Origin of the sequence: Paludibacterium yongneupense DSM 18731 (assembly GCF_000422925.1) — a bacterium.
Lineage (GTDB): Bacteria > Pseudomonadota > Gammaproteobacteria > Burkholderiales > Chromobacteriaceae > Paludibacterium > Paludibacterium yongneupense.
The window spans coordinates 114411-216276 of the sequence record NZ_AUGZ01000009.1 but is presented as its reverse complement, the minus strand read 5'-3'; the positions used below and the strand labels follow the sequence as shown (position 1 = coordinate 216276).

95 protein-coding genes and 1 tRNA gene (1 of these 96 running past the window's edge) are annotated in these 101866 nt (G+C 62.5%); 46 read left to right on the top strand and 50 right to left on the bottom strand.

Going from position 1 to position 101866, the window contains the following annotated elements; translation table 11 throughout:
- The 4 genes from G520_RS25805 to pta form a co-directional block, all read left to right on the top strand.
- A partial coding sequence (locus tag G520_RS25805; RefSeq protein WP_036665517.1) for a glycine radical domain-containing protein occupies positions 1-117 on the top strand: 117 nt, incomplete at its 5' end.
- Between the two features lie 128 nt (positions 118-245).
- The gene (gene pflA / locus G520_RS0106445; protein ID WP_028534937.1) at positions 246-1010 is read left to right on the top strand and encodes a pyruvate formate-lyase-activating protein; all 765 of its coding nucleotides are present in this window, start codon (positions 246-248) and stop codon (positions 1008-1010) included.
- A 48-nt stretch (positions 1011-1058) separates the two neighbouring features.
- The gene (locus G520_RS0106440; RefSeq protein WP_028534936.1) at positions 1059-2261 is read left to right on the top strand and encodes an acetate/propionate family kinase; all 1203 of its coding nucleotides are present in this window, start codon (positions 1059-1061) and stop codon (positions 2259-2261) included.
- Between the two features lie 53 nt (positions 2262-2314).
- Positions 2315-4399 carry a phosphate acetyltransferase gene (pta, locus tag G520_RS0106435; RefSeq protein WP_028534935.1) on the top strand — a complete coding sequence of 695 codons (2085 nt, stop codon included), beginning with the start codon at positions 2315-2317 and terminating at the stop codon, positions 4397-4399.
- A gap of 58 nt (positions 4400-4457) precedes the next feature.
- Here the strand turns inward: pta and G520_RS0106430 are convergent, their stop codons facing one another.
- Entirely contained in the window at positions 4458-5330 is an 873-nt protein-coding gene (locus tag G520_RS0106430) for a LysR substrate-binding domain-containing protein (RefSeq protein WP_028534934.1), read from the bottom strand.
- A gap of 113 nt (positions 5331-5443) precedes the next feature.
- Here G520_RS0106430 and G520_RS0106425 point away from each other — a divergent pair, with 113 nt between their 5' ends.
- On the top strand, positions 5444-6679 hold the full coding sequence (locus tag G520_RS0106425) for a multidrug effflux MFS transporter (RefSeq protein WP_051229128.1): 1236 nt from the start codon (positions 5444-5446) through the stop codon (positions 6677-6679).
- A 26-nt stretch (positions 6680-6705) separates the two neighbouring features.
- Here the strand turns inward: G520_RS0106425 and G520_RS21820 are convergent, their stop codons facing one another.
- The 11 genes from G520_RS21820 to G520_RS0106370 form a co-directional block, all read right to left on the bottom strand.
- A complete protein-coding gene (locus tag G520_RS21820) occupies positions 6706-7242 on the bottom strand; it encodes a hypothetical protein (RefSeq protein WP_051229126.1) in 537 nt (178 codons plus the stop codon).
- A gap of 180 nt (positions 7243-7422) precedes the next feature.
- Positions 7423-8169, bottom strand: coding sequence for a competence/damage-inducible protein A (locus tag G520_RS0106415; protein ID WP_028534932.1), 747 nt, complete (start codon positions 8167-8169; stop codon positions 7423-7425).
- 54 nt (positions 8170-8223) lie between these two features.
- Positions 8224-8976 (bottom strand): YdcF family protein, encoded by a 753-nt coding sequence (locus G520_RS21815; RefSeq protein ID WP_036665515.1) that lies wholly within the window; start codon positions 8974-8976, stop codon positions 8224-8226.
- A gap of 4 nt (positions 8977-8980) precedes the next feature.
- The gene (locus G520_RS0106405; protein WP_028534931.1) at positions 8981-9691 is read right to left on the bottom strand and encodes an ABC transporter ATP-binding protein; all 711 of its coding nucleotides are present in this window, start codon (positions 9689-9691) and stop codon (positions 8981-8983) included.
- Positions 9688-10458, bottom strand: a complete 771-nt coding sequence (locus G520_RS0106400) for an ABC transporter ATP-binding protein (protein ID WP_028534930.1) — start codon at positions 10456-10458, stop codon at positions 9688-9690. The genes G520_RS0106405 and G520_RS0106400 overlap by 4 nt, the downstream gene beginning before the upstream one ends.
- A gap of 3 nt (positions 10459-10461) precedes the next feature.
- Entirely contained in the window at positions 10462-11547 is a 1086-nt protein-coding gene (locus G520_RS0106395; protein WP_028534929.1) for an ABC transporter permease subunit, read from the bottom strand.
- Between the two features lie 16 nt (positions 11548-11563).
- A complete protein-coding gene (locus tag G520_RS0106390; RefSeq protein ID WP_028534928.1) occupies positions 11564-12493 on the bottom strand; it encodes a branched-chain amino acid ABC transporter permease in 930 nt (309 codons plus the stop codon).
- Between the two features lie 504 nt (positions 12494-12997).
- A complete protein-coding gene (gene astA / locus G520_RS0106385; protein WP_028534927.1) occupies positions 12998-14041 on the bottom strand; it encodes an arginine N-succinyltransferase in 1044 nt (347 codons plus the stop codon).
- Positions 14035-15075 (bottom strand): arginine N-succinyltransferase, encoded by a 1041-nt coding sequence (locus tag G520_RS21810; RefSeq protein ID WP_084637501.1) that lies wholly within the window; start codon positions 15073-15075, stop codon positions 14035-14037. The genes astA and G520_RS21810 overlap by 7 nt, the downstream gene beginning before the upstream one ends.
- Before the next feature lie 51 nt (positions 15076-15126).
- Positions 15127-16335 (bottom strand): aspartate aminotransferase family protein, encoded by a 1209-nt coding sequence (locus G520_RS0106375; protein ID WP_028534926.1) that lies wholly within the window; start codon positions 16333-16335, stop codon positions 15127-15129.
- Between the two features lie 400 nt (positions 16336-16735).
- On the bottom strand, positions 16736-17506 hold the full coding sequence (locus G520_RS0106370) for a class I SAM-dependent methyltransferase (protein ID WP_028534925.1): 771 nt from the start codon (positions 17504-17506) through the stop codon (positions 16736-16738).
- A 106-nt stretch (positions 17507-17612) separates the two neighbouring features.
- On the opposite strand from G520_RS0106370, the gene G520_RS0106365 reads away from it, so the two are divergent.
- On the top strand, positions 17613-18416 hold the full coding sequence (locus G520_RS0106365; protein ID WP_036665512.1) for a helix-turn-helix domain-containing protein: 804 nt from the start codon (positions 17613-17615) through the stop codon (positions 18414-18416).
- 69 nt (positions 18417-18485) lie between these two features.
- On the opposite strand, the gene pnp is transcribed toward G520_RS0106365, so the two are convergent.
- The 7 genes from pnp to rimP all read right to left on the bottom strand — a co-directional run bounded on the left by pnp (position 18486) and on the right by rimP (position 27441).
- Positions 18486-20633 (bottom strand): polyribonucleotide nucleotidyltransferase, encoded by a 2148-nt coding sequence (gene pnp, locus G520_RS0106360; protein ID WP_028534923.1) that lies wholly within the window; start codon positions 20631-20633, stop codon positions 18486-18488.
- Positions 20634-20810: 177 nt separating this feature from the next.
- Complete coding sequence (gene rpsO / locus G520_RS0106355; protein WP_028534922.1) at positions 20811-21080, bottom strand: 30S ribosomal protein S15; 270 nt, start codon at positions 21078-21080, stop codon at positions 20811-20813.
- Between the two features lie 88 nt (positions 21081-21168).
- Complete coding sequence (truB, locus tag G520_RS0106350) at positions 21169-22089, bottom strand: tRNA pseudouridine(55) synthase TruB (RefSeq protein ID WP_028534921.1); 921 nt, start codon at positions 22087-22089, stop codon at positions 21169-21171.
- A complete protein-coding gene (gene rbfA / locus G520_RS0106345) occupies positions 22086-22493 on the bottom strand; it encodes a 30S ribosome-binding factor RbfA (RefSeq protein ID WP_028534920.1) in 408 nt (135 codons plus the stop codon). Before rbfA ends, truB begins: the two co-directional genes overlap by 4 nt.
- Before the next feature lie 68 nt (positions 22494-22561).
- Complete coding sequence (gene infB, locus G520_RS0106340; RefSeq protein ID WP_028534919.1) at positions 22562-25456, bottom strand: translation initiation factor IF-2; 2895 nt, start codon at positions 25454-25456, stop codon at positions 22562-22564.
- A gap of 37 nt (positions 25457-25493) precedes the next feature.
- Entirely contained in the window at positions 25494-26966 is a 1473-nt protein-coding gene (gene nusA, locus G520_RS0106335; protein ID WP_028534918.1) for a transcription termination factor NusA, read from the bottom strand.
- A 49-nt stretch (positions 26967-27015) separates the two neighbouring features.
- Positions 27016-27441, bottom strand: a complete 426-nt coding sequence (gene rimP, locus G520_RS0106330) for a ribosome maturation factor RimP (protein WP_028534917.1) — start codon at positions 27439-27441, stop codon at positions 27016-27018.
- A gap of 431 nt (positions 27442-27872) precedes the next feature.
- Between rimP and G520_RS0106325 the strand changes: the two genes are divergently transcribed.
- The 4 genes from G520_RS0106325 to G520_RS0106310 all read left to right on the top strand — a co-directional run bounded on the left by G520_RS0106325 (position 27873) and on the right by G520_RS0106310 (position 31949).
- A complete protein-coding gene (locus G520_RS0106325) occupies positions 27873-29555 on the top strand; it encodes an AMP-binding protein (protein ID WP_028534916.1) in 1683 nt (560 codons plus the stop codon).
- Between the two features lie 99 nt (positions 29556-29654).
- Positions 29655-30002 carry a Spx/MgsR family RNA polymerase-binding regulatory protein gene (locus G520_RS0106320; RefSeq protein WP_028534915.1) on the top strand — a complete coding sequence of 116 codons (348 nt, stop codon included), beginning with the start codon at positions 29655-29657 and terminating at the stop codon, positions 30000-30002.
- A complete protein-coding gene (gene dapE / locus G520_RS0106315) occupies positions 29999-31126 on the top strand; it encodes a succinyl-diaminopimelate desuccinylase (protein WP_028534914.1) in 1128 nt (375 codons plus the stop codon). Before G520_RS0106320 ends, dapE begins: the two co-directional genes overlap by 4 nt.
- Positions 31127-31319: 193 nt before the next feature.
- On the top strand, positions 31320-31949 hold the full coding sequence (locus G520_RS0106310) for a MarC family protein (protein WP_211222772.1): 630 nt from the start codon (positions 31320-31322) through the stop codon (positions 31947-31949).
- Between the two features lie 19 nt (positions 31950-31968).
- On the opposite strand, the gene recR is transcribed toward G520_RS0106310, so the two are convergent.
- From recR to hrcA, 5 genes are all read right to left on the bottom strand, one after another.
- Positions 31969-32583 carry a recombination mediator RecR gene (gene recR / locus G520_RS0106305; protein WP_028534912.1) on the bottom strand — a complete coding sequence of 205 codons (615 nt, stop codon included), beginning with the start codon at positions 32581-32583 and terminating at the stop codon, positions 31969-31971.
- 52 nt (positions 32584-32635) lie between these two features.
- A complete protein-coding gene (locus G520_RS0106300; RefSeq protein ID WP_028534911.1) occupies positions 32636-32974 on the bottom strand; it encodes a YbaB/EbfC family nucleoid-associated protein in 339 nt (112 codons plus the stop codon).
- 5 nt (positions 32975-32979) lie between these two features.
- Positions 32980-34866 carry a DNA polymerase III subunit gamma/tau gene (gene dnaX, locus G520_RS21805; RefSeq protein ID WP_036665510.1) on the bottom strand — a complete coding sequence of 629 codons (1887 nt, stop codon included), beginning with the start codon at positions 34864-34866 and terminating at the stop codon, positions 32980-32982.
- Between the two features lie 55 nt (positions 34867-34921).
- Entirely contained in the window at positions 34922-35941 is a 1020-nt protein-coding gene (gene mltB, locus G520_RS0106290) for a lytic murein transglycosylase B (RefSeq protein WP_028534910.1), read from the bottom strand.
- A gap of 63 nt (positions 35942-36004) precedes the next feature.
- Complete coding sequence (gene hrcA / locus G520_RS0106285) at positions 36005-37033, bottom strand: heat-inducible transcriptional repressor HrcA (protein WP_343222345.1); 1029 nt, start codon at positions 37031-37033, stop codon at positions 36005-36007.
- Between the two features lie 195 nt (positions 37034-37228).
- Here hrcA and recA point away from each other — a divergent pair, with 195 nt between their 5' ends.
- The 4 genes from recA to G520_RS0106265 all read left to right on the top strand — a co-directional run bounded on the left by recA (position 37229) and on the right by G520_RS0106265 (position 43212).
- The gene (gene recA / locus G520_RS0106280; RefSeq protein ID WP_028534908.1) at positions 37229-38281 is read left to right on the top strand and encodes a recombinase RecA; all 1053 of its coding nucleotides are present in this window, start codon (positions 37229-37231) and stop codon (positions 38279-38281) included.
- A gap of 5 nt (positions 38282-38286) precedes the next feature.
- Positions 38287-38748: a recombination regulator RecX gene (gene recX, locus G520_RS0106275; RefSeq protein ID WP_028534907.1), complete on the top strand. Its 462-nt coding sequence runs from the start codon at positions 38287-38289 to the stop codon at positions 38746-38748.
- 109 nt (positions 38749-38857) lie between these two features.
- Positions 38858-41491, top strand: a complete 2634-nt coding sequence (alaS, locus tag G520_RS0106270) for an alanine--tRNA ligase (protein ID WP_028534906.1) — start codon at positions 38858-38860, stop codon at positions 41489-41491.
- 137 nt (positions 41492-41628) lie between these two features.
- Positions 41629-43212 carry an ATP-binding protein gene (locus G520_RS0106265; protein ID WP_028534905.1) on the top strand — a complete coding sequence of 528 codons (1584 nt, stop codon included), beginning with the start codon at positions 41629-41631 and terminating at the stop codon, positions 43210-43212.
- On the opposite strand, the gene G520_RS0106260 is transcribed toward G520_RS0106265, so the two are convergent.
- Entirely contained in the window at positions 43194-43952 is a 759-nt protein-coding gene (locus tag G520_RS0106260; protein ID WP_028534904.1) for a sulfite exporter TauE/SafE family protein, read from the bottom strand. The two genes, G520_RS0106265 and G520_RS0106260, sit on opposite strands and share 19 nt — an antisense overlap.
- Positions 43953-44038: 86 nt before the next feature.
- Here G520_RS0106260 and G520_RS0106255 point away from each other — a divergent pair, with 86 nt between their 5' ends.
- Positions 44039-44947 (top strand): LysR family transcriptional regulator, encoded by a 909-nt coding sequence (locus G520_RS0106255; RefSeq protein WP_028534903.1) that lies wholly within the window; start codon positions 44039-44041, stop codon positions 44945-44947.
- 82 nt (positions 44948-45029) lie between these two features.
- On the top strand, positions 45030-45650 hold the full coding sequence (locus tag G520_RS0106250; protein WP_028534902.1) for a PEP-CTERM sorting domain-containing protein: 621 nt from the start codon (positions 45030-45032) through the stop codon (positions 45648-45650).
- Here G520_RS0106250 and G520_RS0106245 read toward each other — a convergent pair.
- The 3 genes from G520_RS0106245 to G520_RS0106235 all read right to left on the bottom strand — a co-directional run bounded on the left by G520_RS0106245 (position 45628) and on the right by G520_RS0106235 (position 47622).
- Complete coding sequence (locus tag G520_RS0106245) at positions 45628-46347, bottom strand: winged helix-turn-helix domain-containing protein (RefSeq protein WP_028534901.1); 720 nt, start codon at positions 46345-46347, stop codon at positions 45628-45630. The two genes, G520_RS0106250 and G520_RS0106245, sit on opposite strands and share 23 nt — an antisense overlap.
- Before the next feature lie 89 nt (positions 46348-46436).
- Complete coding sequence (locus G520_RS0106240) at positions 46437-46883, bottom strand: hypothetical protein (protein ID WP_028534900.1); 447 nt, start codon at positions 46881-46883, stop codon at positions 46437-46439.
- A gap of 4 nt (positions 46884-46887) precedes the next feature.
- A complete protein-coding gene (locus tag G520_RS0106235) occupies positions 46888-47622 on the bottom strand; it encodes a helix-turn-helix domain-containing protein (protein WP_169449818.1) in 735 nt (244 codons plus the stop codon).
- 392 nt (positions 47623-48014) lie between these two features.
- Here G520_RS0106235 and G520_RS0106230 point away from each other — a divergent pair, with 392 nt between their 5' ends.
- On the top strand, positions 48015-48719 hold the full coding sequence (locus G520_RS0106230; RefSeq protein WP_028534898.1) for an aspartate/glutamate racemase family protein: 705 nt from the start codon (positions 48015-48017) through the stop codon (positions 48717-48719).
- On the opposite strand, the gene G520_RS0106225 is transcribed toward G520_RS0106230, so the two are convergent.
- The gene (locus G520_RS0106225) at positions 48700-49869 is read right to left on the bottom strand and encodes a benzoate/H(+) symporter BenE family transporter (protein WP_036665508.1); all 1170 of its coding nucleotides are present in this window, start codon (positions 49867-49869) and stop codon (positions 48700-48702) included. The two genes, G520_RS0106230 and G520_RS0106225, sit on opposite strands and share 20 nt — an antisense overlap.
- A gap of 90 nt (positions 49870-49959) precedes the next feature.
- Here G520_RS0106225 and G520_RS0106220 point away from each other — a divergent pair, with 90 nt between their 5' ends.
- On the top strand, positions 49960-50571 hold the full coding sequence (locus G520_RS0106220; RefSeq protein ID WP_051229119.1) for a helix-turn-helix domain-containing protein: 612 nt from the start codon (positions 49960-49962) through the stop codon (positions 50569-50571).
- 2 nt (positions 50572-50573) lie between these two features.
- On the opposite strand, the gene G520_RS0106215 is transcribed toward G520_RS0106220, so the two are convergent.
- The 3 genes from G520_RS0106215 to G520_RS0106205 all read right to left on the bottom strand — a co-directional run bounded on the left by G520_RS0106215 (position 50574) and on the right by G520_RS0106205 (position 52625).
- Positions 50574-50771: a DUF1737 domain-containing protein gene (locus tag G520_RS0106215; protein ID WP_028534895.1), complete on the bottom strand. Its 198-nt coding sequence runs from the start codon at positions 50769-50771 to the stop codon at positions 50574-50576.
- 32 nt (positions 50772-50803) lie between these two features.
- Positions 50804-51778: a porphobilinogen synthase gene (gene hemB / locus G520_RS0106210; RefSeq protein ID WP_028534894.1), complete on the bottom strand. Its 975-nt coding sequence runs from the start codon at positions 51776-51778 to the stop codon at positions 50804-50806.
- A gap of 199 nt (positions 51779-51977) precedes the next feature.
- Entirely contained in the window at positions 51978-52625 is a 648-nt protein-coding gene (locus tag G520_RS0106205; RefSeq protein ID WP_028534893.1) for a LysE family translocator, read from the bottom strand.
- 199 nt (positions 52626-52824) lie between these two features.
- Between G520_RS0106205 and G520_RS0106200 the strand changes: the two genes are divergently transcribed.
- The 4 genes from G520_RS0106200 (at position 52825) to G520_RS0106185 (ending at position 57020) form a co-directional block, all read left to right on the top strand.
- On the top strand, positions 52825-53895 hold the full coding sequence (locus G520_RS0106200; RefSeq protein ID WP_051229117.1) for a HoxN/HupN/NixA family nickel/cobalt transporter: 1071 nt from the start codon (positions 52825-52827) through the stop codon (positions 53893-53895).
- A 139-nt stretch (positions 53896-54034) separates the two neighbouring features.
- Positions 54035-55321: a tetracycline resistance MFS efflux pump gene (locus G520_RS0106195; RefSeq protein ID WP_036665506.1), complete on the top strand. Its 1287-nt coding sequence runs from the start codon at positions 54035-54037 to the stop codon at positions 55319-55321.
- A 104-nt stretch (positions 55322-55425) separates the two neighbouring features.
- On the top strand, positions 55426-55686 hold the full coding sequence (locus G520_RS0106190) for a DUF5062 family protein (protein ID WP_028534890.1): 261 nt from the start codon (positions 55426-55428) through the stop codon (positions 55684-55686).
- Positions 55687-55751: 65 nt separating this feature from the next.
- The gene (locus G520_RS0106185; RefSeq protein WP_028534889.1) at positions 55752-57020 is read left to right on the top strand and encodes a DEAD/DEAH box helicase; all 1269 of its coding nucleotides are present in this window, start codon (positions 55752-55754) and stop codon (positions 57018-57020) included.
- 13 nt (positions 57021-57033) lie between these two features.
- Here G520_RS0106185 and G520_RS21800 read toward each other — a convergent pair whose 3' ends face one another.
- Positions 57034-58986 carry a flagellar assembly protein A gene (locus G520_RS21800; RefSeq protein ID WP_051229115.1) on the bottom strand — a complete coding sequence of 651 codons (1953 nt, stop codon included), beginning with the start codon at positions 58984-58986 and terminating at the stop codon, positions 57034-57036.
- A gap of 520 nt (positions 58987-59506) precedes the next feature.
- Here G520_RS21800 and G520_RS24350 point away from each other — a divergent pair.
- Positions 59507-59908, top strand: coding sequence for a type II toxin-antitoxin system HigB family toxin (locus tag G520_RS24350; RefSeq protein WP_084637499.1), 402 nt, complete (start codon positions 59507-59509; stop codon positions 59906-59908).
- Between the two features lie 92 nt (positions 59909-60000).
- On the opposite strand, the gene G520_RS0106170 is transcribed toward G520_RS24350, so the two are convergent.
- Positions 60001-60076: transfer RNA gene (locus G520_RS0106170), tRNA-Asn, on the bottom strand.
- 142 nt (positions 60077-60218) lie between these two features.
- Positions 60219-63431: an Rne/Rng family ribonuclease gene (locus tag G520_RS0106165; RefSeq protein WP_028534888.1), complete on the bottom strand. Its 3213-nt coding sequence runs from the start codon at positions 63429-63431 to the stop codon at positions 60219-60221.
- A gap of 490 nt (positions 63432-63921) precedes the next feature.
- Between G520_RS0106165 and G520_RS0106160 the strand changes: the two genes are divergently transcribed.
- From G520_RS0106160 to G520_RS0106130, 7 genes are all read left to right on the top strand, one after another.
- Complete coding sequence (locus G520_RS0106160; protein WP_028534887.1) at positions 63922-64866, top strand: RluA family pseudouridine synthase; 945 nt, start codon at positions 63922-63924, stop codon at positions 64864-64866.
- Entirely contained in the window at positions 64850-65509 is a 660-nt protein-coding gene (locus G520_RS0106155) for an HAD-IA family hydrolase (RefSeq protein WP_028534886.1), read from the top strand. The genes G520_RS0106160 and G520_RS0106155 overlap by 17 nt, the downstream gene beginning before the upstream one ends.
- The gene (locus G520_RS0106150; protein ID WP_028534885.1) at positions 65485-65877 is read left to right on the top strand and encodes a Rieske (2Fe-2S) protein; all 393 of its coding nucleotides are present in this window, start codon (positions 65485-65487) and stop codon (positions 65875-65877) included. The genes G520_RS0106155 and G520_RS0106150 overlap by 25 nt, the downstream gene beginning before the upstream one ends.
- Positions 65874-66806 (top strand): S49 family peptidase, encoded by a 933-nt coding sequence (locus G520_RS0106145; protein ID WP_028534884.1) that lies wholly within the window; start codon positions 65874-65876, stop codon positions 66804-66806. The genes G520_RS0106150 and G520_RS0106145 overlap by 4 nt, the downstream gene beginning before the upstream one ends.
- A 19-nt stretch (positions 66807-66825) precedes the next feature.
- The gene (gene motD, locus G520_RS21790) at positions 66826-67668 is read left to right on the top strand and encodes a flagellar motor protein MotD (protein ID WP_051229113.1); all 843 of its coding nucleotides are present in this window, start codon (positions 66826-66828) and stop codon (positions 67666-67668) included.
- A 61-nt stretch (positions 67669-67729) separates the two neighbouring features.
- Positions 67730-68746, top strand: a complete 1017-nt coding sequence (locus G520_RS0106135; protein ID WP_028534883.1) for a quinone-dependent dihydroorotate dehydrogenase — start codon at positions 67730-67732, stop codon at positions 68744-68746.
- A 22-nt stretch (positions 68747-68768) separates the two neighbouring features.
- The gene (locus tag G520_RS0106130; protein ID WP_028534882.1) at positions 68769-69230 is read left to right on the top strand and encodes an outer membrane lipoprotein; all 462 of its coding nucleotides are present in this window, start codon (positions 68769-68771) and stop codon (positions 69228-69230) included.
- 34 nt (positions 69231-69264) lie between these two features.
- On the opposite strand, the gene G520_RS0106125 is transcribed toward G520_RS0106130, so the two are convergent.
- Genes G520_RS0106125 through fur form a run of 3 tightly spaced genes read right to left on the bottom strand, consistent with a single transcriptional unit; the run spans position 69265 to position 71147 of the window.
- On the bottom strand, positions 69265-69990 hold the full coding sequence (locus tag G520_RS0106125; protein ID WP_028534881.1) for an arginyltransferase: 726 nt from the start codon (positions 69988-69990) through the stop codon (positions 69265-69267).
- Positions 69977-70678 (bottom strand): leucyl/phenylalanyl-tRNA--protein transferase, encoded by a 702-nt coding sequence (aat, locus tag G520_RS0106120; protein WP_028534880.1) that lies wholly within the window; start codon positions 70676-70678, stop codon positions 69977-69979. The genes G520_RS0106125 and aat overlap by 14 nt, the downstream gene beginning before the upstream one ends.
- A 40-nt stretch (positions 70679-70718) precedes the next feature.
- Positions 70719-71147: a ferric iron uptake transcriptional regulator gene (gene fur / locus G520_RS0106115; RefSeq protein ID WP_028534879.1), complete on the bottom strand. Its 429-nt coding sequence runs from the start codon at positions 71145-71147 to the stop codon at positions 70719-70721.
- Between the two features lie 98 nt (positions 71148-71245).
- On the opposite strand from fur, the gene G520_RS0106110 reads away from it, so the two are divergent.
- The 4 genes from G520_RS0106110 to G520_RS0106095 are packed head-to-tail and all read left to right on the top strand — an operon-like array spanning position 71246 to position 74213.
- On the top strand, positions 71246-71656 hold the full coding sequence (locus G520_RS0106110; RefSeq protein ID WP_028534878.1) for an outer membrane protein assembly factor BamE: 411 nt from the start codon (positions 71246-71248) through the stop codon (positions 71654-71656).
- Entirely contained in the window at positions 71653-72462 is an 810-nt protein-coding gene (gene dapB, locus G520_RS0106105) for a 4-hydroxy-tetrahydrodipicolinate reductase (protein WP_028534877.1), read from the top strand. Before G520_RS0106110 ends, dapB begins: the two co-directional genes overlap by 4 nt.
- On the top strand, positions 72449-73438 hold the full coding sequence (locus tag G520_RS0106100; protein WP_051229111.1) for a FecCD family ABC transporter permease: 990 nt from the start codon (positions 72449-72451) through the stop codon (positions 73436-73438). The genes dapB and G520_RS0106100 overlap by 14 nt, the downstream gene beginning before the upstream one ends.
- Complete coding sequence (locus G520_RS0106095; protein ID WP_028534875.1) at positions 73431-74213, top strand: ATP-binding cassette domain-containing protein; 783 nt, start codon at positions 73431-73433, stop codon at positions 74211-74213. The genes G520_RS0106100 and G520_RS0106095 overlap by 8 nt, the downstream gene beginning before the upstream one ends.
- Here the strand turns inward: G520_RS0106095 and G520_RS0106090 are convergent.
- The 7 genes from G520_RS0106090 to G520_RS0106060 form a co-directional block, all read right to left on the bottom strand.
- Positions 74198-75718 (bottom strand): SpoVR family protein, encoded by a 1521-nt coding sequence (locus tag G520_RS0106090; protein ID WP_028534874.1) that lies wholly within the window; start codon positions 75716-75718, stop codon positions 74198-74200. The two genes, G520_RS0106095 and G520_RS0106090, sit on opposite strands and share 16 nt — an antisense overlap.
- 26 nt (positions 75719-75744) lie before the next feature.
- Complete coding sequence (locus G520_RS0106085; protein WP_028534873.1) at positions 75745-77016, bottom strand: YeaH/YhbH family protein; 1272 nt, start codon at positions 77014-77016, stop codon at positions 75745-75747.
- A 75-nt stretch (positions 77017-77091) separates the two neighbouring features.
- Positions 77092-79020, bottom strand: a complete 1929-nt coding sequence (locus tag G520_RS0106080; protein ID WP_028534872.1) for a PrkA family serine protein kinase — start codon at positions 79018-79020, stop codon at positions 77092-77094.
- A gap of 173 nt (positions 79021-79193) precedes the next feature.
- Positions 79194-79511 carry a PilZ domain-containing protein gene (locus G520_RS0106075; protein ID WP_028534871.1) on the bottom strand — a complete coding sequence of 106 codons (318 nt, stop codon included), beginning with the start codon at positions 79509-79511 and terminating at the stop codon, positions 79194-79196.
- Positions 79498-80055 (bottom strand): NUDIX domain-containing protein, encoded by a 558-nt coding sequence (locus G520_RS0106070; RefSeq protein WP_028534870.1) that lies wholly within the window; start codon positions 80053-80055, stop codon positions 79498-79500. The genes G520_RS0106075 and G520_RS0106070 overlap by 14 nt, the downstream gene beginning before the upstream one ends.
- Positions 80056-80256: 201 nt before the next feature.
- Positions 80257-80940 carry a porin family protein gene (locus tag G520_RS23915; protein ID WP_028534869.1) on the bottom strand — a complete coding sequence of 228 codons (684 nt, stop codon included), beginning with the start codon at positions 80938-80940 and terminating at the stop codon, positions 80257-80259.
- A gap of 272 nt (positions 80941-81212) precedes the next feature.
- Positions 81213-81878 (bottom strand): YecA/YgfB family protein, encoded by a 666-nt coding sequence (locus tag G520_RS0106060; protein ID WP_028534868.1) that lies wholly within the window; start codon positions 81876-81878, stop codon positions 81213-81215.
- Between the two features lie 210 nt (positions 81879-82088).
- On the opposite strand from G520_RS0106060, the gene G520_RS0106055 reads away from it, so the two are divergent.
- From G520_RS0106055 to G520_RS0106020, 7 genes are all read left to right on the top strand, one after another.
- Entirely contained in the window at positions 82089-82478 is a 390-nt protein-coding gene (locus tag G520_RS0106055) for a MerR family transcriptional regulator (RefSeq protein WP_028534867.1), read from the top strand.
- A gap of 88 nt (positions 82479-82566) precedes the next feature.
- Positions 82567-83736 carry an isovaleryl-CoA dehydrogenase gene (locus G520_RS21780; protein WP_036665501.1) on the top strand — a complete coding sequence of 390 codons (1170 nt, stop codon included), beginning with the start codon at positions 82567-82569 and terminating at the stop codon, positions 83734-83736.
- 2 nt (positions 83737-83738) lie between these two features.
- Positions 83739-85298, top strand: a complete 1560-nt coding sequence (locus tag G520_RS0106040) for a carboxyl transferase domain-containing protein (protein WP_028534865.1) — start codon at positions 83739-83741, stop codon at positions 85296-85298.
- A 9-nt stretch (positions 85299-85307) separates the two neighbouring features.
- The gene (locus G520_RS0106035) at positions 85308-86102 is read left to right on the top strand and encodes an enoyl-CoA hydratase-related protein (protein ID WP_028534864.1); all 795 of its coding nucleotides are present in this window, start codon (positions 85308-85310) and stop codon (positions 86100-86102) included.
- Positions 86099-88072 (top strand): ATP-binding protein, encoded by a 1974-nt coding sequence (locus G520_RS0106030; RefSeq protein ID WP_036665499.1) that lies wholly within the window; start codon positions 86099-86101, stop codon positions 88070-88072. Before G520_RS0106035 ends, G520_RS0106030 begins: the two co-directional genes overlap by 4 nt.
- Positions 88065-88973: a hydroxymethylglutaryl-CoA lyase gene (locus G520_RS0106025; protein WP_028534862.1), complete on the top strand. Its 909-nt coding sequence runs from the start codon at positions 88065-88067 to the stop codon at positions 88971-88973. The genes G520_RS0106030 and G520_RS0106025 overlap by 8 nt, the downstream gene beginning before the upstream one ends.
- Positions 88966-90909 (top strand): acetoacetate--CoA ligase, encoded by a 1944-nt coding sequence (locus tag G520_RS0106020; protein WP_028534861.1) that lies wholly within the window; start codon positions 88966-88968, stop codon positions 90907-90909. The genes G520_RS0106025 and G520_RS0106020 overlap by 8 nt, the downstream gene beginning before the upstream one ends.
- A 21-nt stretch (positions 90910-90930) precedes the next feature.
- Here the strand turns inward: G520_RS0106020 and G520_RS0106015 are convergent, their stop codons facing one another.
- From G520_RS0106015 to G520_RS0106000, 4 genes are all read right to left on the bottom strand, one after another.
- On the bottom strand, positions 90931-92580 hold the full coding sequence (locus tag G520_RS0106015) for an ArnT family glycosyltransferase (protein WP_028534860.1): 1650 nt from the start codon (positions 92578-92580) through the stop codon (positions 90931-90933).
- A 123-nt stretch (positions 92581-92703) separates the two neighbouring features.
- Entirely contained in the window at positions 92704-92919 is a 216-nt protein-coding gene (rpmE, locus tag G520_RS0106010) for a 50S ribosomal protein L31 (RefSeq protein ID WP_028534859.1), read from the bottom strand.
- A 102-nt stretch (positions 92920-93021) separates the two neighbouring features.
- Positions 93022-94392, bottom strand: a complete 1371-nt coding sequence (gene cysS, locus G520_RS0106005; protein WP_028534858.1) for a cysteine--tRNA ligase — start codon at positions 94390-94392, stop codon at positions 93022-93024.
- A 77-nt stretch (positions 94393-94469) separates the two neighbouring features.
- Positions 94470-96152 (bottom strand): glutamine--tRNA ligase/YqeY domain fusion protein, encoded by a 1683-nt coding sequence (locus G520_RS0106000; RefSeq protein WP_028534857.1) that lies wholly within the window; start codon positions 96150-96152, stop codon positions 94470-94472.
- A 196-nt stretch (positions 96153-96348) separates the two neighbouring features.
- Here G520_RS0106000 and ppk2 point away from each other — a divergent pair, with 196 nt between their 5' ends.
- From ppk2 to G520_RS0105975, 5 genes are all read left to right on the top strand, one after another.
- Positions 96349-97368, top strand: coding sequence for a polyphosphate kinase 2 (ppk2, locus tag G520_RS21775; RefSeq protein WP_051229109.1), 1020 nt, complete (start codon positions 96349-96351; stop codon positions 97366-97368).
- A gap of 131 nt (positions 97369-97499) precedes the next feature.
- The gene (locus G520_RS21765) at positions 97500-98906 is read left to right on the top strand and encodes an ATP-binding protein (protein WP_169449817.1); all 1407 of its coding nucleotides are present in this window, start codon (positions 97500-97502) and stop codon (positions 98904-98906) included.
- A complete protein-coding gene (locus G520_RS0105985) occupies positions 98903-99415 on the top strand; it encodes a hypothetical protein (protein ID WP_028534855.1) in 513 nt (170 codons plus the stop codon). The genes G520_RS21765 and G520_RS0105985 overlap by 4 nt, the downstream gene beginning before the upstream one ends.
- The gene (locus tag G520_RS0105980; RefSeq protein ID WP_028534854.1) at positions 99412-100764 is read left to right on the top strand and encodes a sigma 54-interacting transcriptional regulator; all 1353 of its coding nucleotides are present in this window, start codon (positions 99412-99414) and stop codon (positions 100762-100764) included. Before G520_RS0105985 ends, G520_RS0105980 begins: the two co-directional genes overlap by 4 nt.
- Before the next feature lie 252 nt (positions 100765-101016).
- Positions 101017-101403, top strand: coding sequence for a BON domain-containing protein (locus G520_RS0105975; protein WP_028534853.1), 387 nt, complete (start codon positions 101017-101019; stop codon positions 101401-101403).
- 129 nt (positions 101404-101532) lie between these two features.
- Here G520_RS0105975 and G520_RS0105970 read toward each other — a convergent pair whose 3' ends face one another.
- On the bottom strand, positions 101533-101866 hold the 3' end of the coding sequence (locus G520_RS0105970; RefSeq protein ID WP_028534852.1) for a SulP family inorganic anion transporter. Its footprint extends 1328 nt past the window's final position; only the last 334 of its 1662 coding nucleotides appear in the window; the start codon falls outside the window, past its right edge — the gene reads right to left on this strand; it ends in the stop codon at positions 101533-101535.

Sequence of the window (101866 nt, the reverse complement as noted above, 5' to 3'; positions counted from 1 at the left end):
CCGGAAAAGTACCCGCAACTGACGATCCGCGTGTCGGGTTACGCGGTGAACTTCATCAAGCTGACGCGCGAGCAGCAGCTGGATGTGATCAACCGTACCTTCCACGCCACGATGTAATCGTCAGCGTGTAAACACACAGGGTGCGCAAAGCTTGTATTGCGCACCCTGTGTTACTATGACGCCCCGAACAGGCACACCCTGCCCGTCGGGATTGCTTTTTTTACATCCAATGGGAGCAGACAACCATGTCGGAAGTTCATGACGGCAAGCCGGTCAGCGCGACGCTAGGCTATCTGCACTCGGTCGAAACCGGGGCTGCAGTCGACGGCCCGGGCGTGCGTTTCGTCTTTTTTACGTCAGGCTGTCAATTCCGCTGCCTGTACTGCCACAACCCAGATACCTGGAAGCTGCACCACGGGCGCCAGGTCACCGTCGATCAGGCGCTGGCCGAGGTCAAACCGTACTCCGGCTTCCTGCGCTTCGCCGGCGGCGTCACGGTTTCCGGTGGCGAGCCGCTGATGCAGGCCGAATTCGTCGGCGAGCTGTTTCATCGCATCAAGACCGAACTCAAGCTGCACACCACGCTGGACACCCAGGGCTTCCTGCACGAAAACGTCAGCGACGAGTGGTTCGACGATGTCGACCTCGTCATGCTCGACATCAAGCATTTCGATCCGGAACGCTATCTGGCACTCACGGGCCAGCCGCTGCAGCCCACCCTCGACTTCGCACAGCGCCTGGTGCGCCTCGGCAAGAAAATGTGGATCCGCTACGTGCTGGTCCCCGGATTGACCGACGACGAAGCCGATATCGACCACCTCGCGCATTATGTCGCCTCGCTCGGCAGCAATGTCGAGCGCGTCGAAGTTCTCCCCTTCCACCAGTTGGGCGCCAGCAAATGGGCCGAGCTGGGGATGGAGTACACGCTGGCAAACACCCCGGTACCGACGGGGGAACAAGTTGCGAAAGCACGCCAGCTGTTCGCCGCCCAGGGCCTCATCGTCACCTGAGCGCCTTTATCGAACCGGGTTTTCCCCCCTTCTAGAGCCTTACAGATCATGAAGCAGAACGCACCTCAGATTCTCGTCATCAATTGCGGCAGCTCGTCGCTGAAATTCGCCCTGATTCCGGTCGGTGAAACCGAACCGTCGTTGTCGGGCCTGGCCGAGTGCCTGTACCTGGACGACGCACGCATCATCTTCAAAACCGCTGAAGGCAAGGAAACGGAAAGCCTGAACGGCGGCGATCACGGCACCGCGCTGGATGCACTGATCCACTTCCTGGAACGCCACGGCTGGCGCGACAGTGTTGTGGCCGTCGGCCACCGCGTCGTGCAGGGCGGCGACCTGTTCAAGGCGTCCGTACTGATCGACGACAGCGTGCTCAAGGGCATCGAAGACGTCTCCAGCCTGGCCCCCCTGCACAACCCGGGCCACCTCATCGGCATGCGCGGCGCCATCAAGTGCTTCCCGACGCTGCCGCAAGTCGCCGTATTCGACACCGCCTTCCACCAGACGATGCCGCCGGCCGCTTACATGTATGCGATCCCGACCAAGTTCTACGAAGACTATGCGATCCGTCGCTACGGCTTCCACGGCACCAGCCACCGCTTCATCGCCGGCGAAGCCGTGAAGACCCTGAAGCTGGACCCGCAAAACCACGGCATCGTCATCGCCCACCTGGGTAACGGCGCCTCCGCCACCGCCGTCAAGAACGGCAAGAGCGTAGACACCACCATGGGCCTGACCCCGCTGGAAGGCTTGATCATGGGTACCCGCTCGGGCGACATCGACCCGGCCATCATGTACTTCCTGAACAAGAATGCCGGCATGAGCCCCGAAGAGATCGACAATATGCTGAACAAGCAAAGCGGTCTGCTCGGCATCTCCGGTATTTCCAGCGACTGTCGTACCCTGGAAGAAGCCGCCGCCGCTGGCGACGAACGCGCGAAGCTCGCGCTGGACATGTTTGTCCACCGTCTGGCCCGCCATATCGGCGGCCTGGCATCCTCGCTCGATCATCTGGACGCACTGATCTTCACTGGCGGCATCGGCGAAAACTCGGTACTGATCCGCAAAATGACGATGGACCGCCTGAAGACGCTGGGCGTGGTCCCGGATTACGCGGCCAACGAACTGGCCACCCGCGGCAAGTCCGGCATCATCAGCAAGGCTGGCGGCCCTATCGTCGCCGTGATCAACACCAATGAAGAGTGGATGATCGCGAACGATACCGCCGAACTCGCAGGCATCACCAAGTAATACTCCAACCCTACCCCGCCGGCAGTCCTGTCGGCGGGGGTCCAAGGCATAAAATGAAATCGATTGACCAACAACGTACTTATTTTCTCGCCTCGGTCGGCCACGACGCCGGCCTGACCTCGATGACACTGGGCCTGGTTCGTGCACTCGAACGCGACGGCATCAAGGTAGGCTTCGTCAAACCCATCGCCCAGCCGGATGGCGGCGCCCTGCGCACCGACCTGTCCAGCCATTTCGCCAAGACCCTGTGCCACCTGTCCACGCCGACTCCGATCCCGTTTGCCGACGCCGAAGCCAGCGTCCGCACCGGCCAGATCTCCGGTCTGCTTGAAGAAGTGGTTACCATGGTGGAATCGGTTCGCGCCAGCCACGATGTCGTCATCGTCGAAGGACTGATTCCGGACGCCGATCTCCAGATCGCGACCCGTCTGAACGCCGATATGGCGCACAGCCTGTCCGCCGATCTGATTCTGGTCTTGTCCGCCGCGCGTCGCGAAGCGCGCGACCTCGCCGAAAGCATTGAACTGGCATCGCGCCACTACTCGGACAAGGACGGTTTCGCTCCGGCCGGCGTCATGCTGAACAAGCTGCCGGCCAATGTCGACGGGCAACGCCTGCGCGTCGAGCTGGATCAGGCCGGTTGCCGCGTTCCGGTACTGGCCACCGTACCCTTCGACGCGCGCCTGGCCGCTCCGCGCCTGCTCGACGTTGCCAGCGCGCTGAGCCTGACGGTTGAACATGCAGGCCACATCGCCCGTTCGCGGGTGCAAGAAGTCGTTGTTGCCGCCCGCACGGTAGAGAACATCATAGACCGCCTGCGCCCGGGCGCCCTGGTCGTCACGCCGGGCGATCGCAGCGATGTGATCCTCGCCACTGCACTGGCGACGCTGCGCGGCGTACCGCTGGCCGGTCTGCTGCTGACCTGCGGCGAACCGATAGCCGCCAAGGTGGCGCCGCTGATCCAGTCTGCCCGCCTGGCCGGTCTGCCCATCCTGACCACAGACAACGACACCTTCGAGACCAGTTCGCGCCTCGCCGGCTTGACCGGCACCGTCGGCGCCGACGACACCGAACGTATGGAACTGGTGATCAACTTTGTCGCCGAGTGCGTTGACGGCCAGCAGTTGAAGCAGCAAGTCGGCGAGCCGCGCGAACGTCACATGCCGCCGCCGGCTTTCCGTCATCGCCTGATGGAAAACGCGCGCAAGGCCAACCGTCGCATCGTCCTGCCGGAAGGCGACGAACCCCGCACGCTGCAAGCCGCCGCCATCTGCCAGAAGAAAGGCATCGCGCGCTGCGTACTGCTCGGCAACGCCGAAAAGATCCGCCAGGTTGCCGATGCACAAGGCATCGAGCTGCCGGCCGACCTCGAGATCATCGATCCGGAACAAGTTCGCGCCAACTACATCGCCCCGATGATGGAACTGCGCAAGAGCAAGGGTCTGTCCGCGCCCCAGGCCGAAAAGCAACTGGAAGATGAAGTCGTGCTCGGCACCATGATGCTGGCCACCGGCGACGTCGACGGGCTGGTTTCCGGCGCGGTCCACACCACGGCCAACACCGTGCGTCCGGCACTGCAATTGATCAAGACGGCCCAGGGCGCCAGCATCGTCTCCAGCGTCTTCTTCATGCTGATGCCGGATCAGGTGCTGGTCTACGGCGACTGCGCGATCAATCCCGACCCGAATGCGGAACAACTGGCCGACATCGCCATCCAGTCCGCGGATTCGGCCAAGGCTTTCGGTCTGGAACCGCGCGTGGCCATGATTTCGTACTCGACCGGCTCCTCCGGCACCGGCGACGACGTGGAGAAAGTCCGCGCCGCCACCCAGATCGCTCGCCAGAAGCGTCCCGACCTGATCATCGACGGACCGATGCAGTATGACGCGGCTTCGGTGGAGAGCGTCGGTCGCCAGAAGGCTCCGGACAGCCCGGTTGCCGGCCGTGCCAATGTGTTCGTGTTCCCCGACCTGAACACCGGCAATACGACCTATAAGGCCGTACAACGCTCGGCCAACGTCGTCAGCGTCGGCCCGATGCTGCAGGGGCTGCGCAAGCCGGTAAACGACCTGTCGCGCGGCGCACTCGTCGACGATATCGTCTACACCATCGCCTTGACCGCCATCCAGGCGGGTTGAGCCGCTCCGGCGCACGCCGGATACAGAAAGGGGCAAGCCTGGCTTGCCCCTTTTTTCGTTATATCGCCGCCATGCTCCGCAAGAAGGCGTCGACCACCGGCTCCCTGCCATCGCGCCAATACATCAAAACACTGTCCAGTTCTTGCTCCAGACCTTCGACCGGTTTGAACACGGTGCCGCTGGCCAGCGCCTGCAGCGAATCGGGCAGCAACGCCACGCCCTGCCCCGCCGCGACCAGCGCCAGCAGCTGCATGATGCTGGCGGCACGGCGCAGCGGCCGGGCCGGAGGGCCGACAAGCGCACGGATGATGCGCCCGCCGTCGTCGCCGTCCGAATCGGCGTAGACGATGAACGTTTCGGCCAGCACGTCGGCCCGCGACACGACATCGGTACGCGCGAGGGGATGCTCGCCCGGCAGGGCCAGCCGCAATGGCCAGGCAGCCAAGGGCATGAGCGCCAGTTCAGGGGGCACATCGACGCACAGGGAGGTGGTGAACCCGAGCTGAATGCGGCGTGCCAGCAGTTGCCGCACCTGACTGACCGGGTCGAGCTCGCGCAGGCCGATATCGACGTCGGGCCACCCGCGGCGGAAAGCATGCACCGCGCGGCCAAGCACGCCGGAGAAAGCGGCATTGCCGGAATAGGCGATATCGAGCTTGCCCAGCTCGCCGCGCATGGCGCGGCCCGCCGTCTCTAGCGCCCGCTCCGCCTGCACCAGGGTCGCCCGCGCCTCGCGCAGGAACACCTGCCCGGCCTCGGTCAACGCAACACTGCGACTGGAGCGCTGGAACAATGCACCGCCGAGCTGCCTCTCGAGCGCCTTGATCTGGATGCTGAGCGCCGGCTGGGCGATATGCAGCTTCTCGGCCGCCCGGCCAAAGTGCAGCTCATCGGCAACGGCAACGAAGTAACGCAGATGTCGAAGCTCCATTGATATATTCCGGATATCAATAAAGCCTTACTATATATTGGATTTAATCGGTACGGGATCGTATCGTTACGCTTTGCCTGCGCTCGCAGCGCCGTCCGCCACACGAGTCCACCATGCCCTCTCCCGCCTCCAGCGCCGGCAAGCGCGGAACCGCCGCCACGCACCTGGCGCTACTACTCGGCAGTCTGACCGCATTTGCCCCGTTCTCGACCGACATGTATCTATCGAGCTTTCCGGATATCGCCCGCCACTTCGGCTGTGGTCTGGACCGGGTGCAGTTCAGCCTGTCGACCTTCATCGCCGGGCTGGCCCTCGGACAGCTCCTGTACGGTCCCATCATCGACCGTTACGGCCGGCGCCGCCCCCTGCTGCTCGGCATCGCCGTCTTCACGCTCAGTTCGGGCGCGCTCGTGTTCGCCCCCGGCATTTCGACTTTCATCGGCTTGAGACTGCTGCAGGCGCTCGGCGGCTGCGCCGGCATGATCATCAGTCGTGCGATCATTCGCGACGTCTTTGCTGAACGCGAAGCGGCCCATGCCCTGTCCCTGATGATGATGGTGCAGGGCGTCGGCCCGATCGCGGCACCGATACTCGGCAGTACACTGCTTCTGGTCGCCGGCTGGCAGGCTATTTTCGTTTTTCTGACCGCGCTCGGTCTCGCTTGTCTGGTTTTCACCGCCCGCGGGCTGGCCGAGTCGCTGCCACCCGGCGGCCGGCATCGGCAGAATCTGCGCCAGGTCGGGACCGGTTTTGCCGAATTATTCACCCGGCGCGCGTTCATCGTTCCGACTCTGGCCGGCAGCTTCACCCTCGGCGGGCTGTTCGCCTTCATCAGCGGCTCGCCCTTCATATTCATGAGCCGCTTCGGCCTCAGTCAGCAAGGGTATGCCTGGTTGTTCGGTCTCAATGCGCTCGGCATGACGGCCGCCAGCCAGCTCAACCGCATGCTGCTGCGCCGCCACGCTCCGCGCACGATTCTCATCGCTGCGCTGGGCACGAGCCTGGCAGCGGCGACGGCGTTGCTTGCCGTAAGCGGTTCTCTGCATCCCGCCATTCTGCTGGCTCCGCTGTTCTTATGTATTGCCATGGTTCCACTGGTCGGCGCCAACTCCGTCGCCATCGCCATGCGCGACTGCGGCGAACTGGCCGGCAGCGCATCCTCGGTCATCGGGGCGCTGCAATTCGGCCTCGCTGGCGTCATCAGCGCGCTGGTGGGAATACTGCACAACGGCACGGCCTACCCCATGTCGGGCATCATTCTCGCCTGCTCGCTGCTGGCCTTCGGCATCCAGCGCGGCTACGGAATGGTGGAAACCACCCCTGACGCCGAATGCGCAAGACGCCGTTGACAGCCCGGAGCACGCACGCCGCACGGTCATCCTGCTTGCGCGGTGGCCATGGGCTCCTGCCGCCGGCCACGCTGCAGAAAGGTATCCTGAATGCCGGCCAGCGTCTCCTGATCGAGCAGCAAGCGACCACGCCCCGGCGTAAAGCGGGCGTTCCCCGGCAAGTCGGGCTCGTCGAGCGCCATCGCCCGGATCAGCGTACTGGCCACCGAGTTGCTGTTCTTTCCCAAGCCGAGCAGCGGATAGGGCAGATCGCGCCGGTTGATCGCCTCGCCCGCCGCGCGCGCGGCATCGAAGCGGTTTTCAAGCGCCGTCCTGCTGCCTTCGAGCAGCACGGCATGCGCTTGCGTCGGCGCATGGAACGTCGCGCGCGCGAACGCGTACACCTTGAGCCGGTCGGAGAGAAGGTAGCCGACCGGCTTGATCCTTCCGTCACGGCTGGTGGCCAATCCGTCCAGCTCGCACAGCACCTTGCCGGCCCCGTCCAGCAAGACCAGCAGATTGTGCCCGCCCAATTTACCCAGCAGGGGAAGTTGCGATTCGATGATTCTGCATGTTTCGTCCACGCCTGCGCTCCTGTTTCCGCTTCATCCTCACAGATCCGGCAAGCTCGCATCAGGAAAGCCCGCACGCATGCCGGCGCGCGCGCGATATAAACACAAGCCACGGCATGGAAAATCTAGCATCGGCAGGGTCGGAGTTGAAGCGGGCGCGGTCGAGCGCTCAGCCGCGCGGTACAGCCTGGCTCACGGATGCAGGGAATAGCCGCGCGCAGAAAGACTATGCACGAACTCGGCCAGGGCAATATCGACCAGCTCCAGACGGCCGCTGACGCCGAATTCGATATGCATGTCGGGGATGCGCTCCGAACCAAAACAAGGCAGGCTGGAGAAGCGCAATTCCGGGTAACGCGCGACAAAATCCTGCATCAGCCCGATCAGATCGCCCTCGCGGGCATTGAGTGCGATCACGCTTTTTTCGACGGCGGGAGCCGAATCGAACATGTCGCGGTAATCATGTTCGAGCACCCACTCGACCATGGGCCAGGCCATCGATGGGAAGCCGGGAACAAAGTGAACGGTGCCGACGCTGAAGCCGGCAATCTGGTTGACCGGATTGGGAATCAAACGGCTGCCGGTCGGAAACTCCCCCATATGAATTCGGTGCGGATAGGCTTCGACGCCAAAGCGCTGCTCCAGAATGGTGCGCGCATCGGGATGGATTTCCAGCTCGCGTCCAAGAGCCGCCGCCGCCGACTGGCGGGTGTGATCGTCCGGGGTCGCCCCGATGCCCCCGAAGCTGAAAACGACGTCGCCACTGGCAAACGCACGGCGCAGGGCGTCCGCAATGCGGCCGGGCTCATCGCCCAGATACTCGGCCCAGGCCAGGCGCAGTCCGCGGGCCGCCAGCAGACGAATCAAAGACTGAAGATGCTTATCCTGGCGTTTTCCGGACAATAGCTCGTCGCCGATGATGATGGCGCCAAAGGCCATGGTGGCTCCTGAAAATAGTCAATTTGACTATTTTACTCCTTTAACCCGCGCGGGTCACAGGCGCTCGCCAGCCAGCGCCAGCCACTCGCGCAAGGCGCTGGCGACATCCTTCTGCGCTTGCGCGCCAGGCAGTAGCAGCATGGATCCAGTCGCCTCGTAGCGGACCAGCCCGGTCGGCGCCGGAAGCACCGTCAACCCCTGCGCCCGGAACAAGGCCGCGGCCCGCCGCAAATGCCAGCCTTGCGATACCAGGGCGATGCGGCGCACACCGGCCGCATGCAGCATGGCCGCGCTGAGGCGGGCGTTGGCGGCGGTATTGACCGACTCCGATTCTGTCCAGCGCACGGGTACGCCATAGTCATCGTGCAGGGTGCGCGCCATGATCTGCGCCTCGGGAATGCCGCCCAGCGGTGCGCCGCCGCTGGTCAGCACCGGCTTGCCGCTGATGCGCGCGAGGCGAGCCGCATAGCGCAGGCGCAGCAGGGTATCGCTGGACGCCTGCTCGCCGCCGAATTCGGGGGCATCATGCTTGCCGCCGCCCAGCACCACTATCGCATCGAATGCGGGCAACGCGGACATATCCAGCACGGGGGAGGCGGCCTCCAGCGGCGCATTCAGACGCAGCGCCAGCCATGGCGTCGAAATCAGATAGAAGCCGAACAGGGACAGCAGCGCGGCAGCGGCGCCGCGGCCGCGGCGCAGCTGCCGCACGCCGTACAGCCCGAGCAGCAGCAGGCAGCCGGGCGGCAATAAAAATGCCCCGAAGAGCATATGCAGCAGCACTTCGGGGCGAGTCGTCGCTATCATTGCATCAATCGCCGAGGTAGGCGTTGCGCACCCTTTCGTCCGCAAGCAGATCCTGGGCGTTCCCGGTCATCGTGATCTTGCCGCTTTCCATCACGTAGCCGCGCTGGCTGACTTCCAGCGCGAGCTTGGCATTCTGCTCGACAAGCAGCATGGTCACGCCTTCGGCCGCCACCATGCGCACGATTTCGAAAATCTTTTGCACAATGATAGGCGCCAGCCCCATCGAGGGCTCGTCGAGCAACAACAGCTTGGGACGGGACAATATCGCGCGCCCCATGGCCACCATTTGCTGCTCGCCGCCGGACAGCGTTCCCGCCAGTTGTTTATAGCGCTCTTTCAGCCGCGGGAAAAGCCCGTAAACGCGCTCCATCTCGACCAGGATCTGCGCCTTGTCGGAACGGGTGTAGGCGCCCATCAGCAAGTTCTCTTCGACGGTCAGCTTGCCGAAGATGCCGCGACCTTCCGGCACCATGGCCAAGCCGTGACGCACGAAATCGTGCGAAGGTATCGTCGAGGCGTCCTTGCCGTCGAAGGTGACGCTGCCGCCGCTTTTCTTGACCATGCCGATCAGGGTCTTCAGCGTCGTGGTCTTGCCGGCGCCGTTCGCGCCGATCAGAGTGACCAGCTCACCGGCCTCGATGTGGAAATCGACGCCTTTGACGGCCTGAATGCCGCCGTACGCCACTTTTAGGTCTTTAACGTCCAACAGGCTCATGAGTGTGCCGCTCCCAGATAGGCTTCGATCACTTTAGGATCCTTGCGCACCTCGTGCGGTGCCCCTTCGGCGATTTTCTTGCCGTAGTCGAGCACGGCGATACGATCGCACAGATCCATCATCAGCTTGACATCATGCTCGATCAGCAGCAACGTCACGCCATCCGTGCGGATCTTGCTCATCAATTTTTTCAGATCGTCGGTCTCGCGCGGATTCATGCCGGCGGCCGGTTCGTCCAGCGCCAGCAGTTGCGGGTCCGTCGCCAGCGCGCGGGCGATTTCCAGACGGCGCTGGTGGCCATAGGACAGATTGCGCGCCCGCTCTTCGGCCACATCGGTGATGCCGACGTAGTCGAGCAGTTCCCAGGCGCGTTCGCGGATAAGCCGTTCTTCCTCGCGGGTGCGGCGATTGCGCAGCACGGCGCCAAGCGCGCTCGCGCGGCTGCGGATGTGTCGGCCCACCATCACATTTTCCAGCGCAGTCATTTCGCCGAACAGGCGGATGTTCTGGAACGTGCGCGCAATGCCGCTGCCGACCACGAGATGCGGCTTGGCGCGGAACAGATCGCGACCGTCGAAGGTAAACTTGCCTTCGTCCGGCATGTACAGACCGGTCAAAACATTGAACAAGGTGGTCTTGCCGGCCCCGTTCGGTCCGATCAGACCGTAAATCTCGCCTTTATGGATCGAGAGTCCGATATCGTTCAGCGCGTGCAGACCGCCGAAACGTTTGTGAATGCCTTCGATTTGCAACAGTATTTCGGCCATGGCTCAGTCCTTCTGCGCGCTATCCGCGGCTACCTTGTCATCCCTGAACTCGGCCTTGCGGCGGCGCGAAGGCCACATCCCGGCCGGTCGAACCAGCATCATCACCACCAGCGCGAGCCCGAAGAGCAGCATGCGGGCGTTCTCGGGGTCGATGATCATGCGACCGAAGGTGTTCATCTGCAAGGGCCCGATCACATCGCGCAGAACTTCCGGCACGATGGTCAGCGTCACGGCCCCGAGCACGACGCCGGGAATATGCCCCATCCCGCCCAGCACCACCATCGCCAGGATCATGATCGACTCGATCAAGCCGAAGGATTCGGGCGAAATGAAGCCCTGGAAGGACGCGAACAAACCGCCGGCCACACCGCCGGACAAGGCGCCGAGCGAAAAAGCCAGCAGCTTGATATTACGGATATTGATGCCCATCGCCGCCGCTGCCACGTCGTCTTCGCGCAAAGCCACCCAGGCGCGGCCAATGCGCGAGTGCTGCAAGCGGAAGCCCATGATCACCACGACCACGGTCAGCAGCAGGAACAGATAGTAGTAGAGATAGACGTTATGGAAGCTGATGCCGGCGATCTCGATGGTCGAGCCCAGCGACACTCCCGCCACATGGATGGGGTCGATCAGGTTGATGCCCTGCGGACCATTGGTGATATTGATCGGCGCATTCAGGTTGTTCATGAAAATGCGGATGATTTCGCCGAAGCCCATGGTCACGATGGCCAGGTAATCCCCCTTGAGCCGCAGCACGGGCGCCCCGAGCAACAGACCGAAACAGGCGGCCAGCAGTGCGCCAAGCGGTATCGTGATGTAGAACGGCAGATGGATGCCGAAATGGGGCGACGACAGCAGCCCGAAGGTATACGCGCCGACCGCATAGAAGGCGATGAAGCCCAGGTCGAGCAGACCGGCAAAACCGACCACGATATTGAGGCCCAGGGCCAGCATCACGTACAGCAGCGCGAAGTCGACGATACGGACCCAGGAATTGCCGAAAGCACCGCCGACGACGAACGGCAACACGGCCAGGACGACGGCGCAAGCCAGGAAAATTCCGACTTTCTTATTGGTTTCAAGCGTCATTTCTAGTCTCCAGCACTCAGGCACGGTCGGCGATTTTTTCGCCAAGCAGACCGGACGGGCGGAAAATCAGCACCAGGATCAGCACCAGGAAGGCGAAAATATCCTGATAGTTGCTGCCGAACACACCACCGGTCAGTGTCCCGATATACCCCGCGCCCAGACTTTCGATCAGGCCGAGCAGCAGGCCACCGGCCACCGCACCGCCCAGATTCCCGATCCCGCCGAGAACCGCCGCGGTGAACGCCTTGAGGCCGATCATGAAGCCCATATAGTAATGAGCCTGGTCGTAGTTGGTCGCCACCATGACGCCGGCGATGGCGCCGAGGCCGGAACCGATGACGAAGGTGGCGGAAATGATGGTATTGACGTTGACCCCCATCAGCCCGGCAACCGCCGGATTCTGGCTGGTGGCGCGCATCGCGCGCCCGAGTTTGGTCTTCTCCACCATCAACAGCAGCCCGCCCATGATCAGCAGACACAGCACGATGATGATCACTTGCAGCTTGGTAATGCTGGCGCCAAACACGGTGATCACATCGTGGTCGAGAATCTGCGGAAAGGGAATATAGTTGCGCCCCCAGATCAGGATCGCGACTTGCTGCAGCACGATGGACAGCCCGATCGCGGTGATCAGGGGAGCCAGCCGTTGTGCGCCGCGCAAGGGCCGATAGGCCACGCGCTCGATGGCATAGCCCAGCAGCATACAGCCGGGCACCGCAACGGCGAGACCGATCAGCACCAGAACGGGGCCGGGAAGATGCACCCCGAGTCCAGTGAGTCCGGAAATCACGCTGATGGTGATCATGGCGCCGAACATGACCACTTCGCCATGCGCGAAGTTGATCAGCCCCATGATCCCGTAGACCATGGTATAGCCCAACGCGATAAGCGCGTAGATGCTACCCAGGACCAGTCCGTTTAGGATCTGTTGAAAAAAAATATCCATTTGGATCTCTCCATGTTTTCTTGTTCAGACTGGCGCGGAGTGTCCCTCTCCTGCTACCGCCTGTTGTCCCTGCCTGCCGTAACAATTTATGACTGTTATCCGACAAGACGCCCCGATTATGGTGGCCGTCACTGGCACTGTCAATCTTAAAGATTTATTAAACCACAGCAATTCAGGGCGGATTTTTAATTTACATATGTTTTTGAAATTATTGCGATTTATGTCCTTGTTGCACCGCACCGTATTGGGGATGACACGACCAGAAATGAGGCAATGACGTCGCATAGTGGTGCAAAGTCGCCTTCCTGATTCCCGCCTTTATTGCTTGAAAATCGCCCATCCCCTCCTCTTGCCTAAGCCTTTATTTTCACAAGTGAAAATAAGCAGCCCCCGAGAATTTCGCTTGCGAAAATTGAATACAATCTTCATTCGCCAAACAAAAAAGAGGAATGCCATCGCATCCCCCTTCGTTTGCAGCAATTATGACATGCAAATTCAGATTGCTCACCCCGCCGACTCGACCCCGCCGGACAAAGGGGAAAGCGGAACATGCAACACCGGAACACCCTCTGCCACTAGCAAACGACGTGCCTGATTTTCGGTCACCGCGAAAACAGCGCTTTCCTCCGCCCCGTTGGTCATGATGCAGCGAAAGTCGCTGCACTCTGTGTTGGAAACAAGAGACACTGCATTCCCTTCAGCGATAGCGGCAGCGTATTTCACCGGGGCGAGACGGCTCTCGCGCACCGCACGCACTGACGCCAGTTCGGCCTGCAGCGTGGGGCCGGCATCGAAGATGTCGACATAACCGGCGTAACGCATCCCCTCTTCTTGCAGCAGCCCGATCGCCCGTTGCGCATCAGGATGGCCGACGCCGATCGCCTCACGCGCCGTGGCGGGCAGAAAATCGACATAGACGGGATGCTTGGGCATCAGTTCGGCGACGAAGGACTTCTGCCCCACTCCGGTCAGATAGTCCGCCTCGGCAAACTCCATGGTGAAAAAGTGGCGCCCCAAGCCTTCCCAGAAAGGCGCGACGCCGGCGGCATCGGCCACGCCGCGGATCTCGGCCACGACCTGCCCGCCGAACAACTCGCGATGTGCCGCCATGAACAGCAGCCGCGACTTGGATAACAGCGCACCGTTGCCTCGACCGCGATATTCCGGCAGCAGGTAAAGCGTGCACAACTCGGCGGAACCGGTGTGATCATTGGAAAGGAAGAGCGTCTCGTGCCGAGAATAGACATCGAGTTCGGCCGAAGCGTGCACGATGGTGCCAAGGCGGTAGTTGTACCAGGGCGAACGCAGCCCCACCGCCGCCTCGATCGCGCTCACGCCGCACACCCGGCCACTGTCCTCATCCTCGAGCACGAAGATAAAGCACTGATCGGCGCGCGCGAGGCGGCCGGCGAAGGAGGACGTCGCGCGCTCGATGCGCTCGCGCAATTGTTCGCGGTCGCGCGGCAGCGTGGTGATACCGAAGCCGGCGCTGTCGGCCAGTCCGAGCAAGGCGTCGAGATCGCCGGCATTCACGGCCCGGATCAACATGCTGCGTCCTCCCGTAAGGCATTCTGGGCTCCGACGGCCCGCACCTGGCCGCCGCCGCCAACCGCCAGCGTCTGCGCGAGTTCTGCGCCGATGCGCAGGTGTCCGTCGCCGCACCGTGCCAGGCCCCATGTCGCGCAGAATTCATCCGTCGCCAGATTGGCCAGCAGCATGGGTTCGCCGCCATCCACCGTCTCCTCCACTTCCACCGGATACAGCCGAGCCGCCTCCAGCGTGTACAGACGATCGATATCCGCGGTCAGCACCGCGCCGCCATCAAAGATGTCGATATAGTTGTCTTCTTCAAAGCCTTCACCCAGCAGAATCGCCAGCGGCCGTTCGCACGCGGGATGAATATGGCCGAGAGCCGCCTGTGCGGCATCGGGCAGCAGCGGGACATAGATCGGATAACTCGGCATCAGTTCGGCAATGAAAGTCTTGCTGTGTGTCAGGAACGCCTGCTCGACCTGCGGAAAATCCATATTGAAAAACCGGCGGCCTATCGCGTCCCAGAAAGGCGACTGCCCGCTGGCATCGTGCAAACCCGGCATCTCGGCGATGATGCGGCGGCCGAAGCGCCCGCGGTGGCAGGCGATGAAAAGCAGGCCGGCACGCATCAGCAACTCGTACGACGCAGGCTCCAGCGACGCATCGGCAATCACATCCCCTAGCTGTACCAAGCCGGTCAGATCGTGACACATATTGAGCGCATGGATACGATTGTGCACATTCAAAGCGCGAGAAGCATGCACGAGGGTCTCGCTGCGATAGCTGTAAAACGGCTCGTCAAAACCGGCGCTCGCGGCAAGCGCGACCGTCGCGATGACCAGCCCGTCCTCTTCGAGCACGAACATATAATATTCGTGGCCGGCATCGGCGACCGCTTCATGATCGAAGGACTCGATCGAGCGGCGTATCCGCTCGAACAGCCAGTCGCGGTGGCCTGGCCGGCTGGCCACGCCAATGCCGCACGCAATGGACAGCCGCTCGATGGCGGGCAGGTCCGAGGTGCGGACAGGGCGAACGATACTCAACATGGCAGGGCTCCCTGTTCGCGGCGGAATGCATCCGCCGCCGGCGTGCTCACGTCAAAGCGTGGTGGCCAGATCGTCCAGCGCCGCATCCAGCCGCGACAGACCCGCGGCAATTTCCTCTTCGCTGATGATCAGCGCCGGCGCCATGCGCACGACATCGGCCCCGGCCACCAACAGCATCAGTCCCTGCCGTTCCGCCGCCTTTACGACCTCGCGCGCACGGCCGGCATAGGCATCGGACAGCACCGCCCCCAGCAGCAGGCCGCGGCCGCGGAAAGCCTTGAACACACCATGCTTGCCGTTCAACGCCACCAGACCGGCAACCAGGCGGTCGTGGCGCTGGCGCACCCCGGCCAGCACTTCGGGCCGGCTGATGATATCAAGCGCGCGCAGCGCGACCGCACAAGCCAGCGGATTGCCACCGTAGGTCGAACCGTGCGTACCCGGGCCGAAGCTGGCCGCCACGCGTTCGGTCGTGAGGATGCCGCCGATGGGGAAGCCGCCGCCCAGGGCCTTGGCCGTGGTCATGATGTCGGGCGCCACGCCGTAATACATGTACGCGTACAACTCCCCGGTCCGGCCCATGCCGCATTGCACTTCATCGAAAATCAGCAGGGCATCATGGCGGTCGCAAACATCGCGTGCGGCCTGGATGAACGCAGGATCGGCCGGCATGACACCGCCTTCGCCCTGAATCGGCTCGATCACCACGGCGCAGGTGCGGTCTGTCACCGCCGCTTCCAGCGAGGCGATATCGTTGAACACGATATGCTGAATGCCGCCGGGCAGCGGGGCCAATCCTTCTGTGTACTTGCCGCCGACGGTGACCGTAAACAGCGTACGACCGTGGAAGGCATTATGGCAGGCCACGATTTCGTTTTTCTCGGGCCCGAAGTGGTCGGATGCGAATTTCCGCGCGAGTTTGAACGCGGCTTCGTTGGCTTCGGCGCCGGAATTGCAGAAGAAGCAGCGCTCGGCGAAAGTCAGTTCGGTCATGCGCCGCGCGAGACGCAGCACCGGCTCATTGGTAAAAACATTGGAAACATGCCAGAGCTTGCCGGCCTGCTCGGTCAGCGCGTCCACCAGTTCAGGATGACAGTGCCCCAATCCGTTGACTGCGATGCCGCCAGCGAAGTCAATGTATTCACGGCCTTCCTGATCCCAGACGCGCGACCCCAGCCCACGCACCGGAATGAAATCGGCGGGAACATAGTTGGGGATCATGACCTGGTCGTAGGTGGCACGCGAAATGGAGTCGTTCATCAGACTGTTCCTTTCAGGGAGTATTCGGTATTCGGTATTCGACTTCGCCCTGCCGGCGCACACATGGCTGCCGCGACGACGACGGGAGGCTAATTTAGCCGTTAACTATATAACAAATCGGCAGGACAGGGACAACTGGAGGTCAAGCGCGGCAAAATTAGCCCGCCGCCCCGATGCGATGCTCTGCAACGTCCATTCTTCGACGGCCGGTTCGCAATGCAGGACGCACGATTGCGCCATGCGGGAAGGACAACCCGCAGCAACACACAGAAAAACCGAGGCGGGGATCGCACACGTCGGCCGGGCATCGGGCCGATCGCCAAGCCCGGTCCCGCCCGGTGTCTGCATTCGCGCCGAGGGCCGCGCAAGGTCGATGTGCGCGCGGGCCCGCCCCCCTCTCTCAGGCCGATACGCGCGCCCAGAACAGCCCCGTGTTCACGGTGAAGGATCCATCATCTTCTATCGCCAGCGCCTGCCTGACCTCCTGCGGGGCCCCGCTCTGCAAGGCATGCAAGACCGCGACGAGATCGGGGGGCGTACGCATGCGTTCGACCCAGGCCGTGAAATCCAGTCGGGTTGGCCATGACTCGTGAGCCAGCACATCGAAGCCGGCGACATGCAACAGCCGCCGCCATTCGCTCGGACTGCGATTTTTGACGTGCGAGCGGTCTCGCAACAATTCGATGGTCTGCAGATGGGTATCGACGAGCGCGTCCTCGCAGCCTTCAATATCGATCATCATCAGATAGCCGCCCGGACGGATCACGCGCCGCATCTCATGCAAGGCCGTCTCCAGCTGCGTCCAGTGGTGCGCGCTGTAGCGGCTGGCGGCCATGCAGAAGCTGGCATCGTCAAAGGACAAGGCCTCCGCCCGCCCTGCGCGCGTTTCGATCTGCGGCAAGCTGCGCGCCCGTGCTTCGGCCGCGACCACGGCCAGCATGCGTTCGGACGGATCCAGGGCGACCACACGTGCGACGCCAGGGGCCAGCGCATAGCTCAGATGGCCGGCACCGCAGCCGATGTCGAGAACGTTCGCACGGGCGGGAAAGGTCTGCGCGACCAACGCCTGCGCGCGCAGCAAGTCGGCCCCTTCTGCGTGCGAACGGCTGGTCAGATAGGCTTGGGCCCGCGGATCGAACTGGGCATGGACCGCATCGTGATGGGTTTTCATATGGCAACTCCTCTGGGTGGGAAGTCGCACAGTAAACCCTATATTATGGGGGTAGAAGTTGCTTGCTTATACTATTACAGGCACTACCCGCACAGGGAGAACGACCATGAGCGACAGCATACCCTCTGCCCTCTCGGCAACGCTTTCACTCGGCCGGTTTCTGCGTGCCGTGCGCGAGCGCTTGCGCCCGGAGCAGGTCGGCTTGCCCGCCGGCTTGCGCCGCCGCGCGCCGGGACTGCGGCGCGAAGAAGCCGCCAGCCTGTGCGGCATCAGCCCGACCTGGTACACCTGGATAGAGCAGGGACGCAGCACGGCGATCTCGGTTGCCACCCTGTCCGCGCTCGCGGACGGACTCAGACTGACGCCGGCCGAGCGTGCCTATCTGTTCGGGCTGGCCGAACGTGCCGATCCGGAGCAGGCTGCGCCCGCGCCCAACGACGAACCTAGGCTGCGCCTGCTGGTGGATGCCGTCGCCTCGCCGGCCTATCTGCTCGATCGGCACTGGGATGCAGTGTGCTGGAATGCGGCGGCAGCGGAGTTGTTCTCGGCCTGGCTCGGCCCGGAAAGCGGCAGCGGCGCCAGGCGCAATCTGCTCGACTACGTCTTTCTCGATCCTGAAGCCAAAGCGCTGATTGCAGACTGGGACGAGCGCGCGCGAAGGCTGGTGGCCGAATATCGCGCAGACAGCGCGCACTGGCACGGCGACCCCGTCTGTCTCGCCCACATTGGGCAGCTCGACCAGGCCAGCACCGACTTCGCCGCCGCCTGGCGCTCGCAGCAGGTAATGGCGCGCGAAGGGGGGCGGCGACGCTTCCATCACCCGCTGCGCGGCGACTGCGAATACCTTCAGTACACCTTGCGTGTCGCGCAACAGCCTGACCTCAAGCTGATCGTGCTGGTCGCCAGCTGAGCGCGCCGCGGCGGCCGCAGCGAAAAAAACCCGCCGTAAGGCGGGTTTTCTGCTGCGGACCGGTCCGGCTTACTGGCCGGCTTTCAGACCGAAGGCGTCGGCGGTGTCGCGCGCCACCTTGGCTTCTTCTTCCAGCAGGGCCTTGATCGACAGGCGGATGCGACCGCGGTCGTCCATTTCGATGGCCTTGACCTTGACCACTTGGCCTTCCTTCAGATAGTCGGCCACATTCTTGATGCGCTCGTTGGCGATCTGCGAGATGTGCACCAGCCCATCCTTGCCCGGCAAGATGGATACGATCGCGCCGACGTTGTTGTCGAGGATCTTGACCACGGTACCTTCGTAGACCTTGCCCACCTCGACTTCGACGGTGATCTCTTCGATGCGCTTGCGGGCAGCATCGGCGCCTTCTTGCGTGATCGAAGCGATGGTGATGGTGCCGTCTTCGTCGATGTTGATCTCGGTGCCGGTATCCTTGGTGATCGAACGGATGGTTTCGCCACCCTTGCCGATCACTTCGCGGATCTTGTCCGGGTTGATCTTCATCACGAACAGACGCGGGGCATGGGCCGACAGCTCTTGCGGACCATCCACAGCTTCGCGCATCAGGCCGAGGATGTGCAGGCGGCCTTCCTTGGCCTGTTCCAGCGCAACCTGCATGATCTCGCGGGTGATGCCCTGAATCTTGATGTCCATCTGCAGCGCGGTCACGCCTTCGGATGTGCCGGCCACCTTGAAGTCCATGTCGCCCAGGTGATCTTCATCGCCGAGGATGTCGGTCAGAACCGCGAAACGGTTGCCTTCCAGGATCAGGCCCATGGCGATACCGGCCACGTGCGCTTTCAGCGGTACGCCGGCGGACAGCAACGACAGGCAGCCGCCGCAGACCGAAGCCATGGACGAAGAGCCGTTGGATTCGGTGATTTCGGACACGACGCGCATCGAGTAGCCGAACTCGGTTTCCGGCGGAAGCACGGCAACCAGCGCGCGCTTGGCCAGGCGCCCGTGGCCGATTTCACGGCGCTTCGGCGGCCCCATGCGACCGGCTTCACCGGTCGAGTACGGCGGGAAGTTGTAATGCAGCATGAAGCGCTCGGTGTATTCGCCGGCCAGCGCGTCGATGATCTGCTCATCCTGCTTGGTGCCCAGCGTGGTCACGACCAGCGCCTGGGTTTCGCCACGCGTGAACAGGGCGGAACCGTGGGTGCGCGGCAAGACGCCGCTGCGAATCGAGATCGGGCGTACGGTGCGGGTATCGCGACCGTCGATGCGCGGTTCGCCGGCCAGAATCTGGCCGCGAACGATATCGGCTTCCATGCTCTTGAAGATGTTCTTGATGGCGTTGGCTTGCAACGTATCGGTTTCTTCGGTGAACACTTCGGTCTTGACTGCGTCCCAGGCTTCATTGATAGCCAGGGTGCGTGCCTGCTTCTGGCGCAGACGGAAAGCACCGGCAAGCTTCTCGCCGGCAACGGTGCGGATGCGGGCGATCAGTTCTTCGTCGCGTGCGGCCGGTGCCCAGTCCCACATGACCGGATTGACTTCGTCGGCCAGTTCGTTGATCGCCTTGATGGCGGTCTGCATCTGCTCATGCCCGAACACCACGGCGCCAAGCATCACGGCTTCGGAGAGTTCCTTGGCTTCGGATTCGACCATCAGCACGGCGCGTTCGGTACCGGCTACGACCAGATCCAGCTCGGAGGCCGCCAGCTCGGTCTTGGTCGGGTTCAGGATGTATTCGCCGTTGGCATAACCAACGCGGGCCGCACCGATCGGGCCGGCAAACGGCAGACCGGAGATCGCCAGCGCGGCGGAAGCCCCGATCATCGCCGGGATGTCGGCATCGACTTCCGGATTCAGCGAGACGACGGTGGCGACGATCTGTACGTCGTGGTAGAAGCCTTCCGGGAACAGCGGGCGGATCGGACGGTCGATCAGGCGGCTGGTCAGGATTTCCTTTTCGGACTGCTTGCCTTCGCGCTTGAAGAAGCCGCCGGGGATCTTGCCCGCAGCATAGGTGCGTTCGAGGTAATCAACGGTCAGCGGAAAGAAATCCTGGCCCGGCTTGACCGACTTGCCGCCGACCACGGAGACCAGAACAACGGTTTCATCGACAGTGACCAGTACCGCGCCCGAAGCCTGACGTGCGACTTCGCCGGTTTCCAGCGTGACGGTCTGATTGCCGAGCTGGAAGGTTTTGCTGATTTTATTGAACACTATTGGGTTACCTTACGTATTAGGTTGTTTTCGCAGGCACATACATACAACGGGAACCCCTAAAAATTCCGGCCGCTGCGATCGGAATTTCTAGAGGCTCCCCCCGTTGTCTCTACTCGGTGCCGCCCGATACGAAGCGAAAAAGTCGCAGCTAGCTGCGACTTTTTCGTGTACCGATTACTTGCGCAGACCCAGGCTGGCAATCAAGGAACGGTAGGAGTCGGCGTTGGTGCGCTTGAGGTAGTCAAGCAGGCGACGGCGACGGCTGACCATTTTCAACAAGCCGCGACGGCTGTGGTGATCCTTGGTATTGGCCTTGAAGTGAGGGGTCAGATCGTTGATGCGAGCGGTCAGCAGAGCCACTTGGACTTCACTGGAACCGGTATCGCCAGCTTGATGCTGGTAGGTCTTGACGATCTCTGCTTTTTGTTCGGCGGTCATTGCCATTATTGCAACTCCAAAATCACAGTTAGGGCACAATCGGCCCGGCAAGTGCAGCGAGCCGAAACCCATCCGCACTTCAAAATGCCGCCGCTCAGAGATCCTGGGCGACGGACAGGAGCCGGACCGGGTGCAGCATACCATCGCCACGTGCCTCGGCCAGACCCACGAACTCCCGTGTCACTTGATGGTAGACCCGGAAGCGCGACATTGTCTCATAATTTTCAGAAATACGCACGGGCTGACCGTGACTCAAACGACCGTAGTCGTCGACGCCCAGTTCGACGGCGGGCAGGTGTGCGACCAGCACATCGACCGGCAGCAGCAGCAGGTCGCGCTGTTCCAGCGGCAGCGACTCGACATCCTCCAGCGTCCGCGACTCTTCGAGCGGGAAACCGGCGGTCGACAAGCGGCGCAGCGCCGTAAGATGCCCGCCCGCACCGAGTGCCTCGCCAATATCCTGCCCCAGCGTACGGATATACGTCCCCTTGCTGCACGACACATCAATCACCGCACTGACGCCATCGAACTCGATCAGATCAATCGAATGTATCGTGACCCGGCGCGCCTTGCGCTCGATCTCGACCCCGGCGCGCGCATATTCGTACAAAGCCCGCCCCTGGTGCTTGAGCGCCGAATACATCGGCGGCACCTGTTCGATTTCGCCGACGAAGGCATCGATCACCGAGCGCAGGTCGGCCTCGATAAAGGCGATCGGGCGCTCGAGAACGATCTCACCCTCGCTGTCGCCCGTGGAACTGACCTGGCCGAAGCGTACGGTGGCGCGATAACGCTTGTCCGCATCCAGCAAATAGGACGAAAACTTGGTCGCTTCACCGAAACAGATCGGCAACAGCCCGGTCGCCAGCGGATCGAGCACGCCGGTATGACCGGCCTTGGCCGCCTGATACAGCCAACGCGCTTTCTGCAGCGCACCGTTGCTGGTGATGCGGTAGGGCTTGTCCAGCAGCAGAACACCATCGACCCGGCGCTTGGGCCGGCGGGGCTGGTTCATGCCTCGGGGTCCTCGGCGGGCGCCTCCGGCTGCGGATTGCGCTGGTTTTCTTCTTCCACCACCTGATCGATCAGGCGGCTCATGTGCAGACCGCGCTCGATCGACTCGTCGTAAACGAAGTGCAACTGCGGCGTGGTGAAAATCTGCAGCGTACGCCCCAACTCCACGCGCAGATAGCCGGCGGCGCTTTCCAGCGCTTCCTGCGTGGCGGGACGGGTTTTCTCGTCCATCACCGTGTAATAGATTTTGGCGTGCGAGTAATCGCGGGTAACGTCGACCAGAGTCAACGTAATCCAGCCCGCGCGCGGGTCTTTCAGACCCTTCTGCAGCAGCTTGGCCAATTCGCGCTGGATCTGGTCCGCGACGCGGTCCGAACGGGAAAACCCTTTTTTGGCTTTTGCCATGGTCGTTCCTGACACTTTAAAAAACGAGCGCGGGCCGCAATTGCGGGCCGCGCTCGTCATTGCTTCGATTACAGCGAACGTGCGACTTCGACGATTTCGAACACTTCGAGGGTGTCGCCTTCGCGGACATCGTTGAAGTTCTTCAGCATCAGGCCGCATTCGTAGCCCTGCTTGACTTCCTTCACGTCGTCCTTGAAGCGGCGCAGCGAATCCAGCTCGCCGGTATGCACTACCACGTGTTCGCGGATCAGGCGTACCTGGGCATGACGCTTGATCATGCCATCGGTCACCATACAACCGGCGATGTTGCCGACCTTGGACACATTGATTACCTGACGGATCTCGACGGTACCCAGGATCTGTTCCTTCTTCTCCGGAGCCAGCATGCCGGACAGCGCAGCCTTAACCTCATCCACGGCATCATAGATGATGCTGTAGTAGCGGATATCGACGCCTTCGCTCTCGGCCAGCTTGCGCGCGGCCGCATCGGAACGGGTGTTGAAGCCGATCACGATGGCCTTGGAGGCAATCGCCAGGTTGATGTCCGACTCGGAAATCCCACCCACACCGGAGTGCAGGATATTGACGCGGACTTCGTCGGTCGACAGCTTCTGCAAACTTTGTGCGAGCGCTTCGTAAGAGCCCTGTACGTCAGCCTTGATGATCAGCGACAGCGACTGCGCTTCGCCTTCGGACATCTGGGCAAACATGTTTTCCAGCTTGGTCGCTTGCTGCTTGGCCAGGCGGACATCGCGGAACTTGCCTTGACGGAACAGGGCGATTTCGCGCGCCTTCTTCTCGTCGGCAAGAACCATCGCATCCTCGCCGGCCGACGGCACGTCGGACAAGCCCAGAATTTCGACCGGAATCGACGGACCCGCTTCGTCGATCTGATCGCCGTTCTCGTCTATCATCGCGCGGATGCGGCCGAATGCGGTCCCGGCCAGCAAAATATCGCCCCGGCGCAATGTGCCGGACTGAACCAGGAAGGTCGCCACCGGGCCGCGGCCCTTGTCGAGACGGGCTTCGACGATCACGCCCTTGGCCGGCGCATCCTTCGGGGCCTTCAAATCGAGCATCTCGGCCTGCAGCAGAATGCCTTCCAGCAAACCGTCGATATTCGTACCCTGCTTGGCGGAAACTTCGATGAACTGCGTATCGCCGCCCCACTCTTCAGGCACGACTTCCTGTGCCACCAGTTCCTGGCGGATGCGCTCGGGGTTCGCCCCCTGCTTGTCGATCTTGTTGACCGCAACCACCATGGGCACGCCAGCCGCCTTCGCATGGTGAACGGCTTCGATCGTTTGCGGCATCACGCCGTCGTCGGCAGCCACCACCAGCACCACGATATCGGTCGCTTTCGCGCCGCGTGCACGCATCGCCGTAAACGCCTCGTGCCCCGGGGTATCGAGGAAGGTGATCACGCCGCGCGCGGTTTCCACATGGTAGGCACCGATGTGCTGGGTAATGCCGCCCGCTTCGCCCGCCGCCACTTTGGCACGGCGAATGTAGTCCAGAAGCGAAGTCTTGCCGTGATCGACGTGCCCCATCACGGTCACGACCGGCGGACGATGCAGATGCTCGGCTTCGACCGCCTGTTCGCCGGTGATTTCCAGGAACGCTTCCGGATCGTCGGCCTGCGCGGCCTTGCCCACGTGCCCCATCTCTTCGACGATGATCAGCGCGGTTTCCTGATCCAGCACCTGGTTGATGGTCACCATCATGCCCATCTTCATCAGCACCTTGATCACTTCGGCCGCCTTCACCGCCATGCGGTGCGACAGATCGGCCACGGTGATCGTTTCCGGCACCAGCACTTCATGCACGATGGGCTCGGTCGGCGCCTGGAACGCGTGCTGGCCCTGATGACGGCTGTTGCGACCGCCCTTCTTGGATTTCCAGTCGCTGTTGGCATCGCCACCGCGAGCCTTCAGACCGCGACCGCCCTTGGGCTTGCGATCATCCCAGCTGCGATCGCCAGGCTTCTTGCCACCCTTCTTGGCATCGACCCGACCGGCGACCGTCGCCGGAACGCCACCCGGCGTCGGCGCACGAGGCGGCGTCGCACCCGGATTCGCGGGGCGGACGCCAGCTGCACCGCCAGGACCACGCGCCCCTTGCGGGCCGCCTGCCGGACGGGAGGACGGCTGGCCGCTGCGAGGCGCGGAGCCTTGCGGACGCTGGCCCGGCTGGGCGCTGCGCGGAGGACGGGAATCGTCGCGCCGCGGCGCGTCTTCCCGCCGCGGTTCGGCGGCAGCCGGAGCGGCAACCACGGGGGCCGGCGGCGGCGGCGGAGCGGCCGCAGCGCGGGCCGCCGCTGCACGACGCTCTTCGCGTTCGATTTTTTCGCGCATCAGCGCAGCCTGGCGGATACGGAACTCGGCCTGACGCCGTTCTTCCGATTCGCGCGAGGCGATTTCTTCCGGCGTCAGAATCGAAGCCGGCGTCGGGCGAGTCACGCTGTGGCGCTTCTCTTCAACGGGAGCGGCGGCGGCCTGGGCTTTTTCGGGCACCGGCGCAGGCTCGGCCTTGGGCTTCGGTTCGGGTTTCGCTTCCGGCTTCGGCTCGGGCTGAGGCTCGGGCTTGGGCTCCGGACGCGCTTCCGGCTTCGGTTCCGCCTTCACGGCGGCAACGGGAACAGGCTCTACGGGAGCGGCGACAGGGGCAGCAACCGGCTCATCCGGGCGCACCACGACGCGCTTCTTGCGGGTTTCCACCCTCACCGTAGACCCATCGGCAGTGCGAATCTCGCTCGTCTGCTTGCGGGTTACCGTAATGCGACCATTTTCGTCGCGTGCGCCATGCGAACGCTTCAGATAATCCAGAAGCTGGGATTTGTCCTTCTCCGAGAGTGCCTCGTCCAGCGAGCGCCTGCCCACGCCGGCGGACTGCAATTGCTCCTGCAGTCGTTCCGGGGACAAGCCAAGCTCACTGGCAAACTGCCTTAAATTCATCAATACCATGCGTTTTCCCAAAATCCGTCGATTACTTTCTGAAACCTTACTGGTTGAACCAGTGTTCGCGCGCCTTCATGATCACTACGCGTGCGGTTTCAGCCTCCATACCGGTCATATCCACGAGATCATCCACGGCTAGGTCGGCAAGATCGTCGCGGGTGGTCACGCCATTTTCAGCCAGCTTCAGCACCAGCTCCGCATCCAGGCCTTCAAAATCCTTGAGGTCTTCGGAAACGGACTTTTCCTCGGAGACGATGGCTTGCGTCAGCAGCGCGTCACGAGCACGGCTTCTGAGATCGTTCACCAGCGTTTCATCGAAACCCTCGATTTCGAGCATTTCGTTGATCGGGACATAGGCCACCTCCTCGAGCGTGGCGAAGCCTTCCTGCACCAGCACGGTGGCCACCGAGTCGTCGACGCCCAGGTGCGTGACGAACAGATTGCGCAAGGCCGCATCTTCTTCCTGATGCTTTTCCTCCGCTTCGGTCACGGTCATGATATTCAGATACCAGCCGGTCAATTCGGCGGCAAGGCGAACATTCTGCCCGCTGCGACCGATAGCCAGTGCCAGCTGATCTTCTTCGACCACGACGTCCATCGCGTGATTGTCTTCATCGATCATGATGCGGACCACTTCCGCCGGCGACAGCGCGTTGATGACGAACTGCGCGGGTTCCGGCGCCCACAACACGATATCGACACGCTCGCCGGCCAGTTCCTGGGTCACCGCCTGCACGCGCGAACCCCGCATGCCGATGCAGGTTCCCTGCGGATCAATGCGCGGATCGTTGGCCTTGACCGCGATCTTCGCGCGCAGTCCCACATCGCGCGCCGCTTCCTTGATTTCGAGCAGGCCTTCGTCGATCTCGGGCACTTCCAGCTCGAACAGCTTGACCAGGAATTCACGGGCCGTACGCGACAGGACCAGTTGCGGCCCGCGCCCCATGCGGTCGATGCGCAGCAGGAAAGCCTTGACCCGGTCCCCTACGCGCAGGTTTTCCTTCGGGATCATCTGTTCGCGCGGCAGGATCGCTTCGAGCTTGCCGCATTCGATGATCGCATTGCCGCGTTCGATGCGTTTTACGGTTCCGCTGACCAGATGTTCGCGGCGTTGCAGGAACTCGTTCAGCAGTTGCTCGCGTTCCGCGTCGCGGATCTTCTGCAGGATGACCTGCTTGGCGGTTTGCGCCCCGATGCGGCCGAACTCGACCGCTTCCATCGTTTCTTCGATGACGCCGCCCAGTTCGATGCGCGGATTGCGTTCGCGCGCCTCGTCGAGCGTCAGCTCGCGGCACTCGAATTCAAGCTGATCGTCCTCTACCACCGTCCAGCGGCGGAAAGTCTGGTACAAGCCGGTCTGACGATCGATCTCGACGCGGACGTCGACTTCGTCGTCCGCCATCTTTTTCTTGGTAGCGGACGCCAGCGCCAATTCGAGCGCGGCGAACACGACATCCTTGCTGACATTTTTTTCGCTTGCCAGCGCGTCAACCAGCAATAAAATCTCGCGACTCATGCAATCCTCCGAATTTTTGTCCTTAGCGTGATGCTATTCCCGCCCAGTCTCAGAACTCAGGCTCCAGCCTGGCCTTATCGATATTGGCGAGCGGAATGATCACGATGCGGCCGTCGACTTCCAGCTTCACAGAACCGTCCTCGAAGCCGGCCAGTCGACCGCTATATTTCTTCTGCTGCTCGATCGGCGCGCGCAACTTTATCTTGGCCAACTGACCAGAGAAGCGCACAAAATCCGACTCCTTCTTGAGCGGGCGATCCAGCCCGGGAGACGACACTTCCAGTCGCTCATAGTCGACATTCTCGACCATAAACAGCCGCGTCAGGTGATTGCTCACCGTCACGCAATCTTCCACCGTGATGCCTCCCGCCTTGTCCATAAAGACACGAAATCCACCACCCGCGGTCATTTCAAGGTCGACCAGCTCGTACCCGAGCCCCGTCAACGTGCTTTCAAGCAGCAAACGAACATCCATTGCGTTTCCCACAAATAAAAAATGGGCGAAACGCCCATCCCTAAACGACGCGATTGTAACCTATTCCATACAAAAAGAAAACCTGAGCCAAAGACGATAAAACAAACGTTTGACTACATTGTTTTGCACCTGGATTCCAGTTCCGGTAAATTAAGGTCAAGCCGGTCAGTTGAACGGCATATAAAAATTCAGCGCGCACTGACACCAGACCGCGATGATGGAGAGACGACACGGCGGTAAACGACGGCAAATCACGGGCTTTGCGCCGCGCTCCTCCGAGCCGGATCCGCCCGCCCCGCCCCGCGCCTGCCCCTCCCTGCTTTCGACCCGGCCGATTTCGCGTAATGAATCTAAAATGACAAGCGCAATCCATGCGCATTGATCCGCTCGGCAGATACAACGAAAACCCACAGGATGGAGCAGCCGCGACCATGGAAAAGATCTGGCTAGACAGCTACCAACATGGCGTCGCACATGAAATCGATGTGACCGCCTTCACTTCGATCTGCGACGTATTCAACAGGAGTGTACAGCGCTTTCACGATCGCCCGGCGATGGCATGCATGGGTACGACGCTGAGCTACGGCGAGCTCGGCAGCGAAGTGGCGGCATTCAGCCGCTATCTCGTTCACGATCTCGGGCTCGCGCGTGGCGATCGCGTAGCGGTCATGATGCCGAATCTGCTGCAATACCCGATCGCAGTATTTGGCATCCTCGCGGCCGGGCTGACCGTGGTCAACGTCAACCCGCTCTACACGCCGCGCGAGCTCGAACACCAGCTCGAGGACTCCGGCGCCTGCGCCATCGTCATCCTGGAAAACTTCGCCGCCGTCCTGCAAGAAGTCATTGCCCACACCCAGATCAAGCACGTGATCGTCGCCTCGATAGGCGAAATGCTGCGCTTCCCGCGCGGCCCCATTGTCGACTTCGTCATCCGCAAGGTGAAAAAAATGGTGCCGCCCTGGTCCCTGCCCGGCCACACCCGTTTCCGAACGGCGCTCGCTGCGGGACGGCGCAGACCGGAGCTGCAGATTGACGTCACGCGCGAGGACATTGCCTTTCTGCAATACACGGGCGGCACCACCGGGGTTTCGAAGGGGGCCATGCTTCTGCACAGCAACATCATCGCCAATATGCTGCAGGCAGGCGAATGGGTGCGGCCGGTCGTGCACGAGGGAGGCGAAGTCATCGTCACCGCCCTGCCGCTCTACCACATCTTTTCGCTGACGGCGAACCTGATGATCTTCACCGAACTCGGCGCCCTCAATGTCCTGATACCCAACCCGCGCGACATCGCCGGCTTCATCAAGGAAATGCGCAACTATCCGGTCACGGCAATCACCGGCGTCAACACGCTGTTCAACGCCCTGCTCAACCACCCCGACTTCGCCGCACTGGACTTCTCCACCTGGCGCCTGGCGCTCGGCGGCGGCATGGCCGTACAAGGCGCGGTGGCCGAACGCTGGAAGGCCGTCACCGGCACGACGTTGGTCGAGGCCTATGGCCTGACCGAAACCTCGCCGGCGGCCTGCATCAACCCGCTGAATCTAAGCGACTACAACGGCAGTATCGGGCTCCCCATCCCGTCGACCGACATCGTGCTGCGCGACAGCAACGGGCACGAAGTCGGCCCCGGCGAATCCGGCGAACTCTGTATCCGCGGACCGCAGGTCATGAAGGGCTATTGGAACCGGCCGGACGAAACCGCGCGCGCCATCGGCCCGGACGGTTTTCTATCCACCGGGGACATGGCGACCATGCTGCCGGGCGGCTTCATCAAACTCGTCGACCGCAAAAAGGACATGATCCTGGTCTCGGGCTTCAACGTCTACCCCAACGAAGTGGAAGACGTCGTCGCGAGCCTGCCCGGCGTCATGGAAGTCGCCTGCATCGGGGTCGCCGACGACAAGTCGGGAGAAATCGTCAAGATTTTCGTCGTCCGCAAGGACCCGGCACTAACAGCCGACGCGATCATTGCCCACTGCCGCCACAACCTGACCGGCTACAAGATTCCGAAGCAGGTGGAATTCCGCGACGAGCTGCCCAAGACCAATGTCGGCAAGATCCTGCGCCGCGCACTGCGCGAGCCGCAAGCCGGCCATCACCCGGCCTGAGATCGTCATTCCCCTTTACGCGCGGGGCGCTGTTGCGCAAAATAGCCCCGCGCGTAGTTATTTATTTATGATCCGAAGCTGCCGAGACACCCCACCCACATGATCACGCTATATGGCATCCCCAATTGCTCCAGCGTCAAAAAAGCCCGCCAGTGGCTCGACGACCGGAACATAGACTATATTTTTCACGATTTCCGCAAGCACGGCGTCGAGCGCGATGCCGTGCGCGTCTGGTTCGAACGTCTGCCTGACACCCTGATCAATCGCAAGGGCACCACCTGGCGCACTCTGGATACGGAGACACGGAAGTTGGCCGACACCCCGGACGGGGCCATCGGCCTGATCGTCGCTCACCCCACCCTGATCAAGCGACCGCTGCTGCAACACGGCGAGCTGCTGATGGTCGGCTTCGACGAGCAACGCTATGCGGTGGAGCTGGCCCGATGAATTCCACCTTGCAACTGGCACGCGATCTGATCCGACTCGATTCGACCACGCCCGGTGACGCCGGCTGCCAGCCCTTGCTGATCGCCCGGCTCGAAGGGCTCGGCTTCAGCATCGAACGCATGCGCCATGGCGATGTCGACAATTTCTGGGCGCGGCGCGGCAGCCGGGGCCCGCTGCTCTGTTTCGCCGGTCATACCGATGTGGTTCCAACCGGACCGCTCGCCGGATGGGACTGCGCCCCCTTCGCCGCCGAGATTCGCGACGGCAAGCTGTACGGCCGTGGCGCCGCCGACATGAAAAGTTCGCTGGCGGCCTTTGTCACCGCGATCGAACGCTTTCTTGCCGCCCACCCCGACCCCAAGGGCTCGATCGCCCTCCTGATCACATCAGACGAAGAAGGCGATGCCATCGACGGTACCGTCCGCGTCGTCGACAGTCTGGAGGCGCGGCGCGAGCGCATCGACTACTGCATCGTAGGCGAGCCCACTTCGGATGCCGTGTTCGGAGATACGATCAAGAACGGCCGCCGCGGCTCCCTGTCCGGTACGCTGACGGTCAAGGGCATTCAGGGACACATCGCCTATCCGCATCTTGCGCGCAATCCCGTGCACGCGCTCGCCCCCGCGCTGGCCGAGCTCGCGGCGCGACGCTGGGATGAAGGCAATGCCCACTTCCCGCCGACCTCGTGGCAGGTATCCAATATCCGCGCAGGCACAGGCGCGGGCAATGTCATACCCGGTACCTGCGAAGTCAAATTCAACTTCCGCTTTTCGACAGAACAGACCGCCGACGCACTCAAGGCCGCCACCCGCGACATCCTCGACCGCCACGGACTCGAGTACGATCTGGCCTGGTCCCTGTCCGGCAACCCCTTCCTGACCCCCCCCGGCATCCTGACAGCGGCCATCAGCACCGCCATCGAAAGCACCTGCGGCGTCAGCCCGCAACTTTCGACCAGCGGCGGCACGTCGGACGGCCGGTTTATCAAGCGCATCACGGCCGAACTGGTCGAATTCGGCCCCATCAACGCAAGCATCCACAAACTCAACGAGCACGTGGCCGTCTCGGATATCGAGACGCTCGCCCATATCTACTTCCTGACCCTGGAAAAATTGATAGCGTAGAGCCGATGCACCTCCGCCAGGCGGTGCATCGCAAGGCGAGACGGCAAGCGACCGGCGCAGCAACTAATAATGAATAACAAACCGATGCCATATCCGGTCTGACGGAAAACGGCACCGAACCGCTCGTTGGCGGATCGGAGGTTATCGGCGCCCGCAATCGGGCTGCCCTTATCGGGAAGGAACACTCCGCATCATGGAAATGGAAATTGCGAAAATCTTTATCGCCCTGCTGGTCCTGGTCAACCCGATCGGAGCCATCCCCATCTTCATCAGCCTGACCCCCAGCACGGGGCAGGCTGAACGCAAGCGGCTGGCCAAGATCGCATCCATCACGGTGGCGGTGGTCATCACCACTTTCACCATCGTCGGCGAGTCGCTGCTTAAATTCCTCAGCATTACACTGGGGTCGTTCCAGGTAGGTGGCGGCTTGCTGGTCATGATGATTGCACTGGGAATGATGAACGCAAAGAACACGCAGACCAAGACCACCAAGGCCGAGCGCGAGGAAGCCGAGTCCAAGCCCAATATCGCGGTGGTCCCGCTGGCGCTGCCGCTGATGACAGGGCCCGGCACCATTTCGACCGTGATCATTTACTCTTCGACCGCGCATTCCTGGCTGCAACAGCTGGCGCTTGTCATCAGCGGCGGACTGGTCGCCCTGTGCTGCTACGCGGCGCTGGCGCTCGCATCCCCGATCAGTCGCCTCATGGGGCAGACCGGGATCAACATCATCAACCGCGTCATGGGGATGCTGCTGGCAGCGGTATCGGTGGAAATCATCGTCGACGGGCTATACCGCCTGTTTCCGCAGCTGGTCCGTTAAGCACCCGGCACGACAGGCCCTAGCCCCGGTCGGGCGTCGCCAGGCGGCGGCGCTCGTGCACGGCCTGGGCCAGCGTTCCGAGGTCGACGTACTCCAGTTCCCCACCGACCGGCATGCCGCGTGCGATACGCGAGACTTCAATGCCGCGATCCTTGAATAGTTCAGAAATCATATGCGCAGTTACTTCCCCCTCAGAGGTGAAGTTGGTCGCAATGATGACTTCGCGCACGCGCTCGTCCAGGGCGCGCACCAGCAATTTATCGAGATTGACATCGCGCGGACCGATGCCATCCAGCGGCGAAATCCGGCCCATCAGCACGAAATACAAGCCGTCATAGCATCGCGCCTGCTCGAGCATCAGCAGATCGGCCGGCATCTCGACGATGCATAACTGATCCTGCCGCCGCTCCTCGTCGGCGCACAGATTGCACAAGGCCGCTTCGCTGAAGGTATTGCAGCGGTCGCAATGCGTGAGATTGGCCAGGGCGCCATCGAGCGCGCGCGCCAGGCGTCCTGCTCCGCCGCGATCGCGCTGCAGCAGATGAAAGGCCATGCGCTGCGCGGACTTGGGACCGACACCGGGCAATACCTTGAGGGCGGCGATCAACTGATCGAGAGACGGCGGATTCTTCATCGGGAAACGGCTCGCAAAGACACCCTGCCGCGAACGCGGCAGGGTCAAGACATCAGAACGGCAACTTCAGACCGGCGGGCAGATTCAGGCCATTGCTGAAACCGGCCATCCTCTCCTGGGTCGTGCTCTCAACCTTGCGCACGGCGTCGTTGACGGCCGCAGCGATCAGGTCTTCAAGCATTTCCTTGTCGTCTTTTGCATCGTCCAGCAGGCTATCGTCCAGGCTCACCCGCTTTACATCGTGGGCGCAGGTCATTACGACCTTGACCAGGCCGGCACCGGACTGTCCCTCGACTTCGAGGCGCGCCAGCTCTTCCTGCGCCTTTTTCATGTTTTCCTGCATCTGCTGGGCCTGCTTCATCAGACCAGCCATTCCGCCTTTACCGAACATTGCTACTACTCCTGAACAGGTTGAATGGTATCCGTCAGCAAGGTGGCATTGAAATCGCGCACCAGTTGACGCACCACGGGATCGTTTTCCAGAGACTCACGCGCCACCGCCACTTGCTCCTGACGCGAGCGCGCATCCTTCATGGCCGGGGTTTCCAGCCCGAGCTCCTCGACGCTGACGACCAGTTCCACCGCGCTGCCAAACCGGTCGGCCAGCGCCGATTTGAGTTTTTCCTGGTAATCGCGCGCCGCCAGATGCCGGAAACTTTCCGGCACCGCCAGCTCCAGCCGATTTTCGTTCCAGTTCTTGAGCACCGCATTCTGCGCGAGCATCCTCGCGGCCCCCATGCGCGCCCCCAGCTCGGTCACCAGACGCGCCCAGTCGCCGTCGAACGGCTCCGGCACGACAGCCGCCACAGGCGCCGCATCGGCCGATTCGAACACGGCATCGTCCATCGCCCGCTGCTGCGCCTCCCAATCCGACGCATCGTCATCCGCGTCATCGTCGCCCGACTCGGGCGCCGCCACCGCAGCAGGCGCCGATGTCAACGGCGCGGACCGCACGACGGCCGCTGCCGGTTCTGCGGTCGATACCGGCACGACAGCCGGCGCAGGGTCAGGTTCGGGTTCGGGTGCGGCGGGTTCGGACGCGGATGGCGTCGAGGCCGCCGGCGTACGCCCGGTCATGCGCGCCAGCAAGGCGCGGGCATTCTGTGCGCCGTCGGCGCCTTTCTCCGGAACAGGCTGCACGGGCGCGGCGCCCGCAACCGGGTTTCCCGCCGGGCGGGCGACGGACGTGGCCGCCGCTGTCTGCGGCAGAAACGCCAGCATGCGCAGCAGGGTCATGCTGAACCCCGCGTGTTCGTCCGGCGCCAGCGACAGATCCTTGCGGCCGTGGATCGCAATCTGATAATAAAGCTGGACGTCTTCGGGCGAAAACGCCTGGGCAAGTTGACACAGCACCTCGTAGCCGGGCTCATCCGGCGACACCGCCGTCGGCACGGTCTGGACCAGCGCCAGTTGCTGCAGCAGCAGGGCCAGTTCGGCCAGAGCGCTGTCGAAACCAACGCCGCGCTCGGCCAAGGCATCGGCCTCGCGCATCAGACGCGTACCGTCGGCCGCGGCCAGGGCTTGCAGCAGCGAATACAGATAGGCGCGGTCGACGGCCCCCAGCATCGCGCGCACCCCTTCCTCTTCGACCCGGCCGACACCGTAGGCGATGGCCTGGTCGAGCAGGGACAAAGCATCGCGCATCGACCCGGAAGCGGCCCGGCCCAGCAGGGCCAGAGCCGGCGCCTCGTAGGGAACCGACTCCTTCTCCAGCACCTGCACCAGATGGCCGGAGATCTGCTGCGGCGTCATATTGCGCAAACTGAATTGCAAGCAACGCGACAGCACCGTCACCGGGACTTTCTGCGGATCGGTGGTGGCGAGGATGAATTTGACGTGCGCAGGCGGTTCTTCCAGCGTCTTGAGCATCGCGTTGAAGGCACTCTTGGACAACATATGCACTTCATCGATGATGTAGACCTTGTAGCGCCCGGAGGTCGGGGCGTACTGTGCGTTTTCCAGCACTTCGCGAATATTGTCGATGCCTGTGTTCGACGCGGCGTCGATTTCCAGCAGATCGACAAAACGGCCACCGTCGATCTGTCGACAGGCCGAGCATACGCCGCAGGGCTCGGCGCCGATGCCGGCCTCGCAGTTCAGGCTCTTGGCCAGAATGCGCGCGATCGTGGTCTTGCCAACCCCGCGCGTTCCGGTCAGCAAATAGGCGTGGTGCAACCGCTCCTGCTTGAGCGCGTTGGTCAGCGCGCGTACCACATGCTCTTGGCCGACCAGATCGGCAAAGCGTTTGGGACGCCACTTGCGGGCAAGGACTTGATAACTCATGGAGGCGGATTCTAAAGGCAATTGGATGGCAAGGCGACCCTTTTTCGAGGACCGCTCACGGAGCACTGTCGCCGTAGCGCGCAGCCAGATAGCGCGATTTCAGCTCGCGCGAAATATCGCTGACCACCTTGGCGTACAGAGTGCTTTTGTTATAGCGGGTAATTGCATAGTAGTTATTAAGCCCGAGCCAGTATTCGGTGACATCCGGAGCCGTCTGCAACGGCACCAGCACTGCGCGCACGCGTCCGTTTGCGGGCGACTGCGTACGCACCCCGCGCTGAGCGAGTTCGTCCAGCGTGTAGCGCAGCGTAAACTTGTCGGCGAGCATCGCGTCAACGGCGGCGCCGGGCGCCACTTCCGCCGGCAGCAGGATGTCGTCGCCACGGATCCAGCCCTGCTCATGGAAATAGTTGGCGACGCTGCCGATGGCATCGTCGGGATCGCTCCAGATATCGCGGTGGCCCTTGCCGTCGAAATCGACGGCCCACTTGCGGAAGCTGGACGGCATGAACTGCGGCCAGCCCATCGCTCCCGCGTACGAGCCTTTCAGCAGCAGCGGATTTTTGCCCTCTTCCTTGGCCAGCAGCAGAAACTGCGTGAGCTCATCGCGAAAATAGGCGGCACGCCGCGGGTAATCGAAGCCGATGGTCGCCAGCACGTCGACCACGCGGAAGCTGCCGGTATTGCGGCCGTAGTGCGTTTCGACGCCGAGGATGGCGACGATCACCTCGGCTGGCACGCCGTAGCGGGCCTCGGCCCGTGTCAGCGCCGCTTCGTTGTGCTGCCAGAACGCCACGCCATCGTTCAGCAGGCGCTCATTGTAAAAATTGGGGCGGAAGCGGTACCACGGCAGCGCCGTCGACGGGCGATCAAGGATTTCCAGCACCTTGGGCTTGGTTTCGACATTGGCGAACACGGCCTCGAGTTCGGGACGGTTGAAGCGGCCACTCGCCACTTGCTCGTCGATATACCGCTGCACGTCGGGCCGGCCCAGAAAAGCCGCGTCGGCGCGGACCGGGCCAGTGGAGACGGCGGCGGCAACAGCCAGCGACGCCAGCAGGATCGTTCGTTTCATCAGCTCTCTTTTCGCACGGACGGCTGTTCGCGCCGCCCGGATTGATCCAACACAGCGCCCATTCTACTCCGGATAGGACAGCGCGCTCGACACCAGCCGCGCCGTTATATCGACAATCGGGATCACGCGTTCGTAAGACATGCGCGTCGGACCGATCACGCCCAGTGTGCCAACGACCTGGCCGTTGATGCAATACGGCGCCGTCACCACGGAACAATCGCCAAGTGTCATCAGCCCCGACTCCTCGCCGATGAAGATGTTCACGCCCGGAGCAAAGCACGTCTCCTTCAGAAGTTTGAGGAGTTCGGTCTTGCGATCGAAGGTATCGAACAGGATGCGCAGGCGATCGAGATCGTCGGACAGCTCGCGCACCCGCAGCAGATTGCTTTCGCCGGTGATGACAACGGCATCCTGCGGCCGTTCCAGCCGGCGGCCGAATTCGACCGCCGCCCCCAGCAATTCGGAGATGTCGCCCTTGAGCAGCATCAGCTCGGCCTCGACCCGGCTGGCGATGCCGGCCAGCCCCTGCCCGCAGTAGTGCTGATTGAGCAGACAGGCGGCCTCGGCGAGTTCGGCCGGGGAGTGCTCGCGCTCGGTGTTGAGCAGGTGGTTCTGCACATCGCCGTCGAGCGTCACCAGTATCAGCAGCACGCGCCGCTCGGACAGACGCAGAAACTCGACCTGGCGGAAAGCGACGTCGGCCCGCCGTGGCGTCATCACCACGCCCGCGAAATGGGTGAGCTCGGACAGCAGTTCGGAAGCCGCATGCACCAGGCGCTGCGGACTGTCCGGCTGCAAGCCCTGCTCGAGTTCGGCCACCGCCTCCTGCTCGAGCGGGCTCACCGTCAGCAGATTGTCGACAAACAAGCGATAGCCGCGCGCGGTCGGGACGCGACCGGACGAGGTATGCGGCGACACCACCAGTCCCATCGCCTCCAGGTCGGCCATCACATTGCGGATCGACGCCGAAGACAGATCCAGCCCCGGCAGCAGCGACAAGGTGCGCGAAGCGACCGGCTGTCCGTCGGCGATATAACGTTCGACCAAAGCCTTCAGCAGCTTCTGCGCGCGTTCGTTGAGCATGTCGGTCATTGCTCTCCTCCCGCTATGAAAATGGCTGCATGCTCTGCGGATTCAAGACGTGAAAGCGGAAATTTGCGCATTTGGCAAACTTAAACCAGCCGCCCCGGTCGCGGCAAGCCCGACTTCGCCGACGACGTTTAAGCAGTCCCCGCTTTGTGCGATAATCGTCGGATTCAAGAGTCCGAATATCCTATTGGAGAAAGCATGGCGGAGCGTTCCGAAGACAAGAGTCGCGCACTGGCAGCAGCCCTTGCCCAGATCGATAAACAGTTCGGCAAGGGTTCGATCATGCGCATGAGCGACACCCAGATCCACGAAAACCTGCAGGTGATCTCCACCGGCTCGCTGGGACTCGATCTGGCGCTCGGCATCGGCGGCCTGCCGCGTGGCCGGGTAGTGGAAATTTACGGACCGGAATCGTCCGGCAAGACCACCTTGTGCCTGCAAGTGGTCGCCGAAGCGCAAAAACTGGGCGGCACCTGCGCCTATATCGATGCGGAAAACGCGCTCGATCCCGGCTACGCGCAAAAGCTGGGCGTCAAAGTCGAGGATCTGCTGATTTCGCAGCCGGATACCGGCGAACAGGCGCTCGAAATCTGCGACATGCTGGTGCGTTCCAGCGGCGTGGACGTCATCGTGATCGACTCGGTGGCCGCACTGGTCCCGAAAGCCGAAATCGAAGGCGAGATGGGAGACTCGCACGTCGGCCTGCAAGCCCGCCTGATGTCGCAGGCCCTGCGCAAGCTGACCGGCAATATCAAGCGCACCAATACTCTGGTCATCTTCATCAACCAGATCCGCATGAAGATCGGCGTCATGTTCGGCAACCCGGAGACCACGACCGGCGGCAACGCGCTCAAATTCTATGCCTCGGTACGTCTCGACATCCGCCGCATCGGCAGCATCAAGAAGAGCGACGAAGTCATCGGCAACGAAACCCGGGTCAAGGTCGTCAAGAACAAGGTCTCGCCACCGTTCAAGCAAGCCGAGTTCGATATCCTGTACGGAGAGGGCATTTCGCGCGAAGGCGAAATCATCGAACTGGGGGTCAAGCATAACCTGATCGAAAAATCGGGCGCCTGGTACAGCCACAACGGCCAGAAAATCGGCCAGGGCAAGGACAATGTCCGCGAGTATCTGAAGACGAACCCGGAAATCGCCGTCGATATCGAACGTCGTATCCGCGAAATCGTCGGTGTCAACGTCTCCATCGACGCCACCGAGGATGACCTGCCGGACGACGGTCTGGAAGGCTGAACCGTTTGAAGGCGGAAAAGACCCTGCGGGCGCGGGCCATCGATCTGCTGTCGCGGCGCGAACATTCGCGCCGCGAACTCGAGAGAAAGCTCGCCCCTTTCGCCGGGAGCCCGGAAGAACTGACGGAGCTGCTCGACGAACTCGCGCAACGCGCATGGCAGTCGGACGAACGTGCCGCGGCGATGCTGGCCCGAACCCGGGGCCAGAAATACGGAAGTCTGCGGCTGCGACAGGAGTTACGCGAGAAAGGGATCGCCAGCGAAGCGATCGATGCCGCGCTGGCAGGGCAGGATGACGCCGCAACGGCCCGTGCCGCCTGGGAGCGCAAATTCGGCGCTCTGCCCGAGACGCCGGAGGCGCGGGCACGCCAGATCCGGTTTCTGGCCGCCCGCGGTTTCAGCATGGATGTGATCCGCACCGTACTGGCGGGCGCGGCGGACGACCTCTGCGACGACGGAAGCGGTTGAAACCGTACGGCGCCCCTCTTGCCAGCGGCACGGCGGCAAGACACAATCGCCCCATGACATGCCCGCCCGCCCCGACCGGGCGCGCTTTATCGACATGACGACAACTATTATGAAAACATCCGAAATACGGCAGAAGTTCCTGGATTTTTTTGCTTCGAAAGGACACCAGGTCGTGGCGTCCAGCTCGCTGGTACCCGGCAACGATCCGACCCTGCTGTTCACCAACGCGGGCATGAACCAGTTCAAGGACGTGTTCCTCGGCTTCGACAAGCGTCCGTACAAGCGCGCCACCACCTCGCAGAAGTGCGTCCGCGCGGGCGGCAAGCACAACGACCTGGAAAACGTCGGCTACACCGCGCGCCACCACACCTTCTTCGAAATGCTCGGCAATTTCAGCTTCGGCGACTATTTCAAACGCGACGCGATCCACTTCGCCTGGGAGTTCCTGACCAGTCCCGCCTGGCTCGGTCTGCCCAAGGACAAGCTGATGGTCACCGTGTATGCCAGCGACGACGAAGCATTCGACATCTGGGCCGCTGAAATCGGCGTCCCGGTCGAGCGTATCGTCCGCATCGGCGACAACAAGGGCGCCCCCTACGCCTCGGATAACTTCTGGCAGATGGGCGACACCGGCCCCTGCGGCCCCTGTACCGAAATCTTCTATGATCACGGCGATCACATCTGGGGCGGCCCTCCGGGGAGCCCGGAAGAAGATGGCGACCGATTCATCGAAATCTGGAACTGCGTATTCATGCAGTTCAATCGCGACGAGTCCGGCACCATGAACCCGCTGCCCAAGCCCTCGGTCGACACCGGCATGGGCCTGGAGCGCATTTCGGCGGTCATGCAGCATGTCCACGCCAACTACGAAATCGACCTGTTCGCCTCGCTGCTGCGCGCCGCCGCGCGCGAGACCGGCGTCGAGTTCGGCATGGACATCCCCTCGCTCAAGGTCATCGCCGACCACATCCGCGCGTGCTCGTTTCTGATCGCCGACGGCGTGATGCCGTCCAACGACGGGCGTGGCTACGTCCTGCGCCGCATCATCCGGCGCGCGATACGCCACGGTTACAAGCTCGGGCAGAAGGGGCTGTTCTTCTACCGTCTGGTCGCCGACCTGGTCGCGGAGATGGGGGATGCCTTCCCCGAGCTACGGGCACGCCAGACCCTGATCGAGGACACCTTGCGCCAGGAAGAACAACGTTTCGCGGAAACGCTCGAGCACGGCATGGCCCTGCTGGACGAAGCGCTCGCGGGCGGAAAGACGCGGCTGGATGGCGCGACGCTGTTCAAGCTGTACGATACCTTCGGTTTTCCGGTCGACCTGACCGCCGACATCTGCCGCGAACGCGAGGTCGAGGCCGATGTCGACGGCTTCGAGCGCGAGATGAATGCGCAGCGCGAACGCGCGCGCGCCGCATCGAGTTTCAAGATGACCGGCAACGTCGAATACAGCGGTGAGGACACCGTTTTCCACGGCTACGAGCGCACCAGCATCGACGCCAAGGTCCTCGCCCTGTACAAGGGCAGCGAACCGGTACAAAGCCTGGCCCGTGGCGACGAAGGCATTGTCGTGCTCGATCATTCGGTGTTCTATGCCGAAGGCGGCGGCCAGGCCGGCGATATCGGCGAGATTTCGGCCAGCGCCGGTATCGATGCCCTGTTCGACGTGGTCGATACCCAGAAAATCCAGGCTGCCGTCTTCGGTCACAAAGGCCGCCTCGCGCAGGGTGCGCTCAAGGTCGGCGACAGCGTCGCCGCCACCATAGACCTGCACCGGCGTCAGGCATCGGCGCGCAACCACTCTGCGACCCATCTGCTGCATGCGGCATTGCGGCACGTGCTCGGCAATCACGTTGCGCAGAAAGGCTCGCTGGTCAACGCCGAGCGCACGCGCTTCGATTTCGCCCACGACGAGGCCGTCACGGCCGGGCAACTGGCCGAAATCGAACGCATGGTCAACCATGTCGTTGCCGCCAACTATGACGTCAGCGCCACGCTGATGCCTTACGACGATGCGATCCGCAGCGGCGCCATGGCGCTGTTCGGCGAGAAGTACGGCGACGAAGTCCGCGTTCTCAGAATGGGCGATTTCTCCACCGAGTTGTGCGGCGGCACGCACGTGCGCCGCACCGGGGACATCGGTCTGTTCAAGATCGTGGCGGAAAGCGGCGTTGCCGCCGGCGTGCGCCGCATCGAAGCGGTCACGGGAGAAGGCGCCATCGCCCGCATCCAGGCGCAGGACGCGCTGCTGCGGCAGGCCGCCGAGTTGCTGAAGGCGCAGCAGGGCGACGAAGTCCTCGCCCGCATCCAGGGTCTGCAGGACACGGTCAAGTCGCTGGACAAGGAGCTTGCACGACTCAAGGGACAGCTGGCCAGCCATGCCGGCGACAGCCTTGCCGAATCCGCGGTCGAAGTATCCGGCATCCGCGTTCTGGCCGCCGAAATAGACGGCGCCGATGCGGGTGCATTGCGCGAAACGCTGGATAAGCTGAAAGACAAGCTGCAACCCTGCGCCGTGGTGCTGGCATCGCGCGCCGGCGGCAAAGTCAGCCTGGTAGCCGGCGTCAGCGCGGACGCCACTTCGCGCATCAAGGCGGGCGAGCTGGTCAACAGCGTTGCCCAGCAAGTCGGCGGCAAAGGCGGCGGACGCGCCGACATGGCGCAAGCCGGCGGCACCCAGCCGGAAAACCTGACGCAGGCCCTGGCCGGCGTCGCAGCCTGGGTCGCCGCCCGCCTCTGATCGAGGCCTCCCGCTACAACCGGTCGCACCGACGTGCGGCCGGTTTTTTTTCGTCCTTTGCCCGCTTCCTTCGCCCTTTCCCCTCGCTTGCTTTAAACTTAATGCTTTAAAATAATCACAAAAGCAAGGAGCATTCTTTGACAGACTCCGCCCCATCAGCGATTTTTACGCTGCTGTCTCTTGCTGCAGCCTTGATCGCCATTGCCGCGATCCCCTCGCTCGCCGGACTCTGGCGCAGAAAATGGCGGCGTCGGCGACTGGCGGTGCTCGCCCATGAATTGCGCACCCCTCTCGACGCGCTCGGCGGCCTGCTCGAACTGCAATGCCGTCAACAGGCCAACCGGCAGCAGGACGCCGAGCTCTCGCGCCAGGCCGTCATCTGCGTGCGCGAATTGTCCAGCCTGCTCGACAGCCTGCTGTCCTGGGCCGAAGGCAAGCGCCGTCCGACAGCTTTGCGCCCTACGCGCCTGGAGCGGCTGGTCGACAGCGTCGGGCAGCTGTTCGCGCTGCAGGCTGCACAGAGAAGCCTGTATCTGGAAATCGGCAACGGGGACATCGTGGACGCGCCACTGCTGCTGGACGCCACGCGCTTGCGCCAGATTCTGGTCAATCTGCTTTCCAATGCCATCCGCCACTCCAACGGAGGCGCGGTGCGCTTGAGCGCCTCGAGCGTCGCCACCGGTCCGGACCGCGTCGCCGTCGAAATACGGGTCGAGGACAACGGCAGCGGACTTGGGCAGAAAACCGGCAAGGCCGGGACGCTGCCCCATGAACGCCTGCCCGAGAGCCACGGCCTCGGGCTCGGCATCTGCCGCGAACTGTGCGCAGCGATGCGAGCGAGTCTCGACGTCGACAGCGATCCGGAGAAGGGAACATGCTTCAGCCTGCGCTTCAACTGCAGCCGGGCGGGTGTGGAACCGGCGGACGAAGAGGCGGAATCGGGAACAGGGTTCGATGCGGCCAGCGTACTGGTGGTGGACGACAATCCGTCTACGCGCATCCTGCTGGAGCGGCAGCTGACATTGCTCGCGCTCGACGTGACGAGTTGCCCCGACGGATCGACCGCCCTGCGGCAGTGGCGGCGTCAACCGTTCGATCTCATCCTGTGCGACCGCTACATGCCCACGATGGACGGCATCCAGTTCGTCCGCCGCATACGGCGCATGGAACGCCGCTACCGCCTCGGCCGCACGCCCATCGTCGGCCTGAGCGCCGGCGATGGCAGCGAATTCGCTGACGCCGACATCGATGCAAGCAGTCTGCGTCCGGCAACGCTGACCGTTCTGCAGCGCCTGATCCGTCCTTTCCTGCGCGAAGCCGAGGCAACGACGCGCTTGCAGCTGTCCGCGCTGAAACAACTGACCGACGACGACCCGTCTTTCGAGACAGAGTTTCTGGAATCGATCCGGCAATGCAATCGCCATGACATCGCCCGTGCGCTGCACGGCTACCGCAATCACGATCTGGCCGATCTCGCCAACCCGGTGCACCGTCTGACGGGCATGGCGCGGCTGATCTGCCACCCTGCCCTCGCAACGCGCGGCAGCGAGGTGGAAAAAGCCATCCGGCGCGAAGACAGCAACCGCGTCGCGCAGCTGCTTCCGCTATGGCTGGACGATATGCAGGCTCTGGAGCGCGAGATCGAGAGACGGCTTGCCTGGCTCGCCAGGCGCAATGGACAGATGACGGCACCGGCTCCCGATCAGACCAGCAGATCGTAGGCCAGCTTTACGATCAGGCAGGACGTCAGCACCAGGAACAGTTTGCGGACGAAGACGGTGCCGCGGCGTATCGCCAGCCGGCTGCCACTGACGGCGCCGGCGATATTGCACAGGGCCATGGGTATCGCCAGGCTGTACATGACATGGCCGGTCGGGATGAAAAACGCAAGCGCCGCGATATTTGTTGCCAGATTAACCACCTTGGCCGAGGCCGAGGCATGAATGAAGTCGAAGCCAAAACAGCGGATGAACAGGAAAATGAGAAAGCTGCCGGTACCCGGGCCGAACAGACCATCGTAGAAACCGATGCCGGCGCCTATCGCCATCGCCAGCGCTTTATGGGCGAGGCCGATGCGGGCGGGCTTGTGTATCGCGCCAAAATCCTTCTTGCGCAGCGTGTAGGCGCCGACGAGCAGCAGCAGACCAAGCACCATGGGGCGAATCAACGATTTGGGTACATGCGCGACCGCCGCCGCGCCGACAAAGGACATGGCAAAAGCGGCGCACGTCGCTGGAAGAATAAGCCCCCAGGGAATCTGCACGCGCTTGAGATAGCTGCGGGTCGCGAACAGGGTTCCGGTCGCCGACACCATCTTGTTGGTGCCCAGCAGACTGGCCGGAGCCTGACCGGGCAACAGGGCGAACATGGCAGGAATCTGGATCAGCCCGCCGCCGCCGACAGCGGCGTCAATCAGGCCGGCAAGATAGGCGAATACGCAAAGAAAAGTGAGGGTCAACATTGGCATACATCAGTAGGTTAACAACACCGCCTAGCTTATACTGACTCGTCGACTCCTTGTTGCAATATCATATTGCAAAAATCGCAATGACCATCAAATCGCTACGCGAGCTCGAGATATTCTGCTCACTCATAGAGGCCAAAAGCTTCGTCGCCGCAGCCCGTGCGCTTGGCACCTCGCCAAGCAGCGTCACGCGCGCACTGCAAGCGCTCGAGCAGCAGCTGGGAGTGGTTCTGCTGCGCCGTTCGCACAAGGATTTCAGCTTGACGCTGGCCGGCGAAAGCTACTACGAGCATGCACGCCAGATTCTGGACCTCGAATACGAGGCCGAGGAAAAACTGGTAGCATTGACCAGCACGCCGCGCGGCTGGATCAGACTCTCTGCGCCGGAAACATTGAGTACCCGCATCCTGCCCCAGGCGCTCGCGCAACTGGCCGCCAACCATCCGGACCTGCACTTCGATGTTCTGCACAGCGACGCAACGCTGGATCCGGTGGAAAAAAAACTGGACCTGGCCATTCGCGGCGGCTTCCTGCACGACAGCGACCTGATCGCCTATCCGCTCTGGCGCTACCGTCGCCACATGTATGCGAGCCCGGCCTACCTCGAACGGCATGCGCCCCCCATCTCGCCATCGGGGCTGGCCACCCATGCGATCCTCATGCACACATCGCCCCGTATCCTTAAAGACTGGCACTTCATCGCCCAGGATGCCCGCACCAGCCTGACTATCCGTCCGACGCATCGCTTCAACAGCGGGGGCGGCCTGCTGGCGGCGGCCGAGGCGGGGCTCGGCATTGCGCGGCTGGCGGACTGGCTGGCAGCAGAGGCATGCCGCGCAGGCAGGCTGCAACGCGTCTGTCCCGACTGGCGCGTCGTTTCCTCGCGCGGTGAAGACCCTGTGATGCACGCCGTCTCGGCGCACCGCAGCCTGACACGCAATGTGGAATTGTTACTGGAGGCCTTGCGAATGCAAGCGCCGGCACAGGATTAATACTTTAGTTCGATTTGTTAATTTAAGTATTGAATATATGATACATCCGGTGAAATAGCGTAAACCTCGAAGGGAGAAGCCGATGTCCATGCCGCTAGCCGGTGTCATTCTGAGCGTCACACTGATGCTTGCTGCAAGTCTGCCAGCGGCAGCCACCGTCATCGATTTCGATTCCGTTCCCGCCGCGCAGCAAGAGCAACTTGTCGGCAACGGCTTCCTCGGTTTCGACTGGGACAATATCCGCATCCTCAATCCCGGCACGCTGGCCAATCTGTCCGACGGTTACGCCACCGCCTCGCTGGCCTCGCACCAGAATTGGGTCGGCTATACCGGCAATGGCTTGAGCGGTGGCTTCAGCTCCAGCACCCCGTTTTATCTGAACAGCGCTCTGATCACCGCCGGCTGGTCTTCAAGTCTCTACGTGACCATTACCGGCTATAGCGACGCCAACCGTCAGCATATTGCGTTCATCAGCCACCTGTACGCCAACGACGAGACGGCGACGCTGTGGAACAACACGGCATCCACGACTCCGATCGAAAGCATCAGCTTTGCGGCGCCGGCCAATGCACAGGATCAGGTGATCTTCTCCGCCGTTTCGGTCACCCCGGCCGTTCCGGAACCGGAAAGCTACGCCCTGCTCGGCATGGGCCTGCTGGGAATGATGCTGCGCCGCCGCCTCAAATCGCGGCCGGCTCGCTGATACCGGCCTCCCCCATCATCGCAACGATGCTGGCGGCCAGAAGCGGGTCCAGCGCCTGCTCGTGGCCGTCCCAGAGCAAGAGCACCGACTCGGTCGCCAGCAGCGCATGGTTCATCCCATCGACCAGCTCCATATTGACCGTCAGATGCCGGCCTTGGCGACGCAAGCTTCCCGCCAGATAAAAATCCGGCGCCAGACGCCGCATGAGCGCCAGAATCGCTTGCGGGCCCACGGCGTCGCGCGTCAGCGCTGAAGGGACGACGTCGATGCCGGCAACGGTTCGGAAATGCTCGATCAGCCGGAAGTGCAAACCCGCCAGATCGACCCCTCCCCCACTGAACGGCAGCACCGCCAGGCGTCGCCCCGGATGGCTGCGCGACGGCGCAACCATGATGCGATAACCCTGCCCATACACCGTTTCGATATACCTGTTGAGCGCATCCTGCCGCAGGCGCCGCCGCAGCGAATAGATGCAACGGGTCAGAGACTCGTCGCCCACATCGGAATGACCCCAGGCCCGGGCAAAAAGACGGGCCTTGCTGACAACCCCACCCTCGGCATCCAGCAAGGCGCGCAGGACACGGTACTCTTTCGGTGGCAGCTGCTTTTCGCCATCCCGGGAATACAACACCCCGTGACGACTCAGAACAAATTCACCGAAGATGTATTCATCTGCAGCAACGCGGCAAACACTCATCACAAAACCTGAAGTCGGAGCGGGCCGCCGGAGAATCGGTCCAGACCCGCGAACAGGAGGATGATGCCGGATACTTTAGAAGAAAAGTATCAGAATACTCTGAAATCCCGCCTCATCCGCCAGCGCAGATAAACCAGAGCAGCCACGGCACGTCGGCGCAGGCGAGCATTCTGCCGTGTGACCCGCAGAACGGCCAGGCGACGACAACCGGCCTTGCGCCGCCCGAGGGCCAGATGACACAGCGCCCCAAGCCAGAGCGCCCCCGGTTCGGCAGGCGTCATCAGATGCACGATATCGAAGCAGACCGCCGCCGGGCGGTAGCGCCCGCTCAGCAAGTAGGAAGCCGCCAGAGCGATCAGGTAGACAGGATCGTTGAAATCAAAACGGCACAAACGATGGAAACAGGACTGCATGGCCTCTCTTTCGACTTCGCTGCGGACGGCAAGAACCGCACCGAAGAGCCGCTGCGCGCCGTCTTCCCGCGGCGTAGACGCAAGCGCCTCGGCCAGCAGATAAATCTGTCTGGAATGTCTCATCGTTCTAAAAACGGGGGGCCAGCAGCGCGCGCGGCGAACGGCCAAGCAAGGATCGAACCTCGGTGGAAAATTGGGAAGAGGAACAATAGCCACTATCCAAAGCAGCCGCGGTGAAACTGACCCCGCTGTCGGCCACCCGAAGCAAGGTACGCGCAGCTCGCCAGCGCTTGAATGCCGCCTTGACCCCCATCCCGAGCGCGCGGCGGCACAAGCGGCGGAAATGCGAATATGACAGGCCGTACTCCTGCCCAAGCACGGCAATACTGTCGCCACGGTTCGAGCGGCGATCGAGAAAGCGGACCAGCGAATAGCTCTCCTGCTGTCTCAAGTAGGTTAATAACGGCAAAATGGCCTCATCGCAACTCAAGGCGCTGGCGATAAGACAGTAACGCAGCGCCTTCTCTCCCGCAGCGGCCGATACCGGCATCGGAATGAGCATGCGCAGCGGCCACACGCCACTCGGCGCTGCGGCGGCAACCCCGGGCGCATCGATGAAAGCAAGCAGACAACACAGGCTTTCGCGAGCAATGGGGAACAGCCGCACTTCACCGGCCAGGCAGCGGAAGCGGCCGGGGCCCGTCAATATCAGATAGGCCAGACCGGGTGCAAGCTCTATATTCCACCGTTTTTCGCCGGGGGCGTCGAAGTCAAGGCTGACGGCGCTATCCGCGCGCCACAATGTGATGCCCCCCGGCGAGTCAACGCTCTCCTGCCACGGCTCGACTGCCCTCTCCTCCACTACGCTCTCCCGAAAGCTTGTGCAGCGGATACTATACCGTCGCGCCATCAGTCAATCCTGACGCAATAGTGACGCGATTCTGATGGCCCCGCCCCGGCGACAACATCCCGGTTTCAGGCCGCGGCAAGCGCCCTCGTACTCGAAAGACGGATTTTCTGACCGTTCACGGAAAGAAGACGAGCGGCAAGCGCCTTGCGATACGGCCGGATCCCGAGCCCGCGCACAAAGACCGCCAGGCCTGCGCCAGCAACCCGCAAGCAATGCCATACGAGCAAGCCGGATCGGCGTCACCCCCGGCGAATTCTGTCGTGCGGGAGCACCATGCCCGTACCGCCCCATCCTGCCTGTGATATAAATCCTGCGAGGGGAGTCCATCGGGAAGAGAGAAAAGCATGCGGAAAAAAATCGGCATCATCGGCGGCTTGAGCCCTGAGTCGACAGCCAGTTACTATCTGCACATCACGCGCTCCTATGTCGCGCGTTTCGGAACAGACAGCTACCCCGAAATCATCATCTACAGCGTCGATCTGGACCGCTACCATCGCTGGCGCGAACTCGGACGCTGGGATCTGATCACTGAAGACATGATCGCCATCGCCGATACCCTGCTGCTGGCCGGGGCCGACATTGGGCTGATCGCCACCAATACCATGCACAAGGTTTTCGACCGGGTCCAGGCGGGAACGACGCTTCCGCTGCTGCATATCCTCGATGCGACGGTGAACGCGATCAGGCTGGCCGGCCTGCACAAAGTCGGTGTGCTAGGTACCCGCTTCACCATGGCGGAAGCGTTTTATACCGATCATCTGGCCGCACGGGGAATCGCGCCCCTGGTCCCGGGCCCGGAGGATCAGGCCATCGTCCACGACATCATCGTCAACGAACTCGTGCGCGGCAAATTCAGCGAAGCATCCCGTCAGCGCTATCTGGCCATCATCGAAAGGCTGGAACGGCTGGGGGCGGAAGGTATCGTGCTGGCATGCACCGAGATACCCTTGCTGATCCAGCAGGAACAGTGCTCGCTGCCGCTATTCGATACCGCCACGCTACACGCGGAAGCGGCGCTGAATGCGGCACTCACCCCCGCTTGCGATTGATCCAGGCCGTCGCCAGACCGAGTACAAGCCCCCAGAACGCACTGCCGACCCCGAACAGGGACAAGCCGGAGGCCGTCGCAAGAAAGGTGACGAGCGCCGCCTCGCGTTCGGCGGGCTCATCCAGCGCCGAGGCCAGGCTGTTGCCTATCGTACCGAGCAGGGCCAAACCGGCGATCGCCAGAATCAAGGCACGCGGAAAAGCCGAGAATAGCTGGGCGACCGTGGCGCCGAACACACCGGTCACCAGGTAGAAAACCCCGGCCCATACTGCCGCACGATAGCGCTGCGCGGGGTCGGGGTCCGCGTCGCGGCTCATGCAGATCGCCGCGGTAATCGCGGCCAGATTGTAGGAAAACCCTCCAAAAGGCGCGAGCAGCACTCCGGTCAGTCCCGTCCAGCCGATAAGCGGCGATGCCGGTACCGCATACCCGTTGGCACGCAACACAGCCAGCCCCGGCACATTCTGCGAGGCCATGGTGACAATGAAAAGAGGCAGTCCGACCCCTATCAGCGTCGACAGCGAGAACACGGGCATGACAAATTGCGGCCGCGCGAGTTCGAGTCGAACCGGGGACAGATGGATCCCCCCCTGCGCCGCAGCGACAGCCAGGCCGAGCACCAGAGTCAGGGCCACGGCGTAGCGCGGCAGAAAGCGGCGCGCGGGCAGAAAAAACACCAGCATCGAACCGACCAGCAGCCCCTGTCGCGGCAGAGCGGCGAACAGATCGAGTCCAAAGCGCAGCAGCACGCCGGCGAGCATGGCGGCCGCCAGCGGTCGTGGCACATGCCGCATGATGCGTTCAAACCCGCCGCTCACCCCGGCCAGGGCAATCAGCGCCGAGGCAAACAAAAAGGCGCCGATGGCCTGTGGCATGCCGACTCCCATCAGCCCGGTCGCCAGCAGGGCGGCGCCCGGTGTCGACCAGGCGGTCAGCACCGGACTTTTGTAGTACAAGGACAAACCGATGCAGGTCAAGCCCATGCCCAGCCCCAGGGCCCACAGCCAGGATGCAAGCTGAGCCGGCGATGCGCCCGCCGCCGCCGCGGCCTGAAACACGATGGCGGCCGAACTGGTATAACCGACCATGACGGCGATGAACCCCGCCGCCAGCGGCGAAAACGACAACCATTTTTTGATCTGACTGACCACGCGGCCCCCTTGTGGTGTAATTTGTGCGCGATGACGCATACTGGGAGACTAGCAGATGTGCGTTATAGCGCACAACCAAAAGGAAAAAACATGCCGCACTCAGCAGACAGCCCCAATCCGCGGCCCCCGGCGGCGCCCGGAGATCGACTCGCGCGGCGCCTGCGCGCCATGCGCAAGGAACGGGCCTGGAGCCTGGACCGTGCGGCAGCGGAAACGGGGGTCAGCAAAGCCATGCTGGGCCAGATAGAACGGGGGGAATCGAGCCCGACGGTCGCCTGCTTATGGAAAATAGCCACGGGTTTCCAGTGCTCGCTGTCGGGCTTTCTGGTCGAATGGGAACCGCAGACCTCGGACGCGCTGTTTCGCACCGCCGATAGCGTGCGCGACAGGCCCGCCAGCGACGACATGCTGGTCGCCCCTTTATTTCCGTTCGAGAAACGATTCGGCTTCGAGTGGCTGGAACTGACCCTGCTGCCCGGCTACGTGCGGCAATCCGAGCCGCACGCACCGGGTGTGACCGAACATCTGGCCGTGGTGCAAGGCGCGATGGAAGTCTGCCTGGCCGGAGAATGGAAGGCTCTCAAGGCCGGCGAGGCCGTCCGCTTCGCAGGAGACCGCGCGCACGGTTACCGCAACCTGAATGCGGACAAGGCCGTTTGCCACAACCTGATCCACTATGCCGCCCCCGCAGGCGCGGCATAGGGTTACATCTGGCTCAGCTTGAGATCGGAACGATAATCGCCGGCGACCTCCTTGACGATGGCCTGGGCGGCGATCACATCCTTGCCGTTGAACGTCAGCGCCGGCGAACCGTGAAGCTGCCAGCCACGATTCAGGGCTTCGCTCACCCGATGGCAGAAAGCGGCATCGTCGGGGCCGGTCAGCAGTCGGTACAGTTGCATTGGGTTTCCTCCTTGCCCGGGCCGTGGCCGGATCAGACTCCTTCGGTCGCGATATCCATCGCGAAATAGCTGAGGATCAGATCGGCACCCGCACGCTTGATCGCCCCCAGGCTCTCGCGAACCACCCGCGCCTCGTCGATGGCGCCGGCGGCGGCGGCAAACTTGATCATCGCGTACTCGCCGCTGACCTGGTAAGCCGCCAACGGCAGGCGCGATGCTTCGCGCACATCGCGGATGATGTCCAGATAGGCCCCGGCCGGCTTGACCATCAGCGCGTCAGCCCCCTCCTGCTCGTCGAGCAAGGACTCGCGCACCGCTTCGCGCCGGTTCATCGGGTCCATCTGGTAGGTCTTGCGATCGCCCTTCAACTGGCTGCCGGCCGCTTCGCGGAACGGGCCGTACAAGGCAGAGGCGAACTTGGTCGAATAGGCCATGATGCCGGTATCGACGAATCCGGCCGCGTCGAGCGCGTTGCGGATGGCCTGCACCTGCCCGTCCATCATCGCCGATGGTGCAATCATGTCGGCACCGGCGCGGGCGGCCGCCACCGCTTGCAGGCCGATATTGACCAGGGTTGCGTCGTTATGCACGGTATCCCCGTGCAGGACGCCGCAATGACCATGCGAGGTGTATTCGCAGAAGCAGGTATCGGACATCACCACCATCTCCGGCACGGCCTGCTTGCAGGTGCGGGCCATGCGCGCGACCAGCCCGTCTTCGCGCCAGCTGTCGCTGCCGACGTCATCCTTGTGATGCGAGATGCCGAAAGTCATCACCGCACGTATCCCGGCGCGGGCATAGCGCTCGATCTCGGCGGCCAGACGCGACTCGGGAATCCGCAATACCCCCGGCATCGCTTCGATGACACCGAAGTCGCTGACCTCCTCCTCGACGAAGATGGGCAGGATCAGATCGGAAAGCTTGAACTCCGTCTCTTGAAACAGGGTGCGCAGCGAAGCATTTTTTCTGAGACGTCGCATGCGCGACGTGGAAAAGCCGTTGGACATCGATGGACTCCTTCATGGTTGGGGCGTGGCCTGTGCAAGCGACCGCCGGCTCTCTGTGAATACGGCCGGCTGGTCGGACAAACGCCGCAGGCGCGGCAAACCGCGCCGCAGCGGACCGACGCTGGATATACGGTTCGAATCATACGCTACATGCGCCGTTTACCGCCAAGGAGGCGCGTCGCCGGTATCGCGATGCAACTCAGCCCGCGGCTCCCTGTATCAGGGTGCGGTAACCCGACGTCACCACCAGGCAGGCAAAGTAGGCGAACAGCAGGGCGGACACCAGATAACAGGCCGTCAGCGCGCGCGCGCCAAATACCCTGCCGCCGAGCCGGGCAAGAAAACAGGCCGCCACCGTCCATATCACGCCGGCGGCAAAGAATCCGGCAAGAAACCGCCCGGTCGAAAACCAGCCGCTGACACCCGACTGCGCGATCAGGGCGCCGCCGACGGCGGCAAACCAGACGATGGCAGAGGGCGAGGATAGCGCCAGCAGCATGCCCCTGGCCAGTTGCCGCCGCGCACTTCCGGCCGACAGCCGGGCTGCGGATCCGCTCGGGCGTCCGCTTCCGAGCGCGCCATGCAGCATCTTGACGGCCAGCAGCGCCAGGACCAGGCTCCCCCCCAGCCACATGCTCCAGCGCACGGCGGCGAAGCCCAGCAAGGCCGTCATGCCGCTCAGTGCCAGGATCGCGTAAATCAAATCGCCGATACAGGAACCGAGACCGAGCCAGAAACCACTCCAGTATCCGCGCTGCATCGCCGTATTCATCATCGCGACATTGACAATGCCGATGTCCAGGCACAGCGAAAGGGACAGTAAAAATCCGGTCGTAGCGGGGTTCATCGTGCGGCTCATTCGGTACAGAAAGCAGAAGCATGCCACGCTACGCTCATCTCGTATCGAAAAATCGTCTCCCCCTGGCGGGCCTGCCCCCCGCAAAGCTTGGGCCAGATCAAGTGCAGAGGGTGGCAAAGTTCTCCGCCAACGCGTAACCTTCATACAAAATCTATTTTTGTATGAAGTCGGACACGGAGCAGGCAGAATGAAGCAACGCACTCTGGTCAACACGCTCAAAGGCATTTTCAGCGATGGCGGCGGCGAGCTCAGGCACAAAGTCATCGGGATCTACGCCATTCTGATCATTCTCAACCTGGCCGTCTGGCTCTGGGCCGTCACCGCCTTCCACGCTCACCCCGTTCTGCTCGGTACGGCCCTGATGGCCTACAGCTTCGGCCTGCGTCACGCGGTCGACGCCGACCACATCGCCGCCATCGACAATGCAACACGCAAGTTGATGCAAACCGGGAAACGGCCCGTCAGCATCGGACTCATGTTTTCGCTCGGCCACTCCAGCATCGTCATCGCGATGACCGCGGCCATCGCGGCAACCGAGCTCGCGCTGAAGGACCACTTCGCCGCCTTCAAATCCTTCGGCGCTTTTGCCGGGACGCTGACGTCCAGCCTGTTCCTGCTCGCCATCGCCTTGATGAACCTCGTATCGCTCATCGGCATCGTCGCCGCTTTTCGCCGGCTCCGCGCCGGCGAAGACTACCGTGAAGACGATTTCGACATGCTGCTCGGCAAGGGCGGCCTGCTTGCCCGCCTGTTCCGGCCCATGTTCGCCCTGATAACAAGAAGCTGGCACATGTATCCGCTCGGACTGCTGTTCGGGCTCGGCTTCGACACCGCCACCGAAATCGGTCTGATGGGCATTTCCGCATCGTCGGCGGCCCAGGGCATGCCCGTGTGGGACATCATGCTCTTCCCCTTGCTGTTCACGGCGGGCATGACGCTGATCGATACCACCGACAGCATCATGATGCTAGGTGCCTATGGATGGGCTTTCATCAAACCCGTTCGCAAGATTTACTACAACATCACGATCACCAGCCTGTCCATCGTCATGGCGCTCGTCGTCGGCGGCATAGAAGGGCTAGGCCTTATTGGAGACCGGCTGGAGCTGAAAGGCGCGTTCTGGGATGTCATCGGCACGCTGAACGCGCACTTCGGCGCCATCGGCTACGCCATCATCGCCCTGTTCGTGGCGAGTTGGGCGCTATCCTTCCTGGTCTATAGGTGGCTGCGCATCGATGCGATGGAAGTCAACGGCTGAGCTGGCGGCGGCACGATTGCCAACGGCCATGCTTGCGGAGCAGAATAATACGTTCAGATAACCGTGCTTTAAAACAGATGCATACTCCACGTCATGGCACCTGCCCCTGGCCCGCATCCTCTGATCTTTAAGGAAAATCATGTCGTTCACGCAAGGCTCCGGCACTGGCCGCCAGGCTGCCATGCCCTTTATCATGCTGACCGTTTTGATCGACATGGTCTCCATCGGCCTGATCATCCCCGTCTTGCCGGCACTGGTCGGCAGTTTTACTCACTCGCAAGCGGAACAGGTTTTCTGGTATGGCGCCGTCGTCGTCGCCTTTGCTTGCGCCAACTTCATCGGTTCACCGGTACTCGGGCGCCTGTCCGATGCTTATGGCCGACGGCCGGTTCTGCTTCTGGGTTTCTGCGGTCTTGCGCTCAATTTTTTCGCTACCGCGCTGGCATCGCAATTGTGGATGCTGATCGTCGTGCGCATGGTGGGGGGCATGATGCAAGCCAATATGGCGGTTGCCAATGCCTATGTGGCGGATATCACACCGCCGGAACAGCGCGCAAGACGCTTCGGGCTGCTCGGCGCGATGTTCGGTCTAGGCTTCATCATCGGCCCCGTGCTCGGAGGCCTGCTCGGTGCCATCAGCCTGCGGCTCCCCTTCTTTATCGCCGGCAGTCTTGCCTTGCTCAATCTGCTTTACGGCTATCTGGTGTTGCCGGAATCCCTGCCCCCCGGCACCCGTCGTCCGTTCAGCTGGTCGGCGGCGAACCCGTTTTCCGCCTTGCGCGAACTGGAACACCTGGGCAGGGTCAAGGCACTGGTCGTGGTCATTGCCTGCGGCAGCCTGGCGCAATTCACCCTGTTTTCGACCTGGGTGCTGTATACGACATTCAAATTCGGGTGGGGGCCGCTGCAAAACGGGGGGTCGCTCGCGGCCAGCGGCATCGTGTCGGTGCTGGTGCAAGGGCTGCTGCTAGGACGCCTGTTGCGCGTATTCAGCCCGCGACGGCTGGCCGTCATCGGAATGCTGTCCGGTACCGTGTCCTATTTTTTGTGGGGGCTTGCAACCGAGGGCTGGATGATGGTCGCCATCATTCTGGTCAATCTGCTGGGCGCCACGGTCACAGCCTGTATCCAGAGCATCATCTCCAGTTCCGCCGATGCGCACAGCCAGGGCAGAACCATGGGCACGGTCAATTCGATAAACAGTCTGATGGCCGTGTTCGGCCCACTGGTGGGCGCCCCGCTGCTGGGCATGGTCTCGCACCTGCCTCATGACGACTGGCGCATCGGAGCGCCGTTTTATTTCTGCTCCGCCTTGCAGGCCCTGGCTCTGCTGCTGACCATCATCCAGTTCCGGCGCGAGCGCAAGGAGCGCCGACTCGCCGCAGACGCCGGCGGCGGCGCTCCCGCCGACAGCACCGCGCAGTAATGATCGCGGGCTGACGATTTGGCGCTAAGATACACCGGGCGGGCGGCAGTCCGGGCCGCATGCCCGGATGCCCATCCCCTCACTCATGCGCAGGAGGCGACGCAGTGAAAAAACTCAAACACGAAACCGAGCTATTCAAACAGGCCTTGCTGGCCGGAGTAAAATACGCAGAAGGACGGGGCGTGGTCGAATTTGAAGCCACCGACTCGGCCAGCGAGAAGCTCCTGTATATCTACCGGCTACTCGTTCACGACAAGGTTATCCAGCCGCTGCCCGAGGATCAGGTGGCAGAAAAAACCTTGCGCCACAAACTGTCGCTCTGGTACGCGAGACAATTGCCTGCAGATCACCCTTTATTGCAATAGAAAGCGGCGGCGGCAAGCCAGGTAGCTTAAACTCTGCCTTTCGTTCCCATCCCGCATCGATCGCCATGACTTTTGCCTCCCTCGGTTTGACCGAACCGCTGCTGCACACCCTCGCCGAGCTCGAGCATTCGGCGCCGACGCCGGTTCAGACCGCCGTCATTCCGGCCTTGCTGGCCGGACGCGACAGTGTGGCATCCGCACAGACAGGGAGCGGCAAAACCGCCGGTTACCTGCTGCCAGTCTTGCAGCAGCTGGCGGCCTCTCCCCGCACCCTGGAGCCCAACACCGCGCGCACGCTGGTATTGGTTCCAACCCGGGAACTGGCGCAACAAGTCTGCACGTCGCTGGATACATACGGCCGCGACCTGCAGGCAAGGGGGCTCGCCGTCTATGGCGGCGTCAGCATCAACCCGCAGATGATGGCCTTGCGCCCAGGGGTGGACGTGCTGATCGCGACCCCGGGACGCCTGCTCGACCTGATAGAACACAAGGCGCTGCGCCTGACCGGGGTGGAACGACTCGTGCTGGACGAGGCCGATCGTCTTCTCGACCTGGGCTTCTCCGATGAAATCGAACGCATTCTGCAACGGCTGCCTTCACGGCGGCAGACGGCTCTCTTCTCGGCAACCTTCCCCAGCGCCGTCCGCGCGCTGGCCAACAGCCTGCTGCACGATCCGGTCAGGGTCGATATCCGCACCGACGCCGCTACCGCACCCGGCATTCTCCAGCGCGCGATCGTGGTCGATGCCGAACGTCGTACCAGCCTGCTCTATCACCTAGTCCGCAGTGGAAACTGGCCGCGGGCCTTGGTTTTTGTCGCGACCCGGCACCGTTGCGAACAGTTGGTGGCCAAACTGAACCGGGTCGGCATCCATGCCGCGGCCCTGCACGGCGAACTCAGCCAGGGGGCACGCGAACACGCTCTGGCCGATTTCAAAGCCTGCCGGTTGCTGGTGCTGGTCGCGACCGATCTGGCGGCGCGCGGCATCGATATCGAGCAACTTCCCGCCGTCGTCAATTACGATCTGCCGCGCTCCGCGATCGACTATACCCATCGCATTGGCCGGACCGGGCGCGCAGGCGAGAGAGGATGCGCGGTCAGCTTTGTCAGCGCCAGCACCGAGGCCCACTTCCGCCTGATCGAGAAAAAACAGGGCCAGCGCATCGAACGCGAGCATATCGCCGGCTTCGAACCGGTTCAGGCGGCGGCAACGCTGGCGCCGGGCGCAACCGAAGGTGGTGTGAAAGGCAAGCGCAAGAGCAAAAAGGATAAGCTGCGCGAAGCGGCGCAGAAAAGCGAACCGCGCACGGGCCTGAAGATACGCAAAGTATAGCGCGACGGCGGTCTCAGCCCGGAACAGCGGAGACCTCGGCTTGCCAGAAAAACGGCGCAGCGAGCACGGGCAAGCGATCCGCCGGGCGGGCGGTGTCGCATAACCGTGCATTCAGCTCCTTTGGCGACAAGGCGAACAGCACGCCGACATCGACGGATAATTTCCGGACCAGCGTGTCTTTTTCAAATTCGGCGATCGAACACACGATGCCGTCGAAAGCCGCCCGCCCTTTCGCGGCAAAGCCCGACGCCTTGTCCTGCAAACTTTTCCGCTCCTGGCTCAAGGCCAGGAACTCCGCCTTGATCGCCGCAATGGATTTGAGGACCGGTGCCACGCGCTGCCCCAACTTCTGCAGCGCGATTTTCTGCTCGTCCGTCACCGTCATTTCCTTACGCTGCAGCCGTCCGGTGATGATCATATAGCTTCTGACTTCGGTATTTTGCGACAGAGCGTCCATCTGCGCGCGAAGTTCGTCCGTTCGTACCGTGATTTCGCCGATCCGCCATTCGAGCTTGGCTATCCTCCCCGCCAGGGCCGTCGTATCCGGCAGCAGGACGGACACCTCGGTCTGCCGCTCACGCCGCGACTGCGCGTGCGCGATACGGATCTCCTTGCCGGCCACAAGGCTGCCCAGTGAAACGGATACATCGACACACTCGCCCACGATCGTGCAGTTGACCGCGGAATCGATTTTCACGCGTCGCCCCACGATCAGCGAATTCTCGGCCCGCGCCAGCGTAATCGAACCCGCCCTGGCCTCGACCACGGCATTCGACGTCAAGCCCTCCACCGCAATGTCGCCAGCCATGTTCACGGCACTGCCGCCGACGAGGTTCTGCTTGAGGAGAACCGCCCCGCCGCTCGACAAAACCTTGCCGAACACATCGGCCATCACCGTGATATTGCGCCCCTCGATTACCCTTTTTTCCTGAACCTCGCCATGCTCTTCGAAGTGTTCGCCGTCCAGCGCGATATCCCCCGTCGTACGCATGCTCACACCGGTGTAATTGACGATTTTCTCCATCACGGCGATCCGGTTGGTTTCGGTATCGATATTGAGAAAACCATCCATGCTGGCGACGATGAATTCCCCCTCCGGCGTGCGTTCGATACGGGTTCCCTCCCCGGCCAGCGCGACCAGATCGAAATCCTGCGGCACCTCGGCCTCAATCGGTCGGCCTCCGATGTCCACTCCCGCCTCGCCAAGGACACGGGGGATTTTTTTCAGCAAGCGTTCGCCTTGCCGTATCTGCGGAAAGCGGTTTTTGAATTGCTTCAGGTCGACCCGCCCATCGGAAAGCTTGCGCGGCGCATTATCGCGATAGAGTTTCTTCGTTTCTTCATGCACGCAGGCATCCAGGCTTTCGCCGGGCGCCAGCGGGCGGGCGACGACGATCCTGCCTGTTCGGCCATTCGCGATATAGTCCGCGACCAGATCGACGTCGAAACCGTAGCGTATGCCTTGCAGCCACATCGCCGCGACGAATTCGTCCAGCGCCAGGCTGGCCCGGACTGGCATCACCCGCTTCTCGCTGCCGACGAACTCGGACACACCCGATTCGTTCTCCTGGTATAGAGGGGTCAACACGGACTTGTCCATCATGACCAACTCAAACAGATACTCGGCTTCTCCCTGTGCGGTCAGAAATGGAGAACGATACAAGGCCCTTCGTTCAGCCGGAAAAGTCAGGATATCGGACGCAAAGCGCAGCACCGTGATCTTCGTCTTGCCGCTTCCGTAGCGTGCCAGCAGGTCCGCGGGGGTTTCGCGCCCCAGCAGTTGCTGGAACACCTTGCAGTCGAGCCCGGAAAAATAGTAAGCAGACGTATGGATGCGGTCGGCGAAGAGTACAAACTGGGAGGTCGAGTCAAGCCGGGCGAGATCGACGTAAACCCCATCCGGGGTTTTGATGATGAAGCTCGAGTCGCCGAACTGCTTGAGGTCCGCTGTGGTGTCGTTCGGCATCTGCTCTCGTCTCAGGCTATGGGCATTGCAAAAGTGGGCGCGGACCCGCGGATCATCGATTGAGCGCCCACGTACTATAAAACATTTTCAAGCGCCGCTTCAAGCTGCCGGCCATCGCGGGCCGCTTAATCGGCATAGGGGCAGCCGAGACAGCGCAGTATTTCCCAGCCCGCCCGGACAAGCACCCTGCCAGCTCCAGTTGCGATGTCGACCGGCATTGCTGCTCACGGCAACCCGCATGCGTGAAACAGACGCAGTCATTCATAAGCCGCAACACAGTATCTGACCCGCTCCCTGCGTCTTTTCCAAATGGCGTCCTCAGCTCGCCCCCCTCATGCTCCAGTGACACACCACGATCAGGGCAAGAATTGGAATTGGGCGGTAACGAGGGAATAGTGCGGGCTCCACCCGCGTGTGCAACACGGGCTTTATCCCATGCGTCCGTCCGCCCCCATCATCGGCACGCATCCAGTGAGAACGCCCCCCATACCCAGGCAGCTGGCGGGGCAAAGAGACAGAAATGCCCCGCATACGCGGGGCATTGGAATGCTTATTCGTCTACGCCGATGACTGCCGCCAGCTTCGCGATCGCATCATCCAGGATAGAGTCGGGCAACCGTTCGACGAATCGCGCCTGCCTCGCCCTGAAATCACAGAACCTGAGCTGAACCGCGAGCACGATACCGTCGGTCTTCAAGCCTGCCCCACTCACCTGCTTATCGACGTAGCTTATCGCTATCAGGCTGTGTATATCAAATTCGTCGGGACGCACGCGGAGTATGACAAGATTGACGTGACGGCCGTGAAATGGAAAGGAGTGAACCATGAACATTCGACCGATAAGAACAGAGGAGGACTATCAGGCTGCGCTGGCGGCTACCGTGGGCTGCATATTCCGGCAGAAGTGCCGATCGGAAAATAATCGCTCAAAGGGAAGCCGGCAGCCGCCGGCTTCCTCGCGTCCCCTTTTCGATAAAAAAACCCCAGTCATTTCTGACTGGGGTTTCGAATGGGTGGCTCCCCGAGCAGGGCTCGAACCTGCGACCTGCGGATTAACAGTCCGTCGCTCTACCAACTGAGCTATCAGGGAATTGCCTTAAGAGAAGTGCATCTTACCCGTACATACTCACTACGTCAAGCTTTTTGTGAAAAAACAGGCCGCCCAAAATGGCGGCCCGTCGGGCGTCCGGCGCCCCGCAATCAGAACTCCGACCGCGGGGCGAGGCATCGCATCAAGACAGATCGTGGCGCGTCTGAACCTGTTGCAACACCGGAGCCGCTTCTTCATTGGATGTCTGGCGCGCAACAATGTCACGGCGACGCAGGCCGGCTTCAGGAGCGGGAATCTCCGGCTCCGCCACCTGAACGCTGCGCGTTGTGCTCACCATCACCAGCCCCCCCAGTTCGGCCACGACCGGTGCAGGTTCAACGGCGACAGGCGCATCGGCCGTTTCGACGACAGAGGCCGCCTCGGCTACGACCGGCGCTGCCACGCCAGGCACCGGCTCGGCCGCAAGCGGTGTTTCCGGTGCTTCAACGACGGTGGCGGCTTCGGCCGCGACCGGCGCTTCCACGCCGGCGACGGATTCGACCGCAACAGGCAACTCGATGCTGACGGCGACGGGGGCCGCCACGCTGGCGCGCGGCTCGACCACGACCTGTGCTTCGACAACCACATCGGCGGCAGCCGGAGTCTCTACACGGGCAAGCGGCTCGGCCACAGCCGGTGTTTCGACAACAACATCGACGGCAACCGGAGTCTCCGCACGGGCAAGCGGCTCGAGCACAACCGCCGTTTCAACACTGCCGACAGTCGGCACTTGCTCACCGGCAGTCGGCTCGACCGTAGCAGGAACCTCGACGGCGGCTTCGACGACGGCAGGCGTTTCCACACCGGCAGCCGGTTCGACCGCAAGTGGCGCATCAGCGCGGGTAGCGGCTTCAACGGCAGCCGGCGCTTCGATGCCGGCAACCGGTTCGACCGCAAGCGGCGCATCGGCGATGGCTTGGCTTACCGGCAGCGTCTCGGCGACCGGCAACGTTTCGCCGGACTCATTGACAGCGCCTTCCATCCCTTCAACCTGATCGCGGCGACGATCGCGACGGCCGCGACGACGACGACGCGGCGCATCGCCGGATTCCGCCACCGCCGAATCGACCGGCGCTTCGGGGCGCACGGCGCTCGCATCGGCCTCGGCTTCCGGGCGACGACGAGCGGGGCGTTCATCGGCACCCGCTTCGCGATTTTCACGCGGCTCGCGGGGCTCGCCTCTCTCGCGACGGGTGCGCTCGCCACGCTCGGCACGCTCACTGCGTTCGGGCTTTTCCTGACGTTCTCCATTTTCTGCACGTTCGCCGCGTTCCGCACGATCCGGCCGTTCACCACGCTCGGCACGTTCCGCACGATCGGGACGTTCACTGCGCTCGGCTCGTGCAGGGCGTTCGCCGCGTTCCGGGCGTTCGCTGCGTTCAGCGCGTTCGCTGCGTTCAGCGCGTTCGCTGCGTTCCGGACGTTCGCTACGTTCCGGGCGTTCGCTGCGTTCCGGGCGTTCGCTGCGTTCCGGGCGTTCGCTGCGTTCCGGGCGTTCGCCGCGTTCAGCGCGGGCAGAGGGGCGACGCTTCTCTTCGCCCGTTCCCGCCGGGCGGCGCGACGAAGCCGCACCAGGGCGACGGTCATTGCGTTGGCGGGACGGACGCACCGCTTCGGCATCGCGGGCAGGCGCCGGCGCGGCCGGCTCGGATCCGGCGAACACGCCTTTGAGCCAGGCGACGGCACGAGCCAGCACGCCAGGCTCGGCCACAACGGCAGGAGCCACTTCCGGCAAAGGACGATTCGGGGCGGGTTGCGGCGGGGTGATCCCCTTGACGGCCGCCTCCTGTCGCTCGACTTTCGGCTTTTCCTGACCGAAGGTAATGGTCAGATCCTCATCCTGGATCTCGACCCGGCTATAGCTCGGGGCATCGCCCAATTCGGTCAGATCGTCGTGACGCAGGCGCACGATCTTGTAATGCGGCGTTTCCAGATGGATATTCGGGATAAGCACGACTGCAACGTCAAGCCGCTCCTCTATCGAATAGATCTCGGCGCGCTTCTCGTTGAGCAGGAAAGTCGCCACATCAACCGGCACTTGCGCATGCACGGCGCCGGTATTCTCCTTCATCGCCTCTTCCTGGATGATGCGCAGGATATGCAGGGCCGACGATTCGGTACCGCGAATGAAGCCGATGCCATGGCAACGCGGGCACGGCTCGTGACTGGTTTCACCCAACGACGGCTGCAGGCGCTGGCGCGATAATTCAAGCAGGCCGAAACGCGACAGCTTGCCCATCTGAACGCGGGCGCGATCATGTTTGAGAACCTCGCGCAGACGGTTTTCGACGTCACGCTGGTTCTTCGGGGTTTCCATATCGATAAAATCGATAACGATCAGGCCGCCCAGGTCGCGCAAGCGCAGCTGACGGGCAATCTCCTCCGCCGCTTCCATATTGGTGCGGAAAGCGGTGTCTTCGATATCCGAGCCCTTGGTCGCACGCGCCGAGTTGACATCGACCGACACCAGCGCTTCGGTATGGTCGATAACGATGGCGCCGCCAGACGGCAATTGCACGCTGCGCGAGAAGGCCGTTTCGATTTGATGCTCGATCTGGAAACGCGAGAACAGCGGCACCTGATCCTTGTACAGCTTCACACGGCTCAGCGTGTTAGGCATGACATGGCTCATGAACTGGCGCGCCTGTTCATAGATCTCGTCGGTATCGATAAGAATTTCGCCGATGTCCGGATGGTAGTAATCGCGGATCGCGCGGATGACAAGGCTGCTTTCCTGCAAGATCAGGAAGGGGGCCGTCTGGGCGCCGGAAGCGCCTTCGATCGCACGCCACAGTTGCAGCAGATAGCCCAGATCCCACTGCAGCTCTTCGAAATTGCGTCCGATGCCGGCCGTGCGGGCAATCAGGCTCATCCCTTGCGGCACTTCCAGCTGGGCGAGCAGATCCTTGAGTTCCTGGCGCTCTTCGCCTTCGATGCGACGCGAAACGCCCCCGCCTCGCGGGTTGTTCGGCATCAGGACCAAATAGCGGCCAGCGAGGCTGATATAGGTCGTCAGGGCCGCGCCTTTATTGCCGCGTTCGTCCTTTTCGACCTGGACGGAGACTTCCATGCCTTCGCGCAACACGTCCTGGATACGCGGACGGCCGCCTTCATAGCCCTGGAAATACGAACGCGAGACTTCCTTGAACGGCAGGAAGCCGTGGCGTTCGGTACCGTAGTCGACGAAGCAGGCTTCGAGGGAGGGCTCGATACGGGTGATCACACCCTTGTAGATATTCCCCTTGCGCTGCTCCTTGCCGACCGTCTCGATATCGAGGTCGACGAGTTTTTGTCCGTCGACGATAGCAACGCGCAGCTCTTCGGCTTGCGTCGCATTAAACAGCATTCGTTTCATGTAAACCTTCCCTGCGCGGCACTCACGCAAGGACACAGCAAGTATTTGACGGCCCAGTGGCTAAGGATGGGCGCTTTCCGAAAGAAGTGATCTTAATATAAAGAGCGCTGAAACCGATACATGCAAGCCTACTTCCTGAGATACGTCACACGATGCCCCGTTTCGCGTCCAGCGGGGTTTTCGTCACGAGGACGGTGAGAGGCATCGCGCCGGGTCAAACTTTGCTGCGCGGTCCCCTGACTGGCTTTGCATCAGGGGATGGAATGCTAATGAGTGCGTTATGCGTTCAAATGCTTTACCATCGCTGCTTTTCGGTGAGCGAGATAACCTTTGGCTGCGGCCGGTCAAAGCGGCGTCAGGTCAGGGTCTCACCCTGCCGGCCGTTTCATTGCCCCGCAGCAGCGTCAACCCGCAATGAGCGGTTGACCTTGTTTCCGGATTCACACTGCCCACAAGAATTATGTGACCAGGCGCAAGAAGTATAAGCAAAATGACTGATAATCGCAAAGATTCCGTAAGCTTCCAGCACATAGACGCGGAGGACGCCGGGCAGCGTATAGATAACTATCTGGTACGCATACTCAAAGGCGTTCCCAAGAGTCATATCTATCGCATCCTTCGCTCAGGCGAGGTTCGTGTGAACCGCGGACGGATCGACGCCTCCTATCGCCTCGCCGACGGCGATGAAATCCGCATCCCGCCAGTACGCACCGCCGAACGCCCCGTCTCTTCCGCCCCCGGCTCCGACTTCCCGGTCATCTATGAAGACAACTTCATGCTGGTGATAAACAAGCCGTCCGGTGTCGCGGTACATGGCGGCAGCGGCATCTCCTTCGGCGTGATCGAACAGCTGCGCAAGGCACACCCCGATTACCGTTTCCTGGAACTCGCCCACAGGCTGGACCGCGAAACATCAGGCCTGCTGATGCTGGCAAAAAAACGCTCGGCATTACTGAAGCTGCATGACATGATGCGTGATAATATTCCCGACAAACGCTATCTGGCGCTAGGCATCGCGCCGTGGCAGGGCAAGGGCGGATCGGTCAAGTTCCCTCTGCTCAAATACCTGACTGCCGACGGCGAACGACGCGTACGGGTAGACGATAGCGGGCAGGCATCGCACACCATTTTCACCGTACTGGAACGACTCGGGCGCTTTACCTTGCTCGAAGCGCGACTCAAGAGCGGGCGCACCCATCAGATCCGGGTGCATATGGCGGCGAGCGGCTGCCAGATCGCCGGCGATGACAAATACGGCGATCCAGCCACGAATCGCGACCTGTCCCGGCAAGGCCTGCGCCGCATGTTCCTGCATGCCTACCGCCTGACCCTGCCACACCCGGTCACTGGCGAAACACTAACGCTGGAAGCGCCCCTGCCGGACGAGTTGCTCGCCTACCTCGAGAAACTGAGAGAAAATGGCCAAGAACTTTGATTTGATCGTCTTCGACTGGGATGGCACCCTGATGGACTCGACGGCGCACATCGCGCACTCGATCCAGTTGGCCAGCGCCGAACTCGGTTTGCCGGTTCCCGATCGCGCGACGGCAAACCACGTCATCGGACTGGGGCTGACCGAAGCTCTGGCCTGCGCCTGCCCCGAGCTCACCCCGGATCGCTACCCGGCCATGATAGACGCATACCGTCGTCATTACTTTGGCCGCGATGAAACGCTGGAACTGTTCGATGGCGTACGCGAAGGCCTCGCCGCCCTGGCACGGACCGGCGTCATCCTGGCGGTCGCCACCGGCAAGAGCCGGCGCGGTCTCGACCGGGCGCTGGAAGCGACGGGAATCGCCCCCTGCTTCGCCGCCAGCCGCACCGTAGACGAGTGCGCGTCCAAGCCCGATCCGGAAATGCTGCACCAATTATCCGCCCTGTTCGACATTGCCCCCGAGCGCACACTGATGGTAGGCGACACCACTCACGACCTGCAGATGGCGAACAACGCCGGCGCCCGCGGCGCCGGCGTATGCTACGGTGCCCACCCGCGCGAGGCATTGCTCGACTGCCAGCCGCTGGGCCTGTTCGACTCATTCGACGAGTTCTGCACATGGCTGCGGAATCACCTGTCCTGATCTGCCCGTCCTCGGCCCTGATCGACAGCGGCCGGGCCGTTCGTTTCCGGTGCGAAGCCGACGGGCAGGCCATGCCGGCCTTCGCCATTCGCCATGGGGGCCGCGTCTACGCCTATATCAATGCCTGTCGCCACATTCCGCTCGAACTCGACTGCAACGAGGGCGACATTTTCGATTTGAGCGGGCACTACCTCATTTGCAGCATGCACGGTGCACGTTACGAGGCCGATAGCGGCTACTGCGTCTATGGCCCCTGCCGCGGCAGCCGCCTGCGGCGGCTCACCGTCCAGGAGAGCGACGGCATGGTTTATCTGATACCCGACAGCAATGACGCGGCGTTGCCGCGCACAGGAGGTTCTGACACGTGAGCGACAACCAGATCTGGGAACGCGAACTACTGGAAAAGCTGGCCACGGCCTCATTGATCGAACAACGCCGCAGCCGACGCTGGAAAATTTTCTTTCGCCTGGCATGGCTGATGATCGCACTTGCCATCGCCGCGGCGCTGTTCTGGCGCAACGAGGACAGCGCCGTTGCGGCGACCCGCCCGCACACGGCCATCATCCGGCTCGAAGGCGTCATAGACAGCGAGAACGATACGGCCAACAAACTGATTGACGGACTGCAGAGCGCACTGGAAGACAAAGGAACGCGCGGCATCATCATCCAGGCCAACAGTCCCGGCGGCAGCCCCGTACTGTCCGGCATGGTCTATGACGAAATCGTGCGCCAACGCCATTTGCACCCGGCGATTCCCATCTACGTCGTCGTAGAAGAAGTTTGCGCTTCGGGCTGCTACTATATCGCGGCAGCGGCGAATAAAATCTTCGTGGACAAAGCCAGCATCGTCGGCTCGATCGGCGTCGTTTCCGACGGCTTCGGGTTTACCGGACTGATGGAAAAACTCGGCATCGAACGAAGGCTGAAAACCGCAGGCGAGAACAAGGCGATGGGCGACCCCTACTCTGCGCTCAATCCGAAGCAGGAGGCGATCCGCCAGCAACTGCTGGACACCATCCATCGCCAGTTCATCCAGGCGGTCAAGACCGGACGCGGATCGCGGCTGAAGGAAACGCCGGAAACATTCAGTGGCATGATATGGTTGGGCGAGCAGGCGATCGGCCTGGGTTTGGCGGACGGCAACGGCAATGTCGCCTCGATCGCGCGGGACGTGATCAAGGCCGACAAAACGCTTGACTACACCCCCGAGGACGATCTGGGCAGCCGCTTCGCCCGTCGCATCGGAGTGCAGCTGGCGGGCGGCGTCAAGACCTTGTTCGATACCCGTTTTTTCTGATTTCTAGCGCGAGAGCACCATGAGACGCAGGCCGGAAGAAGAACATGAAAATCATGAGCGTTGGATGGTTTCCTACGCCGACTTCGTAACGTTGCTATTTGCCTTTTTCGTCGTGATGTACGCCATCTCGTCGATAAACGAAGGCAAGTACCGCGTTCTGTCGACGGCGATCACCAACGCCTTCCGCACGGGCGGCTCGGTCACCGTGGTGGCGGGGCCGCCCGCCGGCAGCGCCAACACCATGATAGAGATTCCGCAGACCCGCCCGATCGCGAAGGCACTGAAAACCGACACCCACGTGGTCGAACAGCTGAAACTCAACCGGCTCGCACAGGACCTGCGCCGCGTACTCGACCCGCTGGTCAAGGGCGGACAGGTCAAGATCACCCAGACCACCAAGGGGGTCGCCATCGAAATCAAGGACAGCGCACTGTTTCCTGTCGGACAGGCCACGCCCTCGCCGCAGACGCGCGAGTTGATGACCCAGATGGCTCACGTCCTCAGCACGGTCGACAACTCGGTCAGCGTCGAAGGCTTTACCGACGACGTCCCCATCAGCACCCCGACCTTCCCGTCGAACTGGGAACTCTCGGCCGCACGGGCGGGGAGCGTGGTACGCCTGTTCCAGGAGAACGGCATTGTCCCCGGCCGCATGGTGGCGGTCGGTCGCGCGGAGAACACGCCGGTCGCCGACAATGCGACGACCGAGGGCCGCGCCCGCAATCGCCGTGTCGCGATCACCGTACTGACCAATGATAGCGGCGGCTCCAACGCGCGACTGCCGCTCGAGCAGCTGGAAGCTCTCAGCCAGGCCGCCGCTGCCGAAAACGCCAAGGCATCAGCGGCCGGGACAGCCCCCTGATTTCGCGCCAAGGCGCCGGCTCGCGGGTATAATGCCCGGCGATTCTTTGCTGGAGGCTGTCATGCTTTACCCCCTGTTGCGCCCCTTCTTGTTCCGTCTCGACCCGGAGCGCGCGCACGATGTGACCCTGCGCCTGCTCGAGTTTGCGCACCGCAGCGGCATCGATCGCCTGCTGGCGACCCGGGCCGCGGGCCGTCCGGTCACCGCCATGGGCCTTCGCTTTCCCAACCCCGTCGGCCTCGCCGCCGGGCTGGACAAAAACGGCGCCCATATCGCCGCTCTGGCCGCACTGGGCTTCGGCTTCATAGAAATCGGCACCGTCACGCCGCGCGCTCAGCCGGGCAATCCCAAGCCGCGCATGCTGCGACTGCCCCAGCAACGCGCGATCATCAATCGCATGGGGTTCAATAACGACGGGGTCGAAACCCTGATTGAGAACGTCCGTGCCAGTGCCCATGGTGGAATCATCGGCATCAATATCGGGAAAAATGCCGCGACGCCGCTCGAAAAGGCGGCTGACGATTATCTAAGCGCGATGGATGCGGTCTATCCTCACGCCAGTTATATCGCGGTCAATGTTTCGTCCCCCAACACCCGCAACCTGAGACGGCTTCAGCAGGTCGACGAACTATCCGCGCTGCTGGCCCAGCTCAAGGAGCGCCAGCAGCTGCTTGCCGACACGCACGGACGATACGTGCCGCTAGCGCTCAAAATTGCACCGGACATGGATGATGACCACCTGACGGCGCTCGCGCGCGTTCTGGTCGAGCGCCGTGTCGATGGCGTGATCGCCACCAATACCACGCTGGCCCGACCCGGCATCGCCGACCCTGCCGTCGCCGCCGAGACCGGCGGCCTCTCGGGCGCCCCGCTCGCCCTTCTGTCGACTCGCGTCATCGCGTTGCTGGCGAGGGAACTCGATGGCGCATTGCCAATCATAGGTACCGGTGGAATCATGTCAGGCAAGGACGCTGCCGAAAAAATGGCGGCAGGTGCCAATCTGATCCAGATTTATAGCGGGCTGGTATATCGCGGGCCCAAATTGGTAGCAGAATGTATCAAGGCAACAGCTAACTGAGCCTAAACGCAGGAGATCGACCATGCAGAAACGTAATACCCTAGCCTTCGTCGCCATCGCAGCCGTCGCAACGTTGAGCGGCTGCGCCGCCACCGACTCGGCCACCGGCTACTCGCGCGGCCAGATGCAGCAGGCACAATCGGTACAACTCGGTACGATTCTATCGATACAGAACGTCAAGACCACAGGCGACAGCAATGATCTGCTGACCCTGGGCGGAGCCGCCGTCGGCGGCATCGCAGGCAGCAATATAGGTCAAGGCAAGGGCGCAGCCGTCGGCGCGATTCTCGGCGCACTGGCCGGTGGCGTGGGCGCGAATGCGGCCCAACATGGGCTGGGCAGCAAGATGGCGCTGGAAATCACAGTCAAACTCGACAGCGGGCGCATGATCTCGATCGTACAGGATCCGGACGTGCCACTGGCGGTCAATCAGCGCGTGCGCGTGCTGTCGGGCCGTGGCGCAGATCGCGTGGTCCCTTTCTGAGCACGACCGCTCCGCCCGCCCCGGCGGAGCGCTTTCAGCCGCGAAACGGCACCCAGTCGCCGTCGATCAGTTTTTCCAGCGGGCGATAGCGCGACTTGTACGTCATCTTGGCACACTCTTCGATCCAGTACCCGAGATAGACATATTTCAGCCCCAGGGTACGGGCCAGTTCCACCTGCCACTGCACATTGAATACACCGTAGCTGGTACCCGCCTCGCGCGTTTCGTAGAAGGTGTAGACGGCGGACAAGCCATCGTCCAGACGATCGATCAGACTGACCATTCTCAGCTCCGCCCCCTGCCTGAACTCGGCCAGCCAGCTGTCGACGCCACTCTTGAGAATGAACTCCGAATACTGCACCGGGTCGTCGTCGGACATGCCGCCACCCGAGTGGCGCGCCTCCTGATACTGGCGATAGAGTTGATAGTGCTCGGCGTTGTACGCGAGCGGCAGCAAGCTGACGACGAGGTCGTCGTGGCGCGCCCGCGCCCGCCGCTGGCTGCGATCCGGCACGAACTGGTCGACCGGTATCCGCACCGGCACGCAGGCGCGGCAGACGTCGCAATACGGACGGTAGATGTAAAGGCCGCTGCGACGAAACCCCATCAACACCAGTTGGCTATAAACATGGGCGTCGATCGACTCAGCGGGGATGGCCACCTGGGAACGGGCCTTCCGCTCGCGCAGATAGCTGCAAGCATAAGGCGCGGTGGCATAGAAATGAATGGCCACGGCATGGCCGACGTCACGATGGCTCATTATCGAATGAATACGTCCATAAAGTATCGGACGGCGGATGCCGGGCGAGTTCTTCAAGAGTAGCAAGAAACTGCGCTCTTGGGATCAGACTCGCCCCCAGACTTGCGAGATGGGGCGTATACATCTGACAATCTATCATCCCCACGCCGCAGCCGGACAGGTGGCGCGCCATATGCACGAAGGCGAGCTTGGAGGCATCCCGTTCGAGACTGAACATCGACTCGCCGAAGAAGACCCCGCCCAACGACACGCCGTACAGCCCGCCAACCAGCTTTTCGTCGACCCAGGTTTCGAACGAATGCGCGTACCCGGCGGCATGGAGCCGGCAGTAGGCATCGACCATTTCCGGGACGATCCAAGTGCCGGACTGTCCGGGGCGCGGACGGGCGCAGCGCTCCATGACGGCACGGAACGCAGAATCGACCCGGATGCGGTAGCGCGCATTGCGCAAGCGCTTGTCGAGCGAGCGGGTCACGCGCAGTTGCTCCGGGAAAAGCACCATGCGCGCAGAAGGCGACCACCACAGAATGGGTTCAGGCGGAGAATACCACGGGAAAATTCCGCGCGAATACGCCAGCAACAGCCGGCGCACGGACAGATCGCCGCCTGCCGCCAACAGACCGTCGGGGTCGGCCAGCGCTGAAGAGAGTGGAGGGAAAAGCAGCTCGCGCCCAAGCCAGGGAATCATGCCGCATCCTCAAACCGGTACCGGCACGGACTGCCGGAGCTTACTTTTTTTCGGACTTAGCCAGGCATTCCGGGCATTCGCCATACATATACAGGGCATGGTCGGCGATATGAAAGCCATGTACCGACGCAATTCTATCCTGCAGGGCTTCGATTTCGGGATCGAAAAATTCTTCGACCCGACCGCATCGCACGCAGACCATATGGTCGTGGTGGCTACCCTCGTTCAGTTCGTAGACCGCCTTGCCGGTTTCGAAGTGGTGCCGCGTCAGCAGGCCGGCCTGTTCGAACTGGGTCAGCACGCGATAGATGGTGGCCAGACCGATATCGATATTTTCGGCCAGCAACTTGCGGTACACGTCTTCGGCCGACATATGGCGCGATCCGGCACTTTCGAACAAATCGAGAATCTTGAGCCGCGGGCCGGTGGCCTTGAGCCCGATATCTTTGAGGTGACTGGCTTTGCTCATCGTGATATAAAGTGGGGGATCATTTTATTAGGCAATAATAATGCCTTTTCCAGGCTTTGCCTAATCACTTCCGTATAATTCGCATCAAACGGAGTAACATGCGCGCCCTGACTCTCGTTGCCGTCATAGCCTTGTCCGGCTGCTCCTCGAATGTGTCGCTGAACCCGCTGACGTGGATCCCACCCTACCAGATGGATATCCAGCAAGGCAACCAGCTGACCGCAGATGCCGTGGCCAAACTCAAACCGGGGATGACCCGTTCGCAGGTTCGTTTCGTACTCGGCACTCCGCTGCTGAACGACGCCTTCCATGCCGACCGCTGGGATTACAAATACCGCCTGGTTCAGAGCGGCAGGCAGGTTCAAGACAAACTGTTCACCGTCTACTTCAAGGGCGACCTGCTCGACCGCTACGAAGGCGACGTGCTCCCCGCCGAGCGGCCTATCCTTGTCGGCGTCCCGGCCTCGGCGCCGCTGGCGGCCTCGGCCCCGGCCGGAGTCAAGCCATGAACGACGTGCGGAATGTCGTCATCGTCGGCGCCACCGGCCGGATGGGCCGCAGCCTGATCGAAGCCGTCCTCGAGCGCAAGGACATGCGTTTGGCCGCAGCAATCGACCGGGCCGACAGTCCGCTGCTGGGGCAGGATGCCGGACTGCTCTGCGGGCGCAGCGCCGGCATTGCGCTGAGCGCCGATTTTGAGGCGGCGCTCGCCGAAGCCGACGTCGTGATCGACTTCACCCGACCGGAAGCCACGCTACGCTATCTGGCGGCCTGCGTCGCGGCAAAAGTCGACATGGTCATCGGCACCACCGGTTTTGACACGGCAGGCAAAGCCGCCATCGCCAAAGCCGCACACGACATCGGCATCGTGTGCGCGCCCAACTACAGTGTGGGCGTCAACCTTGCCTTGCGCCTGCTGGACACGGCCGCACGCATTCTCGGCGACGACTACGATGTCGAAATCATCGAAGCTCACCACCGGCACAAGATCGACGCTCCGTCGGGTACCGCATTGCGCATGGGAGAAGTCGTCGCCGCCGCGCTCGGGCGCGACCTCGAACAGTGCGCCGTCTACGGTCGCGAAGGCATCACCGGCGAACGCGACAGTAAGACCATAGGCTTTGCCACCGTCCGCGGCGGCGACATCGTGGGCGATCACACCGTCCTGTTCGCGACGCCAGGCGAGCGCATCGAAATCACGCACAAGGCATCGAGCCGCGCCACCTTCGCCAACGGCGCCGTCCGTGCCGCCGGCTGGCTGGCCGGTACCGGCAACGGCCTGTTCGACATGCAGGATGTGCTTGGCCTCAAATAGAGGCTCCCGGGCCCTGACCGCCCTCTTCTGCCTGGGCCTGATCCTGACCGCGCTCGCCTCCCTGTTCGACTCACCGGCTACCGGCGGCATTCACGTGGGCGACTGGCTGTCCGGGCGCGTCCCCCCGATCGAGCACGAGCTGCTGTGGCAGTTGCGGCTGCCGCGCGTCTTGCTCGCATTCTGTGCCGGGGCCCTGCTCGCGTCTGCCGGCGCGGCGATTCAGGCACGCTTCCATAATCCACTGGCCGAACCCGGACTGATCGGCATCAATGGCGGAGCCGCTCTGGCAGCGGCCCTGGCTTTGCAACTCGGCCTGCCCACGCCCCTGGTTTCGCTCTCGGCATTCGGCGGCGGCCTGCTCGCGCTGAGCCTGACCCGTCTGATGAGCCGTTCGACCAGAAACGCGGCGCGCCTGATCCTGGCCGGTGTCGCTGTCAACGCGGTATTCGGCAGCCTGCTGACCCTGCTGATCTGCACCCTGCCCGACGGCTCCTTGCGCACCATCACCTTCTGGCTGATGGGTAGCTTCGCCCAGGCCGAATGGCCGCTGGTCAGGCTCTGCCTGCTGGCTGCCCCGGTCTTGTGCCTGCTGCTTTACCGCGAGTGGCGGCTGCTCAACGCCCTGCAGCTGGGAGAGGAAGCCGCCTGGCATATGGGGTTCAATGTCCGGCGCGGCGCATGGCGCGTCGTAGTGTTGTCGGCCCTGGCCTGCAGCCTGGTGGTGTCGAGCTGCGGCATGGTGGGCTTTATCGGGCTGATGGCACCGCACCTGGTGCGCCAGTGCATCGGCGGCCATTCGCGCCGCCTGCTGCTGCTCGCGCCACTGGCCGGAGGCTGGCTGGCGCTCGGCGCCGACTGGCTCGCGCGCAGCGCAATCTATCCGGCCGAGCTACCGGTCGGCGTCATCACCAGCCTGACCGGCGCACCGTTCTTTCTCTGGCTGTTGTGGCGCAACAAGGCGGATTACGATGCTTGAAGCCCGGGCACTGACCTTTGTACGCCAGGGACGCGGACTGCTGGCACCGGTGTCCTGTCGCACGCTCTGCGGCGAAATCACGGCCATCGTCGGCCCGAATGGGGCCGGCAAGAGCACCTTGCTGGGGCTGCTCTCGGGCTGGCTGAGGCCGGGTGGCGGCGGCGCCTTCATCAATGGCCGCATGATCGCCGACATGACGCCTCGCGAGCTGGCCCTCTGCCGCGCGGTGGTCGAACAGGCGACGGTCTGCCCGCAAGGACTGACAGTGGGAGACGTGGTCGGAATGGGCGCCTACCGCGGCGCGCCCTCGCCGCTAGCCGTCGCTCATGCGCTACGCCTGTGCCAGAGCACGGCGCTGGCCGGGCGGCAGATGGCGGACCTTTCCGGCGGGGAAAGACAACGCGTCCACCTCGCACGTGCGCTATGCCAGCTGCTGTCGGCCCCTGCCCCAGGACGCCACCTGCTGCTGGATGAAGCCACGTCGGCCCTCGACTTCGGAATGGCCGATGCCTTGTTTGGAGAAATCAGGACCCTCGCGCGACAGGAAGGCATCGGCGTCACCGCCGTCCTGCACGATATCAATCTGGCCTTGCGCCACGCCGATCGCGTGCTGCTGCTCGACGGGGGCCGCGCCGTGGCTTTCGGCCCCGTGCGCGAAGTCATGGACAGGGAGCGGCTGGAAGCGCTGTACGACGTGCGCCTGGCCGAGCTGATCAGCCCCGATCGCCGGCAACGCGCGTTCGTTCCACTGTCCCGGCATCAAGGCAAGGAATAATCGACGGGCGGCGCCTTCGACTGAAAACTCTGCCGCACTTCGCCATCCGCGTCCACACTTTCCAGGTACACGTCGAACCCCCACAACCGCGCCACATGCTTAAGCACCTCCTGCGCGCTCGCCGCCTCCAGCGGCCGCCGCAAATGCATACTGTGGCGCAGGGTCAGGCTGCGGTCGCCGCGCATATTAACCGACCACACCTGGATATTCGGCTCGCGCGAGCCGAGGTTATACTGCTCGGACAGACTCTGCCTGATCGCGTGATAGCCGTTTTCGTCGTGAATGGCCGTGATTTCGAGTTTTTCGTCGCGATCGTCGTCGCGGATGGAAAACATCCGGAATTCGCGCATCAGTTTGGGCGACAGATATTGCGAAATAAAGCTCTCGTCCTTGAAGTTGCGCATCGCGAAATCGAGCACTTCGCGCCAGTTCTTGCCGGCGATATCGGGAAACCACAACCGGTCCTCGTCCTCCGGATGCTCGCAAATGCGCTTGATGTCCTGATACATGGAGAAACCCAGCGCATACGGGTTGATACCGCGGTACCACTTGGCCGTCACCGGCGGCTGGTATACCACATTGGTGTGAGACTGCAGGAACTCGAGCATCGCGCCATCGTTGATCAAGCCCTTGTCGTAGAGCCGGTTGAGAATGGTGTAGTGCCAGAATGTGGCCCAACCCTCGTTCATGACCTGGGTCTGCCGCTGCGGATAAAAATATTGGGCCACTTTGCGCACGATGCGCACGACCTCGCGCTGCCACGGTTCGAGCAAAGGGGCCGATTTTTCGATGAAGTACAGCAGGTTCTCCTGCGGCTCGGACGGAAAGCGGATGTTGGCACGCTCGCCATCATCGTCGCGGCTGCGGCGCGGAATCGTTCGCCACAGATCATTAACCTGCATCTGAAGGTATTGCTCGCGCTCGGTCTGTCGCGCCTGTTCCTTGGACAAGGACAACTTCTGTGGCCGCTTGTAGCGATCGACACCGTAGTTCATCAGCGCATGGCACGAATCAAGCAGACTTTCGACCGCGTCGATTCCATAACGCTCCTCGCAGCGGGTGAGGTAGGCCTTGGCGAAGACCAGGTAATCGACAATGGCCGAAGCATCGGTCCAGGAACGGAACAGGTAGTTGCCCTTGAAGAAGGAATTGTGCCCATACGCCGCGTGCGCGATCACCAGCGCCTGCATCGTCATGGAGTTTTCCTCCATCAGGTAGGCGATACAAGGATTGGAGTTGATCACGATTTCATAGGCCAGCCCCATCTGGCCCCGCTTGTAGCTCTTCTCCGTGGCGACGAAATGCTTGCCGTACGACCAGTGATGGTAGTTGACCGGCATGCCGACCGAAGAGTACGCATCCATCATCTGCTCGGCAGTGATGACTTCGAGCTGGACCGGGTAGACGTCGAGACCGTATTCGCCGACGGCGATCTCGGCGATGGCCCGATCGTACTCGCCGATCAGATCGAAGGTCCATTCCGACCCGTTAGAGAGGGTTGTCATGCTGGCTCCCCTTGCCACAGCCCGTGTCAGCGCATCGCGGGCTGGCGTTTGAACAGTTCGCGGAACACCGGGTAGATATCTGCCGCCGCATGGATCTTCTGCATTGCAAAATGGCGGTGGATCTGCTGAACCTTCAGATACTCGTACCAGAGATTCTGCGGTTCTCCCTCGGTGATTTCGATATACGCGTAGTACTGGCAATACGGCAGCAGGTCTTCGGACAGGATGCGCGAGCAGTTGGCCGAGTCGCTGTCCCAGTTATCGCCGTCGGATGCCTGCGCTGCATAAATATTCCACTCGCTGGTGGCGTAGCGCTGCATCACGATCTCTTGCATCAGCTTGAGCGCGGATGACACGACCGTGCCGCCGGACTCGCGGGAATGGAAAAAGTCATGCTCGTCGACTTCGACGGCACTCGTATGGTGGCGAATGAAAACGACCTCGATTTTGTCGTAGTTTCGTTGCAGAAACAGGTAGAGCAAAATGAAAAAGCGCTTGGCCATATCCTTTTTGGGTTCATCCATCGAGCCGGAGACATCCATCAGGCAGAACATGACGGCCTTGCTGGTCGGTACGGGCAATTTGACGCGATTGTTATAGCGTAGATCGAAAGGATCGATAAAAGGTATCGCGCCCAGTTTTTCACGCAGCATATGGATGCGCTGCCGCCGCTCGCGGATATCGAGTCCGGCATCATCGTCGGATTCCAGCAGGGTGTCGAGATCCTCCTCCGCCTCGCCGATACTGGTCAACGTCGGCGCCGCCATCGCCACCCTGCGCGCGAGCGCTCCGCGCAACGAACGCACAATATTGATATTGGCCGGCGTGCCGTCGTTCGTATAACCGGCGCGCACCGACTTCATCTCTTCGATACCCTTGAGCTGGGTCTTGATCAGATTGGGCAAGGCCAGATCATCGAAAAATACGTTCATGAACTCTTCATGAGAGAGTTCGAAAACAAAGTCGTCCTCGCCCGACCCGTCCTGGCTCGCCTTGCCCCCTCCCGCCCCCGCGCCTCCGCCCTGAGGCCGGGTGAAGCGGTCGCCCTTCAGGTATTCTTCGTTCCCCGGGTGGACATGATCGAGCACCCCGCCCTGACCATGGTGAAAAACGGGTTCCGAGATATCCCTCACCGGTATGGACACTTTCTCGCCGCTATCGAGATCGGTGATGCTGCGCCCTTTTATCGCCTTGGATACCGCCTCCTTGATCTGGGCTTTGAACCGCCGCAGAAAACGGTCGCGATTGACCGCGGATTTATTCTTGCCGTTCAAGCGCCGATCGATGATATGGGACATAACCACCTCGCTTTGGCGGGGGCCGTCGCCCCCGCCTTGTCTCATGCCGCGGGATCCGGTCGTGGCCCGCGACGCTCAGGACGACTTGCGCACGCGCAAATACCATTCGCAAAGCAAACGGACCTGTTTGGCGGTATACCCCTTCTCGACCATGCGGTTGACGAAATCCTCATGCTTCTTCGCATCTTCGGTGCTCGCCTTGGCATTGAAGGAGATAACCGGCAGTAGCTCCTCGGTATTCGAGAACATCTTTTTCTCGATGACCGTCCGCAACTTTTCGTAACTGGTCCACGCCGGGTTCTTGCCTCCATTGTTTGCGCGGGCGCGCAACACGAAGTTCACGATCTCGTTACGAAAATCCTTCGGGTTTGATATCCCGGCCGGTTTTTCTATTTTTTCCAGCTCGGCATTGAGGGACGTGCGATCGAAGCTTTCGCCGGTATCCTGATCCCGGTATTCCTGATCTTGTATCCAGAAATCGGCAAAAGTCACATAGCGATCGAAAATATTCTGACCATATTCGGAATAACTTTCCAGGTACGCGGTCTGAATTTCCTTGCCGATGAACTCGACATATTTCGGAGCCAGAAATTCCTTGATGAAGGACATGTATTTCTGTTCGATCTCCGATGGAAACTGCTCGCGTTCGACCTGCTGCTCGAGCACATAGAGCAGATGAACCGGATTGGCCGCGATCTCGCTATGATCGAAGTTGAACACCTTGGACAATATCTTGTAGGCAAAGCGCGTGGACAGACCGCTCATGCCTTCGTCGACACCGGCGAAATCACGGTATTCCTGCAGCGACTTGGCCTTGGGATCGGTGTCCTTCAGATTCTCGCCATCGTAGACCTGCATCTTGCTGAACAGGCTGGAGTTTTCCGGCTCTTTCAGCCGCGACAACACCGCGAACTGTCCCATCATCTTCAAGGTTCCCGGCGCGCAGGGCGCGTCGCCGAGCGAGGAATTGCGGATCAGCTTGTCGTAAATCTTGACCTCCTCGGACACGCGCAGGCAGTACGGCACTTTGACGATATAAATACGGTCGAGGAACGCCTCGTTATTCTTGTTGTTCTTGAACTGCTTCCATTCTGATTCGTTGGAGTGCGCGAGGATGATGCCTTCGAAGGGAATCGCGCCGAAACCTTCCGTTCCCTTGTAATTGCCTTCCTGGGTCGCCGTCAGCAGGGGGTGCAGAACCTTGATCGGGGCCTTGAACATTTCCACGAACTCGAGCAGGCCCTGATTGGCCAGGCACAAGCCGCCGGAATAGCTGTAGGCATCGGGGTCATCCTGCGCGTATTTCTCCAGCTTGCGGATATCGACCTTGCCCACCAGCGAGGAAATATCCTGATTGTTTTCGTCTCCCGGTTCGGTCTTGGCCACGGCAATCTGGCGCAGGACCGAGGGGTGGCGCTTGACGACGCGGAACTGGCTGATGTCGCCGTTGAATTCGTGCAGACGCTTGACCGCCCACGGGCTCGGGATGGTTTTCAGGTAACGGCGCGGAATACCGTACTGCTCTTCGAGGATGGCGCCATCTTCGTCCAGATTGAACAGTCCAAGAGGCGACTCGTTGATCGGCGACCCTTTCAGGCAATAGAAGGGAACCAGCTCCATCAACTCCTTGAGCTTCTCGGCGATCGACGACTTGCCGCCACCGACCGGCCCCAGCAGATAGAGGATCTGCTTTTTCTCCTCCAGCCCCTGAGCCGCATGGCGGAAATAGGCGACCACCTGTTCGATGACTTCCTCGGTACCGAAAAACTCGCGGAATGCCGGGTAGACCTTGATGATCTTGTTGCTGAACATGCGCGACAGGCGTTGATCATGCCGGGTGTCCAGCAGCTCCGGCTCGCCTATCGCCAGCAGCATGCGCTCTGCCGCGGTCGCGTATGCACCAGGATCGCGTTTGCACAGATCGAGGTACTCCTGAATCGTATACTCTTCTTCCCGGGTGCGGTCGTAGCGTGCGGCATACTGGCTGAAGATATCCGGATGCATGGCTCTCTCCTGGCTAAATTGCAGGGGAACGCGCGACGCAGCATGCATCCGCAGTCCCCTTGCTCATTTCTAAGAGTTGGTGCAAAAAATCGCGTTCTATTTTTTTGGGTATAGCACACGTGCGTCGCGAGAGAGACGCAATTCCTTTCCGGAGACGGAAAGGAGGAAAGGGATCAGCCGAGCCGGGCGACGATATGCGCCCCGATCTCGTAGATGAGGCCGCGTTCGACCTCGTTGCACCGTTTGACTTCGACTTCGACTTCCAGCGGCTTGCCGGGCATGCCTCCGACCGGCGGCGTCAACACCAGCACCAGCAGATGCTCGCCGAACTGCGGCACATAGGACGAACGCAGGGCCATGCCGTCCACCGACAGGTCGGTGCACTCGCCGTAATGAGTCTGCCCGGTCAACGGAGACTTGATGCGCGCCTTGCACACGACGCCGATACGGCGCGAGCGGCGCCGGTCGCGGTAGGGATCAAACGGCGGCACCGGGCAATTTTCCTTCGCGGTGGGCACGCAGCCAGAATAGACCGACCAGGCTCTTGCTGTCGCAGATTTCTCCCGTCAGCGCCATCTGATAGACGTCGTCCAGCGGCATCGTCAACACTTCCAGAAATTCGCCCTCGTCCAGCTGCCGCTCGCTCTGACTCAGCCCCTCGGCCAGATAGTACGTGATTTCCTCGTCGGCATACCCGATGCAGGGATAGGCCGTACCCAGGCAGGTCCAGCGCTCGGCGCTCAACCCGGTTTCTTCAAGCAGTTCGCGGCGCGCGGTGGCGACTGTCGGCTCGTGCGGGTCGATCTTGCCGGCCGGGATTTCCAGAAACACCCGTCCCGGAGCATGCCGGTACTGTCGTTCGAGCACGAGCTGTCCGTCCCCGGTCAACGCCAGGATGGCGACCGCACCCGGGTGGCGAATATATTCGCGCCATGCGGTCTTGCCGTCCGGCAACAGCACCCGGTCTTTGCTGACCTTGATGAATACGCCATCGTAGACGACGTCCGATTCAAGCGTTTTTTCGACGAGATCCAAGGAACACCTGCCTGAAGAGAGGGATGACACGGAACATTGTACCCGCAGCCGCGGCGGGCGGTCAGACCCGATAGATGAAGGACGTCCGCCTGGGCCGCAAATGACCCGCCATCCCGCTACAGCAGGCCGCCCGGCCGATGCGAAAATACAACGGCCAGGACCGGCGGGTCCGGCGCTCCCGACGTCGCCGCCCCGGGTCGCCTAGAAGCGATAAGCGACACCGGCCTTGACGAGCATCATGGCCGACGCTTCAGGCTTGAGGTCTTTCGACTCAGTGCTCCCCTTGCCGATATACTCGTACTCGCCACGCAGCACCCAGTGCTTGTTCAAGGCAAAAGCCGCTCCCAGGCCGAGGCCGCCGCGCAACTCGGTCTCGCTCATCTTGGCCTCGGTGTCGAAACGGTGGCCGGCGGCATTTCGCACCGTCGTGGCCAGCGTGTAATCGCCATGGACATTATTCAACGACAGCTTGCCATAGATTTCGAAGCGTTCGGTCACAGGCAAGGTACCGAGCACGCTGAACCGTTCCGCCTTCCATGCCGCCGTTTCTTCGGTGCGTCCCGAACTGCCCTCGCCTCCGTTCGCCCACAGAGTCGATACGGACGTGCCCAGATCGGCGTACGAAGCTTCTAGCGCCAGATAGCGATTGAAGCGATAGCCGCCGCCGATTTCGCCCATGGCGCCCGACTTTTGCTGAGTCGTATCCAAATGCATGCCCGGGTTATCACGCTGCAATTTTTCACCCGCATTGCGCACAGCATCCAGAGTAACGAAATTGGTTCCAATATTGCCAAATACATAGAAACCGCGCGCTTCTTCAGCCGCCTGTGCCGATACGCAAGAAATGGCGATGGTGATGGCAGTAATGATTTTTGATTTTTTCATATATATTGAGCTCTCGTGATGTTATTCAAATAGACCGTCAGTATTAAAACGATCACCAGATAGACATCGAAACAAACGGGAGTTCAATCACGCCGTTAAATAATCTGCGATTAAATTTCAAATAACACAGCATCAAATCATGTTCGAGTATTTAAAAACAAAAGCCTTTATCGATATTTATTCAAATATAAAAACGCACATTAAATACAAAATACAATAAAAAAAAAGCCCTCTTGCGAGGGCGTTTTCCAGAAGAAACCGAGAAGGAAAATTCAATTTTTCCCGCAGCAGGCCTTGTATTTTTTTCCGCTGCCACACGGACACGGGTCGTTGCGGCCGACCTTGTCGCCTGCGCGCCGCTGCGTCGACGGTGCCTGTTTCTTCGCCTGCCAATAATCGTGAATCGCGAGCAGGGCTTGCGGCAAGTCGTCGACAAAAGCGGACAGCTCCTGCTCGCTGAAACTCATGAGGTCTTCGCCGCCGTCCTCTTCGAACATGCCGCCCAGCGCCATGACAGGCAGCAACAGTTCTTCGAAACCTTCATCGTCGGCCAGTTCGAACCAGTCGCTCGGCACCACATCCAACGCGTACAGATAGGCGTTGCACCACGGCCAGAAATCGGGCTCCTCGCTGTCCTCCCCCGCATACAGGATAGGCTCGGGAGCCTGGCCGGCCGCAAGCCCGGCCGCGACCACGGCATACAGGCGCGCGAGCAGCGCGCGCAGTTCGGCCTCGTCCCCTTGGTTTTCAAAGCTCGGCGCGTCGCCCAGGATCTCGCCCCACCAGAAGCCGTCGTCCAACGCGTCCGGGCCACTGGCCAGTGCGGTAAAAAAACCCTGCACTTCGTCCGGACGCATCGTCGACCCCGTTGCAGCCAACGGCGTCAGCAGCTGTTCCAGCCGGGTCAGTTCGTCCGCAGCAAATTGTTGCTCATTCATATTGGCCTTTCGCGACACTATCGATTTGCCCGCATTGTAGCGAAAAACCGCGTTCCCGGCGCCGCTCTTCGTCCGCCAGCGCCGAATCGCCGAAGCACCTGCTTGAAAAAAGCGGCTACAATCCTAGCATCTCACGATGCATACGCCGGCATTTCGCCTTCGTTGCCAACCCCTCACCGGATGACGGGTCCGCCACGGCCCCCTGCTGCAATGGAACACGACAATTTCAGTATTTCCGATCTCGCGCAAGAATTCGACGTCACACTACGCACGATCCGCTTCTATGAAGAGCAGGGACTGATAGAACCGGTGCGGGCGGGCCGTCAACGCGTCTACACGCGGCGCGACCGCGCGCGGCTCAAGTTGATACTGCGCGGCAAACGCATCGGCCTGTCGCTCGCCGAGATACGCGAGATTCTCGACCTCTACCAAAGGGCGAACGACGAGGCCGGACAATCGCATGCACTCCTGTCATTGCTGCTTCAGCGCCGCCAGAGTCTCCTTCAGCAGCGGCGTGATATCGACGCCGTGCTGGCCGAGATCGATACCCTCGAACACCACTGTCTGCAAATTCTCGCCACTGGCGAAAACGGCGGCTGACCCTGCCCGCCTTGCCAGCCGTTTTGTCGTGAATGCCAATTGACGTTTACGTAAACGTAACTCATGATAAAAAAAACGGAGGATCATCATGACGAATGGACTGAGCTTCGATCTGGGCACCGACCTCGCCATGCTGCGCGACAGCGTTGCCGCTTTCGCCGCACGCGAAATCGCCCCTCGCGCGGCCGACATAGACCGCGACAACCTCTTCCCGGCCGAACTCTGGCCCAGGCTCGGCGCGCTTGGCGCGCTCGGCATCACGGTCGAAGAAGACTATGGCGGGTGCCGATTGGGCTATCTCGCACACATTGTCGCCATGGAAGAGATCAGTCGCGCCTCGGCCTCGGTCGGCCTGTCCTACGCGGCACACTCCAATCTCTGCATCAATCAGATAGCGCGCCACGGCACGGAAGCGCAAAAACGCCGCTATCTGCCGGAACTGATTGCCGGACGCCAGGTCGGGGCACTGGCAATGTCCGAACCGGAGGCCGGATCGGATGTACTCGGCATGCGCTGTCGTGCCGAAGCCCATGGCGAGCGCTTCGTGCTCGACGGATCGAAAATGTGGATCACCAATGGCGGCGACGCCGATGTGATCGTGGTTTACGCCAGGACCGACCCGCAAGCAAGGAACGGCGAAATCACCGCCTTCCTGGTCGAATCGTCGTCTCCGGGTTTCAGCACCGGCCCCCGCCTCGACAAGCTGGGAATGCGCGGTTCTAACACCTGCCCGCTCTTCTTCGACCGCTGCGAAGTCCCGCGAGAGAATGTATTGGGCGAAGTGGGGGGCGGCACGCGGGTATTGATGAGCGGACTCGACTATGAACGCGCGGTTCTGGCAGCCGGCCCGCTCGGAATCATGCAGGCCTGCCTCGACCTGGTTCTGCCCTATCTCGCAGAACGCCGCCAATTCGGGCAGCGCATCGGCGACTTCCAACTGATGCAAGGCAAGCTGGCCGACATGTACGTCGCGCTGAGCTCGGCACGGGCCTACGTCTATAGCGTTGGACAGGCGCTGGATCGCAGCGGAGAAACGCGCCAGGTGCGCAAGGACGCGGCAGGAGCCATATTGTATGCGGCAGAAAACGCCACACGGATGGCGCTGGAAGCGATCCAGTGCCTGGGAGGCAATGGCTATGTCAACGACAGCCCGGCCGGCCGCCTGCTGCGTGACGCCAAGCTGTACGAAATCGGGGCGGGCACCAGCGAGATCCGGCGCTGGCTGATCGGACGCGAACTCATGGCCGGGCAGGGATGAACATGACTCCCCTGCAATCGCGTCTGTCACCCGCTTCAGACGAATTTCACGCCAATGCCGCAGCGATGCACGTCTTGTGCGAGGATCTACGCGCCCAGGTCGCGCATGCGGCGGCCGGCGGCGGCGAAGAGGCTGTGGCCAGGCACCGCGCGCGCGGCAAGCTGCCCGCACGCGAGCGTATCGAACTGCTGATCGATGCCGATTCGCCGTTTCTGGAGTTGTCGCAACTGGCGGCTTGGGGCATGTACGATCAGCAGGCGCCCGCAGCCGGAATCATCTGCGGAATCGGGCGTATCCATGGCCTGCCGTGCATGCTGGTCGCCAACGATGCCACGGTCAAAGGCGGCTGTTACTTCCCGATGACGGTAAAAAAACATCTGCGCGCGCAAGAGATCGCCGCGGAAAACCACCTTCCTTGCCTCTATCTGGTCGATTCGGGGGGGGCCTTTCTGCCGCTCCAGGACGAAGTCTTTCCCGACCGCGAGCATTTCGGACGCATTTTTTACAACCAGGCCCGGCTCTCGGCAGCCGGCTGCGCCCAGATCGCGGTGGTCATGGGTTCGTGCACGGCAGGCGGAGCCTACGTACCGGCCATGAGCGACCAAACGATCATCGTCGAGAATCAGGGCACGATTTTCCTGGGCGGCCCTCCGCTGGTGCGGGCGGCAACCGGCGAGGAAGTCGATGCCGAAACGCTGGGAGGCGCCCATGTCCATACCCGCCAGTCGGGCGTAGCCGACTATCTCGCCCACGACGACCGGCATGCGCTGGCCCTCGCGCGCGGACTGGTCGCCGCGCTGCCGGGGGCGGACGCACCGGCCGTCACCGCAACAGCGCCTGCACCGCACTACTCGCCGCTGGAGCTGCATGGGGTCATCCCGGCCGACGGCAAGAAAAGCTACGATGTGCGCGAAGTCATCATGCGTCTGGTCGACGCGTCCGGATTCGATGAGTTCAAACAGGAATACGGCACGACCCTGGTCACCGGTTTCGCGCGGCTCGACGGCCACCGTGTCGGCATCATCGCCAACAACGGGATCCTGTTCGCCCAATCCGCGCTCAAGGGCGCGCACTTCGTCGAGCTGTGCTGCCAGCGCGGCATTCCACTGATTTTTCTGCAGAACATCACCGGCTTCATGGTCGGACGCAAATACGAGCAGGCCGGCATTGCGCGCGATGGCGCCAAACTGGTGACGGCAGTGGCCTGTGCCAATGTCCCCAAATTCACCGTCATCATCGGCGGCAGCTTCGGCGCCGGCAACTACGGCATGTGCGGTCGCGCTTTCGGCCCGCGCTTCATCTGGATGTGGCCCAACAGCCGGATATCGGTGATGGGCGGCGAGCAAGCCGCAGCGGTACTGAGCCGGGTCGGACAAGAAGGCGGGGACGATTCCATCCGCCGCCAGTACGAGCGCCAGGGACATCCCTACTACGCCAGCGCTCGGCTGTGGGACGACGGCGTGATCGACCCGGCGGCGACGCGCGATATGCTGGCGCTGGCGCTCGGAGTGGCCAGCACGGCGCCACGCGAAGCGACGCGGTTCGGCGTATTCCGCATGTAGGGAGACAAGATGGAGCTCGAACTGGAACTGGACGCCGGCATCGCTCACCTCTGGCTTAACCGCCCGGCACGCCGCAACGCCCTTGACGAGGCGCTGATCGCCGCACTCACGCATACGCTGGCCGAATTGGCGCCGCGCCCCGACATCCGCGTCGTCGCGCTCGGCGGGCGCGGCCGGGATTTCTGCGCCGGCGCCGATCTCGACTGGATGCGGCGCATGGGCGACCTCGATGCCCGGCACAATCGCGACGACGCCGATACGCTGGCCGAGCTGCTGCAGAGACTCGCACAGATGCCGCAGCCGGTGCTGGCCCGTGTACAGGGGGCGGCCATCGGCGGCGGTCTCGGACTGGCCGCCGCCTGCGATATCGTCCTGGCCGCTCGCGATGCGCATTTCGCGCTGAGCGAAGTCCGTCTCGGACTGATTCCCGCCACCATTGCACCCTATGTCGTCGATGCCATCGGCCAGCGGCAGGCTTCGCGCTACGCCTTGTCCGGAGAACGCTTCGATGCCGACGAGGCGCTCAGGCTGGGGCTTGTGCATCTCGTCGAGACGGAGGCAAGCGGCCTGGACCTCCAGCTCGACCGACTGTGCGACACCTTGAAACGGGGGGCGCCCGGGGCACAGAGCGCATGCAAGGATTTGCTGCGGCGCGTGCGGGCGGGCGGCGGCGCCGGCGATGCGGCCTTGCGCGCCGATACTGTCCGGCGCCTGGCGTTGATTCGCAGCAGCGACGAAGCGCGCGAGGGTATTGCCGCCTTCTTTGAAAAGCGCCTGCCATCCTGGCGCAGGGAGGGGCAATGAATGAACGCCCGTTCGACCGCATTCTGGTGGCCAATCGCGGCGAAATCGCCGCCCGCATCATGCGCACCGCGCATCGGCTTGGCATCGAATGCGTCGCGGTCTACACCGACATCGACGCCGATGCCTATTTCGTGCGCCAGTCGGATCGCGCCTGGCCGCTGGGTGCGGCTGGCGCCTACCTGGACATCGACGCCATCGTCGCCGCCGCCTGCGCGTGCGGCGCCCAGGCCATTCATCCCGGATATGGCTTTCTATCCGAGAATCCCCTGCTTGCCACCCGCTGCCAGCAGCAAGGACTGGTTTTCATCGGCCCGTCGCCGGAAGCAATGGCCACGATGGGCTCGAAAAGCGCGGCCAAAGCCTGCCTGGCCGGCAGCGGCGTCCCGTTGCTACCCGGCTACCACGGTGCGGAGCAAGACGAGCCGCGTCTGAAGCGCGAAGCCGATGCGCTCTCATACCCGCTCCTGATCAAAGCCGCGAACGGTGGCGGCGGGCGCGGCATGCGCATCGTCGCCGCCGCGGGGGAATTTGCCCGCGAGTTGGCGGCCTGCCGCCGCGAAGCGCTTGCCTGCTTCGGCGACGACAGGGTGTTGCTCGAGCGCTATCTGCCGCGGGCGCGGCATATCGAGGTGCAAGTCTTCGCCGACGCCAGCGGCGATACCGTGCACCTGTTCGAACGCGACTGCTCGGTGCAGCGGCGGTATCAGAAAGTCATGGAGGAAGCGCCGGCCCCTGGCCTCTCTCCCGCGCAGCGCCAGGCGCTGGGCGAGGCAGCCTGCGCCGTTGCGCGCTCGGTCGGCTACCGGGGCGCAGGTACGGTCGAATTCATCGTCGAGCGCGACAGCCGCGACTTCTACTTCATGGAAATGAACACCCGCCTGCAAGTCGAACACCCGGTCACCGAAATGATCACCGGTCTAGACCTGGTGGAATGGCAGTTGCGCATCGCCGCTGGCCAGCCGCTGCCGCTGGCACAGAGCGGAATCGTCTGCCGCGGCCATGCGTTCGAGGCCCGGCTCTGCGCAGAAGACCCCGCGCACGACTTCCATCCGGGCAGCGGCCGGGTCGTTTATCTGCGTGCGCCCGACTCTCCGCATGGCCGCGTCGACAGTGCGCTGGAAGAGGGCGACACCGTGACGCCGGACTATGATTCGATGATAGCCAAACTGATCGTCTGGGGCGAAGACCGTGCACAAGCGCTGAACCGCTTGCGGCAGCAGCTCGCGGACTTCCGGATCGCGGGCGTCGCGACCAATCTCGATCTGCTGGCCGCCATCGCCAACAGCGAAGACTACGCGCGCGGCGATTACGACACCGGATTGATAGCGGCGGGAGGGCGGGCACTGTCATGCCCCCCGGAGGCCGCCCCCTGGCAGTTGGCCCTGCTGGCGCTGGCCGAAGCCCTGTGGCAGGAACATCCGGGCGGCGACGCCTGGTCGCTGTTGAACGGATGGCGGCTGAACGCGCCGCGACGCCGGCGCATTGTCTTTTGCGGGCACCCTGCCCTGACCCTGACCTGGCAGGGCCAGGACATCGAGATCGATACCGGCGCCGGAAGTCTGCGGGCCAGTCATATACAAGGAACGGCGCCCGAGCTCGCCGTCCGGCTCGATGGCCGGCTTTACCGCGCGCACTGCGTGCGCGTGGGACACGAGCGCGTGCTGTTCACCCCCGGCAAGCGGCTGACGGTGGCGCTGCCCGACGACGCTCGCGCGCCGCGCGCCGCGCAGGCCGGCTCGCTGTACGCACCGCTGCCGGGCCGGGTCGCGGCCTGCCTGTGCCAGCCGGGGACCCGCGTCGTCGCCGGCACGGCACTGATGGTGCTCGAAGCGATGAAAATGGAACACATGATCACGGCGCCAGCGACGGGGAAGCTGGTCGCCCTGTTGCGGCAGGAGGGCGACCGCGTCGATGAAGGCGATCTGCTGATCGAATTCAAGGCCGACGAAGAGGGGGCGGCCGATGACTGATTTTGTCCATATCACCGAGGTCGGCGCGCGCGATGGCCTGCAGAACGAGAGCCGGCAGCTATCGGTGGCGCAGCGCATCGAATTGATCCGCCGTCTGAGCGGGTGCGGCTTTCCCAGCGTGGAAGCCGGCGCCTTCGTCTCGGCGCGCCGGGTCGCCGCGATGGAAGGCAGCGCGGAAGTGCTGGCGGCATTCGCGGGCGAATCCCGCACCCGCTATCCGGTGCTGGTTCCCAATCTGCGCGGCTTCGCAGCGGCGCAGTCGGCCGGCGCGTGCGATATCGCGGTGTTTGCCTCCGCCAGCGAGGCGTTCAGCCAGCACAACCTCGGCTGCGGCATCGATGACAGCCTCGCGCGCTACGCCGACGTTTGCGCGCGCGCGCGCGACGCCGGCATCGCGGTGCGCGGCTATGTCTCCTGCATCGCCGGTTGCCCCTATCAGGGCGCTGTTGCCCCGCGCGATGTCGCCCGCGTGGCGGCGGCCCTGTCCGCCATGGGCTGCCACGAAATTTCACTCGGCGACACCATAGGCTGCGGCACGCCGCAGACGATACTGGCCGCCTTCGACGCGGCAGCCATGCACATCGCGCGTCGAAGCCTGGTCGGCCACTTCCACGATACCCGCGGCATGGCCATTGCGAATATCTATGCGGCACTCGAAGCCGGCATCCGCCGCTTCGACGCTTCGGTGGCCGGTCTTGGCGGCTGCCCCTTCGCCGCCGGGGCCAGCGGCAATGTCGCGAGCGAAGATCTGGTTTACCTGCTCGCGGGCGAGGGCCTGGATTGCGGCATCGATCTGCCGCGCCTGCTCGACACCGTCCATTTCATCTGCGCCGCTCTCGGGCGCCAGCCCGATTCCCGGGTTGCGCGCGCGATGGCTGTCCCGGGAGACCGACATGAATGAAGAAGCCTTGTGGCAACCGTCTGCCGCGCGAATAGCCGGCAGTCATCTGACCGCCTTCCAGCGCCTCGCCTGCACGACCCTGAACAGGGACCTGCCCGACTACTCCGCACTATGGAGCTGGAGCATAGCCGATACCTCGGCCTTCTGGGAGCGCGTATGGGATTACGCCGGTATCACAGGCGAACGCGGTGCAATCGCATTGCAGCCGGCGGCCACAATGCGGCAGGCACGGTTTTTCCCGCAGGCCCGGCTCAACTATGCGGAAAACCTGCTGCGGCGCACGGGCACGACGCCGGCTCTGATCGCGTATGCCGAAGACGGCACTGCCCGGACCTGGAGCCGGGACCGCCTGCGCCATGAAGTCGCCCGCCTGCAACAGGCCTTGCTCGCCCATGGCATCGTCGCCGGCGACCGTGTCGCGGCCTATATGACCCACATCCCGGAGACGCTGGCGGCCATGCTCGCCTGCGCGAGCATCGGTGCGATCTGGACCAGTTGCTCGCCCGACTTCGGCATCGATGCCGCCGTCGACCGTTTCGGGCAGGCCGCACCGCGCCTCCTGTTCTGCGTCGCCGCCTTTCGCTACAACGGCAAGCGGATCAGCACGGCACAGCGCGTGGAGTCGATCGCCACGGCCCTGCCCACGCTGGAAAAAATCGTCCTGCTCGCGCCGGACGACGATATGCCCATGCCGCGCCACGGGATCGCGCTCGAGGACTGGCTGGCTCCCCATCCGGGCGGACAGCCGCGATTCGTTCGCCTGCCGTTCAACCACCCGCTGTTCATTCTCTATTCCAGCGGCACTACCGGCAAACCGAAGTGCATCGTGCACGGGGCCGGGGGAACCCTGCTGCAGCATGTGAAGGAGCATCTGCTGCATGGCGACATCCACCGCGACGATCGTCTGTTCTACTACACGACCTGCGGCTGGATGATGTGGAACTGGCAGGCCAGCGCGCTGGCCTGCGACGCAACCCTGGTTTTGTACGACGGCGCGCCATTGGCGGCGGGCGGCCATGCCCTGTGGCGACTGGCCGACGAAGCGCGCGTCACCCATTTCGGCACCTCCGCCAAATTTCTGGATGCCATAGCCAAGTCGGGGCTGGAACCGGGACGCGAGTACCGCCTCGACGCGCTGCGCACTCTGTTCTCGACCGGCTCGCCGCTATCGGCGGAACGTTTCGACTGGGTCTACCGCAGCGTGAAGCGCGATGTGCATCTCGCGTCGATTTCGGGCGGCACCGACATCGTTTCCTGCTTTGCGCTCGGCGCAGTGAATCTGCCGGTCTGGCGCGGCCAGTTGCAATGCCGCGGTCTCGGAATGGCGGTGGATGTCGTCGACCCGCAAGGCAGGCCGCTACGTGAGGAAAAGGGCGAGCTGGTATGCACGCAGCCGTTTCCGTCACAGCCGCTGGGTTTTTGGAACGACACCGACGGGACGCGTTACCGGCACGCGTATTTCGAACGTTTTCCAGGCATCTGGTGTCATGGCGATTATGCGGAGATCACGGCGCAGAACGGTATGGTGATTCATGGCCGCTCGGATGCCGTGCTCAATCCCGGCGGCGTTCGCATCGGCACGGCGGAGATCTATCGTCAAGTGGAGAACTGCGCGGAAATAGAAGAAGCGCTGGCAGTCGGTCAGCGCTGGCAAGGCGACGAGCGCATCGTACTGTTCGTGCGCCTGGCCGCGGGCGCCGTACTCGATACCGCACTGGAGGAAAGGCTGCGCCGCCGCATCGCAGATGGGGCCAGCCCGCGCCACGTCCCGGCCCGCATCGTGGCAGTCAACGATATTCCGCGCACCGTCAGCGGAAAAATCGTCGAACTCGCGGTCAAGAAAGTCATCCATGGCGAAACGGTGGACAACGTTGCGGCACTCGCCAACCCCGAGTCGCTTGCCGACTTCATCGACCGCCCCGAACTCGCCAGCTGAGGCGAAACGGCGGCGACCGCGCTATGGCAGCCGCTGTTGCAGGGTATAGACTTCACGCTTGTCGCGCGGACGGCTGCCGCTCCAGACGGCGCGCCAGCCGGGGGCCGACTCCGGCTCGTTCTCCTGGCGCTGGACCAGCCGCCAGTCGCAGCGGATATCGCTGTCGCTGAGATAGGGCAGCAAGTGCAAGCCGCCGTAATACGCCCAGCTGATGCGCGCGAGCCGCAACGCATCGGGCACGGCGATGCAGGCGTTGCGCGCCCCCGGCGGCAAGGCCGCCAGCATCTGCCCGACCACGGGCCGGTAGCTCTTGGTCGCATCCAGCCACGGCAGCCACAAGGTCATCGCCAACCCCCAGAACAGGGTGATGCCGGCACTCCAGTTGGTCAAGGCCTGCCGCCCGCGCAGATTGCGCCGCGTCAGGGCCCAGACCCAGACCAGAGTCGCAAGCAGTGCGCAGCCGGCACCGAGCCAGGAAATGTGCACGCGATAGTAGGGGCTGAAAAAGCGCGCGCGTTCGGCCAGCTCGGCCGGCCAGCCATAATTCATCGCCGCCCAGCCGAACCAGATCAGCAGCCCGAAAAAGCCGAAGGTCATCAGCGCGAACCAGTTGAGAAAGGCGGCGGCTCCACGCTTGAGACTGTCGAGTTCGACGGCGGCCAGCATCGCCAGCGGCAACAGCAGCGGCATCGTGTACTCGGCCCCCTGCCGGTCGGACAGGGTCAGCAGCACCATCACGACTCCGAAGAACATCAGGGGCAGCTGCAGCACCGGTTCGTCGTAGCGGCGGCTGCGATACAAGGTCCAGCCCGCCAGCGGCCACGCCGGCCACGCATACCAGACCGACGTTTTGAAATAGTAGCCGAAACCGTGAAACAGACCGAGCCGGGCGAAACCATCCAGCGGACCGAGCGCATAGTGCTGCCACCAGATGGCGAATTCAGCCGGAAAATGATGGGCGAAGCCGACAGGCCAGATCAGGGACAGCGGCAAACCGAACAGGACGGCCATGGCCACCATGATCGCATGGGGCTTGCGCCGCCAGGCCGAGAAGGCGGGCAGCATCAGCACTACCGACCATAGCAGCATCACCTCGAGCAGGCTGCTGGACAAGAACAGCACGACGCTGGCAGCCCCGAGCAGAGCGCCGGCCAGAGCGGGCGAACGCAAACCGCGCACCAGGGCATAGAACGCCGCCGCAAAACCGGTCAGCGTTGCAACCATCGGCGTCATCTGATGCCCGGTATCCGTGAGCCCGATACAACCGATCAGAATCATCACCACGCTGCGGCCATGGCGACGCCCAATCAGCTCGCGCCCGGCACCGCCGGCAAACAAGAGCGTCAAGGCCATGAAAAACGGCGTCGCCAGCCGAGCGGCATCATGTGCCGGCAGCAACCACGGCGAGAGCAGCTGGATAAATGCCGCCGCGACCCAGGAGTAAAGCGGCGGAGCTGCCAGGTAGGGCTGGCCCTGAATGGTCGGCATCAGCCAATGCCCGGTTTGCAGCATCTCGCTCGCGACCGCCAGCACGTAAGGCTCGTCGGGGCGCCACGGGTCGTGGCCGAGAATGCCCGGCCACAGCCAGATCAAGGCCAGCAACAGGAGCACCCAGGGCTTCTCCGTGGGCTGCGGCAACGCGGATTTCGAATTGGGTGTATACGTCAGCATATCTTACACCTGCGAGATGCCTGCTTAACGGAACCGTTCCTCGCGCAGTACGCTGCGAGGGGACGACAGAGACAAAAAAAGGCAGCGCGAGGGCTGCCTTTTTTGCATTCCAACCGAAGAGGATCAGCGCTTGAAGAAGCTGCCGAACTTCTGGTTGAACTTGTCGACGCGACCTGCGGTGTCGACGATCTTCTGCTTGCCCGTGTAGAACGGGTGGCAGCTGGAGCACACTTCAATATGGAAGGTGTCCTTGGACATGGTCGAGCGGGTAACGAACTGGTTACCGCAGGAGCAGTTTACGGTCACGTCCGTGTAATCCGGATGAATCGAGGTTTTCATGTTTTTTCCTTGGTGAATCCGGGTACAGGGGTTTTGCCTGTACCGCTTTAACGAAGCTTGCGATTATCCGCGCTTTGCAACAACTTGACAAGTCCGTCCGCATCAGGCCCGGCGCCAGCCCGTGCCCTGCGCGCCATCCTCAAGCACGATGCCCGCGGCAGCCAGCTCATCGCGGATACGGTCCGACTCCACCCAATCGCGGGCGGCGCGGGCGGCCTTGCGTGCCGCGATCATCGCCTCGATGGCGTCGGGCGTCAGCTCGCCGCTGTCTCCGCCCTGCAGGAATTCACGCGCATCGCGCTGCAGCAGGCCGAGCACTCCACCCAGCGCCCGCAGCAAGGCGACAGCGGCAGGATCCTGTGCACGGTTGACTTCGCCGGCCAGATCGAACAGGACGGCCACCGCCTCGACGGTGTTGAAATCATCGTCCATCGCCGCCTTGAAGCGACTCGCATACGGCCCGTTCCAGTCGATGGCGGCCCCAGCTGGCGCCGCGTCGTGCTTGAGCGCGGTATAGAGACGGGTCAACGCGCTGCGGGCATCGTCAAGATGGGCGTCCGAGTAGTTCAGCGGACTGCGGTAATGGGCGCGCAGGATAAAGAAGCGCACCACCTCGGCATCATATCGCGACAGCACCTCGCGGATGGTGAAGAAATTGCCCAGGGACTTGGACATCTTTTCATTATCCACGCGGATAAAACCGTTGTGCATCCAGTAGTTGACGAAGGCATGATTATGCGCGCCCTCGGACTGTGCGATTTCGTTCTCGTGGTGTGGAAATTGCAGATCGGCTCCGCCGCCATGGATATCGAAATGAATGCCCAGGTGATGCTCGCTCATCACCGAGCATTCGATATGCCAGCCCGGCCGGCCCGCACCCCACGGCGAAGGCCAGGACGGTTCGCCCGGCTTCGCCGCTTTCCACAAGACGAAATCGAGCGGGTCCCGCTTGCTGCGATCGACCTCGACGCGCTCGCCCGCACGCAGATCTTCCAGACTCTTGCCCGAGAGCTTGCCGTAGGACGCGAATTCGCGCACGGCATAGTAGACATCGCCATTGGAAGCCGCGTACGCGCGCCCCTTCGAAACCAGCGTTTCGATCATCGCGACCATGCCGGGAACGAAATCGGTCGCTCGCGGCTCGTGATCGGGACGCTGTACGCCAAGCGCAGCGCTATCCTCATCCATCGCCGTGATGAACCGCGCGGTCAGTTCGCCGATGGACTCGCCGTTTTCGGCGGCGCGACGAATGATTTTGTCGTCAACGTCGGTGATATTGCGGACATAGTCGAGCTGATACCCCGATGCACGCAACCAGCGGGCGACCATATCGAACACCACCATCACCCTGGCGTGCCCGAGGTGGCAGTAGTCGTACACCGTCATCCCGCACACGTACATGCGCACCTTATTGGGCTCGATCGGAGTAAAGACTTCTTTCTGTCGGGTCAGCGTATTGTAGAGACTCAGCATGGCGTCAAAGGGTAGTCAAAATGCGGTTCGGATGACGAACGTCGCGCAACGGCCCTGCCGTCGCGCAACGTTCGCGTTTACTTCTGCCAGGCGTCGCGCAGGGCGACGGTCCGGTTGAACACCGGACGTGCGGCGCTGTGCAGGTAACGGTCGGTAACGAAATAGCCGAGGCGCTCGAACTGATAGCGCGTTTCGGCGGGAGCGCTCTGCACCACAGGTTCGACCCAGGCCGTCACGGTCGCGAACGAGGCCGGATTCAGGAACTGGCGGAAATCGACGTACTCGCCGTACTCGCCGCGCACGGCGTCGGGACGCGGTTCGGTAAACAGGCGGTCGTAGAGGCGGACCTCGGCTTCGATGGCGTGTTCGGCCGACAGCCAGTGGATCACCCCCTTGACCTTGCGCCCGACCGGGTTCTGCCCGAGGGTCTCGTGGTCGAGAGAGCACTTCAGTTCGATCACGCGGCCAGACTCGTCCTTGACCACCTCTTCGCAGCGCATCACATAGGAATAGCGCAGGCGCACTTCACCGCCCGGACGCAGGCGCTGCCACCCGGCCGGCGGCTCTTCGGCAAAGTCGTCCTGCTCGATCCAGATTTCCCGCGACAACGGCACCAGCCGCTCGCCGAATTCGGGATGATGCGGATGAAACGGAGCCGACCGCGAACCGCTGACGCCCTCGGCGTAATTGACCAGCGTGACCTTGAGCGGATTGAGCACGGCGATCACGCGCGGCGCTTCCGATTCCAGCGTCTCGCGCACCGCGCCTTCGAGCACGCTCATGTCGATGATGTTCTCGCTCTTGGAGACGCCGATGCGCTGCGCGAACAGTTGCACACCCGCCGGGCTGTAGCCGCGGCGGCGCATGCCCTCTATCGTCGGCATGCGCGGATCATCCCAGCCGTCGACCAGACCATCGGTCACCAGGGCATTGAGTTTGCGCTTGGAGGTCAACGCGTACAGCAGCTCCAGCCGCGAGAACTCGTACTGCCGCGGATGGTTATCGATGCTGATCTCGTCGAGCACCCAGTCGTACAGCGGACGATGGTCTTCGAACTCCAGCGTGCACAGCGAATGCGTGACCCGCTCCAGAGCATCCGAGATGCAATGGGTATAGTCGTACATCGGATAGATGCACCAGGTATCGCCGGTACGGTGATGGTGCGCGCGCCGGATACGATAGATGACGGGGTCGCGCAGGTTGACATTGCCCGACGCCATGTCGATTTTCAAGCGCAGCGTCTTGCTGCCGTCGGCGAATTCGCCGGCCCGCATGCGCGCGAACAGGTCGAGGTTCTCCTCGATGCTGCGGTTACGGAACGGACTTTCACGGCCCGGCTCGGTCAGTCCACCGCGATAGGCGCGCATCTGTTCGGCATCGAGGTCGCAGACAAAAGCCTTGCCGGCCTGGATCAGTTCGACGGCATAAGCGTACAACGCGTCGAAATAATCGGAGGCATACCGGACGTCCCCGTCCCATTCAAAGCCCAGCCAGCGTACGCTGTCCTGGATGGAGCGGACATACTCGTCCGATTCCTTTTCCGGATTGGTGTCGTCCATGCGCAAGTGGCACTGGCCGCCAAAGTCGCGGGCCAGCCCGAAATTCAGGCAAATGGACTTGGCGTGACCGACATGCAGGTAGCCGTTCGGCTCCGGCGGGAAGCGGGTCACGATTGTTTGGTGCCGGTTGGCAGCAAGGTCTTCTTCGATGATGTTGCGAATGAAATTGCTGACACTCGGCGCGTTGTGTTCCGTGCTCATTATTGATCGCGATTCTGTTAAGCCTGAGCCGATTGTAACCGATTTATACCCATCTTTCGCTAGGCATTCCCGCACAAGGCCGCCAATTCCGATTCCTGGCGCGTGAAGGTGCACCGGATCCGAGTTGCGGCCGGCCCCAACCGCTATCCATAATGGATATAACAATTCTAACCCAGCTATCGAGGTGAACACGCTCATGCCAGACGATCCCACCCCTCCCGCTCCCGCTCCCCTGCCCGCCTCCGATGCCCGTGCGGCCGAGGTCTCGCCCCCGCCCGCCAAGCGCCGCCGCCAGAGTGCGACGCAAAAAGCGCGCGAAACCGCCGCCCGCGAGATAACGGCCATCAGCCAGGCTCCGGTTGCACGGCAGGTCGCGCTGGCGCCGCGCGGCACCCAAGAAGACAGCACCACCGCACCGCTGCCGGCGAGCTACCCCTACCGCACGCGCATGCGGCGGGCGGAATACGAAAAGCTGAAAGCGGACTTGCAGACCGAACTGCTGAAAGTTCAAAGCTGGGTCAAGGAAAGCGGACAGAAAGTGGTGATCCTGTTCGAAGGGCGGGACGCCGCCGGCAAGGGCGGCACGATCAAACGCTTCATGGAACATCTGAACCCGCGCGGCGCGCGGGTGGTGGCACTCGACAAGCCGACCGAGCAGGAGCTCGGACAATGGTATTTCCAGCGTTATGTCCAGTATCTGCCGACGGCGGGCGAGATGGTGTTCTTCGACCGCTCCTGGTATAACCGCACCGGGGTGGAAAGGGTGATGGGTTTTTGCACGCCCATTCAATACCTCGAATTCCTGCGCCAGACGCCGGAACTCGAGCGCATGCTGGTCAACAGCGGCATCCGCCTGTTCAAATACTGGTTTTCGGTCAGCCGCGACGAGCAATTGCGCCGCTTCATCTCGCGACGCGACGATCCGCTCAAACACTGGAAGCTGTCGCCGATAGACATACAGTCGCTCGACAAGTGGGATGAATACACCGAAGCCAAAAAAACCATGTTTTTTCACACGGACACCGCGGCCGCGCCATGGACCGTGATCAAGTCGGACGACAAGAAACGCGCGCGCATCAATTGCATCCGCCATTTTTTATGGCAGCTACCCTATCCGGACAAGAACAGACGCGTGATCCTTCCTCCCGATCCGCAACTGGTCGGTAGCGCGGGAGAGGTTCTCAGCCAGCAGGAAAACGAGATCCAGCGCTTCTGAGCTTCTTGGCGCGGGATGGCAAAACAGCCGGCAGTGCTGTAGTGTTCATGCTTGGAGCCAGACGGGCCGCGGCCTAAGCAGCGGCCCGTTTCGCACTGCCCCCGCGCCGCGCCCACAACGATTCCATGACCATGATCCGACTCCCGTCATTTCGCAGCCTGCTGGTGGCTGGATTTTTCATCGTTGCCGGCATTCCCTCGTTCGCGTTGATTCAGCTGCGAGAGGAGCTGGAAAGCGCGGGTGCCGCCGAACGGCAACACCAGCAACTCTCCAGGCAATGGCAAGACGCCGCGCGCATTTCGCGCGAACAAGCGGTGCAGTTCGAACGCATGAGCCGTCAGTCGCTGATACTCAAGGACGCTGCGCTGCAGCGCATGGCGACGGCGGCAGGGGAAGAGCTGCGCCAGGCGCAACTGGCGCTGCTGCAGAGCCATGAGCAAAACCTGCAGGCAGGCGCCCGCGCCATTCTGTCCATCCAGTCCCAGTTGCAAGCCGGAAGCGGGCTCGGTGCAGCTCAGCGCGACAGACTGTTTCGCCAGCTGGATCAAGGGCTCGAGCAGCAGACGCAACGAATGAGCGCGCTGCTGGCGCAAAGGCAGGCAGAGTGGCAACGCACCCTCGAAGGCATGCGCGAAAAAGCCGACAAGCGGGCGCGACTGTCGGTGACGGCAGCGTTGATACTGGCTCTGCTGATCGCGGTGTTGCTGAGCCGGCCTCTACGCCGCCTGCAAGGCAAGATCGCACGCATGAGCGATGGCAGCCGCCGCCAGGACTGGACGCTGTCCGGGCCTTCCGACCTGCAGCGGCTGGCCGGTGAACTCTCGCGGCTGGACCAGCGCCTGAGTACGCTGGAAGAGCAGAAGGGGCAGTTTTTCCGCCATGTTTCGCATGAATTGAAAACCCCTCTCGCGGCCATCAATGAAGCCGCCTCCCTGCTGCACGAAGAGGTGGCCGGCGGTCTGAATGCCCAGCAGCATGAGATCGTCGCCATCCTGTTGAGCAGCGCATCGAGCTTGCGCGGCCGGGTCGATGCGTTGTTGCGCTATGACGCCGGTCAGTGGCTGTCGCACGAGCTCACCCTGCGCACCTTCTCGCTGGCCGCGCTCGTACAGGAACGCCTGCAAGCCCTTTCTGTCATATTGCAAGCAAAACAACTGCGTATCGTTGTTCATGGCGACCCCGGGGCAGTCACCGGCGATCGCTCCAAAGTGGAAACCATCATCGATAATCTTCTGGTCAACGCCAGCCGCTACAGCCCGCAGGCGGGCGAACTATCCATCCGCCTGGGACGCGACCGGGAATGGGTATGGCTGGAGGTCGCCGATCAAGGCCCGGGCATCGCGGCCGCGCAAGCGGACATGATTTTCGAGCCATTCTGGAGCGGAGAGGCGCCGCGGGGCGAGTCCCCCGGCTCCGGGCTCGGACTCACCATGGCCCGGGGCTTCGCGCAACTGATGCGCGGCGATGTCACCCTGCAAGCCAGCGCCGGCGGCGCATGCTTCCGGCTGAGCTGGCCGGAGCCGGAGATCACGGCATGACCCTGCCCTTCCCCCCGAGGCGGGCGGTCGCCCTGGGCGTCCTGCTTCTGCTTCCCGGCTGCGCCCAGCTCCACCGGCCGCGCCCGGTCGCGCCGATCTTGCCGCCCTGCCCCGGCGTCGAACAGGCGCTAGGACGCGTCGCGCAAGCCAGGGATGGCACGCTGCCGAACGGAGGCGGACCCGAAGCCTGCATCAACATCAAACTGATGCAAGCCTCGCAGCATCTGCTCGCACCGGAGACCAGGACCGACCTGCAGCACCTGCAAATCCAGCTGGAGATGCTGGCGGCCAGGCCCGAACTCAGCCGGGCGCAGCTCTCCTGGTGCAGACTGCTATTGCAACAAATCGCCGAGCGCCGCCGTCTGGGCGATGCGCTCGAGAAACAGCAGGCGCTGACCCGCGAGCAGCAAAAGCGGGCCGACGACCTGGCCGCCAAACTCAACGCCCTGCGCGAACTCGAAAACGCGTTGCTGCTCAAGCCGGGCAAAAACACGAATGTACAACCATGAGTCAGCCGCAACGCATCGTACTGGTAGACGACGATGCCGATTTACTCAGACTGGTCGGCATGCGCCTCGGCGCGGCCGGCTACGAAGTCGAAGCGCACGGATCGGCCGAAGCGGCGCTCAATGCCATGGCCGCGCGGCGGGCCGATCTGCTATTGACCGACTGGCGCCTGCCGGGCATGAACGGGCTGGAGCTGTTTGACGAGGTCCGCCGCCGTTACCCTGCCTTGCCCGTCATCCTGCTGACCGCGCACGGTACGGTGCCGGATGCGGTCGACGCGGTCAGCCGCGGCGTGTTCGGCTATCTGGTCAAACCGTTCGACGGCCAGGCCCTGCTCGGAAAAGTCGCACAGGGTCTGGCGCTGGCCGGCAATGCCGCCGCCTCTGCCGGCGACGGCTGGCGCCGGGACCTGATCAGCCGCAGTCCGATCATGGAAGAGCTGCTGGCCGAAGCACGCATGGTCGCCGCCACCGGAGCCAGCGTGCTGCTGCGCGGCGAAAGCGGCAGCGGGAAGGAGGTCCTGGCCCGCGCCATCCATCTGGCCAGTCCGCGCGCGGCGCATCCCTTCATCGCGGTCAACTGCGGCGCTATCCCGGACACCCTGCTCGAAAGCGAGTTGTTCGGGCATGAAAAAGGGGCTTTTACCGGCGCCAGCGCCAGGCAAGTCGGCTTGATCGCACAAGCGGACGGCGGCACGCTCTTTCTGGACGAGATCGGCGACATGCCGCTGGCCCTGCAGGTCAAATTGCTGCGCATGCTGCAAGAGCGCGAGGTGCGCCCTGTCGGGGCGGGGAAAGCCATTGCGGTGGATGTGCGGGTCATCTCGGCCACGCACCGCGATCTGGATGTGCTGATCCGCGACGGCTTGTTCCGCGAAGATCTGTACTACCGCCTCAATGTCGTCTCGCTGAACTTGCCGGCCCTGGCCGCGCGCAGAGAAGACATACCCTTGCTGGCATTGCATTTTCTGCAGCAGGTGAACGCCCGTTACAGCAAGAACATAGGCGGGTTCGCACCGGAGGCATTGGCGTTTCTGGCGGGGGCACGCTGGCCCGGCAATATCCGCCAGCTGTCTAATGTGGTCGAGCAGTGCTGCGTGCTGAGCACCGGGCCGCTGCTGACTCTGGCCCAGGTGCAGAAAGCGGTCGCCAGCGCGAGCAACGACATACCGGTGCTGGCTGAAGCCCGACGCCAGTTCGAACGCGATTATCTCGAGCGTCTGTTGCGTCTGACCGGCGGCAACGTCAGCGACGCGGCCAGACTGGCCGACCGCAACCGTACCGAGTTCTATCGGCTACTGCAAAAGCACGAACTGACACCGGGCAGATTCAAGCCAGGCATGGACGACTGAAGGCAGCCCCGCTGCCCCAGCTCGAGACCGCCCCGGCTGTCGCCTGACGGCGACAGCCATAAAGCCAATAAAATCAAGGCATTGAAAAAAACCTGGACGAATCTGTCGCCCCCAGGCGACAAAAACACGGTCAAATAGCGACACCGGTCGACAAAAACCAACGCAAGCCATTGAAAAACAACAATAAACAGAAGTTGGCACGGCATTTGCGCTTAGGGTGGGGCATATCCACTTTACCCAAAGGCTAACCCCATGAACAAAACCATCTTTGCCCTGACCCTGATGACTTCCGTGCTCGCTGCCCGCTGCTGGGCGGAACAGGATGCGAGCGCCCCTGGCAGTGGTGCGGTATCGGCGCGGGCGGCATCCATCATTACTGCCGATGCCGGCGCGACGCAGGCGCCGGACGCCTCCGCGGTCAGCGATGAGGAATTGCTCAAACGCGTCGCCCCGATGGCCAGTCAGGCGGCCGCTCAGGTCGGCGGAAGAATAGAAGCCCGGGTCAAAGCGGGCGAGGTGACCCTGTCCGGCACGGTACCGAATGAAGAGGCGTTGCAGCGCGTGGCTGAAGAAGTCTCGCACGTGCCGGGCATCCGGTCGGTACGGACCGACGTCGAGATCAAGAGCGCCGATCAGTAAACCGGGCAGCGGCATCGAGGGCAGGCCCATGGCCCGCGCCCTATCCCGCTGCGCCCCGCCAAACGCACAGCCCCCGGCCGTCAACCGCGCCCGGGGGCTGTGCCGTACCGGCGCAGACGCAGAGCGCGCTCAGCCCCAGACCACGCCAGCGGTCAGCAATTCCTCGGCGCGCATGAGGGCGGCGGACAGATCCGGCTGCAAATTGCGATCGCCCATATCGGCGGCGAGCTGCGACCCGACCAGCAGCCCCAGCACTTCGGCGCCGGCACCGCACAGCACCAGCTGTTGATTGTTCTCCAGCAAACGCTTGTACAAGGAATCGAGCGCCAGCAAGCCGGTGGTATCAAGCAGCACCAGCCGATGCAACTGCAAAATGATGACACGCGCGTAGGGCGCGGCGTGATGGATCTGCTCCAGCGTATCGGTCGCCCCGAAGAACAGCGCCCCCTCGACGCGAAAGGCC

Bases quoted from the DNA above. Each gene is read 5' to 3' on its own strand.
- pflA (WP_028534937.1), top strand. From the start codon at position 246: ATGTCGGAAGTTCATGACGGCAAGCCGGTCAGCGCGACGCTAGGCTAT.
- G520_RS0106440 (WP_028534936.1), top strand. From the start codon at position 1,059: ATGAAGCAGAACGCACCTCAGATTCTCGTCATCAATTGCGGCAGCTCG.
- pta (WP_028534935.1), top strand. From the start codon at position 2,315: ATGAAATCGATTGACCAACAACGTACTTATTTTCTCGCCTCGGTCGGC.
- G520_RS0106430 (WP_028534934.1), bottom strand. From the start codon at position 5,330: ATGGAGCTTCGACATCTGCGTTACTTCGTTGCCGTTGCCGATGAGCTG.
- G520_RS0106425 (WP_051229128.1), top strand. From the start codon at position 5,444: ATGCCCTCTCCCGCCTCCAGCGCCGGCAAGCGCGGAACCGCCGCCACG.
- G520_RS0106415 (WP_028534932.1), bottom strand. From the start codon at position 8,169: ATGGCCTTTGGCGCCATCATCATCGGCGACGAGCTATTGTCCGGAAAA.
- G520_RS21815 (WP_036665515.1), bottom strand. From the start codon at position 8,976: ATGATAGCGACGACTCGCCCCGAAGTGCTGCTGCATATGCTCTTCGGG.
- G520_RS0106405 (WP_028534931.1), bottom strand. From the start codon at position 9,691: ATGAGCCTGTTGGACGTTAAAGACCTAAAAGTGGCGTACGGCGGCATT.
- G520_RS0106400 (WP_028534930.1), bottom strand. From the start codon at position 10,458: ATGGCCGAAATACTGTTGCAAATCGAAGGCATTCACAAACGTTTCGGC.
- G520_RS0106395 (WP_028534929.1), bottom strand. From the start codon at position 11,547: ATGACGCTTGAAACCAATAAGAAAGTCGGAATTTTCCTGGCTTGCGCC.
- G520_RS0106390 (WP_028534928.1), bottom strand. From the start codon at position 12,493: ATGGATATTTTTTTTCAACAGATCCTAAACGGACTGGTCCTGGGTAGC.
- astA (WP_028534927.1), bottom strand. From the start codon at position 14,041: ATGTTGATCCGGGCCGTGAATGCCGGCGATCTCGACGCCTTGCTCGGA.
- G520_RS21810 (WP_084637501.1), bottom strand. From the start codon at position 15,075: ATGTTGAGTATCGTTCGCCCTGTCCGCACCTCGGACCTGCCCGCCATC.
- G520_RS0106375 (WP_028534926.1), bottom strand. From the start codon at position 16,335: ATGAACGACTCCATTTCGCGTGCCACCTACGACCAGGTCATGATCCCC.
- G520_RS0106370 (WP_028534925.1), bottom strand. From the start codon at position 17,506: ATGAAAACCCATCACGATGCGGTCCATGCCCAGTTCGATCCGCGGGCC.
- G520_RS0106365 (WP_036665512.1), top strand. From the start codon at position 17,613: ATGAGCGACAGCATACCCTCTGCCCTCTCGGCAACGCTTTCACTCGGC.
- rpsO (WP_028534922.1), bottom strand. From the start codon at position 21,080: ATGGCAATGACCGCCGAACAAAAAGCAGAGATCGTCAAGACCTACCAG.
- truB (WP_028534921.1), bottom strand. From the start codon at position 22,089: ATGAACCAGCCCCGCCGGCCCAAGCGCCGGGTCGATGGTGTTCTGCTG.
- rbfA (WP_028534920.1), bottom strand. From the start codon at position 22,493: ATGGCAAAAGCCAAAAAAGGGTTTTCCCGTTCGGACCGCGTCGCGGAC.
- infB (WP_028534919.1), bottom strand. From the start codon at position 25,456: ATGGTATTGATGAATTTAAGGCAGTTTGCCAGTGAGCTTGGCTTGTCC.
- nusA (WP_028534918.1), bottom strand. From the start codon at position 26,966: ATGAGTCGCGAGATTTTATTGCTGGTTGACGCGCTGGCAAGCGAAAAA.
- rimP (WP_028534917.1), bottom strand. From the start codon at position 27,441: ATGGATGTTCGTTTGCTGCTTGAAAGCACGTTGACGGGGCTCGGGTAC.
- G520_RS0106325 (WP_028534916.1), top strand. From the start codon at position 27,873: ATGGAAAAGATCTGGCTAGACAGCTACCAACATGGCGTCGCACATGAA.
- G520_RS0106320 (WP_028534915.1), top strand. From the start codon at position 29,655: ATGATCACGCTATATGGCATCCCCAATTGCTCCAGCGTCAAAAAAGCC.
- dapE (WP_028534914.1), top strand. From the start codon at position 29,999: ATGAATTCCACCTTGCAACTGGCACGCGATCTGATCCGACTCGATTCG.
- G520_RS0106310 (WP_211222772.1), top strand. From the start codon at position 31,320: ATGGAAATGGAAATTGCGAAAATCTTTATCGCCCTGCTGGTCCTGGTC.
- recR (WP_028534912.1), bottom strand. From the start codon at position 32,583: ATGAAGAATCCGCCGTCTCTCGATCAGTTGATCGCCGCCCTCAAGGTA.
- G520_RS0106300 (WP_028534911.1), bottom strand. From the start codon at position 32,974: ATGTTCGGTAAAGGCGGAATGGCTGGTCTGATGAAGCAGGCCCAGCAG.
- dnaX (WP_036665510.1), bottom strand. From the start codon at position 34,866: ATGAGTTATCAAGTCCTTGCCCGCAAGTGGCGTCCCAAACGCTTTGCC.
- mltB (WP_028534910.1), bottom strand. From the start codon at position 35,941: ATGAAACGAACGATCCTGCTGGCGTCGCTGGCTGTTGCCGCCGCCGTC.
- hrcA (WP_343222345.1), bottom strand. From the start codon at position 37,033: ATGACCGACATGCTCAACGAACGCGCGCAGAAGCTGCTGAAGGCTTTG.
- recA (WP_028534908.1), top strand. From the start codon at position 37,229: ATGGCGGAGCGTTCCGAAGACAAGAGTCGCGCACTGGCAGCAGCCCTT.
- alaS (WP_028534906.1), top strand. From the start codon at position 38,858: ATGAAAACATCCGAAATACGGCAGAAGTTCCTGGATTTTTTTGCTTCG.
- G520_RS0106260 (WP_028534904.1), bottom strand. From the start codon at position 43,952: ATGTTGACCCTCACTTTTCTTTGCGTATTCGCCTATCTTGCCGGCCTG.
- G520_RS0106255 (WP_028534903.1), top strand. From the start codon at position 44,039: ATGACCATCAAATCGCTACGCGAGCTCGAGATATTCTGCTCACTCATA.
- G520_RS0106250 (WP_028534902.1), top strand. From the start codon at position 45,030: ATGTCCATGCCGCTAGCCGGTGTCATTCTGAGCGTCACACTGATGCTT.
- G520_RS0106245 (WP_028534901.1), bottom strand. From the start codon at position 46,347: ATGAGTGTTTGCCGCGTTGCTGCAGATGAATACATCTTCGGTGAATTT.
- G520_RS0106240 (WP_028534900.1), bottom strand. From the start codon at position 46,883: ATGAGACATTCCAGACAGATTTATCTGCTGGCCGAGGCGCTTGCGTCT.
- G520_RS0106230 (WP_028534898.1), top strand. From the start codon at position 48,015: ATGCGGAAAAAAATCGGCATCATCGGCGGCTTGAGCCCTGAGTCGACA.
- G520_RS0106220 (WP_051229119.1), top strand. From the start codon at position 49,960: ATGCCGCACTCAGCAGACAGCCCCAATCCGCGGCCCCCGGCGGCGCCC.
- G520_RS0106215 (WP_028534895.1), bottom strand. From the start codon at position 50,771: ATGCAACTGTACCGACTGCTGACCGGCCCCGACGATGCCGCTTTCTGC.
- hemB (WP_028534894.1), bottom strand. From the start codon at position 51,778: ATGTCCAACGGCTTTTCCACGTCGCGCATGCGACGTCTCAGAAAAAAT.
- G520_RS0106205 (WP_028534893.1), bottom strand. From the start codon at position 52,625: ATGAACCCCGCTACGACCGGATTTTTACTGTCCCTTTCGCTGTGCCTG.
- G520_RS0106200 (WP_051229117.1), top strand. From the start codon at position 52,825: ATGAAGCAACGCACTCTGGTCAACACGCTCAAAGGCATTTTCAGCGAT.
- G520_RS0106195 (WP_036665506.1), top strand. From the start codon at position 54,035: ATGTCGTTCACGCAAGGCTCCGGCACTGGCCGCCAGGCTGCCATGCCC.
- G520_RS0106185 (WP_028534889.1), top strand. From the start codon at position 55,752: ATGACTTTTGCCTCCCTCGGTTTGACCGAACCGCTGCTGCACACCCTC.
- G520_RS21800 (WP_051229115.1), bottom strand. From the start codon at position 58,986: ATGCCGAACGACACCACAGCGGACCTCAAGCAGTTCGGCGACTCGAGC.
- G520_RS24350 (WP_084637499.1), top strand. From the start codon at position 59,507: ATGCCCCGCATACGCGGGGCATTGGAATGCTTATTCGTCTACGCCGAT.
- G520_RS0106165 (WP_028534888.1), bottom strand. From the start codon at position 63,431: ATGAAACGAATGCTGTTTAATGCGACGCAAGCCGAAGAGCTGCGCGTT.
- G520_RS0106160 (WP_028534887.1), top strand. From the start codon at position 63,922: ATGACTGATAATCGCAAAGATTCCGTAAGCTTCCAGCACATAGACGCG.
- G520_RS0106155 (WP_028534886.1), top strand. From the start codon at position 64,850: ATGGCCAAGAACTTTGATTTGATCGTCTTCGACTGGGATGGCACCCTG.
- G520_RS0106150 (WP_028534885.1), top strand. From the start codon at position 65,485: ATGGCTGCGGAATCACCTGTCCTGATCTGCCCGTCCTCGGCCCTGATC.
- motD (WP_051229113.1), top strand. From the start codon at position 66,826: ATGAGACGCAGGCCGGAAGAAGAACATGAAAATCATGAGCGTTGGATG.
- G520_RS0106135 (WP_028534883.1), top strand. From the start codon at position 67,730: ATGCTTTACCCCCTGTTGCGCCCCTTCTTGTTCCGTCTCGACCCGGAG.
- G520_RS0106130 (WP_028534882.1), top strand. From the start codon at position 68,769: ATGCAGAAACGTAATACCCTAGCCTTCGTCGCCATCGCAGCCGTCGCA.
- G520_RS0106125 (WP_028534881.1), bottom strand. From the start codon at position 69,990: ATGAGCCATCGTGACGTCGGCCATGCCGTGGCCATTCATTTCTATGCC.
- aat (WP_028534880.1), bottom strand. From the start codon at position 70,678: ATGATTCCCTGGCTTGGGCGCGAGCTGCTTTTCCCTCCACTCTCTTCA.
- fur (WP_028534879.1), bottom strand. From the start codon at position 71,147: ATGAGCAAAGCCAGTCACCTCAAAGATATCGGGCTCAAGGCCACCGGC.
- G520_RS0106110 (WP_028534878.1), top strand. From the start codon at position 71,246: ATGCGCGCCCTGACTCTCGTTGCCGTCATAGCCTTGTCCGGCTGCTCC.
- dapB (WP_028534877.1), top strand. From the start codon at position 71,653: ATGAACGACGTGCGGAATGTCGTCATCGTCGGCGCCACCGGCCGGATG.
- G520_RS0106095 (WP_028534875.1), top strand. From the start codon at position 73,431: ATGCTTGAAGCCCGGGCACTGACCTTTGTACGCCAGGGACGCGGACTG.
- G520_RS0106090 (WP_028534874.1), bottom strand. From the start codon at position 75,718: ATGACAACCCTCTCTAACGGGTCGGAATGGACCTTCGATCTGATCGGC.
- G520_RS0106085 (WP_028534873.1), bottom strand. From the start codon at position 77,016: ATGTCCCATATCATCGATCGGCGCTTGAACGGCAAGAATAAATCCGCG.
- G520_RS0106080 (WP_028534872.1), bottom strand. From the start codon at position 79,020: ATGCATCCGGATATCTTCAGCCAGTATGCCGCACGCTACGACCGCACC.
- G520_RS23915 (WP_028534869.1), bottom strand. From the start codon at position 80,940: ATGAAAAAATCAAAAATCATTACTGCCATCACCATCGCCATTTCTTGC.
- G520_RS0106060 (WP_028534868.1), bottom strand. From the start codon at position 81,878: ATGAATGAGCAACAATTTGCTGCGGACGAACTGACCCGGCTGGAACAG.
- G520_RS0106055 (WP_028534867.1), top strand. From the start codon at position 82,089: ATGGAACACGACAATTTCAGTATTTCCGATCTCGCGCAAGAATTCGAC.
- G520_RS21780 (WP_036665501.1), top strand. From the start codon at position 82,567: ATGACGAATGGACTGAGCTTCGATCTGGGCACCGACCTCGCCATGCTG.
- G520_RS0106040 (WP_028534865.1), top strand. From the start codon at position 83,739: ATGACTCCCCTGCAATCGCGTCTGTCACCCGCTTCAGACGAATTTCAC.
- G520_RS0106035 (WP_028534864.1), top strand. From the start codon at position 85,308: ATGGAGCTCGAACTGGAACTGGACGCCGGCATCGCTCACCTCTGGCTT.
- G520_RS0106030 (WP_036665499.1), top strand. From the start codon at position 86,099: ATGAATGAACGCCCGTTCGACCGCATTCTGGTGGCCAATCGCGGCGAA.
- G520_RS0106025 (WP_028534862.1), top strand. From the start codon at position 88,065: ATGACTGATTTTGTCCATATCACCGAGGTCGGCGCGCGCGATGGCCTG.
- G520_RS0106020 (WP_028534861.1), top strand. From the start codon at position 88,966: ATGAATGAAGAAGCCTTGTGGCAACCGTCTGCCGCGCGAATAGCCGGC.
- G520_RS0106015 (WP_028534860.1), bottom strand. From the start codon at position 92,580: ATGCTGACGTATACACCCAATTCGAAATCCGCGTTGCCGCAGCCCACG.
- rpmE (WP_028534859.1), bottom strand. From the start codon at position 92,919: ATGAAAACCTCGATTCATCCGGATTACACGGACGTGACCGTAAACTGC.
- cysS (WP_028534858.1), bottom strand. From the start codon at position 94,392: ATGCTGAGTCTCTACAATACGCTGACCCGACAGAAAGAAGTCTTTACT.
- G520_RS0106000 (WP_028534857.1), bottom strand. From the start codon at position 96,152: ATGAGCACGGAACACAACGCGCCGAGTGTCAGCAATTTCATTCGCAAC.
- ppk2 (WP_051229109.1), top strand. From the start codon at position 96,349: ATGCCAGACGATCCCACCCCTCCCGCTCCCGCTCCCCTGCCCGCCTCC.
- G520_RS21765 (WP_169449817.1), top strand. From the start codon at position 97,500: ATGATCCGACTCCCGTCATTTCGCAGCCTGCTGGTGGCTGGATTTTTC.
- G520_RS0105985 (WP_028534855.1), top strand. From the start codon at position 98,903: ATGACCCTGCCCTTCCCCCCGAGGCGGGCGGTCGCCCTGGGCGTCCTG.
- G520_RS0105980 (WP_028534854.1), top strand. From the start codon at position 99,412: ATGAGTCAGCCGCAACGCATCGTACTGGTAGACGACGATGCCGATTTA.
- G520_RS0105975 (WP_028534853.1), top strand. From the start codon at position 101,017: ATGAACAAAACCATCTTTGCCCTGACCCTGATGACTTCCGTGCTCGCT.